The 112,669-nt window shown below is 67.5% G+C and carries 108 protein-coding genes, 2 pseudogenes and 1 riboswitch (2 of these 111 only partly in view); of the genes and pseudogenes, 43 read left to right on the plus strand and 67 right to left on the minus strand.

All coding sequences use genetic code 11. The features are described 5' to 3' along the window. The 7 genes from lysA to hslU form a co-directional block, all read left to right on the plus strand. On the plus strand, positions 1-63 hold the end of the coding sequence (gene lysA / locus F817_RS0105255; RefSeq protein ID WP_024326661.1) for a diaminopimelate decarboxylase. 1,227 nt of this gene lie to the left of the window's left edge; only the last 63 of its 1,290 coding nucleotides appear in the window; the start codon falls outside the window, past its left edge; its stop codon occupies positions 61-63. After that, a complete protein-coding gene (locus tag F817_RS0105260; RefSeq protein ID WP_024326662.1) occupies positions 60-734 on the plus strand; it encodes a trans-aconitate 2-methyltransferase in 675 nt (224 codons plus the stop codon). The genes lysA and F817_RS0105260 overlap by 4 nt, the downstream gene beginning before the upstream one ends. Continuing rightward, on the plus strand, positions 734-1,570 hold the full coding sequence (gene dapF / locus F817_RS0105265; protein WP_024326663.1) for a diaminopimelate epimerase: 837 nt from the start codon (positions 734-736) through the stop codon (positions 1,568-1,570). The genes F817_RS0105260 and dapF overlap by 1 nt, the downstream gene beginning before the upstream one ends. Continuing rightward, positions 1,567-2,304 (plus strand): DUF484 family protein, encoded by a 738-nt coding sequence (locus F817_RS0105270; protein WP_024326664.1) that lies wholly within the window; start codon positions 1,567-1,569, stop codon positions 2,302-2,304. The genes dapF and F817_RS0105270 overlap by 4 nt, the downstream gene beginning before the upstream one ends. Beyond that, a complete protein-coding gene (gene xerC / locus F817_RS0105275) occupies positions 2,276-3,214 on the plus strand; it encodes a tyrosine recombinase XerC (RefSeq protein ID WP_024326665.1) in 939 nt (312 codons plus the stop codon). The genes F817_RS0105270 and xerC overlap by 29 nt, the downstream gene beginning before the upstream one ends. 118 nt (positions 3,215-3,332) lie before the next feature. Beyond that, complete coding sequence (hslV, locus tag F817_RS0105280; RefSeq protein ID WP_024326666.1) at positions 3,333-3,875, plus strand: ATP-dependent protease subunit HslV; 543 nt, start codon at positions 3,333-3,335, stop codon at positions 3,873-3,875. A 41-nt stretch (positions 3,876-3,916) separates the two neighbouring features. Beyond that, positions 3,917-5,251 carry an ATP-dependent protease ATPase subunit HslU gene (hslU, locus tag F817_RS0105285; RefSeq protein ID WP_024326667.1) on the plus strand — a complete coding sequence of 445 codons (1,335 nt, stop codon included), beginning with the start codon at positions 3,917-3,919 and terminating at the stop codon, positions 5,249-5,251. Positions 5,252-5,297: 46 nt separating this feature from the next. Here the strand turns inward: hslU and F817_RS0105290 are convergent, their stop codons facing one another. Beyond that, on the minus strand, positions 5,298-6,209 hold the full coding sequence (locus F817_RS0105290) for a lysophospholipid acyltransferase family protein (protein WP_024326668.1): 912 nt from the start codon (positions 6,207-6,209) through the stop codon (positions 5,298-5,300). Further along, on the minus strand, positions 6,184-6,990 hold the full coding sequence (locus tag F817_RS0105295) for an ATP-binding protein (RefSeq protein ID WP_024326669.1): 807 nt from the start codon (positions 6,988-6,990) through the stop codon (positions 6,184-6,186). Before F817_RS0105295 ends, F817_RS0105290 begins: the two co-directional genes overlap by 26 nt. Before the next feature lie 236 nt (positions 6,991-7,226). Between F817_RS0105295 and F817_RS0105300 the strand changes: the two genes are divergently transcribed. The 3 genes from F817_RS0105300 to dtd all read left to right on the plus strand — a co-directional run bounded on the left by F817_RS0105300 (position 7,227) and on the right by dtd (position 9,041). Then, on the plus strand, positions 7,227-7,538 hold the full coding sequence (locus F817_RS0105300; RefSeq protein ID WP_024326670.1) for a hypothetical protein: 312 nt from the start codon (positions 7,227-7,229) through the stop codon (positions 7,536-7,538). A 73-nt stretch (positions 7,539-7,611) separates the two neighbouring features. Beyond that, positions 7,612-8,598 carry a prolyl aminopeptidase gene (gene pip, locus F817_RS0105305; RefSeq protein ID WP_024326671.1) on the plus strand — a complete coding sequence of 329 codons (987 nt, stop codon included), beginning with the start codon at positions 7,612-7,614 and terminating at the stop codon, positions 8,596-8,598. Further along, positions 8,595-9,041 (plus strand): D-aminoacyl-tRNA deacylase, encoded by a 447-nt coding sequence (dtd, locus tag F817_RS0105310; RefSeq protein ID WP_024326672.1) that lies wholly within the window; start codon positions 8,595-8,597, stop codon positions 9,039-9,041. Before pip ends, dtd begins: the two co-directional genes overlap by 4 nt. Positions 9,042-9,217: 176 nt before the next feature. Here dtd and F817_RS0105315 read toward each other — a convergent pair whose 3' ends face one another. From F817_RS0105315 to rpmH, 21 genes are all read right to left on the minus strand, one after another. Further along, the gene (locus F817_RS0105315; protein ID WP_024326673.1) at positions 9,218-9,514 is read right to left on the minus strand and encodes a hypothetical protein; all 297 of its coding nucleotides are present in this window, start codon (positions 9,512-9,514) and stop codon (positions 9,218-9,220) included. A gap of 105 nt (positions 9,515-9,619) precedes the next feature. Then, positions 9,620-11,470 (minus strand): glutamine--fructose-6-phosphate transaminase (isomerizing), encoded by a 1,851-nt coding sequence (gene glmS / locus F817_RS0105320; RefSeq protein WP_024326674.1) that lies wholly within the window; start codon positions 11,468-11,470, stop codon positions 9,620-9,622. A gap of 3 nt (positions 11,471-11,473) precedes the next feature. Further along, positions 11,474-12,805, minus strand: a complete 1,332-nt coding sequence (glmU, locus tag F817_RS0105325; protein WP_042799096.1) for a bifunctional UDP-N-acetylglucosamine diphosphorylase/glucosamine-1-phosphate N-acetyltransferase GlmU — start codon at positions 12,803-12,805, stop codon at positions 11,474-11,476. Between the two features lie 127 nt (positions 12,806-12,932). Beyond that, the gene (locus tag F817_RS0105330; protein WP_017943074.1) at positions 12,933-13,352 is read right to left on the minus strand and encodes a F0F1 ATP synthase subunit epsilon; all 420 of its coding nucleotides are present in this window, start codon (positions 13,350-13,352) and stop codon (positions 12,933-12,935) included. Between the two features lie 13 nt (positions 13,353-13,365). Next, entirely contained in the window at positions 13,366-14,742 is a 1,377-nt protein-coding gene (gene atpD / locus F817_RS0105335; protein ID WP_024326676.1) for a F0F1 ATP synthase subunit beta, read from the minus strand. Between the two features lie 57 nt (positions 14,743-14,799). Then, positions 14,800-15,660: a F0F1 ATP synthase subunit gamma gene (gene atpG / locus F817_RS0105340; protein WP_024326677.1), complete on the minus strand. Its 861-nt coding sequence runs from the start codon at positions 15,658-15,660 to the stop codon at positions 14,800-14,802. Positions 15,661-15,672: 12 nt separating this feature from the next. Beyond that, entirely contained in the window at positions 15,673-17,214 is a 1,542-nt protein-coding gene (atpA, locus tag F817_RS0105345; protein WP_024326678.1) for a F0F1 ATP synthase subunit alpha, read from the minus strand. Positions 17,215-17,227: 13 nt separating this feature from the next. Next, on the minus strand, positions 17,228-17,764 hold the full coding sequence (locus tag F817_RS0105350; protein ID WP_024326679.1) for a F0F1 ATP synthase subunit delta: 537 nt from the start codon (positions 17,762-17,764) through the stop codon (positions 17,228-17,230). A 9-nt stretch (positions 17,765-17,773) separates the two neighbouring features. Then, entirely contained in the window at positions 17,774-18,244 is a 471-nt protein-coding gene (locus F817_RS0105355) for a F0F1 ATP synthase subunit B (RefSeq protein ID WP_024326680.1), read from the minus strand. Between the two features lie 55 nt (positions 18,245-18,299). After that, positions 18,300-18,536 (minus strand): F0F1 ATP synthase subunit C, encoded by a 237-nt coding sequence (gene atpE / locus F817_RS0105360; RefSeq protein ID WP_012983953.1) that lies wholly within the window; start codon positions 18,534-18,536, stop codon positions 18,300-18,302. 53 nt (positions 18,537-18,589) lie between these two features. Beyond that, entirely contained in the window at positions 18,590-19,432 is an 843-nt protein-coding gene (atpB, locus tag F817_RS0105365; RefSeq protein WP_024326681.1) for a F0F1 ATP synthase subunit A, read from the minus strand. Between the two features lie 31 nt (positions 19,433-19,463). After that, positions 19,464-19,850 carry an ATP synthase subunit I gene (locus F817_RS0105370; protein ID WP_024326682.1) on the minus strand — a complete coding sequence of 129 codons (387 nt, stop codon included), beginning with the start codon at positions 19,848-19,850 and terminating at the stop codon, positions 19,464-19,466. A 164-nt stretch (positions 19,851-20,014) separates the two neighbouring features. After that, positions 20,015-20,857: a ParB/RepB/Spo0J family partition protein gene (locus F817_RS0105375; protein WP_024326683.1), complete on the minus strand. Its 843-nt coding sequence runs from the start codon at positions 20,855-20,857 to the stop codon at positions 20,015-20,017. 44 nt (positions 20,858-20,901) lie between these two features. Then, positions 20,902-21,657: a ParA family protein gene (locus F817_RS0105380; RefSeq protein WP_024326684.1), complete on the minus strand. Its 756-nt coding sequence runs from the start codon at positions 21,655-21,657 to the stop codon at positions 20,902-20,904. Positions 21,658-21,660: 3 nt separating this feature from the next. Further along, complete coding sequence (gene rsmG / locus F817_RS0105385) at positions 21,661-22,284, minus strand: 16S rRNA (guanine(527)-N(7))-methyltransferase RsmG (RefSeq protein WP_024326685.1); 624 nt, start codon at positions 22,282-22,284, stop codon at positions 21,661-21,663. Continuing rightward, positions 22,274-24,148 carry a tRNA uridine-5-carboxymethylaminomethyl(34) synthesis enzyme MnmG gene (gene mnmG / locus F817_RS0105390; RefSeq protein WP_024326686.1) on the minus strand — a complete coding sequence of 625 codons (1,875 nt, stop codon included), beginning with the start codon at positions 24,146-24,148 and terminating at the stop codon, positions 22,274-22,276. The genes rsmG and mnmG overlap by 11 nt, the downstream gene beginning before the upstream one ends. A gap of 367 nt (positions 24,149-24,515) precedes the next feature. Then, entirely contained in the window at positions 24,516-25,832 is a 1,317-nt protein-coding gene (gene mnmE / locus F817_RS0105395) for a tRNA uridine-5-carboxymethylaminomethyl(34) synthesis GTPase MnmE (RefSeq protein WP_024326687.1), read from the minus strand. Positions 25,833-25,839: 7 nt separating this feature from the next. Then, complete coding sequence (gene yidC, locus F817_RS0105400) at positions 25,840-27,540, minus strand: membrane protein insertase YidC (protein WP_024326688.1); 1,701 nt, start codon at positions 27,538-27,540, stop codon at positions 25,840-25,842. An 8-nt stretch (positions 27,541-27,548) separates the two neighbouring features. Next, positions 27,549-27,806 (minus strand): membrane protein insertion efficiency factor YidD, encoded by a 258-nt coding sequence (gene yidD, locus F817_RS0105405; protein WP_024326689.1) that lies wholly within the window; start codon positions 27,804-27,806, stop codon positions 27,549-27,551. Then, entirely contained in the window at positions 27,803-28,156 is a 354-nt protein-coding gene (gene rnpA / locus F817_RS0105410) for a ribonuclease P protein component (RefSeq protein ID WP_024326690.1), read from the minus strand. Before rnpA ends, yidD begins: the two co-directional genes overlap by 4 nt. 22 nt (positions 28,157-28,178) lie before the next feature. Beyond that, the gene (gene rpmH / locus F817_RS0105415) at positions 28,179-28,313 is read right to left on the minus strand and encodes a 50S ribosomal protein L34 (protein ID WP_018141118.1); all 135 of its coding nucleotides are present in this window, start codon (positions 28,311-28,313) and stop codon (positions 28,179-28,181) included. A 152-nt stretch (positions 28,314-28,465) separates the two neighbouring features. Here rpmH and dnaA point away from each other — a divergent pair, with 152 nt between their 5' ends. From dnaA to F817_RS0105460, 9 genes are all read left to right on the plus strand, one after another. Then, a complete protein-coding gene (gene dnaA, locus F817_RS0105420) occupies positions 28,466-29,830 on the plus strand; it encodes a chromosomal replication initiator protein DnaA (protein ID WP_024326691.1) in 1,365 nt (454 codons plus the stop codon). Positions 29,831-30,076: 246 nt separating this feature from the next. After that, positions 30,077-31,180 (plus strand): DNA polymerase III subunit beta, encoded by a 1,104-nt coding sequence (gene dnaN, locus F817_RS0105425; RefSeq protein ID WP_024326692.1) that lies wholly within the window; start codon positions 30,077-30,079, stop codon positions 31,178-31,180. Positions 31,181-31,353: 173 nt separating this feature from the next. Beyond that, a complete protein-coding gene (locus tag F817_RS0105430; RefSeq protein ID WP_024326693.1) occupies positions 31,354-32,436 on the plus strand; it encodes a DNA replication/repair protein RecF in 1,083 nt (360 codons plus the stop codon). 125 nt (positions 32,437-32,561) lie between these two features. Then, on the plus strand, positions 32,562-34,991 hold the full coding sequence (gyrB, locus tag F817_RS0105435) for a DNA topoisomerase (ATP-hydrolyzing) subunit B (protein WP_024326694.1): 2,430 nt from the start codon (positions 32,562-32,564) through the stop codon (positions 34,989-34,991). A gap of 36 nt (positions 34,992-35,027) precedes the next feature. Further along, complete coding sequence (locus F817_RS0105440; RefSeq protein ID WP_024326695.1) at positions 35,028-35,552, plus strand: hypothetical protein; 525 nt, start codon at positions 35,028-35,030, stop codon at positions 35,550-35,552. A gap of 130 nt (positions 35,553-35,682) precedes the next feature. Further along, the gene (locus tag F817_RS0105445) at positions 35,683-37,734 is read left to right on the plus strand and encodes a M3 family metallopeptidase (RefSeq protein WP_024326696.1); all 2,052 of its coding nucleotides are present in this window, start codon (positions 35,683-35,685) and stop codon (positions 37,732-37,734) included. Next, the gene (xth, locus tag F817_RS0105450) at positions 37,731-38,498 is read left to right on the plus strand and encodes an exodeoxyribonuclease III (RefSeq protein WP_024326697.1); all 768 of its coding nucleotides are present in this window, start codon (positions 37,731-37,733) and stop codon (positions 38,496-38,498) included. The genes F817_RS0105445 and xth overlap by 4 nt, the downstream gene beginning before the upstream one ends. A 28-nt stretch (positions 38,499-38,526) precedes the next feature. After that, complete coding sequence (ubiD, locus tag F817_RS0105455) at positions 38,527-39,990, plus strand: 4-hydroxy-3-polyprenylbenzoate decarboxylase (RefSeq protein WP_024326698.1); 1,464 nt, start codon at positions 38,527-38,529, stop codon at positions 39,988-39,990. 3 nt (positions 39,991-39,993) lie between these two features. Further along, positions 39,994-40,974: an alpha/beta fold hydrolase gene (locus tag F817_RS0105460; protein ID WP_024326699.1), complete on the plus strand. Its 981-nt coding sequence runs from the start codon at positions 39,994-39,996 to the stop codon at positions 40,972-40,974. On the opposite strand, the gene F817_RS0105465 is transcribed toward F817_RS0105460, so the two are convergent. Beyond that, entirely contained in the window at positions 40,971-41,552 is a 582-nt protein-coding gene (locus F817_RS0105465) for a hypothetical protein (protein ID WP_024326700.1), read from the minus strand. The genes F817_RS0105460 and F817_RS0105465 overlap by 4 nt on opposite strands. Positions 41,553-41,727: 175 nt before the next feature. Here F817_RS0105465 and F817_RS0105470 point away from each other — a divergent pair, with 175 nt between their 5' ends. Continuing rightward, on the plus strand, positions 41,728-42,756 hold the full coding sequence (locus F817_RS0105470; protein WP_024326701.1) for a CDP-6-deoxy-delta-3,4-glucoseen reductase: 1,029 nt from the start codon (positions 41,728-41,730) through the stop codon (positions 42,754-42,756). Between the two features lie 246 nt (positions 42,757-43,002). Here F817_RS0105470 and F817_RS0105475 read toward each other — a convergent pair whose 3' ends face one another. The 4 genes from F817_RS0105475 to F817_RS0105490 all read right to left on the minus strand — a co-directional run bounded on the left by F817_RS0105475 (position 43,003) and on the right by F817_RS0105490 (position 46,622). Next, positions 43,003-43,830 carry a uroporphyrinogen-III synthase gene (locus tag F817_RS0105475; RefSeq protein ID WP_024326702.1) on the minus strand — a complete coding sequence of 276 codons (828 nt, stop codon included), beginning with the start codon at positions 43,828-43,830 and terminating at the stop codon, positions 43,003-43,005. Positions 43,831-43,834: 4 nt separating this feature from the next. Continuing rightward, positions 43,835-44,779 (minus strand): hydroxymethylbilane synthase, encoded by a 945-nt coding sequence (hemC, locus tag F817_RS0105480; protein WP_081644462.1) that lies wholly within the window; start codon positions 44,777-44,779, stop codon positions 43,835-43,837. Between the two features lie 92 nt (positions 44,780-44,871). Then, the gene (locus F817_RS0105485; protein WP_024326704.1) at positions 44,872-45,594 is read right to left on the minus strand and encodes a LytTR family DNA-binding domain-containing protein; all 723 of its coding nucleotides are present in this window, start codon (positions 45,592-45,594) and stop codon (positions 44,872-44,874) included. Further along, positions 45,591-46,622, minus strand: a complete 1,032-nt coding sequence (locus tag F817_RS0105490; protein ID WP_024326705.1) for a sensor histidine kinase — start codon at positions 46,620-46,622, stop codon at positions 45,591-45,593. Before F817_RS0105490 ends, F817_RS0105485 begins: the two co-directional genes overlap by 4 nt. A 115-nt stretch (positions 46,623-46,737) precedes the next feature. Between F817_RS0105490 and argH the strand changes: the two genes are divergently transcribed. After that, positions 46,738-48,186 (plus strand): argininosuccinate lyase, encoded by a 1,449-nt coding sequence (gene argH / locus F817_RS0105495; RefSeq protein WP_024326706.1) that lies wholly within the window; start codon positions 46,738-46,740, stop codon positions 48,184-48,186. A gap of 37 nt (positions 48,187-48,223) precedes the next feature. Here the strand turns inward: argH and F817_RS0105500 are convergent, their stop codons facing one another. Further along, positions 48,224-48,727, minus strand: coding sequence for a hypothetical protein (locus F817_RS0105500; protein ID WP_024326707.1), 504 nt, complete (start codon positions 48,725-48,727; stop codon positions 48,224-48,226). 144 nt (positions 48,728-48,871) lie between these two features. Between F817_RS0105500 and F817_RS0105505 the strand changes: the two genes are divergently transcribed. Then, the gene (locus F817_RS0105505; protein ID WP_024326708.1) at positions 48,872-50,380 is read left to right on the plus strand and encodes a YdiU family protein; all 1,509 of its coding nucleotides are present in this window, start codon (positions 48,872-48,874) and stop codon (positions 50,378-50,380) included. A gap of 91 nt (positions 50,381-50,471) precedes the next feature. Here F817_RS0105505 and F817_RS0105510 read toward each other — a convergent pair whose 3' ends face one another. Continuing rightward, positions 50,472-51,731 (minus strand): inorganic phosphate transporter, encoded by a 1,260-nt coding sequence (locus F817_RS0105510; RefSeq protein WP_024326709.1) that lies wholly within the window; start codon positions 51,729-51,731, stop codon positions 50,472-50,474. A 34-nt stretch (positions 51,732-51,765) separates the two neighbouring features. Next, complete coding sequence (locus F817_RS0105515; RefSeq protein ID WP_024326710.1) at positions 51,766-52,446, minus strand: TIGR00153 family protein; 681 nt, start codon at positions 52,444-52,446, stop codon at positions 51,766-51,768. A gap of 100 nt (positions 52,447-52,546) precedes the next feature. Next, a riboswitch (TPP riboswitch) is annotated at positions 52,547-52,644 on the plus strand. Between the two features lie 81 nt (positions 52,645-52,725). Here F817_RS0105515 and thiC point away from each other — a divergent pair. Beyond that, complete coding sequence (thiC, locus tag F817_RS0105520) at positions 52,726-54,615, plus strand: phosphomethylpyrimidine synthase ThiC (protein ID WP_024326711.1); 1,890 nt, start codon at positions 52,726-52,728, stop codon at positions 54,613-54,615. 17 nt (positions 54,616-54,632) lie between these two features. Here thiC and F817_RS13730 read toward each other — a convergent pair. Then, positions 54,633-55,730 (minus strand): annotated as a pseudogene (locus tag F817_RS13730) (diguanylate cyclase). Between the two features lie 111 nt (positions 55,731-55,841). Then, the gene (locus F817_RS0105530) at positions 55,842-56,213 is read right to left on the minus strand and encodes a DUF5362 family protein (RefSeq protein ID WP_024326712.1); all 372 of its coding nucleotides are present in this window, start codon (positions 56,211-56,213) and stop codon (positions 55,842-55,844) included. A 212-nt stretch (positions 56,214-56,425) separates the two neighbouring features. On the opposite strand from F817_RS0105530, the gene F817_RS0105535 reads away from it, so the two are divergent. Both F817_RS0105535 and F817_RS0105540 read left to right on the plus strand, forming a co-directional pair. Then, positions 56,426-56,908: an FHA domain-containing protein gene (locus F817_RS0105535; protein ID WP_024326713.1), complete on the plus strand. Its 483-nt coding sequence runs from the start codon at positions 56,426-56,428 to the stop codon at positions 56,906-56,908. A 19-nt stretch (positions 56,909-56,927) separates the two neighbouring features. After that, a complete protein-coding gene (locus F817_RS0105540; RefSeq protein WP_024326714.1) occupies positions 56,928-58,649 on the plus strand; it encodes a serine/threonine-protein kinase in 1,722 nt (573 codons plus the stop codon). 231 nt (positions 58,650-58,880) lie between these two features. Here the strand turns inward: F817_RS0105540 and F817_RS0105545 are convergent, their stop codons facing one another. The 3 genes from F817_RS0105545 to F817_RS0105555 form a co-directional block, all read right to left on the minus strand. Beyond that, positions 58,881-59,921: a tetratricopeptide repeat protein gene (locus F817_RS0105545; RefSeq protein ID WP_024326715.1), complete on the minus strand. Its 1,041-nt coding sequence runs from the start codon at positions 59,919-59,921 to the stop codon at positions 58,881-58,883. Between the two features lie 50 nt (positions 59,922-59,971). Next, positions 59,972-60,808, minus strand: a complete 837-nt coding sequence (locus F817_RS0105550; RefSeq protein ID WP_024326716.1) for a PP2C family serine/threonine-protein phosphatase — start codon at positions 60,806-60,808, stop codon at positions 59,972-59,974. Between the two features lie 75 nt (positions 60,809-60,883). Next, positions 60,884-61,834 carry a PDC sensor domain-containing protein gene (locus F817_RS0105555; RefSeq protein ID WP_024326717.1) on the minus strand — a complete coding sequence of 317 codons (951 nt, stop codon included), beginning with the start codon at positions 61,832-61,834 and terminating at the stop codon, positions 60,884-60,886. 147 nt (positions 61,835-61,981) lie between these two features. Between F817_RS0105555 and F817_RS0105560 the strand changes: the two genes are divergently transcribed. Then, positions 61,982-62,500, plus strand: coding sequence for a GNAT family N-acetyltransferase (locus tag F817_RS0105560; RefSeq protein ID WP_024326718.1), 519 nt, complete (start codon positions 61,982-61,984; stop codon positions 62,498-62,500). 2 nt (positions 62,501-62,502) lie between these two features. Here F817_RS0105560 and F817_RS0105565 read toward each other — a convergent pair whose 3' ends face one another. From F817_RS0105565 to F817_RS0105595, 7 genes are all read right to left on the minus strand, one after another. Continuing rightward, positions 62,503-62,751: a hypothetical protein gene (locus tag F817_RS0105565; RefSeq protein WP_231369393.1), complete on the minus strand. Its 249-nt coding sequence runs from the start codon at positions 62,749-62,751 to the stop codon at positions 62,503-62,505. Positions 62,752-62,885: 134 nt separating this feature from the next. Beyond that, complete coding sequence (hypE, locus tag F817_RS0105570) at positions 62,886-63,890, minus strand: hydrogenase expression/formation protein HypE (RefSeq protein ID WP_024326720.1); 1,005 nt, start codon at positions 63,888-63,890, stop codon at positions 62,886-62,888. Beyond that, positions 63,887-64,975 carry a hydrogenase formation protein HypD gene (hypD, locus tag F817_RS0105575; protein ID WP_024326721.1) on the minus strand — a complete coding sequence of 363 codons (1,089 nt, stop codon included), beginning with the start codon at positions 64,973-64,975 and terminating at the stop codon, positions 63,887-63,889. The genes hypE and hypD overlap by 4 nt, the downstream gene beginning before the upstream one ends. After that, a complete protein-coding gene (locus tag F817_RS0105580) occupies positions 64,972-65,226 on the minus strand; it encodes a HypC/HybG/HupF family hydrogenase formation chaperone (protein ID WP_018168829.1) in 255 nt (84 codons plus the stop codon). Before F817_RS0105580 ends, hypD begins: the two co-directional genes overlap by 4 nt. Before the next feature lie 4 nt (positions 65,227-65,230). Further along, entirely contained in the window at positions 65,231-67,540 is a 2,310-nt protein-coding gene (gene hypF, locus F817_RS0105585; RefSeq protein ID WP_024326722.1) for a carbamoyltransferase HypF, read from the minus strand. Next, positions 67,537-67,797: a hydrogenase maturation nickel metallochaperone HypA gene (locus F817_RS0105590; RefSeq protein ID WP_024326723.1), complete on the minus strand. Its 261-nt coding sequence runs from the start codon at positions 67,795-67,797 to the stop codon at positions 67,537-67,539. Before F817_RS0105590 ends, hypF begins: the two co-directional genes overlap by 4 nt. Before the next feature lie 9 nt (positions 67,798-67,806). Continuing rightward, positions 67,807-68,154, minus strand: coding sequence for a DUF3024 domain-containing protein (locus tag F817_RS0105595; RefSeq protein ID WP_018649599.1), 348 nt, complete (start codon positions 68,152-68,154; stop codon positions 67,807-67,809). Between the two features lie 210 nt (positions 68,155-68,364). Between F817_RS0105595 and F817_RS0105600 the strand changes: the two genes are divergently transcribed. After that, entirely contained in the window at positions 68,365-68,682 is a 318-nt protein-coding gene (locus tag F817_RS0105600; RefSeq protein WP_018144999.1) for a response regulator transcription factor, read from the plus strand. A 33-nt stretch (positions 68,683-68,715) separates the two neighbouring features. Here the strand turns inward: F817_RS0105600 and F817_RS0105605 are convergent, their stop codons facing one another. Then, a complete protein-coding gene (locus tag F817_RS0105605; protein ID WP_024326724.1) occupies positions 68,716-69,849 on the minus strand; it encodes an acyl-CoA desaturase in 1,134 nt (377 codons plus the stop codon). Positions 69,850-70,319: 470 nt separating this feature from the next. On the opposite strand from F817_RS0105605, the gene F817_RS0105610 reads away from it, so the two are divergent. Both F817_RS0105610 and gdhA read left to right on the plus strand, forming a co-directional pair. Continuing rightward, entirely contained in the window at positions 70,320-71,222 is a 903-nt protein-coding gene (locus tag F817_RS0105610; RefSeq protein ID WP_024326725.1) for a DMT family transporter, read from the plus strand. A gap of 292 nt (positions 71,223-71,514) precedes the next feature. After that, on the plus strand, positions 71,515-72,864 hold the full coding sequence (gene gdhA / locus F817_RS0105615; protein ID WP_024326726.1) for an NADP-specific glutamate dehydrogenase: 1,350 nt from the start codon (positions 71,515-71,517) through the stop codon (positions 72,862-72,864). Between the two features lie 119 nt (positions 72,865-72,983). Here the strand turns inward: gdhA and F817_RS0105620 are convergent, their stop codons facing one another. Beyond that, positions 72,984-74,003 carry a chemotaxis protein CheB gene (locus tag F817_RS0105620; RefSeq protein WP_024326727.1) on the minus strand — a complete coding sequence of 340 codons (1,020 nt, stop codon included), beginning with the start codon at positions 74,001-74,003 and terminating at the stop codon, positions 72,984-72,986. Between the two features lie 378 nt (positions 74,004-74,381). Here F817_RS0105620 and F817_RS14525 point away from each other — a divergent pair. Further along, a pseudogene (locus F817_RS14525) lies at positions 74,382-74,540 on the plus strand (glutamate dehydrogenase); the annotation flags it as partial. A gap of 163 nt (positions 74,541-74,703) precedes the next feature. On the opposite strand, the gene F817_RS0105630 reads toward F817_RS14525, so the two are convergent. Both F817_RS0105630 and F817_RS0105635 read right to left on the minus strand, forming a co-directional pair. Next, positions 74,704-76,458, minus strand: a complete 1,755-nt coding sequence (locus tag F817_RS0105630; RefSeq protein WP_024326729.1) for a bifunctional diguanylate cyclase/phosphodiesterase — start codon at positions 76,456-76,458, stop codon at positions 74,704-74,706. 481 nt (positions 76,459-76,939) lie between these two features. Beyond that, the gene (locus tag F817_RS0105635; RefSeq protein WP_024326730.1) at positions 76,940-77,416 is read right to left on the minus strand and encodes a hydrogenase maturation protease; all 477 of its coding nucleotides are present in this window, start codon (positions 77,414-77,416) and stop codon (positions 76,940-76,942) included. 42 nt (positions 77,417-77,458) lie between these two features. Between F817_RS0105635 and F817_RS0105640 the strand changes: the two genes are divergently transcribed. Beyond that, complete coding sequence (locus tag F817_RS0105640; protein ID WP_231369394.1) at positions 77,459-77,803, plus strand: addiction module protein; 345 nt, start codon at positions 77,459-77,461, stop codon at positions 77,801-77,803. Positions 77,804-77,809: 6 nt separating this feature from the next. After that, positions 77,810-77,941 (plus strand): hypothetical protein, encoded by a 132-nt coding sequence (locus tag F817_RS14745; RefSeq protein ID WP_255346993.1) that lies wholly within the window; start codon positions 77,810-77,812, stop codon positions 77,939-77,941. A gap of 219 nt (positions 77,942-78,160) precedes the next feature. Here F817_RS14745 and F817_RS0105650 read toward each other — a convergent pair whose 3' ends face one another. The 5 genes from F817_RS0105650 to F817_RS0105670 are packed head-to-tail and all read right to left on the minus strand — an operon-like array spanning position 78,161 to position 82,697. Further along, positions 78,161-79,459 (minus strand): Ni/Fe hydrogenase subunit alpha, encoded by a 1,299-nt coding sequence (locus tag F817_RS0105650; RefSeq protein WP_024326732.1) that lies wholly within the window; start codon positions 79,457-79,459, stop codon positions 78,161-78,163. Next, complete coding sequence (locus F817_RS0105655; protein WP_024326733.1) at positions 79,456-80,268, minus strand: oxidoreductase; 813 nt, start codon at positions 80,266-80,268, stop codon at positions 79,456-79,458. Before F817_RS0105655 ends, F817_RS0105650 begins: the two co-directional genes overlap by 4 nt. Further along, positions 80,265-81,125, minus strand: a complete 861-nt coding sequence (locus F817_RS0105660) for an FAD/NAD(P)-binding protein (RefSeq protein WP_024326734.1) — start codon at positions 81,123-81,125, stop codon at positions 80,265-80,267. The genes F817_RS0105655 and F817_RS0105660 overlap by 4 nt, the downstream gene beginning before the upstream one ends. Continuing rightward, the gene (locus F817_RS0105665) at positions 81,115-81,588 is read right to left on the minus strand and encodes a cyclic nucleotide-binding domain-containing protein (protein WP_024326735.1); all 474 of its coding nucleotides are present in this window, start codon (positions 81,586-81,588) and stop codon (positions 81,115-81,117) included. Before F817_RS0105665 ends, F817_RS0105660 begins: the two co-directional genes overlap by 11 nt. Continuing rightward, a complete protein-coding gene (locus F817_RS0105670) occupies positions 81,585-82,697 on the minus strand; it encodes a 4Fe-4S dicluster domain-containing protein (RefSeq protein ID WP_024326736.1) in 1,113 nt (370 codons plus the stop codon). The genes F817_RS0105665 and F817_RS0105670 overlap by 4 nt, the downstream gene beginning before the upstream one ends. 149 nt (positions 82,698-82,846) lie before the next feature. On the opposite strand from F817_RS0105670, the gene F817_RS0105675 reads away from it, so the two are divergent. Beyond that, positions 82,847-83,842: a 2-hydroxyacid dehydrogenase gene (locus tag F817_RS0105675; RefSeq protein WP_024326737.1), complete on the plus strand. Its 996-nt coding sequence runs from the start codon at positions 82,847-82,849 to the stop codon at positions 83,840-83,842. A gap of 2 nt (positions 83,843-83,844) precedes the next feature. Here the strand turns inward: F817_RS0105675 and F817_RS0105680 are convergent, their stop codons facing one another. The 4 genes from F817_RS0105680 to F817_RS0105695 form a co-directional block, all read right to left on the minus strand. Then, complete coding sequence (locus F817_RS0105680) at positions 83,845-84,804, minus strand: MBL fold metallo-hydrolase (protein ID WP_024326738.1); 960 nt, start codon at positions 84,802-84,804, stop codon at positions 83,845-83,847. Between the two features lie 11 nt (positions 84,805-84,815). Next, positions 84,816-86,168 (minus strand): chromate efflux transporter, encoded by a 1,353-nt coding sequence (chrA, locus tag F817_RS0105685; RefSeq protein ID WP_024326739.1) that lies wholly within the window; start codon positions 86,166-86,168, stop codon positions 84,816-84,818. Beyond that, positions 86,165-87,136, minus strand: coding sequence for a chromate resistance protein ChrB domain-containing protein (locus F817_RS0105690; RefSeq protein WP_024326740.1), 972 nt, complete (start codon positions 87,134-87,136; stop codon positions 86,165-86,167). Before F817_RS0105690 ends, chrA begins: the two co-directional genes overlap by 4 nt. A 126-nt stretch (positions 87,137-87,262) precedes the next feature. Beyond that, positions 87,263-88,276 (minus strand): class 1 fructose-bisphosphatase, encoded by a 1,014-nt coding sequence (locus F817_RS0105695; RefSeq protein ID WP_024326741.1) that lies wholly within the window; start codon positions 88,274-88,276, stop codon positions 87,263-87,265. Between the two features lie 140 nt (positions 88,277-88,416). On the opposite strand from F817_RS0105695, the gene F817_RS0105700 reads away from it, so the two are divergent. Then, positions 88,417-89,685, plus strand: a complete 1,269-nt coding sequence (locus F817_RS0105700) for a 6-phosphofructokinase (protein ID WP_024326742.1) — start codon at positions 88,417-88,419, stop codon at positions 89,683-89,685. 273 nt (positions 89,686-89,958) lie between these two features. Here F817_RS0105700 and F817_RS14115 read toward each other — a convergent pair whose 3' ends face one another. Further along, positions 89,959-90,198, minus strand: a complete 240-nt coding sequence (locus F817_RS14115) for a GDCCVxC domain-containing (seleno)protein (RefSeq protein ID WP_024326743.1) — start codon at positions 90,196-90,198, stop codon at positions 89,959-89,961. A 156-nt stretch (positions 90,199-90,354) separates the two neighbouring features. Here F817_RS14115 and F817_RS0105710 point away from each other — a divergent pair, with 156 nt between their 5' ends. The 3 genes from F817_RS0105710 to F817_RS0105720 all read left to right on the plus strand — a co-directional run bounded on the left by F817_RS0105710 (position 90,355) and on the right by F817_RS0105720 (position 92,634). Next, a complete protein-coding gene (locus tag F817_RS0105710; RefSeq protein WP_024326744.1) occupies positions 90,355-90,792 on the plus strand; it encodes a hypothetical protein in 438 nt (145 codons plus the stop codon). Between the two features lie 101 nt (positions 90,793-90,893). After that, the gene (locus tag F817_RS0105715) at positions 90,894-91,316 is read left to right on the plus strand and encodes a PA2779 family protein (RefSeq protein ID WP_024326745.1); all 423 of its coding nucleotides are present in this window, start codon (positions 90,894-90,896) and stop codon (positions 91,314-91,316) included. A gap of 292 nt (positions 91,317-91,608) precedes the next feature. Beyond that, on the plus strand, positions 91,609-92,634 hold the full coding sequence (locus F817_RS0105720; protein ID WP_024326746.1) for a PA2778 family cysteine peptidase: 1,026 nt from the start codon (positions 91,609-91,611) through the stop codon (positions 92,632-92,634). Between the two features lie 107 nt (positions 92,635-92,741). Here the strand turns inward: F817_RS0105720 and F817_RS0105725 are convergent, their stop codons facing one another. After that, a complete protein-coding gene (locus tag F817_RS0105725; RefSeq protein WP_024326747.1) occupies positions 92,742-92,966 on the minus strand; it encodes a hypothetical protein in 225 nt (74 codons plus the stop codon). Positions 92,967-93,070: 104 nt separating this feature from the next. Here F817_RS0105725 and coaD point away from each other — a divergent pair, with 104 nt between their 5' ends. Genes coaD through ggt form a run of 3 tightly spaced genes read left to right on the plus strand, consistent with a single transcriptional unit; the run spans position 93,071 to position 95,563 of the window. Then, positions 93,071-93,559: a pantetheine-phosphate adenylyltransferase gene (gene coaD, locus F817_RS0105730; RefSeq protein ID WP_024326748.1), complete on the plus strand. Its 489-nt coding sequence runs from the start codon at positions 93,071-93,073 to the stop codon at positions 93,557-93,559. 34 nt (positions 93,560-93,593) lie between these two features. Then, positions 93,594-93,845, plus strand: coding sequence for a YfhL family 4Fe-4S dicluster ferredoxin (locus tag F817_RS0105735; protein ID WP_024326749.1), 252 nt, complete (start codon positions 93,594-93,596; stop codon positions 93,843-93,845). A gap of 8 nt (positions 93,846-93,853) precedes the next feature. Beyond that, positions 93,854-95,563, plus strand: a complete 1,710-nt coding sequence (gene ggt, locus F817_RS0105740; RefSeq protein WP_024326750.1) for a gamma-glutamyltransferase — start codon at positions 93,854-93,856, stop codon at positions 95,561-95,563. Between the two features lie 153 nt (positions 95,564-95,716). Here ggt and rpsT read toward each other — a convergent pair whose 3' ends face one another. Then, the gene (gene rpsT, locus F817_RS0105745; protein ID WP_024326751.1) at positions 95,717-95,986 is read right to left on the minus strand and encodes a 30S ribosomal protein S20; all 270 of its coding nucleotides are present in this window, start codon (positions 95,984-95,986) and stop codon (positions 95,717-95,719) included. Positions 95,987-96,154: 168 nt separating this feature from the next. On the opposite strand from rpsT, the gene F817_RS0105750 reads away from it, so the two are divergent. Next, positions 96,155-96,685, plus strand: coding sequence for a DsrE family protein (locus tag F817_RS0105750; protein ID WP_024326752.1), 531 nt, complete (start codon positions 96,155-96,157; stop codon positions 96,683-96,685). A 330-nt stretch (positions 96,686-97,015) separates the two neighbouring features. On the opposite strand, the gene uvrD is transcribed toward F817_RS0105750, so the two are convergent. Continuing rightward, on the minus strand, positions 97,016-99,223 hold the full coding sequence (gene uvrD, locus F817_RS0105755) for a DNA helicase II (RefSeq protein WP_024326753.1): 2,208 nt from the start codon (positions 99,221-99,223) through the stop codon (positions 97,016-97,018). A gap of 206 nt (positions 99,224-99,429) precedes the next feature. On the opposite strand from uvrD, the gene F817_RS0105760 reads away from it, so the two are divergent. Together F817_RS0105760 and odhB are read left to right on the plus strand one after the other, a co-directional pair. Then, positions 99,430-102,240, plus strand: coding sequence for a 2-oxoglutarate dehydrogenase E1 component (locus F817_RS0105760; protein WP_024326754.1), 2,811 nt, complete (start codon positions 99,430-99,432; stop codon positions 102,238-102,240). A gap of 35 nt (positions 102,241-102,275) precedes the next feature. Then, positions 102,276-103,601: a 2-oxoglutarate dehydrogenase complex dihydrolipoyllysine-residue succinyltransferase gene (odhB, locus tag F817_RS0105765; RefSeq protein WP_024326755.1), complete on the plus strand. Its 1,326-nt coding sequence runs from the start codon at positions 102,276-102,278 to the stop codon at positions 103,599-103,601. A 64-nt stretch (positions 103,602-103,665) separates the two neighbouring features. Here the strand turns inward: odhB and ubiB are convergent, their stop codons facing one another. The 7 genes from ubiB to F817_RS0105800 form a co-directional block, all read right to left on the minus strand. Further along, positions 103,666-105,354, minus strand: coding sequence for a ubiquinone biosynthesis regulatory protein kinase UbiB (gene ubiB / locus F817_RS0105770; protein ID WP_024326756.1), 1,689 nt, complete (start codon positions 105,352-105,354; stop codon positions 103,666-103,668). Next, a complete protein-coding gene (locus F817_RS0105775; RefSeq protein WP_024326757.1) occupies positions 105,354-105,974 on the minus strand; it encodes an SCP2 domain-containing protein in 621 nt (206 codons plus the stop codon). Before F817_RS0105775 ends, ubiB begins: the two co-directional genes overlap by 1 nt. Positions 105,975-105,978: 4 nt before the next feature. After that, positions 105,979-106,731 (minus strand): bifunctional demethylmenaquinone methyltransferase/2-methoxy-6-polyprenyl-1,4-benzoquinol methylase UbiE, encoded by a 753-nt coding sequence (gene ubiE / locus F817_RS0105780; protein WP_024326758.1) that lies wholly within the window; start codon positions 106,729-106,731, stop codon positions 105,979-105,981. A gap of 13 nt (positions 106,732-106,744) precedes the next feature. Next, positions 106,745-107,110, minus strand: coding sequence for a gamma-butyrobetaine hydroxylase-like domain-containing protein (locus tag F817_RS0105785; RefSeq protein WP_024326759.1), 366 nt, complete (start codon positions 107,108-107,110; stop codon positions 106,745-106,747). Between the two features lie 497 nt (positions 107,111-107,607). Next, entirely contained in the window at positions 107,608-108,582 is a 975-nt protein-coding gene (locus F817_RS0105790; RefSeq protein WP_024326760.1) for a PEP-CTERM sorting domain-containing protein, read from the minus strand. A 479-nt stretch (positions 108,583-109,061) separates the two neighbouring features. Further along, complete coding sequence (locus tag F817_RS0105795; protein ID WP_024326761.1) at positions 109,062-111,320, minus strand: RND family transporter; 2,259 nt, start codon at positions 111,318-111,320, stop codon at positions 109,062-109,064. Further along, positions 111,320-112,669, minus strand: partial view of a LysM peptidoglycan-binding domain-containing protein gene (locus tag F817_RS0105800; RefSeq protein ID WP_024326762.1) — the 3' portion only. It continues 471 nt past the right edge of the window; the window shows 1,350 of its 1,821 coding nt (coding positions 472-1,821); its start codon lies beyond the right edge, outside the window — the gene reads right to left on this strand; its stop codon occupies positions 111,320-111,322. Before F817_RS0105800 ends, F817_RS0105795 begins: the two co-directional genes overlap by 1 nt.

A 112,669-nucleotide genomic window follows, 5' to 3' on the forward strand; every position in this document is an offset into this window, starting at 1 on the left:
CGCGAGAGCATGCTGCCGCAGGATGCCGACGACGAGAACCCGCCCGGGAGCGTGGAACCATGATCCCGCGCCAGCCCGAACCGGAGCTGATGCTGGAGCCGGAGCAGGCCCGCGCCTACGCCGAGGCCGACTTCGCCGCCCCGCACGAGGGCTTCGTGGATGCCTACACCGAGACGTTCCCGGGCCCGGTCAGCGGACCGGTGCTGGATCTCGGATGTGGCCCCGGCGATGTCTCGCTGCGCTTCGCCGCACGCTACCCCGACTGCGAGGTCGACGGCCTCGACGGTGCCCCCGCAATGCTGGCCGCGGGTGACGCGCTGATGGCGGGCCACCCGGCGGCCGGCCGCGTACATCTGTCCGCGGGCTGCCTGCCCGACGCGCGGGGCCCGCGGGCCCCGTACGCCACGATTATCAGCAACTCCCTGCTGCATCACCTGCACGACCCGGCGGTGCTGTGGCAGGCAATCCGTCGCGACGGCGCACCGGGCGCGGCAGTGTTCATCATGGACCTGCGGCGCCCGGACTCGACGGAGGCGGTCCAGGCCCTGGTGGCACAGTACGCGGCCGACGACCCGCCGGTTCTGCGCCGCGACTTCGAGCACTCCCTGCACGCCGCCTTCACTCCCGACGAGGTCCGCGACCAGCTGGCCGCCGCCGGGCTCCACGGTTTCACGGTCCGCGCCACCTCGGACCGGCACATGATCATCTTCGGGCACTTGCCGGAGGCCGTCTGATGCGCCTGGAATTCACCAAGATGCACGGGCTGGGCAACGACTTCGTCGTAATCGACGGCATCCGCCAGTCGGTGCGGCTGGACGAGCCGGCGCTGCGCCATCTTGCGGATCGCCACTTCGGGGTCGGCTGCGACCAGATCCTGCTGGTGGAAAACCCCGGCGATCCGGCACAGGCTCTGTTCCGCTACCGCATCTTCAATGCCGATGGCTCCGAGGTCGAGCAGTGCGGCAACGGCGCGCGCTGCTTCGCCCGCTTCGTGCGCGAACAGGGCCTGACCGAGGCGCGCGAGATCCCGGTCGAGACCCTGGGCGGGCGCATCGTGCTGCATGTCGAGGACGACGAACGCGTGCGCGTCGACATGGGACGCCCCGAGTTCGCGCCGGCGCGCATCCCGCTGGTCGCCGAGGGCGAGGCCGACGCCTACACCCTGGACGTGCAGGGCCACTCGATCACCCTCGGGGCGGTCTCCATGGGCAACCCGCATGCGGTGATCCTGGTCGACGACGTTGCCCGCGCGCCGGTGGCCGAGATCGGCCCGGTCATCGAGCGCCACGAAAGCTTCCCCCGGCGGGTGAACGTCGGCTTTGCCGCGCTGCGCGACCGCGGGCATGTCGACCTGCGGGTGTTCGAACGCGGGGTCGGGGAGACCCTGGCCTGCGGCAGCGGCGCCGCCGCCGCGATGGCCGTCCTGCGCCGCCGCGGCCTGGTCGACGACGACGTCGAGGTGGCCCTGCCGGGCGGGACCCTTGTGCTAAGCTGGAACGGACAGGCCGAGGCACCGGTTTGGCTGACCGGGCCGGCCACCACGGTATTCAACGGCTGGATCGATCTATGACTGGGCAATCCTCCAACGCCTCTGCTGCAGAGACCGCGAAGACCCGCACAACAAAGAACCACCCCAAAGACGCGATCAGCGCGGCCGATGTCGAGGCCTATCTGCGCGAACACCCCGACTTCTTCCAGGACCACCTGCCGCTGCTGGACATCCTGCGCCTGCCGCACCCGACCGGCGGCGCGGTATCGCTGCTGGAGCGCCAGGTCGCCCTGCTGCGCGAGAAGCACCGGGCAATGGAACAGCACATGGGCGAGCTGGTCGAGCGCGCCCGCGACAACGAGCGCATGGGCCAGCACCTGCACGAACTGGCCAAGACCCTGATGCGCGCCGAGAACCTGGACGCCGTGCTGGCACTGACCCAGGACGCCCTGCGCAACGAACTGGGCGCGGAGCGCGTCAGTATCCGCCTGGCGCACCGCGAGGTCGACGACCTGCATGCCCTGGACACCGCCGAACTGGGCACCTTCGACCCGCTGTTCAGTCGCGGCAAGGCACAGTGCGGCCGGGTGCCGGCCGAGATGCTGGACGTGCTGTTCGACGACGCCGAAGAGATCGGCTCGGCCATCCTGATGCCGCTGGGCGACGAATCCGACCGCATCGGCGTGCTCGGCCTGGCCAGCGAGTCCGCGGACCGCTTCCAGCCCGACATGGGCACCTATTTCGTCACCCATATCGGCGACCTGCTGGCCGAATCGATCCGCTGCCATGTCGAGCGGACCCACGCCGCGGCCTGACGCGGCGCGCACCGACGCCCCCGTACAGGATCCGGACATCGCGGCCTTCCTGGCCCACTTGCGCGATGTTCGCGGTCATTCGCCGCATACCGTCCAGGCCTACCGGCGCGACCTGACGCGTCTTCGCGGGCTGCACGAAGGCCCCTGGGAGACGCTGAAGGCCGCGGACATGCGCCGCATCGCCGGGCAGCTGGCCCGCCAGGGACGCCACCCACGCTCCATCCAGCGCTTCCTGTCGGCCGTGCGGGGCTTCTTCGCCTACCAGGTGGAACAGCGGCGCATGCCAGCCAATCCGGCCGCCGGCATGCGCGGGCCGCGCGCCGGGCGCCCGCTGCCACGCGACCTCGATGTCGACCAGACCCAGCAGGCGCTGGCCCCGGCCGAGGGCCTGGACCCGACGCTGGCGGCCCGCGACCAGGCGATGCTCGAGCTGCTGTATTCGTCCGGGCTGCGCCTGTCGGAGCTCACCGGGCTGGACCTGGTCGATCTCGACCTCGAGGCCGGGCTGGTCCGCGTGCTCGGCAAGGGCCGGCGCGAGCGCAGTGTCCCGGTAGGCCGGGTGGCCCGCGAGGCCCTGCGCACCTGGCTGGCACGCCGCGGCGACTGGGCCACGGCGGACGAGCGCGCCGTGTTCGTCAGCCGTCGCGGCCAGCGCCTGGGCAACCGCGCGGTGCAGCGCCGGGTCGCCGAGGCCGGTCGCCGTGCCGGCCTGGACGTGCGCCTGCACCCCCACCGCCTGCGCCATGCCTTCGCCAGCCACCTGCTGGAGTCGAGTGGCGATTTGCGGGCCATCCAGGAACTTCTCGGCCACGCAAACCTTGAAACCACCCAGATCTATACCCATCTCGACTATCAGCACCTGGCACAGGTGTATGATGCCGCCCATCCGCGGGCCCGCCGGAGGGACTGATCCGGCCGCGATCCACCCGCCGGGTGAACGATCCCGGGTAGCCGCGACCCAACACCGTGCCCCGAGGGAAACCTTGATCCGGGTTTCCCCCAGATACACAGCCGGACAGGAGAGATCCGTGGAACAGTTTCGCGGCACCACCATCGTTTGCGTCCGCAAGGACGGCGCCGTCACCCTCGGGGGCGACGGCCAGGTATCCCTTGGCAACACCGTGATGAAGGGCAACGCGCGCAAGGTGCGCCGCGTCTATCACGACCGTATCCTCGCCGGCTTTGCCGGCGGCACCGCCGATGCCTTCACCCTGTTCGAGCGCTTCGAGGGCATGCTGGAGAAACACTCCGGCAACATCACCCGCGCCGCCGTCGAGCTGGCCAAGGACTGGCGCACCGACCGCGCCCTGCGCAAGCTGGAGGCGCTGCTGGCCGTATCCGACCGCGAGAACTCCTTCGTGATCTCCGGCAACGGTGACGTGATCGAACCGGAGAACGCCCTGATCGCGATCGGCTCCGGCGGCCCCTACGCGCAGGCCTCCGCCCAGGCCCTGCTGCAGAACACCGACCTGTCGGCCCGCGAAGTCGTGGAGAAATCCCTGAACATCGCCGCCGACATCTGCGTGTACACCAATCACAACATCACCCTGGAGAGCCTGGACGCGGAGTAACGCGACCCGGCGCCAAGCGATTCGACCAAGGCCCATTTGCCATGACCGACATGACCCCTCGCGAGATCGTCCAGGAACTGGACCGCTACATCATCGGCCAGGACGAGGCCAAGCGCTCCGTTGCTGTCGCCCTGCGCAACCGCTGGCGCCGCCGCCAGCTACCGCCGGAGTTGCAGCCGGAGGTCACGCCCAAGAACATCCTGATGATCGGCCCGACCGGTGTGGGCAAGACCGAGATCGCCCGGCGCCTGGCCAAGCTGGCGCATGCACCGTTTATCAAGATCGAGGCGACCAAGTTCACCGAGGTCGGCTACGTCGGGCGCGATGTCGAGTCGATCATCCGCGATCTGGCCGAGGCAGCCGTCAAGCAGCTGCGCGACGAGGCCCTTCGTGAAAACCGCGTGAAGGCCGAGGATGCCGCCGAGGAGCGCATCCTGGATGCCCTGCTGCCACGCCCGCGCAACGCCGGGTTCACCGAATCCGAGCCGGACGACTCCAACAGCGAGACTCGCCAGAAGCTGCGCAAGCGCCTGCGCGAAGGCGACATGGACGAGCGCGAGATCGACATCGAGGTCTCGCAGAACCCCCAGGGCGTGGAGATCATGACGCCACCGGGCATGGAGGAGATGGCCAGCCAGCTGCAGTCGATGTTCCAGAACCTGGGCGGGCAGAAGACGCGTTCGCGGCGGCTGAAGATCGCCGAGGCACGCAAGCTGCTGATCGAGGAAGAGGCCGCGCGCCTGATCAACGAGGAAGAGTTGAAAGAGCGCGCCATCGAGCGCGTCGAGCAAAGCGGCATCGTGTTCCTCGACGAGATCGACAAGGTCGCCAGGGGCAGCGAGAAGGGCAGCGGCGGCGAGGTCTCCCGCGAGGGCGTGCAGCGCGACCTGCTGCCGCTGATCGAGGGCACGACCGTGTCCACCAAGCTGGGCATGGTGCGCACGGACCACATCCTGTTCATCGCCTCCGGTGCCTTCCACCTGTCCAAGCCCTCGGACCTGGTCCCGGAGCTGCAGGGGCGCCTCCCCATCCGCGTGGAGCTGGACGCCCTGTCGGCCGATGCCTTCGTGCGCATCCTGACCGAGCCCACCGCCTCGCTGACCGAGCAGTACACCGAGCTGATGAAGACCGAGGACGTGGAGCTGCGTTTCGAGGAGGACGGCGTGCGCCGCCTGGCGGAGATCGCCTTTGACGTGAACGCCCGGACCGAGAACATCGGGGCCCGCCGCCTGCACACCGTGCTGGAGCGCCTGCTGCAGGATGTGGCCTACCGCGCCCCGGACGTCGATGGTGCCGTAATCGTGGACCGTGCCTTTGTCGACGAACGCCTGGGCGACCTGGTCGAGGACGAGGACCTGTCCCGCTACATCCTCTGACGCAGCCACGCCGGGTACGACGTCCCGTGATCTGCGCCAGGGGGCGCTACTCGGGGGCCCCCTGGCGATAGGGGTCGAGCCAGCCCTCGGGCGGCGGGTGGAAGCGCTTGTAGGCCCAGTTGTACTGCTCGGGGCAGCGCCGCACCAGGGTCTCCACATGGGCGTTGATCGCCGTGGCCGCGCGCGCGAAATCGCGGTCGGCCACCTCCGGCCCGGCCTCGACCTCGTGATAGCGAAAGCCCCGACCCCCGGGCAGGCGCTCGGCAAACAGGAATACCACGTGATCGGCGCGCCCGCGCAGCAGGCGCGGGAGCAGGGTCATGGTCAGGGCCGGGCGCCCGAAAAACGAGGCGTGCTGTCCCGAGGCGCCCTTGGGGCTCTGGTCCGGCAGGATTCCGATGATCTCGCCGCGGTCGCGGGCCTGCTGCAGGATGCGCAGGCCGCTGCGATCGGCCGGGGCCAGCTCCGCCCCGGTGGAGGCCCGGGCCGCGCGAACCCAGCGATCAATCTCCGGGGTCTTGAACGGGCTGTACAACGTGGCCATCGGACCGTGGCGGGCGGCATCCAGGCCGGCGAACTCCCAGGAACCCAGATGCGGGGCGCACAGGAACAGCGCCCGGCCGACAGGGCGCTGGCGCAGGCGCGCGTACTGCGGCGGCTGGACGGCCAGCGTCTCCAGGCGTTCCGGGGGCGACTGCCACAGCCAGGGCGATTCGGTCAGGGCCCGGCCCATGGCCATCAACGAGCGGCGTCCCACCCGCCGCCGCCAGGCCGGGTCCTTTTCGGGGAAGCACAGCGCCAGGTTGATGCGGGTGATACGGGCCGCCCGCGTGGGGAGATACCAGGCAAGCGCCCCCACCCCGCCGCCAAGGGCGTGGTTTACCCGCAGCGGAAGTCGCGCGAGCAGGCGCAGGCCGCCCCCGATCAGGCGGTCACGCAGATGCCGACGTGGGGCCATGTTCGGATACTTCGGGTTCGACGGCCCTGTCCGGCGGTGGCTCGCGCGGGGGAATGCCGCCCTCGGTCATCAGGGGTTTGAGGGTGGTGCGCAGGTTGCGGAACAGCCGGGGGTGCTGCGCCTCCTCCTGCGCCAGCAGCTGTTTCATGTGCTCGCGCTGGGTGGGCATGGCGAAGCAGGCCGGGCAGTTGTCGAGGATGACCGGCAGCCCCGCGGCCGCGGCGAAGTCGCGGGTCTGGCGCTCGCGCACGTAGACCAGCGGGCGGATGACCCGCAGGTCCCCGGCGTCGATCGCGTAGTGAGCCTTCATGGTGCGCAGCTGGCCGCCGTGAAAGGCGCTCATCATGAAGCTTTCCGCGAGATCATCGAGGTGCTGGCCCAGCGCCAGTACGTTGTAGCCGTGTTCGCGCGCGGTGCGATACATCAGGCCGCGCTTCATGCGCGAGCAGAAGGAACAGAACGAGTCGTTGTCCATGTGCTCGCCCGCAAGCTCGGCGATGGGCTCGGACACGAAGTGATAGGGGATGCCGTAGGCACCGAGGTAATCCATCAGCCGCTGCGGCTCGAAGCCCTCGATCTCGGGGTTGATAGTGACCGCCCCGACCTCGAAACGGACCGGGGCCCGCCGAGCGAGGTTGTGCAGCAGCCACAGCAGGGTGAGCGAGTCCTTGCCACCGGACAGGCCGACCAGGATGCGGTCGCCCTCGCGGACCATGTCGAAGTCGGCGATGGCGCGCCCGGCGAGGCGGCGGATCGAGGCAGGAACGGCGGGTGTCTTCATGGGGCCGCAACATAGGCCGGGCGCCGGCTGCACGCAAGCACCAGCATGGCGGTGCGGGGAGGGGCACGCAAAGGCCTGGTGCGCAGCGCGCCGTCCTGCACCGGGGATGGGCAATGCATGCGCCGGGAGGGTGCGCAGCCTGCGGGAACGCCGCGCGCGCACAGCCTGTGGCGCGGCTTCGGGCATGGCACCCCGTTTGCATAAGCACGGGAAAGCGATGTCCACCGGGAGACCCCATGCACGACCGCAAGAGCCTCAGCCTGGCTGCCGAGCTGCGACGGAACCTGCGGGCCGAATTTCCCTCGGTGGCACGGCTGTCGGTGAGCGAGCCGGATTTCATGGAGGCGATCCTGGACTATGCCGGGCGCTCGCAGTCGAGCCTGGTACAGGCCGCGGCCCTGACCCTGCGCAGCCAGCTGGAAGGATCGGGGTATCTGCGGCCGCCGTCACCGGCGAAGACCGCAGAGGCGCCGGACCCGGATGGCGGGCAGGGCCCTGCGCACAACCGGCGCGTCTATCGGGGACGGGTGATCGAGGACCCGGAGTAGCGGCGACGGGCCGCGGGAGGGTTTCGCAGGCGGGGCGTTTTGGCGACACTCGGTGTTTTTCCGGAGAGCCGCCATGGATGCACTGTACCCCGAGATCGAACCCCACGGGATGGGCCGCCTGAAGGTCGGCGACGGCCACGAACTCTACTTCGAGGAATGCGGCAATCCGGAAGGGATTCCGCTCGTGTTCCTGCACGGCGGGCCGGGCTCGGGTTGCGAGAGTTGGCATCGCCGGTTCTACGACCCCGAGCATTACCGCATCGTGCTGTTCGACCAGCGCGGATGCGGACGCTCGACCCCGCACGCCAGCCTCGAGGCGAACACGACCTGGCACGGGGTGGCGGACATCGAACGGCTGCGCGAGCACCTGGGGATCGAGCGGTGGGCGGTATTCGGCGGGTCATGGGGCTCCACCCTGGGGCTGGCGTATGCCCAGAGGCACCCGGAGCGGGTGCTCGGCCTGGTGCTGCGGGGGATCTTCCTGTGCCGCCCGCAGGATATCCAGTGGTTCTACCAATCCGGCGCCGACCGCCTGTTCCCCGAGGCCTGGACCGAATACCAGTCCGTGATCCCCGAGGCGGAGCGCGACGACATGGTGGCTGCCTATTACCGGCGGCTGACCAGTGACGATCGCACGGTGCGCGAGGCGGCGGCGCGGGCCTGGTCCGGCTGGGAGGGGCGCACCTCCTGCCTGGTGCCGAACGACCACGTGATCGCCCATTTCGAGGATCCGGACGTCGCGGTGAGCCTGGCCCGGCTGGAATGTCACTATTTCCTGCACGATACCTTTCTCGAGCCGGACCAGCTGCTGCGCGACGCCGGACGGCTGAGCGGGATTCCCGGCACGCTGGTGCACGGACGCTATGACGTGGTCTGCCCGGTCAACCAGGCGGTCGCCCTGCACCATGCCTGGCCCGAGGCACAACTGGAAATCGTACCGGATGCCGGCCACTCCGCCGCGGAGCCGGGGATCGTGCGCCGGCTCGTCGCCGCCACCGACCGGCTGGCCGCGGCACTCGCCGGGCAGGTCGAGCCCGGTACCGGCAGGGGCCAGGCGTGATCGCATTGATCCAGCGCGTGAGCGAGGGCCAGGTAACGATCGACGGGGAGGTCGTCGGCGCGATCGGGCCCGGGCTGGTGGCCCTGGTGGCGGTGGAGCCGAACGACACCGAGGCGAGCGCCGAGCGCATGCTGGACCGGCTGCTGGGCTACCGGGTGTTCGCGGATGCGGAGGGCCGGATGAACCGCAGCCTGGGGGAGACCGGCGGCGGGCTGCTGCTGGTGCCGCAGTTCACGCTCGCGGCCGACACGCGCAAGGGGATGCGTCCGAGCTTCTCCGGGTCCGCCAGTCCGGAACACGGCGCCACGCTATTCGACGTTTTGGTCCGTCGCGCATCCGAACGCCACGCACCGGTCGCCAGCGGGCGCTTTGGCGCGGACATGCAGGTGAGCCTGACCAACGACGGGCCGGTGACCTTCTGGCTGGAGGCCCGTGGCCAGTGAGCCGCGACGGGCGACCGAACCCAAAACCAGGTCAAGGGCGAATTAACCACAAAGACCTTCTCTGTGTCCTTCGTGTTCTCTGTGGTGACAAATACGGCGTTCGTGGGCCGCAAACGAAGAGACCCGGCACGAGGCCGGGTCCCTGAGAGCAACGCTGGGTTCGCTGTGCGCGCGGATCAGGCCGCGCGGCGCAGGAACGGGCGCTGGCCGGACTGGACCGCGCGACGGATGAAGTCGGCACGGCCGGCCTCGCGCTGGTTCAGGTTGTCGGCGCACTGCGACGGCTCGTAGGCGGCAGCGGAGAGCATCACTTCCAGCTCGCACAGGTCGACCTTCGGCTCGGTCAGTTCGTCCGGGGTGGTGTTCAGCTTGCGGCCCACCTCCCAGAACATGCGCGGGTTCCAGAGCTTGGTCTGGATGCGCGGGGACTGGAACAGGGTGACGCAGCGGTTGTTGAGCTCTTGCTGATCCATGAGGGTCTCCTGTGACAGGTTATTCAAGCGCGCCCGAATTTATCCGACCCGGGGCGCGAATACAAGCGTTTCCTGATGGAGCGGCCGGTTGGAACGCGCGGCTCGCTATTCGACGGTCACCGATTTCGCCAGGTTGCGCGGCTGGTCCACGTCCGTGCCCTTCAGAACGGCCGTGTGGTAGGCCAGCAGCTGCAGGGGGATGGTGAACAGGACCGGCGCCAGCCACGGGCTGAGGGCTTCGTTCTGCGGGAGGCCGATCCAGGTGTCTTCCGGCGCCAGCGCGCGGGCGGCGTTGGATTCGCCGATCACGATCAACTGGCCGCCGCGGGCGCGGACCTCCTGGAGATTGCTGGAGAGTTTCTCCAGCTGGGCATCATCCGGCGCGACGGCGACCACCGGCATCTCGGTATCCACCAGGGCAAGCGGCCCATGCTTCAGCTCGCCGGACGGATAGGCCTCGGCGTGGATGTAGGAGATCTCCTTGAGTTTGAGTGCGCCCTCGAGGGCAATCGGGAAGTAGGCACCACGCCCCAGGAACAGCGCGTGCTGGCGTTCCAGGAGATCCTCGGCGATGCGTGCGATGGGCGTGTCGAGGGCAAGGATGCGCGCAACCTGCTCGGGCAGGCTGCGCAGGGCGGCAACCGCGCCGGCCCGTTCGGCGGCGGGCATGCGGGCGGCAGTGGCCACCTGGCCCAGCAGGAGGACCAGGATCGCGAGTGCCGCCAGCTGGGTCGTGAATGCCTTGGTGGAGGCCACGCCGATCTCGGGACCGGCATGCGTCATCATCACCAGGTCGGCCGCACGCGCCATGGTGCTCTCGGGTACATTGCAGATCGCCAGGCGGGCGAGGAATGGCTCCTCCTGGGACTGGCGCAGGACCGCGAGGGTGTCGGCGGTCTCGCCGGACTGGGAGATCACGACCAGCAGGGTGCCCGGCGCGAGGACGTGGCGCCGGTAGCGATACTCGCTGGCCACCTCCACCCGGGCGGGAAGACCGAGATGTTCCTCGATCCAGTGGGCGGCGACCAGGCCGGCGTGATAACTCGTGCCACAGGCGACGATCTGGACCGCGGCCACGTCGGCAAGGCGCTCGTCACTTCCGGGTCCGAGGATATTCTCGAGGATCGCGGATTCGCCCAGGCGGCCCGACAGCGTCTGCTCCAGGGCGTGAGGCTGCTCGTAGATCTCCTTGAGCATGAAGTGCCGGTACTCGCCGCGATCCGCGATGCTCACCTGGCAGCGGCTCTCGCGGATGCCGCGGTCGACCGGCGCGCCGCGGGCATCCTCGATCTCCACGCCATCGCGCGTGAGCCGCGCGATGTCGCCGTCTTCAAGGTCGACGAAACGCTGGGTCACCGGTAGCAGCGCCTGGACATCGGAGGCCGCGAAGGTCTCGCCGATACCCAGGCCCAGGAGCACCGGGCTTCCGGAGCGGGCCACGACGAGCTCGTCGGGGAAGTCGGCAAAGACCGCCGCGATCGCGTAGGCACCGTGGAGCTCGGCACAGGTGCTACGCATTGCTTCGCGCGGCGAGGAGCCCGCCTCCAGTGCCTGTTCCAGGCGATGCGCGATGACCTCGCTGTCGGTCGCGGAGATGCATGGCCAGCCCGCGGCGTCCAGCCGGGATCGCAGGTCCGCGTGGTTCTCGATGATCCCGTTGTGCACGATCGCGACGCGGCCGTCGCGCGAACGGTGCGGGTGGGCATTGTCTTCGGTCGGGGCGCCGTGGGTGGCCCAGCGGGTGTGGGCTATCCCGACCCGGCCTTGCAGCGCTGCATCCTCGATACGCTGTTCCAGTGCCGCGACCTTGCCAATCGCCCGGATACCGTCAATGACGCGGTCGTTGACCACCGCCACCCCGGCCGAGTCGTAGCCGCGGTATTCGAGGCGGTGCAACCCCTCCACCAGGACGGGGACCAGATTCCGTTCGCCTACGCCTGCCACCAGACCGCACATGGGTTACGTCTCCTTGTTGCCGCTCTTCGTCGGGCGTGGCCAGTCGCGGATGGTGCGTGGCCGGGCACGCGTCAGCGCCAACGCCCCGGGCTCGACGTCGTCGGACAGAGTCGACCCCGCGCCCACGGTGGCGTCGTCCCCGATCCGGATGGGCGCGACAAGCGCCGTATTCGACCCGATGAACGCGCGTTCGCCAATCTCGGTGCGATGCTTGTTGGCCCCGTCATAGTTGCACGTAATGGTACCGGCGCCGAGATTGGCGCCCGCGCCCACGTGGGCATCGCCCACGTAGGTCAGATGGTTGGCCTTGGCGCCGGGCCCGAGGGTGGCATTCTTGATCTCCACGAAATTGCCAACACGCGCACCAGAGCCGACCTCGGTGCCGGGGCGCAGGCGGGCGAACGGCCCGATCCTGGCGTCCGCGTCGACCCGCACCCCCTCGAGGATGCTGTGGGCCGCGATCTGCGTGCCGGACCCGATCTCGCAGTCCCGCAGCACGCAGCCGGGCCCAATATAGACATCGTCGGCGAGCGTGACCGTGCCTTCGATCACGACGTTCACGTCGAGCTCGCAGTCCTGTCCGAACTCGAGAACACCCCGCACATCGACCCGGGCGGGATCCGCCAGGGCCAGGCCCCCCCGCATCATCTCGGTCGCCAGCGCCACCTGGTACAGGCGCTCCTGCACCGCGAGCTGTTGCCGGTCATTGACGCCCAGTACCGCGGCCGCGTCCTCGCTTTCGACCACGGCAACCTCGTGACCGTCCGCGCGGGCCGCCGCCACGATGTCCGTCAGGTACCATTCGCGGCCGCTGCCGGATGGTGGCTCGCAGGACGCCAGCCACCCGCGCAGGGCCCCGGCCGGAGCCGCGAGTACGCCCGTGTTGATCAGGTCCACGGTGCGTTCTTCGGCAGTCGCCTCCTTGTCCTCCACGATCCGCTCGAGGCGCCCTGACGGGTCCAGGATCAGGCGACCATAGCCGCCCGGGTCGGCGACCCGCGCCGCCAGGACGGTCACGCCATCGCCACCCGCACAGGCCTCGAGGTCGGCCACGGGAATGCGGGGCACATCACCATAGGTGACCAGGACGCGGGCACCGTCCGGAATGCCCTCGAGGGCGCGGTACACGGCGTGGCCCGTCCCGCGGGGCTCGCCCTGAGTGACCCAGTCGATTGCCAGGGGGGAATCCGCGAAGGCGGCCCGGATGCGCTCCTGCTCGTGGCTCACCACTACGTGACAGGCGTCCGCCTTCAGGGTGGCGACGCGATCCAGTACATGCGCGAGGAGAGGGCGCCCGGCAAGGGGTTGCAGGACCTTCGGCCTGCGCGAACGCATGCGCGTCCCCTTGCCGGCTGCCAGGACCGCGAGATGGAGGGGTGTGATTTCAGCCATGGCCACAATGATAAAGGGCCAACCGAGATGGTTGGCCCTTGGCGTAAGTCATCCGTTGCATTTTGCCGGATTATTTCCGGCGCAGCTTCTGGATCATCTGGAGGCGAGCGGCGGCCTCGGCCAGTTCGGCCTGGGCCTTGGCGTAGTCGAAGTCGGCCTGGGAATTCTCGAGGGCCTCCTCCGCACGCTTCTTCGCCTCGAGCGCCTCGGCCTCGTCAAGATCCTTGGCCCGCACCGCGGTGTCCGCCAGGACGGTCACGTGGTAGGGCTGGACCTCGAGGATACCACCGGAGACGAACACCGGCTGCGGCTCCGCGCCTTCCTTTTCCTGGATGCGCAGTTCACCCGGATTCAGCCGGGCGAGCATCTGCGTATGCCCGGCATACACGCCGACCTCGCCACCTTCGGCGGGCGCCGCGATCATCAGGGCCGTACCGGAGTAAATGGACTCCTCCGCACTGACCACATCCACATGCATATTCATGGGCATAACGCCTTGCTCCTTAGCCGAGCTTCTCGGCCTTCTCGACGGCTTCCTCGATGGTGCCAACCATGTAGAAGGCCTGCTCCGGCAGGTGATCGTATTCACCAGCAACAATCGCCTTGAACGCCCGGATCGTGTCCTTCAGGGACACATACTTGCCGGGAGCGCCGGTGAACACTTCGGCCACGAAGAACGGCTGCGACAGGTAGCGCTGGATCTTTCGCGCACGGGCCACGACCAGCTTGTCGTCTTCCGACAGCTCGTCCATGCCGAGGATCGCGATGATGTCCTTCAGCTCCTTGTAACGCTGCAGGGTACCCTGCACGGCACGCGCCGTGTCGTAGTGCTCCTGGCCGATAATCTGCGGGTCCAGCTGGCGCGAGGTGGAGTCCAGCGGGTCCACCGCCGGGTAGATACCGAGCTCGGCGATCTGGCGCGACAGCACGACAGTGGCGTCCAGGTGCGCGAAGGTGGTGGCGGGGGACGGGTCGGTCAAGTCATCCGCCGGCACGTAGACCGCCTGGATCGAGGTGATCGAGCCCTTCTTGGTCGAGGTAATGCGTTCCTGCAGCACACCCATTTCTTCCGCCAGGGTCGGCTGATAACCCACCGCGGAGGGCATGCGGCCCAGCAGCGCGGAGACCTCGGTCCCGGCCAGGGTGTAACGGTAGATGTTATCGATGAACATCAGCACGTCGCGGCCTTCGTCGCGGAAGAACTCGGCCATGGTCAGGCCGGTCAGGGCGACACGCAGGCGGTTGCCCGGCGGCTCGTTCATCTGGCCATAGACCAGCGCCACCTTGTCGAGGACGTTGGAGTCCTTCATCTCGTGGTAGAAGTCGTTGCCCTCGCGGGTACGCTCGCCAACACCGGCGAACACCGAGTAGCCGGAGTGTTCGATCGCGATGTTACGGATCAGCTCCATCATGTTCACGGTCTTGCCCACGCCGGCACCGCCGAACAGGCCAACCTTCCCGCCCTTCGCGAAGGGGCACAGCAGATCGATGACCTTGATGCCGGTTTCCAGCAGCTCGGTGGAACCGGCCTGCTCGTCGAAGGTCGGCGCGGCACGGTGGATCGACCAGGTCTCCTGGGCCTCCACGTCACCGGCGTTGTCCACCGGGCGACCGAGGACGTCCATCACCCGGCCCAGGGTCCCCTTGCCGACCGGCACGGAGATCGGCTTGCCGGTCGCGGTGACCGGGGTCTGACGCTTCACGCCTTCGGTGGTACCCATGGCGATGGTACGCACGATGCCGTCGCCCAGCTGCTGCTGGACTTCCAGGGTCAGCCCGTTTTCCAGGGTCAGGGCGTCGTAGATCTTGGGCACTTCGCCGTGGGGGAATTCCACGTCCACGACGGCGCCGATGATTTCGACAATCTTTCCAGAACTCATTTGTTCATCCTCGTAAGTCGTAATTCGTGCCGAGTCGACCGATTCGTGCGGCGGCCGCTAGACCGCGGCCGCGCCGCTGACGATCTCGGAGATCTCCTGGGTGATCGAGGCCTGGCGCGCCTTGTTATAGACGAGCTGCAGGTCCTTGATCATCGTGCCGGCGTTGTCGGAGGCGGACTTCATGGCCACCATGCGCGCGGCCATTTCGCAGGCCACGTTCTCGACCACCGCCTGGTAGATCAGGGACTCGACATAGCGCTCGAGCAGCGTATCCATCACCGGATGCGTGTCGGGCTCGTAGATGTAATCCCAGTGGTGCTTGAGCGATTCGTCCCGGCTCGGCGCCGTCGGCAGCAGCTGGGTGGCTTCCGGCTGCTGGGTCATGGTGTTGACGAACTTGTTCTCGAGCAGGACAACGCGATCGATCTTGCCGTCGCGGAAGTTGTCCAGCACCACCTTGACCGATCCGATCAGGTCGTTGATGTGCGGACGATCCCCGAGATCCTTGGCTTCGGCCACGATGTTTCCGCCCAGACGCTTGAAGAACTGCAGCGCCTTGTTGCCGATCACGCACAGATCGACCTCGACGCCCTCTTCGCGATAGCGACGCATCTCGCCCACGGCCTTCTTGAACAGGTTGGTGTTCAACCCGCCGCAGAGGCCGCGGTCGGTCGACACGATGATCAGCGCCACGCGCTTGACCTCGCGTTCCACCATGAACGGATGCCGGTACTCGGCATTCGCCATGGCGACGTGACCGATGACGTCGTGGATCTTCTGTGCGTAGGGCCGGGACTCTTCCATGCGGTCCTGGGCCTTGCGCATCTTGGACGCGGCGACCATTTCCATCGCCTTGGTGATCTTCTGAGTATTCTGGATACTCTTGATCTGCGTCCGGATCTCCTTAGTGCCCGCCATTGCGTGCTCCCGTTACCAGCTGTGCTTGGCCTTGAACTCTTCCAGGGCCTTTTTCAGCTTGTCCTGGATGGAGTCGTTGTAGTCGCCAGTGCTGTTGATTTCGTCCAGGAGCTCCTTCTGCGAGGAACGCGCGTAGGCGATCAGTTCCTTCTCGAAGCTCACGACCTTTTCCGCTTCGACGTCATCGAGGTAACCCTCGTTGGCGGCGTAGAGGGAGAACGCCATCTCGCCGATCGACATCGGCTGATACTGGCCCTGCTTCATCAGCTCGGTCACGCGCTTGCCGCGATCCAGCTGCTTGCGGGTCAGCTCGTCGAGATCCGAGGCGAACTGAGAGAACGCCGCCAGTTCGCGATACTGCGCGAGCGCCAGACGCACGCCGCCACCCAGCTTCTTGATGATCTTGGTCTGCGCGGAGCCACCGACTCGCGAGACCGACAGACCGGCGTTGATTGCCGGGCGGATACCCGAGTTGAACAGATCCGTCTCGAGGAAGATCTGACCGTCGGTGATCGAGATCACGTTGGTCGGAACGAACGCGGAAACGTCACCCGCCTGGGTTTCGATGATCGGCAGCGCCGTCAGGGAGCCGGTCTGGCCCTTCACCTCGCCGTTGGTCTTCTCTTCCACGTACTCGGCGTTCACGCGCGAGGCGCGTTCCAGCAGACGCGAATGCAGGTAGAACACGTCACCCGGGTAGGCTTCGCGGCCCGGCGGACGACGCAGCAGCAAGGACACCTGACGGTAGGCCCAGGCCTGCTTGGTAAGGTCATCGTAGACGATCAGGGCATCTTCGCCGCGGTCGCGGAAGTATTCGCCCATGGCGCAGCCGGCATACGGGGCGATGAACTGCATCGCCGCCGACTCGGAGGCGTTGGCGGCCACGATGATGGTGTTGTCCATCGCGCCGGCCTCTTCCAGCTTGGCCACCACGGAGGCAACCGACGAGGCCTTCTGGCCCACGGCGACGTACACGCACTTAACGCCGGAGTCCTTCTGGTTGATGATCGCGTCGATCGCCACCGCGGTCTTGCCGGTCTGGCGATCGCCGATGATGAGCTCGCGCTGGCCGCGGCCCACCGGGACCATGGCGTCGATCGCCTTGATGCCGGACTGTAGCGGCTGGTCGACGGACTGGCGCTCGATGACGCCCGGGGCGATCTTCTCGATCGGGCTGGTGACGTCGGTGTTCACCGGGCCCTTGCCGTCGATGGGCCGGCCCAGGGAATCGACCACGCGACCGAGCAGTTCCTCGCCCACCGGCACCTCGAGGATGCGACCGGTGCACTTGACGGTCTGGCCTTCGGTGATGTGCTTGTAGTCACCCAGAATGACGACGCCGACCGAGTCACGCTCGAGGTTGAGCGCCATGCCGAAGGTGTCGCCCGGGAACTCGAGCATCTCGCCCTGCATGACGTCACCCAGGCCGTGCACGCGAGCGATACCATCGGTCACGCTGACCACGGTGCCCTCGTTGGAGGCCTCGGAGGAGGCATCGAATTTCTCGATGCGCTGTTTGATCAGATCACTGATCTCGGAGGGATTCAGTTGCATGTTAAATATCCTCTTAGCGACTCAAATTGGCAGCCAGGCGGTTCAGCTGGCCTCGCACGGAGCCGTCGATTACCAGGTCGCCGGCGCGGATGATGGCGCCCCCCAGCAGGGAGCTGTCGACTGAGCATTCGAGATCGACTTCGCAGCCGAGGCCCTTGGCCAGGCCGTCGTGGATCTCTTTCTCCTGCGCCTGCGTGAGCTTGCGATAGGCGGTGACATCGGCGTGCACGCGCTGTTCCGCAGCGGCCTTCATTTCCTCGAAGGCGGCGCGAACGGCCGGGAGGGCAGGCAGCCGGCCATTCTCGGCCAGCAGGCGAACCAGGTTCCCCGCCTCGGCGCCGACCTTGTCACCGGCCACATCCAGGACGAGCTGGGCGCGATCGGGACGCGGGAGCCGCGGATTGGAGAGGAGACTGTGCATCTGCGAATCGCTGGCAATGGCCGCCAGCAACTCGAGCTGCTCGGCCCAGCCGGCGAGATCGTTGGCCTCGCGGGCCCGCTCGAATGCCGCGCGGGCGTAGGGTCGGGCGACCGAAATCAGGTCTGACATAACGTCTCCTTAGAGCTTGGCCGCGAGCTTCTTCAACAGATCGCCGTGCGCCTTGGCGTCAATCTCCTTGGCGAGGATCTGCTCGGCACCGGCAACCGCGAGGTCGGAGACCTGCTTGCGCAGTTCTTCCTTGGCGCGGTTGATCTCCTGCTCGATTTCGGACTGCGCCGCTTCCTTGATGCGCTCGCCTTCCTCGCGAGCCGTGGTCTTGCTTTCCTCGACCAGCTCGTTGGCTCGCTTCTGCGCGGAGGCCACAATCTCGTTGGCCTGCTGCTTGGCGTCCTTGAGGACCTCGGTCGCACGCTCCTGGGCGAGCTCCTGCTCTTTCTCGCCTCGCTCCGCGGCGGCGAGACCGTCGGCAATCTTCTTGCGACGCTCTTCCAGTGCGGCGGACATAGGCGGCCAGACGTAGCGCATCGTGAACCACACGAAGACGCTGAACGCGAGCAGCTGGCCAATGATGGTCAGATTGATATTCATCCTGCTACCTCAGGTTGGACGAGTGTGAGGGGACCTCGGGACTCGCTCAGCCTTCTTAGCCCAGGGCGAACAGGACGTACAGGCCGATACCCACGCCGATCATCGGGACCGCGTCGGTCAGACCCATCACGATGAAGAACTGGGTACGCAGCATCGGGATCAGTTCCGGCTGACGCGCGGCGCCTTCCAGGAAGCGACCACCCAGGGTGCCCACGCCGATCGCGGCGCCGACAGCGGCCAGACCCAGGAGCAGAGAGCCAGCCAGAACGATCAGAGCGTTTGCCATTTCCATTTTTGTATCTCCAGTCGAGTGTTGAAAAAGTCAGTTGAGTAGGGAAAGCGGTATCAGTGGTCTTCGCTGTACGCCATGTCGAGATAGACGACGGTGAGCACCATGAAGATGAAGGCCTGCAGCGGCACCACGAGGATGTGGAAGATCGCCCAGCCCACGTGCAGTACGCCGCCGGCCAGACCCATGATCAGGCCCGCGGAGTACATCACGCCGATCAGGATGAAGATCATCTCCGCAGCGTAGAGGTTGCCGAACAGTCGCAGGGCGAGCGACGCCGGCTTGGCCAGCAGGTTGATGAACTCCAACACGAAGTTGATCGCCCAGAAGATCGGCTTGAGGAACACGATGTTGGTCTGGAACGGGATACCCGTCAGCTCCTTGATGAAGCCCACCGGACCCTTGATCTTCAACGAGTAATAGATGATCAGGACGAACACGCCCAGGGCAAGACCAGCCGTGACGTTGATGTCGGTCGTCGGCACGATCTTGAAGTAGGGGATACCCAGCAGATAGGCGATATGCGGCAGGAGATCCACCGGCACCAGGTCCATCAGGTTAAGCAGGAAGATCCACACGAATATGGTCAGCGCAAGGGGCGCGACCATGTCGTTCTTGTGCTTGAAGGAACCACGGACGTTGTCGTTGACGAAGTCCATGATCATTTCGACAAAATTCTGCCAGCCACCCGGTACGCCGGCGGTGACCTTCTTGGCCGCGGCGCGGAAGGTCAGGATAAACAGCAGACCGAGGCCGATCGACCACAACATGGAATCGACGTGAATCGCCCAAAAACCCATCTCGGCGGCCTGGGTGCTGGTCGTGGCAAAGCTCAAACCGTTTTCCGGGTGGAGCCCGAAGGTGAGGTTCGTGAGATGGTGAGCGATGTGCTCTTCCATCGTGGGCAGTTCGCTTTCTGAAGCCATGCAGTTATCTCGTCATTGCTTGATCAGAAACCCGGTGCAGCCACCACAGCGGGGCCAGGTGCACCAGGAGGAAGATGCCGAACAGGGCCAGCAGATCCGGCTCGTCCAGGTAAGCGAACGCCACCCCGAATACCACCGCGATGATCACCAGTCGTCCCAGCTGGGCGCCCATCATGCGAGCGGTCAGCGAGCCCACCTGATCGGAACGGTAGGGCCGAAACACGACAACCGCGGCCACGGCGTTGCCGAGGGTCGCGGTGATGCCGCCGATCGCAGCCGAGATCGCCACGATCGGGGGGAACAGGGCCAGAAGCAGGCCCGACAGTATCAGCGTTAAGGCGAGCTGCAGACCCAGCGATTGTAAGGCGTGTCTGAAGCGTCGCGGTGTCATTCAGCGGATGGGCACACCCACCCCTCTCCCAAAAAGTGCGCGTAGTATAAGAGCGCCCTTCTATTAGGTCAAACCGTTATGGGCTCCGAGCGGGGCTGCGGCGAGGGTTGCAGGGGGGCCAGGGAAGCGATTCCGGGCGCGGCGGAACGGGCCCCTCGCCCATGCTACTGGATGTGGGCGAGGATGCCGTCGAGCTCGTCGAGGCTGTTGTATTCGATGACCAGGCGGCCCTTGCCCTGGCGGTTGTAGCGGACCTGCACCGGGGCGCCGAGCTGATCGGACAGACGGCTCTCCAGCTGGCGTACCTCGGGCGAGGGCGCGGCGTCCTTTTTCGGCTCCGGGGTCGCGGCCAGGACCTTCTTCACCAGCTGTTCGGTGGCGCGCACGGACAGGCCCCGCTTGACGACGGTCGCAGCCACGCCGGGCTGATCGTCCAGTGGCACCGCCAGCAGGCAGCGTGCATGGCCCATCTCCAGGCGCCCTTCGTTGACGTGTTCCTTAACCGTGTCGTGGAGCTCCAGCAGTCGCAGCAGGTTGGTCACCGCGGTGCGCGAGCGGCCGACGGCGTCGGCCGCGGCCTGGTGAGTCATCTCGAATTCGCCGATCAGGCGGCGGATGGCCTGCGCCTCTTCCAGGGGGTTCAGGTCTTCGCGCTGGATGTTCTCGATCAGGGCCATCGCGGCGGCGGCCTGATCGGGGATGTCGCGGACCACCGCCGGCACGGTCTCCAGGCCCGCGATCTGCGCGGCACGCCAGCGGCGCTCGCCGGCGATCAGCTCGTAGCCGTCGTCCAGGCGCCGCACGACCACCGGCTGCACGATGCCCTGGGCACGGATCGAGTCCGCCAGTTCCGCCAGGGCGGCCTCGGCCATGTGCACGCGGGGCTGATACTTGCCCCGCCGGATCTGCTCGATCGGGAGCTGGTCGAGGGTGTCGGCTTCGTCGCCTCCGGCCTGGGCCCCGGAAAGGAGGGCATCCAGGCCGCGGCCCAATCCACGTTTCGCCATGGTCGATCGTTCCTGCAGGCAGTCGGTAAGGGGGCCGTCGGCGATCAGCGCCGCAGCATCTCGCCGGCCAGGGCCAGGTAGGCCACCGCGCCGCGCGAGGAGGCATCATACAACAAGGCGGGCTGGCCAAAACTGGGGGCCTCGGCCAGGCGGATGTTGCGCGGGATCACGGTACGGAACACACGGTCGCCGAAGTGGCCGGTGAGCTGCTCGGAGACATCCCCGGACAGGCGGTTGCGCGGATCGAACATGGTGCGCAGCAGGCCCGAGATACGCAGCTTGGGGTTGGGCCCGCGCTGGATGCTCTCGATGGTACGCATCAGGGCGGTCAGCCCCTCCAGGGCGTAGTACTCGCACTGCATCGGGATCACGACACCGTCGGCGGCCACCAGGCCGTTGACCGTCAGGAGGTTCAGCGACGGCGGGCAGTCGACGAGGATGTGATCGTAGTTCTCGGCGGCCGCGGCCAGGGCATCCTGCAGCCGGTACTCGCGGCGCGCCGCGTCCATCAGGCGGACCTCGGCGACGGTCAGATCGCCATTGGCCGGCACCAGGTCGTAGCCGGCCTCCACCCGATGGGCGGCCTCGGCGACGGTGGCCTGGCCGAGCAGGACCTCGCAGGAGGTCGGATCGTCGGCATGCTTGTCCACGCCGGAGCCGGTGGTGGCATTGCCCTGGGGGTCCAGGTCCACCACCAGCACGCGCTTGCCCAGGCGGGTCAGGGACGCGGCCAGATTGACGCAGGTGGTGGTCTTGCCGACCCCGCCTTTCTGATTGGTGATGGCCAGTGTATCGGTCACGACTCAGGCTCTCTCGATGATGGCGACGTGGCGCGCGGCCACCTCGCCGGGAATGGTAACCGGGTCCACCCGGCGGTACGACCAGGGTGCCGGCAAGGGATCGTCCACGACCTGGCGCTGCCCCAGCATGGCCAATACCCGCCCTTCCGGGGCGACCGTGTGGGCCACGCGCGCGAGCATCTCGGCCGGGGCCTTGAAGGCGCGCGACAGCACCGTGGTGTACAGCGCGTCGGGCTGGAAATCCTCGATCCGCGCATGCACGGCCTCGACATTCGCAAGCCCCTTCAGGCCGATTACGTTGCGCAGGAAGCGGATGCGCTTGGCCGCACTATCCAGCAGGCAGAAGGTACGCTCGCGCTCCGTGGCGGCCAGGATGAACCCGGGCAGTCCGGCCCCCGTGCCGACGTCGAGCACGCGCTCGCCATGAAGATACGGCCGCAGGGTCAGGCTGTCGAGTACGTGGCGCGGAATCAACTGCGCCGGATCACGCACCGCGGTGAGATTATGGACCCGGTTCCAGCGCACGAGCTCCGCCAGGTAGGTGGCCAGCACCTCCCGGGCGCGGGCATCGAGGTGCCAGGCTTCGGCCAGGGGCTCCAGCCGTGCCGCCCAGTCCTCACTCGCCACTGGCGCGCTGCTTCAGGTGCACGGCGAGGGCCGACAGCGCGGCCGGGGTCACGCCGGGAATGCGCTGGGCCTGGGCCAGGGTGTGCGGGCGGAACTCGGCCAGCTTCTGGCGGATTTCGCTGGAAAGGCCGTGGACCCGGTCGTAGTCGAGGCCATCCGGAAGCGCGGTCTGTTCGGCCTTCGCCTGGCGCTCGATCTCGGCCTGCTGACGATCGATGTAGCCGGCGTACTTGGCCTGGATCTCCACCTGTTCGCGCACGTCGGGCGCGCAGTCGCTCGCCAGTTCCGGCAATGCGGCCATCAGGCCCGCATAGTCGGCCTGCGGGCGGCGCAGCAGGTCGAGCAGCGTGGCCTCGGGATCGGGCGTCCCGCCCAGGAGCTCGGTCAGGGCCGGGCGGCGGCGTTGGTCGCGGTCGGGGCGCAGCCCGGCCAGGCGCTCGCGTTCGGTGTCGATGGCGGCGGCGCGGCGCTCGAAGCGCGCCCACCGGGTCTCGTCGACCAGACCGAACTCGCGACCCACCGGGGTCAGGCGCAGATCGGCGTTGTCCTCGCGCAGCAGCAGGCGGTACTCGGCGCGCGAGGTGAACATGCGGTAGGGCTCCTGGGTGCCGCGGGTCACCAGGTCGTCGATCAGCACCCCGATATAGGCCTCGGAGCGTTGCGGAATCCACGGCGCGGCGTCCTGCACCAGCCGTGCGGCGTTGAGCCCGGCGACCAGGCCCTGGGCGGCAGCCTCCTCGTAGCCGGTGGTACCGTTGATCTGGCCGGCGAAAAACAGGTTGCCGACCTCGCGCGTGGCCAGGCTCGGGCGCAGCCCGCGCGGGTCGAAGTAGTCGTATTCGATCGCGTAGCCGGGGCGCGTGATCCGCGCGTGCTCGAAGCCGGCGATGCTCTGCACCAGCGGGACCTGGATCGCATACGGCAGGGAGGTGGAGATGCCGTTGGGGTACAGCTCGTGGGTCGTGAGGCCTTCCGGCTCGACAAAGACCTGGTGGCTTGTCTTGTCGGCAAAACGCACCACCTTGTCCTCGATCGACGGGCAGTAGCGCGGGCCGGTGCTGTCGATCTGGCCGCTGTACATCGGCGCCTGGTCCAGGTTCGCCCGGATCAGGTCATGGGTCTTCTCGCTGGTGCGCGCGATATGGCAGGGGCGCTGCGCCGGGTGGTCGTCGGTCGAGCCGATGAAGGAAAAGACCGGGCGCGGGTCATCTCCCGGCTGCGGCTCGAGCCGCGAGAAATCCACGCTGCGCCCGTCGATGCGTGGCGGTGTGCCGGTCTTGAGCCGCCCGACGGCAAAGGCCATCTCGCGCAGGCGCGCCGCCAGGCGGGTGCTCGGCGGATCGCCCGCGCGCCCGCCGGGCTGCTGGGTGAGCCCGGTGTGCATCTGGCCATTGAGAAAGGTCCCCACGGTCAGCACCACGGCGCGGGCGTTGAACGCGATCCCGGCCTCGGTGACCACGCCGGTGACGCGCTCGCCGTCCTGGGTGATGTCGGCCACCGGTTGCTGGAAGACCTCCAGGTTGGGCTCGGCCTCGACGAACTGGCGGATGGCCTGGCGGTAAAGCTGCCGGTCGGACTGGGCGCGGGTCGCGCGAACCGCCGGGCCCTTGCGCCGGTTGAGGATGCGGAAATGGATGCCGGCGGCATCGGCAGCGCGGCCCATGACGCCCCCCAGGGCATCGATCTCCTTGACCAGGTGACCCTTGCCGATCCCGCCGATGGCGGGGTTGCAGCTCATCTGGCCGATGGTCTCGATGTTGTGGGTGAGCAGCAGCGTGCGCGCACCCGCGCGCGCCGCGGCCAGCGCGGCCTCGGTGCCGGCGTGCCCGCCGCCAATCACGATGACATCAAAGGAGTTCGCCATGGTCCTGCTGTCCCGACCGTTGCACCGGCCTGTGGTGATGTCGCGTTCCCCTGACAACCGGGGCACGAAAAGCGGAATTCTAGCAGGGAGTTACGCGAGCGCGAAGCGGCCCCCGGCCGAAATGGTTTTCCGGGTGCGCAGGACCGGCCGGGTCGCCTGGTTCGCTCCGCGGGGGTGCGTCGGCAATGATGGGAAGGAGAGGCCGCATCCAGCGCCCCCGTCATTGCGAGGGCCCGAAGGGGCCGCGTCAATCGCCCGCCGCGATCACCGGATTTCGCGGCATGACGTTATGCCAGCTTCCGGAGATTGCTTCGCTTCGCTCGCAATCACGGCGAGTGGAGCCGCACAGAGGGCTGCGGCTGCGCCCCTACTTGCCGATGCAGAAGCCGGCGAAGATCTCGCCGAGCAACGCCTCGTGATCCTGGCGGCCGAGGAGTTCGTCCAGGGCATGCTCGGCCAGGCGCAGCTCTTCGGCGATCAGGTCCGGGGGCGCAGCCGCGTCGATCGCGGCAAGATGGCTGGCCGCCGAGCGGAGCCCGTCGAGGTGACGGGCGCGCACGCTGAAGCGCTGCTGGCCGCCGTCGCTTGCGCCCAGACGTTCCACAATCGCCTGCTTGAGGGTGGCAAGCCCCGAGCCGGTCCGTGCGGAGACCGCGATTTGGTCCTCTGCACCGGCTTCGTCGGCAAGGCAGTCGACCTTGTTCCATACGGTCAGACGCGGGATGTCGTCCGCGGCCTCGAGGTCCGGAACCGCCTCGGGACGGGTCAGGTCGCGCAGCTCGAGGATCAGGTCGGCCCCGGTGGCCGCCTCGCGCGCGCGCTGCATGCCGATTTTCTCCACCGGATCATCGCTGGCGTGAAGGCCGGCGGTGTCGATCAGCTCCACCGGAATGCCGTGGATTGCGATCGGCGAGCGCAACACGTCGCGGGTGGTCCCGGGGCGGTCGGTCACGATCGCAACCTCGCTCTCGGCGAGACGGTTCATCAGGCTCGACTTGCCAACATTCGGGGCACCGACCAGGGCCAGGCGCAACCCCTGGGCAAAGTAGCGCGCCGGGCGCAGACGATCGAGGAGTTCGCGGATGGTCGTGCGAAGGGCGTCGGCACGGCGTGCGATATCCGCTGCGGCCTCCGACTCGAGGTCGGTCTCGCCGAAGTCGATCTCCGCCTCGATGATCACGCGCATGTCGCGTATGGCGCGGGAGACGGGTTCCAGCTCGATTGCCAGCGCCCCGTCGAGACTGGAGCGGGCAAGCCGGGCGGCCTGGGCGGTCTGGGCGTGGATCAGGTCGGCGACGGCCTCGGCTTGCGCCAGGTCGAGGCGGCCGTTGAGGAACGCCTGTTCGGTGAACTCCCCGGGTCGTGCACGACGCGCGCCGAGGTCCACCGCGGCGGCGACGAGCGCCTCCAGCAGGACCGGGCTGCCGTGGCCCTGCAGTTCGACCACGTCCTCGCCGGTGTAGGAATGCGGACCGGGGAAGAAGAGGATCAGGCCATCGTCGAGCGCCTCGCCTCGGGCGGGATCGACGAAGCGGCCGTAGTGGGCGTGGCGCGGACGCAGGACCGTGCGGCCGGTCAGGTGCTGGGCGATAGCCCGGGCCTCGGGGCCCGACAGGCGGACCACACCGATACCACCGACCCCCGGCGGGGTGGCAACCGCGACGATGGTGTCCGCCCCGGTCACGGCGCGGTCAGCTCTTCTGCTTGTCCGGGTCCTCGCCGCTCTCGATCTTGCGCGTGATGTACCACTGCTGGGCGATGGAGAACAGGTTGTTGGTGAACCAGTACAGCACCAGACCCGCCGGGAAGAAGGCGAAGAACACGGTAAACACGAACGGCAGCGCCATGAAGATCTTCTGCTGCACCGGGTCCATCGGCGGCGGATTCAGCTTGTATTGCACGAACATCGACACGCCCATCAGGATCGGCAGGATGAAGAACGGGTCACGCGAGGACAGGTCCTGGATCCACAGCCACCAGGGCGCCTGGCGCAATTCCACACTCTCGAGCAGTACCCAATACAGGGCGATGAACACGGGGATCTGTACCAGGATCGGGAGACAGCCACCCAGCGGGTTGATCTTCTCCTTCTTGTACAGGTCCATCAGCGCCTGGTTCATGCGCTGCTTGTCGTCCTTGTAGCGCTCCTTCAGCGCTTGCAGCTTGGGCGCGACCTTGCGCATGCGCGCCATCGAGCGGTAGCTGGTCGCGGACAGCTTGAAGAACGCGATCTTGATGAAGATGGTCAGAATAACGATCGACCAGCCCCAGTTGCCGACCACCATGTGGATCTTGTCCAGCAGCCAGAACAACGGCTTGGACAGGAACGTGAAAATGCCATAGTCGACGGTCAGTTCCAGCCCCTGGGCGATCTGGGACAGCTCGTCCTGCAGCTTCGGTCCCACCCACAGTCGCGTGGAGAACTGACCGCTGGAACCCGCCGGGATCTGGATCGACTCGGAGTGCAGACCGATCAGGTACTCGTCACCCACCTCGCCCGGGACGGCGCGGGCGTACAGGGCATTCACCTCGTCCTCGCCCGGGACCCAGGCCGAGACGAAGTAGTGCTGGATCATCGCGACCCAGCCCCCCTGGATGCGCGCCTGGATGGGGTCGTCCCGCAACGACTCGAAGCGTTCCCGCTCGTAGCTGCCATCGAAATAGGCCGCGCCGGTAAAGGTGTACAGCCACCACGACTCGCGGTCCGGAGTCGGCCCGTGACGCAGCTGCCGGTACTGACGGCCGCTCCAGGTGGAATCGGAGCGGTTGTGGACCTCGTAGTCCACTTCGATCAGATGCGACCCGCGCGTGAAGGTGTAGGTCTTGGTGACCTCGATCTCGCCATCTTCGGACGTCCAGCGCAGCGGGACCTCGACGGTTTCCTGCCCCTCGGCGAGCTCGAAGCGGTCCTGGTCGACCTGGAAGTTGGCATGATGGGAGGGCGCGCGGGCCTCCATCGACTGGTCGTTCACCCGGTCATGGGTCAGACCGCTCTGCGCGACATAGCCGCGCACGCGATGGTCGAACAGTCGAACCGGCACCAGCGGATCGTCCTGCAGGTCCTGCGGGTACTGCAGCAGGTCCGCCCGCAGCAGGGTCCCGCCACGGGTATCGATCAGGATCTCGTGGGTATCGGTGCGCACGGTGATCTGCCGGCGGTCCGGCTCCTGCAGGGTGCTGACCTGCGGCGCGTCATCGGCCCGCGGATCCGTCTCCGACTCGAACTGCGGGGCGTCCGGCACATCTTCAGGCCGGGCATCCGGGTCCTCGGCCGCCTGCTCGGCGCTGCGGTCCGGCTGGCTCGGGGTGCCGTAATCCTGGTTCCAGGCCTGCCACATCAGGAACAGGACAAAGGCCAGAGTGAGCCACAGAAGGGGGCGAAGGTTATCCATGAGCGCGACTACTTTGAGGGTCGGGTGCTGGGAGAAGCGGAACGCGGAGCCGGGACGGGATCATAACCACCCGGCGACCAGGGGTGGCAGCGCAGGATGCGCCGCAGGCCCAGCCAGAAGCCGCGCAGAACCCCGTGGGTCTCAACCGCCTCGACGGTATACGCCGAACAGGTCGGGTAGTGCCGGCAGTGCGGGGCCATGAACGGCGAGAGGCCGTACTGGTAGGCCCGGACGGGCAACAGGGCGATCTTGCGTGGCAGGCTCATTGCAGGCGTTCCAGCAGGCTGTCGATCTCGGCACGCAGGGCGCGGCGATCGGTGGTCGCCGCCCCGCCCCGCGCGAGCACGATCATGTCGAGCGGCGGCAAGTCGGTACGGCGCAGGCGAAAGGCCTCGCGCACGATCCGCTTGATCCGGTTGCGAGCACTGGCGTGGCGGACGTGGCGCTTGCCGATGGCCAGGCCGAGGCGCGCCTCGCCGGAATCCGATCGCCGGTAGAGCAGCGTCAGGTCGCGACCGCGCTGGCGTCGGGCATCCTCGAAGACACGCCGGTAGTCCGCCCCCGTCAGCAGGCGGACGCGGCGCGGAAAGGTCTGGATGGCTGGCGCCGCGGTCACGGGTGCCGGCGCGCCGCCCGGATTACGGGCAGAGGCGCTTGCGGCCCTTGGCGCGGCGAGCGTTCAGGACCTTGCGACCACCGCGGGTGGCCATGCGGGCCCGGAAGCCGTGCGTGCGGGCGCGAACGAGCCGGCTGGGTTGAAAAGTGCGCTTCATGACAGTTCCCGTGACGCTTGGTTAAAGGGCGGTGAAAACTAGCGCCATCCGGACGCAAAGTCAATCACGGGGCTCGGGACATCGCTGGCACCCGATGCCCCCATCGGCGTAGACTCGGTGGCTTCCAATGCCCCCGCTCCGGAGACGAACGCGTGTCAGCGAATGCCCTGTGGACAGCCTGTCTGGATCGCCTGCAGGGGAAGGTCAGCGAGCAGCAACTGAATACCTGGCTGCGGCCATTGCATGCCGAGGACTCGGATGGTGCGCTGCGCCTTCTGGCGCCGAACCAGTTCGTGTTCGAGCACGTGCGCGATCATCTGCTCGATTCTATCGAGGAGGCGGTCAGCGAGGTACAGCCGACGGACGGTCCCGACGGCCGGCGCGTGCGACTCGGAATCGGCGGGGCGGAGATTGCGGCGGCGCCCGCCGCCCGCGAGGGGGCCGGCGAGCGCAAACCGGCGGACAGCGCCAGTCCCCCGCCACGGCCCCAGGGTCCGGTCAGCAACCTGAATCCGGCGTTCACCTTCGACACCTTCGTCGAAGGCAAGTCGAACCAGCTCGCACGGGCCGCCAGCCTGCAGGTGGCGGAGAACCCCGGGGTGGCCTACAACCCGCTGTTCATCTACGGGGGAGTGGGCCTGGGCAAGACCCACCTGATGCACGCCATCGGGCACAGCATCCTGGCGCGGCATCCGGAGGGGCGGATTATCTATCTGCATTCCGAGCGCTTCGTGGCCGACATGATCAAGGCCCTGCAACACAACGCGATTGACGAATTCAAGCAACACTATCGCTCCGCCGACGCCCTGTTGATCGACGACATCCAATTCTTTGCCGGCAAGGAACGCTCGCAGGAGGAGTTCTTTCATACCTTCAATGCCCTGCTTGAGGGTCAGCAGCAGATCATCCTGACCTCGGATCGCTACCCGAAGGAGGTGGAGGGGCTGGAGGAACGGCTGAAGTCGCGCTTCGGCTGGGGGCTGACCATCGCCATCGAGCCACCGGAACTGGAGACGCGGGTCGCGATCCTGCAGCGCAAGGCCGAACAGGCGGGAATCGAACTGCCCACCGAGGTCGCGTTCTTCATGGGCAAGCGGATCCGGTCGAATATCCGCGAGCTGGAGGGATCGCTGCGGCGGGTGATTGCCAACGCCCATTTCACTGGAAAGCCGATTACCCTGGACTTTGCCAAGGACGCGCTGCGCGACCTGCTCGCTGTCCAGAACAAACTGATTACCCTGGAGAATATCCAGAAGACCGTCGCGGATTACTATCGTGTGAAGGTCACGGACCTGCTGTCGACCCGGCGCAGCCGCTCGATTGCCCGACCACGGCAGATCGCCATGGCGCTGGCAAAGGAGTTGACCCAGCACAGCCTGCCGGAGATCGGCCAAGCCTTCGGGGGGCGCGATCACACCACGGTGATCCATGCCTGCCGCAAGGTCGCCGAGCTGCGCGAAGCGGATGCCAGCCTGGACGAGGACTACTCGAACCTGTTGCGAACGCTGAGCAGTTGAATGGCACCGATCCGCAGCCGTGGAAACCTGTGGATAAGCTGGGTGCAACAACGGTATGGAAGCGTGGAAAAAGCCGGCGCCAAAACTGTCCACAGGTTGGCAACAGGGTTCACAGAGGTTGGGGAAGACGATTATAAGGGTGCAAGATACTGAAAAAAAAGGATTTTCAGGATCCCCTGCACAGGCGGGGCCGCCCCTTATTATTACTAGATAAATATCTAAACAGACTAGATACAGGACATCGCCATGGAACTGTCTTTCAATCGCGAGACGATGACCGAAGCGCTGCAACGGATTGTGGGCGCGGCCGAGAAACGGCTGACGATGCCCATCCTGGGAAACGTCCGTCTGCGCCCGGACGACAATGGATCCATCCGGATGGATACCACCGATCTGGAGCTCGCCTGGCAGGCCGGTGCCGAAGGGACGATCCCCGGGGAATGCGATGTCACCGTGTCGGTCCGCAAGCTGCTGGATGTCGTGAAGGCGGCGCCCGCGGACAGCGACATCCGGGCTCGGGTAGAAGGAGAACGCATGACGGTCGGCTTCGGCGGATCGCGGTTCAGCCTGGCGACTCTGCCGGGGGCGGACTTCCCGGACTGGGAAGCACGCGGGTCGGAGATGGTGCTCGACGTGCCGCAGAACCGCCTGCGTCGTTTGCTGGAGGCCACCATGTTCTCGATGGCGCAACAGGACGTGCGCTACTACCTCCAGGGATTGCTCCTCGTCGCGAGCGGCACCAGTCTGCGGGCGGTCGCCACGGACGGGCACCGGCTGGCACTGGCCGAGGTGGACCTGGAACAGCCGGTCGAGGGCCGGGTCGAGCGCATCGTGCCGCGCAAGGCGGTGGCGGAGCTGCGACGGAATCTCGCGGATGACGACGCGCCGGTGCGCATCGGATTCGGGGAAGACCAGGTCGTGTTCGAACTCGGCAGTGCGGTCCTGCGCAGCAAGGTAATCGAGGGACGTTTCCCCGATTACGAGCGCGTGATCCCGTCCGATCTGCCGGCGACGCTGAAGGTGGACCGGGAGACGCTGAAGCAGGCGCTGGGGCGAGTGGCGATCGTGGCGAGTGACAAGTATCGCGGGGTGCGGATGGTGCTGGGCGAGAATGGGTGCCAGGTGATGACACACAACGCGGATCGCGAAGAGGCACAGGAGTCGGTAGAGGCGGAGTACGACGGGGGACCGATGGAGATCGGGTTCAACCTGGGCTATCTGGCCGATGTGCTGAATGTGCTCGAGACGGAACAGGTGCGCATCGGCCTGCGTGACGGCAATTCCTCGATACTGATACAGGCGGAGCCTCCGGGCGGGGCGCGCTACGTCGTCATGCCCATGCGCCTGTAGGGATAGACCTTTCCATGTGCACGTTCGCGTTGGTACCCCAGGGTTCCGCACCATCTGTGGCGGCCCTGTCTTGAGCATGGATAGTGGCTGGGCAGCGTCCGGCGTTCGCGCGCCCAAGCGATTCGAGCGCGAGGGTGTACGTGGATCGGTGTCTCCCTAGGTCCGGGGGCGGGGTGCTGGAGTCGCTTTGGTGGCAGGGAGTGCGCAACCTCGGGGAACAGACCCTGGCGCTGGGGCCCGGGATCAATCGGCTGATCGGGCCCAACGGGGCGGGTAAGACCTCGGTCCTGGAAGCCGTGCACATCCTGGCCGCGGGCCGGTCTTTTCGTACCCAGCACCTGCGGCGGGCCCTGCAAAGCGGAGCCGAGCAGCTGTGGGTCGGGGGTGTGGTGAACAGTCCGGCCGGCGGGCTTCATCGGTTGGGACTTGCCTGGGACGGGACGCGACGATCCCGGCTGGATGGGCGCTGGATGCAGGGTCATGCCGCGGTGGCGGAGTGGTTGCCGGTTCGGACACTGCACGCGGGGTCGTTTGAGTTGTTGACGGGCGGACCGGAGGAGCGCAGGCGGCTCCTGGACTGGGGGTGTTTCCACGCCATTCCGGGGTACCGGTTGAACTGGCAACGCTGGAAACGGGCGCATGATCAGCGCAATGCGGCGCTGAGGGTCGGCGACCGGGCCGGGGCGAGGGAGTTCGAACGACCGTGGGTGGCGTTTGGCGCGGAGATCAGCGAGGCTCGGGCACGATACGTAGAGGCGTGGGCGAGTGCGACGACGGCGGCTGCCGCTCAGTTCGGGTTCGGTGAACGGCTGGAAGGCCTTGGGCTGAAGGTCCGGATGGGCTGGGATCGCGAACGGCAGCTAGAGGAGGCTCTGGATCGGAGTCGAGAGAGCGATGAGGAACGGGGGTTTTCCCAGGTGGGCCCGCAACGGGCGGACCTCGATTTGAGGCTGGGTGGGCGCGCGGCGGCCGAGGCGTCGAGGGGAGAACAGAAGCGCCTGGTCACCGCCCTGGTGGGGGGGCAGGCGCGGATGCTGGAAGCAGAGACCGGACGGTCGCCGGTCCTTCTTCTGGATGACGTGGTTTCGGAGCTGGATCGCGAGGCTGTAGAGGGATTGATGGCGGGGTTGCGCGGATCCCACTGGCAAATACTCGTCACGGCCGTGGAAGACGGGATTCCGGGGCTTCGGGGCGAGGATTCGGGACAATTGTTCCACGTGAAACATGGCCACGTAAAACCGGCGCCTGCCGCCTGACACCTCTTTGCCGTGACGTTTCGGCGATGGCCAGGACGGACCTCTCGCCTCGCCACCGCTCCACCGGTCGCCCCCGGCTTTGCGGTATACTGGTGTGTCTGCAACTGGCCGGATGACTCACCCGCATGTCCGATATCGAAGCCCAAGATCCCTCCGTCTACGATTCCACCCAGATCCGTGTCCTCAAGGGACTCGATGCCGTCCGCAAGCGACCCGGCATGTATATCGGCGACACCGATGACGGCACGGGACTGCACCACATGGTCTTCGAGGTCGTCGACAACTCGATCGACGAGGCGCTGGCCGGGCACTGCGACAATATCGAGGTCACCATCCACGAGGACAACGCGGTATCCGTCAGCGACAACGGTCGCGGGATCCCGGTGGATATCCACGAGGAAGAGGGCACGTCGGCCGCCGAAGTTATCCTCACCGTGCTGCATGCGGGCGGGAAGTTCGACAACAACTCGTACAAGGTCTCCGGGGGTCTTCACGGGGTTGGTGTCTCGGTCGTGAACGCCCTTTCCGAGGAATTGCGACTCGAGATCCACCGCGACGGCAAGCGTCATGACCAGACCTACCACCTTGGTGTCCCCGATGCCCCGCTCGCCGAGACCGGCCCCACCGACCGTCACGGCACGCGCGTCTGGTTCCGCCCCAGCCCCCAGATCTTTACCGACATCAACTTCCATTACGAGATCCTCGCCAAGCGCCTGCGCGAGCTCTCCTTCCTCAACTCGGGGGTGCGCATCACCCTGCGGGACCATCGGGACAACCGCGAGGAAACGTTCCTCTTCGAGGGCGGCATCCGCGCCTTCGTCGAGCACCTCAACCAGAAAAAGACCGCGCTGCATCCGACCGTCGTCTATGCCGACCAGATGCGCGAGGACTACGCCGTCGAGATCGCGCTGCAGTGGAATGATTCCTACCAGGAGAACATCTTCTGCTACACCAACAATATTCCCCAGCGCGACGGTGGCTCGCACATGGCGGGCTTCCGTGCCGCCCTGACGCGGACGATCAACCAGTACCTGGAGAACGAAGGCCTGATCAAGAAGGCCAAGGTCGCCACTGCCGGTGATGACATGCGCGAAGGTCTGACCGCCGTGCTGTCGGTGAAAGTGCCGGATCCGAAGTTCTCGTCGCAGACTAAGGACAAGCTGGTCTCCTCCGAGGTGAAACCGATCGTCGAGAGCGTGCTCTCCGATGCACTGAACAACTTCCTCCTGGAGAATCCGCAGGAGGCCAAGGCCATCACCGAAAAGGTGCTGGATGCCGCACGGGCCCGCGAGGCCGCGCGGAAGGCCCGCGAAGTCACCCGTCGCAAGGGTGCGCTGGACATTGCCGGCCTGCCGGGCAAGTTGGCCGACTGCCAGGAGAAGGATCCGGCCCAGTCCGAGCTCTATCTGGTGGAGGGCGACTCCGCGGGCGGGTCGGCCAAACAGGGCCGCGATCGCCATTTTCAGGCCATCCTGCCACTGAAGGGCAAGATCCTGAACGTTGAACGTGCGCGCTTCGACCGCATGCTCGGTTCGGCCGAGGTCGGTACGCTGATCACCGCCCTCGGCTGCGGGATCGGCAAGGAAGAATACGATCCGGACAAGCTGCGGTATCACCGCATTATCATCATGACCGATGCCGACGTGGATGGCTCCCACATCCGAACCCTCCTGCTGACGTTTTTCTTCCGCCAGATGCCGGAGCTGATCGAACGCGGCCACGTCTATATCGCGCAGCCGCCGCTGTACAAGATCAAGCGCGGCAAGCGTGAGCAGTACGTCCGCGACGAAGCCGAGATGGCCGAAATCGTGATCTCGCTCGCCCTCGACGGGGCCGCGCTCTACCCGAGTCCCGATGCACCCCCGATTACCGGCGAGGCGTTCGAGGACCTGGTCAAGGGCTACCAGAAGGCCGCCCGGGCCGTGGAGCGCCTTGGGCGCTTGTACGACCCGCGCATCCTGTGGGCCATGCTCGAGGCGGACGCAATCCCCGAGCCGCGCAGCGTGACCAACCCGAACGTGCAGGCATGGTTCGGCCGGATCCTCGAGGGCCTTTCCAGCGACAAGGCTGGGGCCACGCGCTACAGCCTGGGCCCGGTCACCGATCTGGACGGCCACGCCCAGCTGAGCCTCGACCGGATCGAGCACGGCGCGGCCCTGTCGCAGTTCATCACGGACGACACCCTTGCCTCGCGCGATTTCCAGGCCGTACTGGACCTTTCCGCCCGCCTCAACGCGCTGCTCGACCAGGGTGCATACATGAAGCGTGGCGAACGCATCCATGTGATCGAGGGCTTTTCGGAGGCCATGGAATGGCTACTGCACGAGGGCCGTCGTGGCCTCGCGACCCAGCGCTACAAGGGCCTTGGCGAGATGAACCCCGATCAGTTGTGGGACACCACCATGAACCCGGAAACCCGCCGACTGCTTCAGGTTCGCGTCGAGGATGCGATCCGTGCCGACGAGATCTTCACGACGCTGATGGGCGATCAGGTTGAGCCTCGCCGGGATTTCATCGAATCCCGGGCGTTGAGCGCGGAGAACGTCGACATCTGACGTCCACCGACGACTCTCCGGAACTGACCCGCTTCCATGCAGGTCCTGTCCCTGATCGTCATGCTGGTGGTCCTGACCCTACTCGGGTTTCGTCTGCATACCCACCTTGCGGTCCACGAACGCCGGGTGGTCGCAGCCTGGGACCGCCTGGATACGCTGCTCACGCAGCGTAACGGGCTGCTCCAGCAGGCCTATGCAACGGCCGCCCACCCCCACGCGTCACTGTGCACCGTACACACGAAGGTCCAGGACCAGGAGCGTTCCCGACGCCGCGGCGATCTCCCCGAACTCGCGGACGGCGAGCGCGCTATACGGTCCGCGTGGGATCGCTATATCAATGAAATCATTGAAGAATCCGACTCCTGTCAGGAGAGCCTCGAGCTCACCCGGCGGCGCGTCGCGGCCCTGGACCAGGCCATCAGCGAGGCCCTTTCGCGCTACAACGCGGCGGTTTCGGCCTTTACCGCTTTGCGCCGGCACTGGGTCTTTGGACCGCTTGCGCGCCTGACCGGTTACACCGCCTTCGAACCCGTGGGACCGCCACCCCCTCCCGAGCCCTGACGAGCGCTTCCCGACCCCGGGGGAACGCCCTCCCGGCGATCCGGTCCGAATGGCATAATCTGCAGGGCAACACGACCCCGTGCCTCCACGGCTCCGTGTTGCCCTGGCTGACCCGACACCTGGAGAGACCGTGTCCAATCCCTTGCTGCAGACCGACCGCCTGCCCGCTTTCCGGTCCATCGAACCGGAGCACGTATTGCCGGCGGTCGAGACCGTCCTGGTCGAGAACCGGAACGAGATCGACCGTCTGGTCGACGCGGTGGGCGAAACCCCTACCTGGGACTCCCTTGTTCACCCGTTGCAGCGGCTCGACACCCGCCTGGATGCGGTCTGGTCTCCGGTCGGCCACCTGAACGCCGTCATGAACGGCCCGGCAATCCGCGAGGCCTACAACGCCAGTCTCCCGTTGCTGTCGGACTACGGCAGCTGGGTATCCCAGCATCAGGGCCTCTACCGGGCCGTCAAGCGCCTTGCGGAAAGCGCTGAGTACGCCCGGCTCTCGCCGCAGCGGCGCAAGGTCCTGGACGACATGTTGCGCGACTTCCACCTCAGCGGCGTGGACCTTCCCGAGGCTGAGCGCGAGCGCCTCCGCGCCATCAACGCCCGGCTGTCCGAGCTGACCGCCCGATTCGAGGAGAATCTCCTGGATGCCACCCAGGCCTGGACGTGGCAGACCGACGATTCCAAGGCACTCGCCGGTATCCCCGAATCGGATCGGGCCATGCTCGCGCAGAATGCCCGCGACCACGACCAGACTGGCTACGTGGTGACACTGGACATCCCGAGCTACCTGGCCGTGATGACCCACGCCACGGACCGAGACCTGCGTTACCGTGTCTACGAGGCCTTCACCACTCGCGCCTCCGACCGTGGCCCCGGGGCCGGTAACCACGACAACAGCGAGATCATGGTCGAGATCCTGCAACTGCGCGAGGAAAAGGCGCACCTGACAGGTTTTGCGCATTATGCCGACCGCTCCCTGGCGACCAAGATGGCCGCGAGCGCCGAACAGGTCGAGGGATTCCTGCAGGACCTTGCTCAACGGGCGCGGCCCCGCGCGGAGCGCGACCTCGAGGAGCTGCGTACCTTCGCCCGCGAGGAACTGGGCCTGGACTGCCTCGAGGCCTGGGATATGGCGTTTGCGGCGGAGAAAATGCGGGAGCGCCGCCTCGGCCTCAGCCAGGAGATGCTGAAGCCCTACTTCCCCGCCGACCAGGCCGTCAACGGTCTCTTCGGGCTCGTCCAGCGCCTGTTCCAGGTGCGCTTCGAGCCCGACGACAACGTCGAGACCTGGCACGATGACGTCCGCTTCTATCGCATATATGATGCGAACGGAATCGAACGCGCTGGCTTCTACTTCGATCTGTACGCCCGCAAGAACAAGCGTGGCGGGGCCTGGATGGATGTCTGCCGCAATCGCTTCGTTTCCGGCGAAGACGCCCAGCTGCCGGTCGCCTACATGACTTGCAATTCCACCCCGCCGGTGGACGGCAAGGCCGCGCTCTTTACGCATGATGAGGTCATTACCCTGTTCCACGAGTTCGGCCATGGCCTTCACCACATGCTGACCCGCGTGGACGAGCCCGACATCGCCGGCATCAACGGCGTCGAATGGGATGCCGTCGAACTCCCCAGCCAGTTCATGGAGAACTGGTGCTGGGAGCGCGAGGCCCTGGACCTCTTTGCCCGGCACCACGAGACCGGGGAGCCGATGCCGGAGGATCTTTACCAACGCCTGCTCGGAACCCGCCACTTCCACGCCGCTTTGCAGCTGCTGCGCCAGGTCGAGTTCTCCCTGTTCGACATGCGCCTCCATGCCCGCGCAGCCCCCACGGACGTCGGGGAAGTCCAGCAGCTCCTGGAGTCCGTCCGCGAGGAGGTCGCGGTAGTCCGACCGCCAGCTTTCAATCGTTTCGCTCATGGCTTTGGCCACATCTTCGCCGGCGGCTATGCGGCGGGCTACTACAGTTACAAGTGGGCCGAGGTCCTCTCCGCCGACGCCTTTGGACGCTTCGAGGAGGAGGGCCTGTTTTCGCCCGAGGTTGGCGCCGACTACCTGCACGAGATTCTCGAGGCGGGCGCATCGCGTCCGGCCGCCGAGTCCTTTCGCGCCTTCCGCGGTCGGGACCCGCAGATCGACGCCCTGCTGCGTCACAGCGGCCTCGAGGAGGATGCGGCGTGAAGATCGCCAGCTGGAACGTCAACTCCCTGAAGGTGCGCCTGCCGCAGGTCCTCGACTGGCTGGGACGCTCGCGCACCGACATCCTCGCCCTGCAGGAAACCAAGCTGACCGACGAGAACTTCCCGGCAACCGCGATCCGCGACGCGGGCTACGAGGTCGTGTATTCCGGCCAGAAGACCTACAACGGTGTCGCGATCCTGTCGCGTACCCAGGCAACCGATATCGTCACCGATCCCCCTGGTCTCGAGGATGCCCAGCGACGAATTCTGGCCGCCACGATCGGCGATATCCGCGTGGTAAACCTGTACGTGGTGAATGGCGAGAACGTGGGGACCGAGAAATACGCCTACAAGCTTGACTGGCTGGCGCGCCTGCGCCACTGGCTGGCGGACGAGATCGCCCGCCACCCCAATACGGTGGTCCTCGGCGATTTCAACATCGCACCGGACGACCGCGACGTGCACGACCCCGAGGCCTGGCACGAGCGCATCCTGTGTTCCACGCCCGAACGCGAGGCCCTGATGGCTCTTGCCGACCTGGGGCTTGCGGACACCTTCCGGGCCTTCGACCAGCCCGAGGCCGAGTTTTCCTGGTTCGACTACCGAGCCGCTTCCTTCCGCCGAAACCGCGGTCTCCGGATCGACCTCATCCTGGCCAGCGACCCGCTGCAGGCCCGGCTCCAGGCCGCCGGCATCGATCGTGAACCCCGCGGCTGGGAGCGCCCCTCCGACCACGCCCCCGTCTGGGCCGAGTTCGCCGACTAGCCCAGCCGGCCTATCACCGGGAGCGCCCGTGAAGTACAAGGATCTGCGCGATTTCATTGATGGCCTCGAACAGCGCGGGGAACTGCGCCGTATCGCCCGCGAAGTCGACCCGAATCTCGAGATGACCGAGATCGCCGATCGCGTCCTGCGCGCCGGCGGCCCCGCCCTGCTGTTCGAGAATCCTACCGGCTCGGATATCCCGGTCCTCGCCAACCTGTTCGGCACCCCCGAGCGGGTGGCCATGGGGATGGGCGAGGATTCGGTGGAGGCCCTGCGCGAGGTGGGCCGGCTGCTGGCGTTTCTCAAGCAGCCCGATCCGCCCAAGGGGCTGAAGGCGGCCTGGGAGCAGTTGCCGGTCTTTCGCAAGGTCCTGGACATGGCCCCGAAGAAGACCCGGGGCGCCGCCTGCCAGCGCCACGTGATCGAGGGGCAGGATGTCGATTTGTCCCGCCTCCCGGTCCAGACCTGCTGGCCCGGGGACGCCGGGCCGCTGATCACCTGGGGGCTGGTGGTCACCCGCGGACCGGAAAAGTCGCGCCAGAACCTCGGCATCTATCGCCAGCAGGTGATCGGCCGCAACCGCGTGATCATGCGCTGGCTGTCGCACCGGGGTGGGGCACTCGACTTCCAGGAGTGGACCCGCGCCCATCCCGGCGAGCCGTTTCCCATCGCCGTGGCCCTGGGCGCCGATCCGGCCACCATCCTCGGGGCGGTCACCCCGGTACCGGATACCCTGTCGGAATACGCCTTCGCCGGGTTGCTGCGGGGCAGCCGTACCGAGGTCACCCGTTGCATCGGTTCGGATCTCGAGGTCCCGGCTTCCGCCGAATTCGTGCTCGAGGGACACATCCACCCGGGCGACACCGCGCCGGAAGGTCCGTTCGGAGACCACACGGGCTATTACAACGAGGTGGACGAGTTCCCGGTCTTCACCATCGACCGCATCACCCATCGTGACGAGCCGATCTATCACTCCACCTATACCGGCCGTCCGCCTGATGAGCCGGCTGTCCTCGGCGTTGCCCTGAACGAGGTCTTCATCCCGATCCTGCAGAAGCAGTTTCCGGAGATCGTGGACTTCTACCTGCCGCCCGAGGGCTGTTCCTACCGCCTCGCCGTCGTCTCCATGCGCAAGCAGTACCCCGGCCACGCCAAGCGCGTGATGATGGGTGTGTGGTCCTTCCTGCGCCAGTTCATGTACACCAAGTTCGTGATCGTGGTCGACGACGACGTGAACACCCGGGAATGGAACGACGTCATCTGGGCGATCACCACCCGCATGGACCCGGCCCGCGACACCACCCTGGTCGAGAATACCCCGATCGACTATCTCGACTTCGCCTCGCCGGTCTCGGGCCTGGGTTCCAAGATGGGGATGGACGCGACATCCAAGTGGCCGGGCGAGACCGACCGCGAATGGGGCCGCCCGATCGCCATGGACGAGGCGGTCAAGCGCCGTGTGGACGAGATCTGGGATGAACTGGGGCTATGACGGGTGACTCACCCGCGAAGCGCGGCCGCCCGCACGGCGTTCCTGCTCGTCCTGGTGCTTGCCCTGGCCGCCTGTGCCGCGACCCCCGGGCGTGACACCGTGCGCGCAGCACAGGTCCCGATGACGGACGCCGCTGCCACTACCATCGCCCCCGAGCGCATCCGCCGCTGGCCGGCGGAAAACCCGGCCGCCGTGGTCATTGCCCTGCACAGCTTTCGCGATCATGCCGGTGCCTACCAGGACCTGGGCCCGTGGCTGGCGGAACGCGGCTATGCGGTGCACGCCCTGGACCAGCACGGTCACGGTGCCAGCGAACCGCATGGCCGCTGGCCGGGCGCCGCGGCCCTGATCGAGGACGTGGCCGTCATGGTGCGCGAGGCACGCGCCGTATATCCGGACCGGCCGGTGTTCCTGCTCGGCGAGAGTATGGGCGGATCCGCGGCCCTGGCCGCCCTTGCGACGCACCCCGAACTGCCGGTGACCGGGGTCATCGCGGTGGCCCCGGGCCTGCGCGGCGGCATCCCCGTCCGGGGCCTGTGGGACGCCGCCGTGCGCGCCGGCGAGACCTTCGCCGGCGGCCTCACCGTCACCATCGACCCGGACTATGCCGGCAGCCTCGCGCCGCCGGCGGTGACGCGTTTCGGCCAGGATGCCCGCATCATCCGCCGGGTGCGCATGGATACCTACGCCGGGGTGGTCTGGCTGGCCCAGTATGCTACCGACCACATCGAGCACGTCGACGCGCCGGTGGTCTACCTGTGGGGCGAACAGGACGGGACCATTCTGAAGGCCTCGGTCTGCGCCGCGGCGGCGGCCCATCCGCGGGGCGAGGCCGAGGTCTGGACCGACCCGCACTGGCCGCATCTGATCCTGCACGCCCCCGACTGGCGCGATACCGCCACCCGTCTGGTTGACTGGATGCGGCGGGTGGCGCCGCATGACCCGGGCGCGCACCCCGTGCGCAATCCCGACCCCTGCGACTAGTCGCCCAGGTGGGCGCCGTCCTGCGGCGTGGCCGACCAGGTTGCAATGTCGCGGCCCATGGCCTGTACCGTGCGCCCCAGCACCGAGCAGGAGCCCTTGAAGCCGCCAAAGGCGCCGCCACCGGAGAAGCGGCGCGCGGTGAAGCTGGCCTGCTCCCTGCCGTCGGCGTACAGCGTGCCCGCGGCCTCGGTGACCTTGCGGTGGCCAATCCACGCATTGCCACCACTGACCGCATCGGTCAGTTCCACCTTCAGCACCTGTCCCCCGTCGGCCGGATCCACGTCCTCGCTGCGCTCGAAGCGGATCCCCTGGGCGGCGCCATAGTGCGCGATGAACTCCGAGAACTGTTCCTCCAGGTTGCACTCCTGGCGGATGTTGCTGGCGATCGTGGCATCGTCGCTGTAGGGGACCGAATGGGCCACCCGCACTACCGGGGCATCCGCCGGCACATCGGCGCTGGCGGCGGGGGTGTCCTCCTGGGCGGCGGCTTCGCCGGAATCGGTGGAGCGGGTCTCGTTGGAGGCGCAGCCGCTCGCGAGCAGCAGCCCGGCCCCGGCGGCGATCAGCAGATGACGCATGGCATTCCCTTGTCTATTGTGTGGATCGACTACGATTTTGCCGAAGCCGCCTGACCAGGGGAACCCCCAATGGCGTTCGCGGGGTTTCACACCCTACCACCCGGCCGTATTGCGGTTGCTTGCGTTCGGGGTGGCGCTGGCGAGAATGACGGCCTTTCCGCGACAGGGGATCCCGATGGCGTTCGATGTCACCATTCAGCCCAGTGGCCATGTGCTCGAGGTGGAGGACGACGAGACCGTGCTCGAGGCGGCCCTGCGCCAGGGCTTCGCCTTTCCCTATGGCTGCCGCAACGGTGCCTGCGGCTCCTGCAAGGGGCGAGTGCTGCAGGGCGAGGTCGACCATGGGCCAAGCAAGCCGCCGGGCATTACCGAGGCCGAACTGGCCGACGGACTCGCCCTGTTCTGCCAGGCGGTCCCGGTGGATGATCTGGAGATCGAGGTGCGCGAGATCGGCGCCGCCCGGGACATCGTGGTCAAGACCCTGCCCTGCCGGGTGGCGGCGTTGAACGGCCTCGCCGACGACGTGATGGAGCTGCGCCTGCAGCTCCCGGCGACCGAACGGCTCCAGTTCCTTGCCGGGCAGTACCTGGACATCCTGCTCAAGGGAGGCGAGCGCCGCAGCTATTCGCTCGCCAACGCCCCGCACGACGATGCCCAGCTGGTCCTGCACGTGCGGCACATGCCGGGAGGGCGCTTCTCCACCATGGCGTTCGAGGAGCTCAAGCCCAAGGCGCTCCTGCGCATCGAGGGACCGCTCGGCAGCTTTTTCGTCGACGAGGACTCGCCGCGACCGCGCCTGTTCGTCGGCGGCGGGACCGGGTTCGGCCCGCTGAAGGGGATGCTGGATCACCTCGCCGCCGAGGGGCTGGACCGTCCGCATCATTTGTTCTGGGGCGCGCGGGGCGCGGACGGCATCTATGCTCCGGACTGGCTGCAGCACATGACCGCCGAGCATGGCGGGCATTTCCGTTTCACGCCGGTCCTGTCCGAAACACCGGCCGACACCGCCGCCGGCTTTGCCGCGGTCAGCGGATGGCCGCACGACGCGGTACTGGCGCAGTACCCGGACCTGTCCGGCTTTGATGTCTACATGGCCGGGCCACCGGCAATGATCCATGCCGCGCGCGAGGCCTTCCGCGCCGCGGGCCTGCCACCCGAGCAGCTTTACTACGACAGCTTCGAACCCGCCGCTCCGGCCGAGTAATCCCCTCGGCACCCGCAGGGCCCGTTCACCACGAAGCGCACGAAGACACGAAGAAATTCAAGGACCCTTAACAGGAAGACGGGAAGGCAGGAAGGTTTTGGGGGTGATCAGGGAGTCCCCCGACGGCGGTGCTCGAAAGGCGTTGATCTTTTGGTCAGCGGCCAAGCACTAGAACCTTCCGATCTTCCCGTCTTCCTGTTCAGGCTTTTCGCCCTTGAATTGGTTCGTGCGCTTCGTGGTGGCTGATCAGGCGCGGTCCGCGCGCAGTTGCTCTGCCAGGCGGTGGACGGCGGTCAGCATGGCGGCGTCGGTGGGGTCCTCTGCGGTCTCGACGGCGGCTTTGAAGCCCAGTTCCTGCGCGATCTCCGCGATGCGCTCGCTGCCGACGACCAGCGGGGTCTTGCGCAGCCACATGCGCCCCAGCTTGCCGACCATCTCGTACAGGTTGCGCAGGCCCTCGCCACTGGTGATGGTGATGATGTCGATCTGCCCGCGCGAGAACGAATACATCAGCTCGCCGGTATCGCCCTCGGGGCGCCCGCGACGGTAGGCCTCGGCAAAGGTCACCTCGGCGCCGCGTTCCTTCAGGGTGTCGCCCAGCAATTCGCGGCCGCCGTCGCCGCGAAAGATCACCACCCGCTTGCCGGCCACGTCCTGCATCGCCTCCTGCGCCAGCAGCGCCTCGCTGTCGAAGCGCCGTGGCGGAAGGATGTCCGCCGGCCGGCCGAAACCCTTCAGCTCCTGTGCGGTGCGGTTGCCGATGGCGGCGATCCGGGTGGTCGCCGGCCAGTCGCGTTCCGCGAGGGCCAGGTTGAGCACGCGTTGCACCGCGTTCGGGCTGATGAACACCGCGATGTCGAAGTCCTCCAGGCGGTCCAGGACCTCGCGCAGGTTGGTGGGGTCACTGGGGGCCAGGATCTCCAGCACCGGAAAACGGATCACGGTCGCGGCCGCGGCTTCCAGGGCGTTGCAGAACGGCTCCGCCTGGGCGGCCGGGCGAGTGACCAGGATGCCCAGGCCGGCCAGGGGCCCCTCGGCCTCGGCAGTGGCGTTTTCGTCGGCGTTTGCGGTCATGCGTCTACCCCTTCGTGTCCTGGCCGTGTTCGCGATGGGCGGCGGCGAGCAGCTCGCCCGCGCCGAGCTCCAGCAGCATGTCTGCCAGCCGGATACCCAGGGCCTCGGCTTCGCCGCGCGGGCCCTTGACCTGACGGCGGAGTAGTTGGCTGCCGTCCACCGCGCCGACCAGCCCGTCCAGTTGCAGGCGGTCGCCGTCCAGGGTCGCGTGGGCGGCCAGCGGCACCTGGCAGCCGCCTTCCAGGCGCCGGTTGAAGGCTCGTTCGGCGCGGACACGGTCGGCGGTATCCGCATCATTGAGCGGTGCGATCAGGTCCCCGATCGCGCGGTCGCCGGCGCGGCATTCGATCGCGATGGCACCCTGGCCGACCGCCGGCAGGCTGACGTCCGGTTCCAGGCAGGTGCGGATGCGATCGTGAAACCCGAGGCGCTTGAGTCCGGCCGCGGCCAGCAGGATGGCGTCGTATTCGCCGGCGTCCAGCTTGCCGAGCCGGGTGTTCACGTTGCCGCGCAGGTCGCGGACCTCGAGATCCGGTCGCCGCGCGCGCAGCTGGCACTGCCGGCGCAGGCTGGAGGACCCGACCCGGGCGCCTTGCGGAAGCTCGTCGACATGGGCATAGCGGTTGGACACGAACGCATCCAGGGGATCCTCGCGATCCAGGATCACCGGCAGCTCCAGCTGCTCGGGAAGCTCCATCGGTACGTCCTTCACCGAGTGCACCGCGATGTCGGCGCGATCCTCGAGCAGGGCGATCTCCAGCTCCTTCACGAACAGCCCCTTGCCGCCGATGCGTGCCAGCGGGGAGTCCAGCACGCGGTCGCCCTGGGTGGTCATGCCGACCAGTTCGACCGGGCGCTCCGGTTCGCGGGCGCGCAGGCGCGCGGCGACATGTTCCGCCTGCCACATGGCAAGCGGGCTCTTTCGGGTAGCAATGCGTACAGGCTTCATGCGTCGTCCGGGCGAGCCTCGGCGCGAGCGGCCGGGCGTTCAAAACCGTCTAGTATAACGGCGATCGCCCCAGGCCCCGAATCCCGCGCGTTTCAGGTGCCGTTGCGCAGGTACTCGCGCACCCGCGGGAGCTGGCGGCGGCTGATCGGCATGGGGTCCAGATCGTCGTGGAACAGCAGGCGGTTGTCGGTGGGGCCAAGGTTTTCGATGCCCTTGATCGAGGCCTTCACCGCCAGGCAGCCGCGGTGCACCCGCAACAGGGCCGGACCGTAGAGGTCTTCGAGGTCGCGCAGCCGGGCGTCCACGAAACCGGCCAGGCGCGCCGAGCGCGCCATCACGTAGCCACCCTCGGCAATGAAGATGTCCACCCGCTCCAGGGGGACGCGCTCCTCGCGCCGGCCCACCGTGATGTGCACCTCGCGGGGGAAGGGGTCGCCCGCGCCCTGCTTCTGCTGCACGGCGCGCTGCAACGCCTGTTCCAGGCGCTCGCGCCGGACCGGCTTCAGCACATAGTCACGCACGCCGGCCTCGAACGCCTCCAGGGGAAAGCGGTCGTGGGCGGTCACCAGGATTACGGTCAGGGCGGGCTTCTCCGCGTGCAGGCGCCGCGCGAGCTCCAGCCCGCTCTCTCCGGGCATGTCGATGTCCAGCAGCAGGGCATCGGGCGAATGGTCCTGCAGGCGGGTCTCGACATCGCCGGCGTGGGCCGCCTCGGCCACGACCCGATGGCCCAGTTCGCGTGCCAGTGCCGACAGGCGCTGGCGGGCCACAGGTTCGTCATCGGCAATCAGCAGTTCCAGTTGGCCGGATTTCATGGGGCTCCCTCCCGGATCGCAAGCGGCAGCCGGATGCGCACCTCGTACTGTGCCTGGCGCTCTTCGGTCTCGAAGTGTACCTGCCCGCCGAAGGCATGCTGCAACCGCAGGCGGACGGCCTCGGTCGCGGTGCCGGTCCCCTCGCCGCGCGCCTCCGGATCCACGGTATTGCCGATGGTCACCGTGACGCGCCCCGAATCCATGCGGCAGCGCACCCACACGCGCCCGGCACCGCGAGCGGGTGCAATCCCGTGCTGGATCGCGTTCTCGGCGAGAGGCTGCAGGATCAGTGTCGGCACCCGGAGATCGAGGCCCGGGTGGTCCGGGCAGTCCCAGTCCAGCGCCAGACGCTCGCCGAACCGGGTCTGTTCGATCCCGAGAAAGGCCCGGACCAGGTCCAGTTCCTCGCGCAGCGTGTGGCGGTCTCCGGTGGCGAATGTGGCGCGGAACAGGTCCGCCAGATCCAGGGTGATCTGTTCCGCGCGCACCGGGTCGCTGCGGCAAAGCCCGGCGATGGTGTTCATGCTGTTGTAGAGGAAATGTGGCCGCAGGCGGGCGCGCATGGCCTGCTCCCGGGCCGCCGCCACGGCCCGGGTTTCGCGTTGCCAGGCCGCCTGCAGGTAGAGGTAGTGCATCGCCACCAGGCTGAGAATGATGGCCACCCCGATTACCGGCCAGCGCAGCGCCGGGTCGGCCAGGACCAGTTCCTCCGCCAGGCGATAGACGATGGCCGTGTTGGCAATGGGTACCAGGGGCGGCAGCACGATCTGTGCGATCAGTGGCAACCGATGCAGCGGCCGTTTCAGGGCGCAGAGGATCAGGAGGCTGGTCAGGGCCACCCAGAAGATGAACAGCGCGTGCAGTGCCAGCGCCGACAGCCAGTCCTGGCCACCGCCGCGCAGCAGGGCAATCGCCAGCGCCAGCAGCACGGCCACCATCAGCACGCGCAGCAGTGTCTCGGCGCTGCAGAAGTCCGGCAGCGGCGAGAGTTCCCCGTTGGTGTCCCTGGCGGTTCCCCCCTGGGCCATGCGTCACTTGCTCCCCGGTTCCCGGGCGTCATCGCGGGCGCGTGGCCGCACCATGTTCACCCCCCTTTTGTGCCCGTATACTTCCGTGTCTTTCCAAGCCGCTCCAGGATGCACCATGACGCAGGATTCCCCGCACGACAAGCCAGCCGCCACGCCCGCCGCCCCTGGCGAGGCCAAGCTGTGGGGCGGACGCTTTTCCGAGCCGACCGATGCCTTCGTCGAGCGCTTCACCGCGTCGGTGGATTTCGACCGCCGCCTGTACCGCGAGGACATCCAGGGCTCGCAGGCGCATGCGCGCATGCTGGCAAAGGTCGAGGTACTGACGCAGGCCGAGGCCGGGGAGATCCTCGCAGGGCTGGATGCGATTCGCGAGGAGATCGCCGCCGGCGAGTTCGACTGGCAGGTCGGGCGCGAAGACGTGCACATGAACATCGAGGCGCGCCTGATCGAGCGCATAGGCGACGTCGGCAAGAAACTGCATACCGGGCGTTCGCGCAACGACCAGATCGCGACCGACATCCGTCTTTGGCTGCGCGCCAGCATCGACGACATCCTGCGTCTGATCCGGGGGTACCAGGATGGCCTGGTGACCCTGGCCGAGCGCGAGGCGGAGACCGTGATGCCCGGCTTTACCCACCTGCAGACCGCGCAGCCGGTCACCTTTGGCCACCACATGCTGGCCTGGTACGAGATGCTGGAGCGCGATGCCGAGCGCCTGCGCGATGCGCGGCGCCGGGTGAATATCCTGCCACTGGGTTCGGCCGCCCTGGCGGGAACACCGTATCCGCTGGACCGCGAATACACCGCCGAACTGCTCGGATTCGACGGCGTTACCCGCAATTCCCTGGACGCGGTCTCCGATCGCGACTTCGCCATCGAATTCACCGCGGCCGCCGCGACCCTGATGATGCACCTGTCGCGCCAGGCCGAGGAGCTGGTGCTATGGACCAGCGCCCAGTTCGCCTTCATCGAGCTGCCGGATCGCTATTGCACCGGTTCCTCGATCATGCCGCAGAAGAAGAACCCGGACGTGCCCGAGCTGGTGCGGGGCAAGACCGGCCGGGTCTATGGCCACCTGATGTCGCTGCTGACCCTGATGAAGAGCCAGCCGCTCGCCTACAACAAGGACAATCAGGAAGACAAGGAACCGCTGTTCGACACCGTCGACACCCTGCTGGGCTCGCTGCGCGCCTTCGGTGACATGGTGCCGAACCTGGAGGTCCGCCGGGAGAACACCCTGGCGGCAACCCGCAAGGGCTTCGCCACCGCCACGGATCTGGCGGACTACCTGGTCGGGCGGGGCGTGGCCTTCCGCGATGCCCACGAGGTCGTCGGCCGTGCGGTGCGCATTGCGCAGGAACGTGGCGTGGATCTGGCGGATCTGCCGCTGGCGGACCTGCAGGCGATCAGCCCGGCGGTGGGCGAGGACGTCTTCGCGGTGCTGACGCCCGAGGGCTCGACCGCCGCGCGCAACCTCACCGGGGGCACCGCCCCGCAGCAGGTGCGCCGTCAGGCAGCGGCTGCGCGCGAACATCTGGCCGCACTCGCCCGCGCCGACCGCTGAGTGCCGGCCGTGCGGCGTTTGCCGCACGGGCCCTGCCTCAGATCCGGTCCAGCGTGGACTCCAGCACTTCCCAGTGCACGTTGCCGTGCACGACCTCGTAGGCCAGCAGCAGCTGGCCGTGGGCGGAGTCACCCTCGAAGTTCGCCAGCACCCACTGGTGGTTCAGCACGTGGATGCCGTCGCGGCGGAATTCGAAGCGTTCGCCCTCCGGTGCCTGGTGGGGGATCAGCCCGGTCTGCTGCATCAGGTCATCGGCCAGGCGCTCGTTGGGGCGCACCATGCCGCGGCGCTGCAGGTCCTGGATGTGGGCGTTGGTCAGGCCCAGGTCCACCGGGCGCGGCACCTCGTGCCGGGTGTACTGCTGCAACTGCATCTGCGCCTGCAGCAGGTCGCGGTTGGCCTCCGAAAGATCCTGTTCGAGACCATTGCCGCGGGCGATGTAGATCGCCAGCACGACCACGAAAAACAGCATGAAGCCGAGCCAGACCAGGCGTTCGCTGGTCTTCAGGTTCTGCGGCTTGGGGTTGTCTTGTTCGGACACGGGGCTTGCCTCCGGAATGCAGGGTGCCGTTTGCCGTGGGGCATCCGGCCGGAAAATGAACGCGCGACCGCCGTGGGTTCCTGAACCCGGGTCGATGCGACGCGCATGATAACCGCTGACACCGCAACCTGCCGAGAATGCCCCATGTCGGTCCCCGACCCCGTCAACGCCGCCGCATCCGAGAGCCAACTGGAGTGGATTAACCACTTTGCCGGGCTGCCGGAGGCCTTTCACGAAACCCCGGCGCCGGCCCCGTTTCCGGATGCGACCTGCCTGGCGAGCAGCCCGGCCATGTGCGAGCGTCTGGGCCTGGAGGCCGCGGCCCTTGGCCGCGACCCGTGGCTCGGGGCCTGCACTCACGGTAGCGAGCTGGCGGGCGCCGAGCCTCGGGCCTCGGTGTACGCGGGGCATCAGTTCGGTGTCTTCGTCCCGCAGTTGGGTGATGGTCGTGCGAAGCTCCTGGGCGAGGTGCGCACGCCAACGGGCGAGACCTGGGAGTTGCAGGTCAAGGGCGCCGGTCCGACGCGCTTCTCGCGCGGTGCGGACGGTCGTGCGGTCATGCGTTCCTCGGTGCGCGAGTACCTGGTCTCGGAGGCGATGGCCGCGTTGGGCGTGCCGACTACCCGCGCGGTGGCGCTGTTCGGGTCCAGCCTGCCGGTGTACCGCGAGCGCGTCGAGCCGGCGGCCATCGTGCTGCGTGCCGCGCCCAGCTTCCTGCGCTTCGGCCATTTCGAATACTTCCACTACAACGGCTACAGCGCCCGCCTGCAGGAACTGATCGACTACGCCCTGGCGCATGACTACCCGGAACTCCAGGAGGCCGATGATCCCGTCGCCGCGATGCTGGAGGCGGTGATCGCCCGCACCGCGGAGATGGTCGCCGACTGGCAGGCCATCGGGTTCTGTCACGGCGTAATGAACACCGACAACATGAGCCTGGCCGGGCTGACCATCGACTACGGTCCGTTCGCGTTCATGGATGCCTTCGACCCCGGCTACATCTGCAACCACACCGACCAGGGCGGGCGCTATGCCTTCGACCAGCAGCCGCAGATCGCGCAGTGGAACCTGATCCGCCTGGCCGAGACCCTGGTGATCCATTTCGCCGACGCCACCCGCGAGGCGGCGATCGAGCGCGCCAAGGCGCTGCTTCAGGGGTTCCAGCCGCAGTACCGGCAGGCCTGGCTGGCGCGTATGCGCGCGAAGCTCGGGCTGCAGGTGGAGCAGGAGGACGACGAGGCGTTGATCCAGGATCTGCTCGCGCGCATGGCGGCCGAGGGCGTGGATTACACCCGATTCTTCCGCCAGCTGCCGGATCTGGAGCAGGCGGAGATCCGGGCGCAACTGGAATCGGAACTGGAGGATGGGGCCGCATGGCAGGCCTGGTGGTCGCGCTATCAGGCGCGGCTGGCGGAGGAGGGGCTGCCCCCTGAAGAGCGGCGCGCGGCGATGAATGCCGTCAATCCCAAGTACATCCTGCGCAACCACCTGGCTCAGGCCGCCATCGAGCAGGCCGAGGCGGGGGACCCGTCCGAGGTGCTGCGCCTGCAGCAGATCCTGGCGCGTCCGTTCGATGAACAGCCGGAATACGAGGCCTATGCGAACCTGCCGCCGGCGTGGGCGAGCGGGATCCAGCTGAGCTGCTCGTCCTGAGGAGCGGTATCAACTAGCGGCTCCCCGAGGAAGCCGGCTGCGCGGTGGCAGGCGGAGTTCCGGGCTGGAAGGCCCGGATACCGGGATTGGCTTACCCGAGGATGCTGCGCAGGATATAGAAGTAGACCACCGCGAGGATCGCCCCGGCCGGCAGGGTCACGATCCAGGACAGGAAGATCATCCGCACCAGGCCCAGATTGATCGCGGCAATCCCGCGCGCCAGGCCCACGCCGAGGATGGCGCCGACCAGGGTGTGCGTGGTGGAGATCGGCAGCCCGGTGCCGGAGGCCAGGACCACGGTGGCCGCCGCCGCGGCGGTGGCGGCATAGCCACGGCTGGGGGTGAGCTGGGTGATGCCGGTGCCCACGGTCGCGATCACCTTGTGGCCGTAGGTGAACAGGCCGAACACGATCCCGAAACCACCCAGCAGCAGCACCCACATGGGCACGACGGTCTCGGTGCTCACGTCGCCGGTCTGGATCACGTCCACGACCGCGGCCAGCGGGCCGACAGCATTGGCGACGTCGTTGGAGCCCAGGGCAAAGGCCATCGCGCACCCGGTGACCACCATCTGGACGCCGAACACCTTCTCGACGTTGGCGAAATGGGAGCCTTCCTCGCCCACGCCCGTGGGGTCGTCAAAGCGCAGGCGCCGGATCGCCATCATGCCGAACACGACCACGATGGCGCTGATCAGGATCGCGAAGCCATAGGCCTGCACGGGCGTCAGGTCCAGGCCAACGTGGGTCAGACCCTTGAACATCGTCACCAGCGCCGTGACGAAGGCCGTGAGGAAGATATAGAGCGGGGCCCAGCGCTTGGCGTTCTTCAGGGGATCGACGGTGTCCAGGATCAGCAACTGAACCGAACGGAACAATGCGAACGCGATCATCCCGCCGACCATCGGCGACACCACCCAGGACATCGCGATGGTGCCGACTCGTTCCCAGCGAACTACCTCGAAGCCGAGGCCGACCACGGCAAAGCCGATGATGGCGCCAATGATGGAGTGCGTGGTGGATACCGGCCAGCCGAAATAGGAGGCGAGCATCAGCCATGTCCCGGCGGCCGCCAGGGCCGCCAGCATCCCGTAGACCAGTAACTCGGGATTGTCGGCCATCAGACTGGAGTCGACCATCCCGCTGCGGATGGTCTGGGTGACTTCGCCCCCCGCCAGCCAGGCCCCGGAGAACACGAAGATCGCGGCCACGAACACCGCCTGCCGAATGGTCAGCGCGCGCGAACCCACCGAGGTGCCCATGGCGTTGGCGACATCGTTGGCGCCGATGCCCCAGGCCATGAACAGGCCGAAGATCACTGCAAGGCCGAGCAACAGGGTGCTGTATTCCATGCGGTCCTCGGTGCCTGTGCCTGGGTGCCGGTGGTTACTTGGCGAGCATCAGTTGCAGGCGGCTGCCCACACGCTGGGCCAGGTCCGCCAGCTCGCCGATCGAGTCGATCACGCGGTACATGAAGATCACGTTCACCGGCGGCAGCTCGGCCTCCTGGGCGAACAGAATCTCGCGGACCTCCCGCTGCGCCTCGTCGGACTCGTGCTCGATCTGGTCCAGTTCGGTAAGGATGCCGTTGACGACCTCGACCTCGTGGCCGCGGAAGCCCGCTTCCACCAGTTCGTCGAGTTCGTTGATCGCGCGGCCGGCCTGGTCGACTGCATCCACGCTACGGTCGAGGAAGCGTTTCAGCGGTTCACCCATGTTGTCGGGGAACTGCATCTGGCGGCCCAGCATCAGCCCGGCGATGTCTTTCGCCATGTTGGCGATGCGGTCCTGGATCAGCAGGGTGTCGAGCACGTCGCGACGCGACATCGCCAGCATCATGCCCTTGGGCAGGTGCAGGCGCAGGTCCTTCTTCAGGCGGTCGGCCTCGCGCTCCAGCTTCGAGATCTTGCGTTGCTGCTCGCGCGCGGTCTCCCAGTCGTCGCGGGCCATGGCCTCCATAAACGGGGGGAGCTCGGCGATGCAGGCACGCACCTTCTCCATGTGCGCCTGAAGGGGGCGCACCGGGGAACGGCCGAACAGCTCGAAGACGAAGTTCTTGGGGGACATGGCGGCGCGAAGGTTGTCACAAAGCGATAATCTAACGCAAAACACCGCCCTCCGCGCGGACTTGTTCGTGTCGGGACGTACGGTCTGCGCTACACTCCCGGATCAGAGCTGGGGGTGCCCGCCATGGATGCGGGCTGAGAGAGTCCCCTTGAACCTGAACCAGTTCACACTGGCGGAGGGAAGCTCGGTGCTCGTTCCAGTCCGCGCGCGCTCCGTTCGCAGTCTGTCCGGCCCGTTCCGCTCCCTCTGCCACCACGCCCGAGTTGCAGAGGTCATCGTATGAGCGCCATCCCCGAGTCCTTCGCCCGCAAGACCGCCCAGGTCTCCGCCGACGTCACGCGCCCGTTCCCCAGTTCCGAGAAGGTCTTCGTCCAGGGTTCGCGCCCGGACATCCGGGTGCCGTTTCGCCAGGTGGCGCAAAGCCCCACGCTGACCTCCGGCACCCCGGAGGAGAACCCGCCGATCCCGGTCTACGACACCTCCGGTCCGTACACCGACCCCGATGCGACCATCGACCTGCACCGGGGCCTGGCGGATCTGCGCGGCCCTTGGATCGACGAGCGCGCGGATACCGAATGGCTGGACGGCCCGAGCTCGGAATACGGCCGCGTCCGCGCCGCCGACCCGGAACTGGCCAGCCTGCGCTTCGAGCACATCCGCCTGCCGCGCCGGGCGAAGTCCGGCGCGAACGTCTCGCAGATGCACTACGCCCGCCAGGGGGTCATTACCCCGGAGATGGAGTTCGTCGCCATCCGCGAGAACAACCGCCTGCAGGAACTGCGCGCGGATCCGCGCTACAAGAAGCTGCTGCGCCAGCACGCCGGCGAGTCCTTCGGCGCGTCGATCCCCGAGGCGATCACACCCGAGTTCGTACGTGACGAGATCGCCCGCGGCCGCGCGATCATCCCGGCCAACATCAACCACCCGGAGCTGGAGCCGATGATCATCGGCCGCAACTTCCGCGTGAAGGTCAACACCAACATCGGCAACTCGGCGGTCTCCTCCTCGATCGAGGAGGAGGTCGAGAAGCTCGTATGGTCCGCGCGCTGGGGTGGCGACACCCTGATGGACCTGTCCACCGGCAAGAACATCCACGAGACCCGCGAGTGGATCCTGCGCAACTCGCCGGTGCCGATCGGCACCGTGCCGATCTACCAGGCGCTGGAAAAGGTCGACGGCAAGCCCGAGGACCTGACCTGGGAGCTGTTCCGCGACACCCTGATCGAGCAGGCCGAACAGGGCGTGGACTACTTCACCATCCATGCCGGTGTACGCCTGCAGTACGTGCCGCTGACCGCCGACCGGGTGACCGGCATCGTCTCGCGCGGTGGATCGATCATGGCCAAGTGGTGCCTGGCGCATCACGAGGAGAACTTCCTCTACACCCGCTTCGACGAGATCTGCGAGATCATGAAGGCGTTCGACGTCTCGTTCTCCCTCGGTGACGGGCTGCGCCCCGGCTGCCTGGCCGACGCCAACGACGCCGCGCAGTTCGGCGAGCTGGAGACCCTGGGCGAGCTGACGCAGAAGGCCTGGGCGCACGACGTCCAGGTGATGATCGAGGGCCCCGGCCACGTCCCGCTGCAGAAGGTGAAGGAGAACGTCGACAAGGAGCTGGAAGACTGCTTCGAGGCGCCGTTTTACACCCTTGGCCCGCTGGTGACCGATATCGCCCCGGCCTACGACCACATCACCTCCGGCATCGGTGCGGCCAACATCGGCTGGTACGGCACCGCGATGCTCTGCTACGTGACGCCCAAGGAGCATCTGGGCCTGCCCAACAAGCAGGACGTGCGCGACGGCATCATCACCTACAAGATCGCCGCCCACGCGGCCGATCTCGCCAAGGGCTTTCCCGGCGTGCAGCTGCAGGACAACGCGCTGTCCAAGGCGCGCTTCGAGTTCCGCTGGGAGGACCAGTTCAACCTGGCGCTGGACCCGGAACGCGCGCGCGAATTCCACGACGAGACCCTGCCCAAGGACGCGCACAAGGTCGCCCACTTCTGCTCCATGTGCGGCCCCAACTTCTGCTCCATGAAGATTACCCAGGACGTGCGCGACTACGCCGCGGCCCAGGGCGTCTCCGAAGACGAGGCCCTGAAGAAGGGGATGCAGGAGAAGGCGGTCGAGTTCGTCGAGAAGGGTGCGCGCCTCTACCGCGAGGTGTAGATCGACTGCGAGAGGCGCTAGCGCACCTCGATCCGGCTACGGCCGTTCTTCCTGGCGGCGTACAGGGCCTGGTCGGCGCGATTGAAGGTGTCGACCCGGTCCTCTCCGGGGTGGTATTCGGTGACACCGAAGCTGGCGGTCAGCCGCCCCACCGTCTCGAAGTCGAAGGCGGTGATTCGCGCCTGCAGCTCACGGGAGGCGACGAGCGCCTGTTCGCCGCGCGTCTGCGGTAGCAGCACGAAGAACTCCTCGCCCCCGATCCGACCGATGGCATCCACCTTGCGCAGGTTCTGGCGCAGCAGGCCGGCGAACTGGCGAAGCACCCCATCGCCGGTGCTGTGTCCCCAGGTGTCATTCACGGACTTGAAGTGATCGATGTCGATCAGGATGACAGTGAACGGTTCACCGTAGCGCTCGGCCCGTGCGCGTTCATCGTCGAACAGGCGCTCGATATGCGCACGGTTCCACAATGAGGTCAGTTCGTCGATCCGGGCGGCACGGGCCAGCTGCTGTTGTTGCAGGAAGGTGTGCTTGTGGGCCTTCTCGAGGATGAAGGCGCTCAAGCAGCCGAAGGAGAACGCGGCCAGGACCCACATCAGGTGCAGCTGCAGCAGACCCGCCTCCAGTGGCTGGCGGAAGGTGGCGGCGATTACCAGCGCGATGATGGCGGTTGCGGCAATCACGGCCTAGCGCAGGGCCAGTCCGGAGATCGCAAACGTCCACATGATGCTGAGATAGATCTCGGGGGCGAATATCAGAAACTGCGCCGAACCAACGTTCAGATGCAGGTTGGCGGCGTTCGCTACCACTGGGGCCAGGGTCAGCAGCACCCACATCATCGGCTGCAGGCGCCGATCGAAACTCATCAGCCCGACCGCCAGCAGCAACCCCGGCACCAGCAGGGCATGGGCCACAAGCCTCGAGGTGTGCAGGTCGGTGGCCACCGATTGCTCGAGGACGGCGTACAGAAAATACAGCAGGGCCGTCAGGAACGCGACGTAGCGGGCCTGCGGGATCCGCACCTGGCGATGCCAGGCCGCGAAGGCCCGTCGAACGTCTGCGTCTTCCTGGTGCAACGGGTTTCCCAGGACCCGCAGGCGCCTGATGATATCCAAACCCTGACTCCTATAACCGTTCAGGCCGCAGTGTGCGGATCCGGAGTGTCGCCGCCGCGGCCCCGCGAACGGGCCATGCGAAACGCTAATCGAAAGTGGCGCCCGCCGGGACTACTGCATGTGGCCGAAGCCGCCCATCAGGCCGGCGCCGATGCCGAAGAGCATGCCCAGCACCATCAGGATCAGGTAGATCAGCAACAGCACACCAAAGATGGTGAAGTAGATGCGCAGGCGGCCCAGCGCGTACTTGATCGCTTCCGGATCGCCGCTTTCGAAGGCACGCTGCGAGGCCCCGGCGGCCTGCATCAGCACCACGCCGGCCCAGATCGGAATCCAGGCAATGATGATCCCGATGATCGACAGCGCGGTCAGCACGCCGGAGATGATCATCATCACCCCGATCAACTGCATCCAGAATTTGCCGCGAATGAGTGGTTCGATCAGTCCGCGGAGGTCGGTCCCGCTGGTTGCATCCTGTTCCATGTTCAGACTCCTTGTCGTGATGGGGGGATGGTCGGAGCATAGCAGGCCCATTCATGCTGTGACGCATTCGTTGTTTTGGCGCGCACCGCCCGTGCATACTCGAACGGGTGCCAACCCGAAGAACAGGGCCACGCAAGGCTCGTGAAGCAGGGGGATGTATGAGCGATCAGGGACGACGCAGGGATGCCGGCCGCAGCGGGCCGCAGGGGACGATGCTGTTTCAGGGGCCCGCCGTGCCCGACGGAGAAGCGACCCAGGACACCGCGGGCGAGGAGACACCGCCCGGCGGCCACCCGGTGCTGGTGGGACTCTCCGAGCCCTTCGGCCAGCAGCGCCTGACGCTGAAGCCGGGCAAGCGCTCGGTGGGGCGCCAGGCCGACAACGACATCGTCCTGCAGGAAGGCAGCGTCTCCTCGCAGCACGCCTGGCTGGTCAACGACGGAGGCGAGTGCCGGGTCGTCAACCTGCTCTCCACCAACGGGACCTGGGTGAACGACGAGAAAGTCCACGAAGCGGTGCTGAAGGACGGCGACCATGTCCGGTTCGGGCGCGCCGAGTTCATCTTCCGCCGCCGCGATGACGGCTCCGAAGCCCGGTCCGGTGGCGGCCGGCGATCGCGGTGGCGCTGGCTGGGCATCGCGGTTGCGGTCCTGGTGCTGGCGGCCGTCGCGCGCATCCTGCTCGAGATGGCTTGAGGCTCAGGGTCGCCGGCGCATGCAGCGGATCGGTCGCTACGGGGTCGGCGAGGAGATCGGGCGCGGTGCGATGGCCGTCATCCATCGCGGCTACGACCCGGATATCCGGCGTCCGCTGGCGATCAAGTGCCTGCAGCCGGACTATGCCCGACGGCCCGAGTACCGCCGGCGCTTCCTGGCCGAAGCGCGCGCCGCCGGCACCCTGACCCACCCGGGCATCGTCACCATCTTCGATGTCGGCGAGTCGGATCAGCAGCCGTTCATCGCGATGGAGCTGCTGGATGGCATCACCCTTGCGGAGTTCGCGGAACAGTTCCGCCCGCTGCTGCTGCGCAATGTCCTGAAGGTGGCCATCCAGCTGGTGGAGGCCCTGGACTATGCCCACCGGCATGGTGTCGTGCACCGCGACATCAAGCCCGAGAACATCATCGTCACCAGCGCCACGGCGAATATCAAGGTGATGGACTTCGGCATCGCCCGCACCCTCAGCGACCCCGACTGGCGCACCGACGACGACTGGCTTGCCGAGGACGACGACGGCTATATCGCAGGATCGCCGCACTATATGGCGCCGGAGCAGATTCGTGGCCGCGATACCGACGCTCGTGCCGACCTCTATTCCGTGGGCGTGGTGCTGTACGAGCTCCTGACGGGGGGAACCCCGTTTCGCGGTCACGATGTCGAGACCCTGCTGACCCGGGTGGTCAAGGATCCGGTCCCCGCACCGCGGGTCATCGTGCGCGATTGTCCGCAGGAACTGATCGAGTTGGTGCTGCGCCTGTTGGCGAAGGAACCGGACGAGCGCTACCAGTCGGCCGGCGAGCTACTGGTGGACCTCGAGCGGATCGACGAGCAACGCGCCGAGCGCGAAAGGGCAGGTGCCGGGCGTCGGATTATCCCGCTGCGTCTGCGCTGGGCCGCGGTCATGGGGGCGCTGGTGGCGGTCACCCTGGTGGTCGGTGGCACGCTGGTACACCAGAAGCAGAATGCGGTGATGACCGATCTGGCGTTCGACTACGGGGCCACGCTGGCGCAGATCGTCTCGGTGGAGAGTGCCGAGGACTTGTTGCTGGAGGACACCATCGCGGTCCAGGGACGCCTGCGCGACATGCAGGCGAACCGGGAGATTGCCCTGCTGAGCGTCGTGGACCACCGCGGCGAGGTGGTGGCCAGCAGCGACCCGGAGGCCCTGGGCCAGCCCTACGAGCCGCCTTCCGAGGATCGCCTGCTTCAGCGTCGCGACGGCCAGGCCGTGTGGTCCATCACCGGGCGCGATGGCGCAGAGCTGTTCATGTTCGAGGCCCCGGTTCACTACCAGGATCATCATCTTGGGCAACTCCAGGTCGGGCTGTCCACGGGGTCCCTGCGCGCGGCGAACGAGGCCACCTTCATGGCCTTGCTGATGCTCACGCTGGTCACCCTCCTCGCGGTGCTCCTGGGGGCCTACGTGCTTGCCCGGCGTCTTCAGGCGCCGCTGGACCGCCTGCGCGGGGCGCTGGACCAGATCGGTCAGGGGCGGCTCGATACCCGGATCCGTGCCCGTCGGCACGACGACTTCGAGCGGCTCTTCAGTGCCTACAACGCGATGGCCGACTCGCTGGAGGCGCGCATGAAGCGCCGGGTCGCCGGGACGCCCGAGGGCGGTGCAGCCGGGCCGGTCGCTGACGGCGACCGCACCCAGGAGCTCGCATCCGACGAGTTGCCGACTGAAGACGTTTCAAGACGTAACGCTACGGACTAATGCCGGCCGTTCTCGCGGTCTGGGGAAACACCGATTCATGTACACGTTCGCGTTGGCATCCCGGGTTCCCCGAGACCAGGCGCGTCGTGCAGTGGGTAGTGGTTCCACCCGCACGTCGTGATCCGAACCGGGCGCGCGCGGCGTTGCGGCTCCCCTGTGCAGAATGCAGCATGGCGGTCACCGCGCCTTGTTCGCACGCAAGAGCGACTCGAGCGCGAACGTGTACATGAATCAGTCTTTCCCCAGGGCATCCAGGCGACGCTGCAGTTCCAGGGCTCGCAGGCGATAGCCGCGCGCCGCCTCGAACCCGGGGTCGATCGCCAGGGCCTCGTCCCACAGCGCGATGGCCGTATCCAGGTCCTGATTGCGGTAATGGACGATGGCCTCGGCGTGCAGCGCCTCCTTGCGTTGCTGTTCCAGCTCGCCGTGGTGCTGGCGCGCCGGGGCATGTTGCGGATCGCGTGCGAGTACCTCGCCAAAGGCCTCCAGCGCGTCTTCGGGTTCCCCGGCTGAACGGGCCTCCTGGCCGCGCTGATACCAGTAGCCGATCTCCGCGTCGCGGGCCAGAGGCTCCAGCCAGCCGGTCCATTCGTCGCGTGCCTCGGGGTGCCGGCGGGCCCGTTCCACCACTTCCCGGGCCGACGCGTAGCGCTCCGCGGCCAGATCGGCCTCGAGCGCGCGCCGCAGGCCGTCCTCGCCATCCCCGGGAGCGGCATCCGGATCCAGCGCCATCAATTGATCATCCAGGTCGCTCTCGCCGTGTTGCAGCCCTGATGGATCCCGCGGGATGCGCAGTTGTTGTCCGGCAAGCAGCCGGTCCGGTCGCTCGATGTCGTTGTAGCGCGCGAGGATCACGAAGCGATTGGCGTCGCCCAGGTGTTCGCGCGCCAGCCGGGCCAGGGTCTCGCCCGGTTCTACCGTGTGCTGAAAGTAGTCGTCGCCGAGGCTGGCCCGCGGATCGTCGGAGAGCTGTTCGCGCAGGTTGCGGGCCGTGCGATGGTCCGGCTCGGCTGCGAGCAGCCGGTCCAGTTCCCGCCCTGCCCGGTCCATCTCGCCACGCTGCAATAGCTGCACGATCTCGGCAATCGCGAGGCGTTTCACCTTCGTTTCTCCCGCCGCCGGTTCGGGCGGGGTCTCTTCGGCCGGCACCGCTTCTTCATCGACCTCGGCCTCGGGGTCGAACAGGCCCTGCAGCTGCGCACAGCCGGACAGCGAAACGGCCAGTACGGCGAGCAGCACGAGGCGCGTAAGCGGGGTTTCGGATGGTTTCATGGCGAGGAGTTGGGGCAAGGCTCGGCGAGTTCCGGAGTATACGGTGGGGATCAATCCAGCGGCCACAGCAGGATCGCCAGGGCGGCAGCGAGCAGGAGCAGCAGCGCCAGGGTTGGCTGGATCCAAGCCGTCAGGTGCCGGCGCCACAGACTGCTGCGTGGCCGCGCCGCGCGCCAGGCCGCCACGGCCACGTTGTCGCCTTTGGGCCCCCCGCGCCGCGCCGCCTCGCGGGCCGCCTCGACGGCCGCGCTCTCCAGGTCCGGACGCTCCAGCAGGTCGGCGATCGCGCCCGGCCCGAACTGCTCCCAGAAACCATCCGAGCACAGCAGGAAGCGGGTGTGCCGGGTGACAGGCGCCGCATCGTATTCGACCCGGACCGGATCGACCACGCCCAGACCCTGCAGCAGCCGGTTCTGTTCCGGGTGCGTCGCCATCTGCGCCTCGCTGATCACCCCCTGGTCCACCAGTTGCTGCACCCGCGTGTGATCGCGCGTGCGGCCCTGAAGGGCGTCGCCCTCGAAGTGATACAGGCGGCTGTCGCCGCAGTGGGCCCAGACAGCGGCGTGCGGGGTGACGTACAGGGCCACGAGGGTGGTGCCGGGACGCCGCGCCGGATCCGCGCCGGCGTTCTCCAGCAAGGCCGCATGGGTCTCGTGGAACAGCGTCTCGAGCAGGGCGCGGGGATCCGCGGCCCGCCCCGCATGGCGATGCCACAGGCGCTCGGCGGTTGCCACGGCGGTTTGCGAGGCCAGCGCGCCACCCTCGTGACCGCCCATGCCATCGGCCACCAGCAGCAGGGTGCTTTGCCCGTCCGGTCCGTGCAGCACGGTCACCGCATCCTGTTGCTCGGCGCGGCCACCGACCTCCCTGGCGTATCCGGTTTCCATGTGCGTGCGGCCCCGGTGATCCCGCGACCATGATGACCGAGTTGACCGGTGGGTGACAGTCCCGGGGCCGGACCCTTACCCCGTCGCCCCGATCCAGAACTCGATGGAACGGCCGAGGAATTCGTCCCAGGTCATGTAATGCGAGCCGTCGCAGGAGAAGGTCAGGCTGACCATGCCGTTGAACAGGTTGATCGAGGCGGAGCGCAGGTACACGGTTTCGTCCGCGTAGCGCAGGGCGCGCAGGCCTTCCAGCACGCGGCCGATCTCCTCCTTCGGGATCAGTGCCTCCTCGGGGTACGGCTCGTGAGGGAAGGCCAGGCACACGTCGGGGTCGCCCAGGGATTCATGCGTCAGGATGCGGTAGCGGTAGGGGTCCTCGGTGGTCCACAGCGTGGCGCGCGAGCTGGAGAAGTGGAACACCCCCTGGAACACGCCGCGCTCGGTAAACAGCTCCTCGAGGATGGCCAGGGCGGTGTCCATGTTCTGGTCCATCAGGCTTTCGGTGCGGCTTTGCAGGAACAGCGTCCCGCGAATCGACGGGTCACCCTTGATCTGGCGCCATTCGCTCGGCTCCTCGTACAGGTCCTCGGAGAAGTCGGGCAGGTTGCGCAGGTCGAAATCCGCACCGAGAAAGCCCAGCGCGTTCCCTGCGTCGTCGCGCACCAGTTGCAGCGCGGTCAGCGAGGGCCGGCGCCCGAGCAGGCTGATGTAGGCATCCGAAAGCAGGAATCCGTTGGCGGGGACGACCTCCTTCATGTAGGGGCGCTGCGAACGGTCGCGCCCGAAGTGCTCCGGCAGCACCCCGCTGCGCGAGATGTTGTCCGAGAGCTGAATCCCCCGGGTGTTCAGGGCATACACGAAGGTTGCCTCGGGGATCTGGCGGATTGCCTCTTCCAGGATCGAGTCCAGGGCCTCGCGGTTCGGCCAGGCCGCGGAGAGACGGCTGGCAATCGCCGTCAGGGGCTCGTGCAGCTTGTCCTCGAGGTAGTCGCGCTGGTGCTCGATCGCCTTTTTCAGTTCCGTCATGGTGCGGTGTCGTCTCCTTTCGGTGCGGCGCGGATTATCCCCGATCAGGGGTTTGGTTGTCGTGAAGCCCCACGCGCGGCCTCCCGCCTGGCACTTTGGCCGGTCGACAAGGTCCGAGCAGGAACCATGCCGACGACCCGCAGACCGATGCCCGAATCCCCAGGCCCCGAGCGCACGGGCACGCTCCGTCCGGCCCGTGGCGGTGATCTCGATGCCATCAACCGTCTCGTGGCCGAGGCCATTGAGGACTGGCCGTTACCCGAGCGCGTGCGCCGGCTGGCCCTGCCGGCCTATCGCTATACCGAGGCCGACCGGATGTTCCTCGACGTGACCGTGCTGGAGCGCGAGGGCCACGTGGTGGGCGTTGCGGCCTGGGAGGCGGCCGGACCCGGGGAGCTGCCCGAGGGCGCCGCCGACGGGCTCCTGCTGCACGGCCTCTACGTCGGGCGCTCCGCCCGCGGACAGGGGGTGGGCCGGCAACTGGTCGCGGCCTGCCGCCAAGCCGCGCATGAGGCCGGCGTGGCCGGGGTGCTGGTCAAGGCCCAGGCCTCGGCCGCCGGCTTCTTCGAGGCCATGGGGTTCGTGCCGGTCCCGGTCCGGGATCGTGACCGCGACTACGAGCAGCGCTACTGGTGGCCGGGGGAGGGTGCGCCCCCGGCCGCCTGAGGTCAGCGCCGTGGACGCTGGCGCCGCCGCCGTCTGGCAAACAGGCCCGCGACGATGGCAACAGCCAGCAGCCCCAGGGGCCAGGCGTGTCCCGGGGCGCTCAGAAAGTGCGGCAGCGAGAACCCTTCGCCATGGCCGTGCCCGGGATGGGCCACAGCCGGACCGCTGGCCAGGGCAAGGAGCGTCGGGATCAGCTGGCGCATGGCAGACTCCTTCAGTCCAGTCGAGGACTCCACCTTAACGCCGGGCATGCCCGGCGTCATGCCCGGCACCGCCCCGCCTCGATGGACGCGTGAACGCTGTCATCGCGAGTCGCGAAGCGACGTGGCGATCTCCAGGACCACCGTTGCGTCGGTTTCTGCTTCCGCAGCCCCTTGCGCAGCACTCAGCAGATCCGCGGCAGCTGCTCCCCGGCCGGCAGGATCACGCGGCGTTCCACGCCGGTCGCGAGACGCCGAATCACGACCGCTTCGCCCGGTTCGGCCCGGCCGATCGCGACCGCCCCGGCGGCCACCGGAACGGACCGGAGGACCGACAGCGCCCGGTCGGCGTAATCTGCCGGGACGGCCGCCAGGAAGCGCCCCTCGCAGGCCGAATGCAGCGGGTCCAGCCCGAGGATCTCGCAGGCCCCGTGCACGTCCTCGCGTACCGGGATCGCCGCGTCGTCCAGCACCAGGCGGCAGCCGGAGGCGTCGGACAGCTCCTGCAGGGCGGCGACCGCGCCACCGCGGGTGGGGTCGCGCAGCGCATGCACGGGCACGCCGGCCTCCAGCAGTGCGGCCACGGCCTCGGCGACCGACGCGCTGTCGCTGGGGATTGCCGGCTCCAGCCCCAAGTGCTCGCGGGCGGCGAGGATGGCGACGCCGTGGCGCCCGAGGTCGCCGCTGGCCAGCAGCACGTCGCCGGGTCGGATCGCCGCCGGGTCGATTCGCGTCCCCTCGCGCACCGCCCCCACCCCGCTGGTGTTGATGTAGACGCCATCGCCATGCCCGGTCTCCACCACCTTGGTGTCGCCGGCGACCACCCGCACGCCGCATTCCTCTGCGGCCGCCTGCACCGAGGCGAGGACGCGCCGCAGGTCGTCCAGCGGCAGCCCCTCCTCCAGGATCAGGCCGAGGGTCAGCCACAGGGGGCGCGCCCCGGCCATCGCCAAGTCGTTGATCGTACCGTGCACCGCGAGCCGGCCGATGTCGCCACCGGGGAAGAACAGCGGGCGCACCACGAAGCTGTCGGTGGTCATCGCCAGACGTCCGCCCGGCGCGTCAAGTACGGCGGCATCCGCGGCGCCAAGGGCCCGGGCGCCCAGTGCTGGCAGGATCACCTCGTCCAGCAGCTTCGCCTGCATCCGCCCCCCGCCGCCATGCGTGAGGCGTACGACGTCGGTGGTCATGCCTCGCCCCGATAGTGCAGGTAGGCCGCGCAGGCCCCCTCGGAGGAGACCATGGGCGCGCCCAGCGGGGTATCCGGCGTGCAATCGCGGCCGAAGGCCGGGCAGTCGGTGGGGCGGCCCAGCCCGCGCAGCACCTGGCCGGCGATGCAGGGGCCATCCCCGATCGCCTCGGGTGGGACGAGCCCGAAACGGGCCACGGCGTCGAACCGGGCGTATTCCGGGCGCAGCCCGAGGCCGCTGGCGGGCAGGCGTCCCATGCCACGCCATTCGCGCTCGACCGGCTCGAAGACGCGAGAGACCGCAGCGCGCGCGGCTGCGTTGCCGTCGTCCGGCGCGGCCCGGTCGTAGCGGTTCTCCACCCGGGCCGCGCCGCGTTCCAGTTGCTCCACGCAGGCGTGGATCCCGGCCAGCAGGTCCACCGGCTCGAAGCCGGTCACCACGATCGGGACCCGGAAGCGTTCGGCGATCGCGTGATAGGCGGCCGCCCCCTCCACCGTGCAGACATGGCCGGCGGCCAGGAAGCCCTGGATGCGGTTGTCCGGGTCGGCCAGCAACGCCTCCATCGCCGGCGGTACCAGCGAGTGCGAGACCAGCAGCAACAGGTTGGCCAGGCCCAGGGCCTCGGCCTGCAGCACGGCGATTGCGGCGGCCGGGGCGGTGGTCTCGAAGCCCACCGCCAGCAGCACGACCTCGCGCTCCGGGTGTTCGCGCGCCAGCGCCACCGCATCCAGCGGCGAGTACATCACGCGCACCTCGCCCCCGGCCGCGCGCGCCGCGTTCAGGTCGCCCAGCGCCCCGGGCACGCGCAGCATGTCGCCGAAGGTGCAAAGCATTACCTCCGGGCGTCGGGTCAGCAGTACCGCCTGGTCCAGGGTCTCGGCCGGGGTCACGCAGACCGGGCAGCCGGGCCCGTGGATCAGCTCGACGGCGTCCGCCAGCAGTTCATCCAGGCCATGGCGCAGGATCGCGTGGGTCTGGCCGCCGCAGACCTCCATCAGCGTCCAGCGCCGGGTGCAGGTGGCGCGGATCGCTTCCACCTGGCGCAGGATCAGCGCCGGGTCGCGGTATTCGTCCAGGTGCTTCACGGGCCCTCCGGGGCGGGCGGGTCGTGCGCGGGGATTTCGCGCAGGGCCGCCAGGGTGCGTTCGGCAGCGGCCTCGTCGAGGGTGGCGATCGCGATGCCGGCGTGGACCAGCACGTAGTCGCCGGGCCCGGCCTCCGGGGTGCAGGCCAGCGAGACCACGCGCGTGACGCCACCGAAGGCTACGCGCGCCTGGCGGAACAGCGGGTCGACACCGTCCACGCTGTCGATACGACCGGGGATGGCAAGGCACATGGGCTCAGTCTCCGTTCGGGGGCACCGCGGCCCGGCGCCCGATCAGCGCCTGGCCCAGCGCCAGCCCGCCGTCATTGGGCGGGATGCGTTGCGGCCACAGCGGACGGAAGCCGGCGGCCTGCAGCGCGTCCACGCATTGTTGCAGCAACCACCGATTCTGGAAGCATCCGCCGGTCAGCGCCACGGTTGCATGCCCCCCGGCCCGGGCGGCGTCGACCGCGAATCCGGCCAGCGCCCCGTGCAGGCGGGCCGCCATGCGTCCGGGTGTCGCCGCGCCGGCATGATCGGCCAGCAGCGCGGCGACCAGCGGGTCCCAGTCGGCCCGCCACGGCGTTGTGCCCGTGCTCAGCGAAATGCCGGAGGCGTCGACCCCGCCCCCTGCGGCCTCCGCCGCCTGCTGCACGAGCATGGCCGCCTGCCCCTCGAAGCCGGCACCGGTGCGCAGCCCGTCCAGCGCCGCGACCGCGTCGAACAGCCGCCCGACGCTGGTCGTCCAGGGGGCGTGGATCCCTCGCTCCAGTGCTGCGAGCAGCGGGTGCCATTCCGCAGCGGTAAACAAGGCCCGTGCGGGGCTCGCCTCCAGCGCGGCCGGATCGCCGTCGAAGTGGGCATGCAGCAGGCCCAGCAGGGCGCGCCGGGGTTCGCGGATCGCGGCCTCGGCCCCGGGCAGGCGGAAGGGCCGCAGATGACCGCGCCGTTGAAAGCCCCCGTCGGCGTCCACTGCCAGGCATTCGCCGCCCCACAGCATGCCGTCCTCGCCGAGTCCCATGCCGTCCCAGACCAGCGCCACGGCCGGTTCGCGTACCCCGTGCTCCGCCAGGCAGGCAGCCGCGTGGGCGTGATGGTGCTGTACGGCGACGACCGGAGGCCCCCAGCCCCCGGCCAGCGACGTGGAGGCGTAGTCGGGATGCCGGTCGCAGGCGACGCGCGCGATGTCCACGCCACAGAGCTCGCCCAGTGCGCGGGCCTCGCCAGCCAGCCGGTGCAGGGCCGCATCGCTGTCCAGGTCGCCGACGTGGGCGCCGACGACCACCTCGTCCTCCAGGGCCAGGGCCGCGGCGGCCTTCAGGTGGCCCCCCAGCGCAAGGGTGACGGGCCCGGCGTCTGGCAGGGGCACTCGCAGCGGCGCATACCCGCGGCCGAGGCGCAGGCATTGAGGCCGGCCCGCGGCGATCTGGACCACCGAATCGTCCAGTGCCCGCGCGATCGGCCGGTCGTGGTCCAGGATCCCGTCCGCGATCATGCCCAGTCGGGTCACCGCCTCCGCGGTGTCGATACAAAGGGGCTCGCCGCCGCGGTTGCCCGAGGTGCAGACCAGCGGGCCGGCGAAGGCCTCCAGCAGCAGGTGATGCAGCGGCGTCGCCGGCCGCATCAGCCCCAGACGGTTGAACCCCGGCGCCACGCCGTCTGCCAGCGGGGCGCCGGGCCGGCGGTCCACCAGCACGATCGGGGCCTCCGGCGCATCCAGCAGCGTACGTTCGGCGCCGGTGGCACGTGCCACTTGGTCCAGCCAGTCGCCATCCGGCAGCATGACCGCCAGCGGCTTCTCCGGGCGCTGCTTGCGCGCGCGCAGGCGGGCCACCGCATCCTGGCGGGTCGCGTCCACCAGGAGCTGGAACCCGCCCAGACCCTTCAGCGCCAGGATCTGCCCCTCGCGCAGGGCGTTGACTGCCGCGTGCAGGGCCGCATCGCCGGTGGCGTGTTCGCTTCCGTCCGGGCCGCGCAGCGTTACCTGCGGCCCGCAGTCCGGGCAGGCCATGGCCTCCGCGTGAAAGCGCCGGTCCCCCGGGGCCTCGAACTCCGCCCGGCAGGCCGCGCACAGCGGGAACCCGTCCAGGGTGGTATGCGAGCGGTCCCAGGGCAGGGCCGTCGCTATACTCCAGCGCGGTCCGCAGGCCGTACAGGCGGTAAACGGGTAGCGGTAGCGCCTTGCCTCGGGGTCACGGATCTCGGCGCGGCAGTCGGGGCAGGGTGCACGGTCCGGTGCCAGGGCCGGCGCGCCGCCCTGCCCGGGGCCCTGAACCACGCGGAAGGTGGTATCGCCGACGGGGCGAGATGCCGTCACGGTGATCGCATCGACCCGCGCGGCCGGCGGGGCCTCCTGCTCCAGGGCAGTCCGCAGCGCGACCAGCGCGGTCTCTCGCCCCTCGGCCTCGATCACCACGCCGGACGGCGTGTTGCCCACCGAGCCGGTGATGCCGAGCCGCCGGGCCCGCTCCGCGACAAACGGCCGGAAGCCAACGCCCTGAACCCGGCCGGTGACCACCAGGTGCCAGCGCGCAGGCGACGGGGCGCGTGTCGCGGCGGCGCTCACGCCACGTCCAGGCTCCGCAGCAGGATCTGCTGGGCCTCGGGGTGGGTCTCGTCGTCCGAGGTCTCCACGTTCAGCTCGGCCCCCTCGGCGACGGTGCCGCGGGTGCCGTCCTCGAAGTGCTCGCGGAAATGCTCCGGCGTGATATGCGACAACGCGCCCAGCCATACCCGCACGCGGGTCACGCGCCGGGCGTTGTTGTCGGCCGCCACCTGCTCGATCTTGCGCATCAGATCGGCCATCAGCGAAAACTCGTGCATCCGTGTTCCCTATCCGAAAAAACAGGCGTATTCGTCTTTCTCCACCACCTGTAGCACGTCCTCCAGCGAGGCGAGTTCCGGGTGTGGGTCGTAGCCATGCCACTTCAGGTCTGCCCGTTGCCAGTAGAGTTTCCATCGGCCCGACTTGCGCACGAACGTGGCCTTGAATACCGGGTTTTCCACGATCCTCGAAGCGTCATCCATCAGCGGGCGCACCTCGTACAGCGACACGCTCTGACCTTCCAGGCGCCAGACAAAGTCCAGACGGTCTCGAACATGGGCGGGCGGTCGGCGCCTTTCCATGAACGCCTCCATCAGCTTTTCGATCCGTTTGCGCTCGAGTTCGCTCAGGGCCATTGTTATCCGTTCTCTGGTTGTAGCCGGGCCAAGGAGGGGCTTTCCAGCCGGCCTTCGCGAACGCGATGATGCCGGCGGTACCCGATAGTCTAGAGTTTGTACCACGTGCAGGCGCGGAATCGACCCGCCCGGGCACGGTTGCCCACGATCCGGTCAGGTCGCCGCGGCGCGCGACACCCCTTCAATCGCCCGGCCCAATCAGGAGCGCTCATGCAGATCCACCTGGACACCCCGGACCTGATGACCCGCGTGCGGCTGGAGTCGCGTTGGCGTTCGGCCGGCGCATCGGTTACCAGCAGTCAGGCGCCGGAGCAGCCCGACCTGGTGGTAGTCGACCTCGGCAGCCGTGGTGTGGAAGCGGTGTCGACCTGGCGCGAGCGCTACCCGGACGCAAAGATTCTCGCCTTTGGCCCGCACGTGGAAGGGGCGATGCTCAAGGCGGCGCGCCAGGCGGGCGCCGACGAGGTTGTGGTCCGTGGCAAGGTGGCCGACCGGGTCGCAGCCAAGCTGGGGGGTGATCGCGCCTGAAGGCGCTCCGGCCCCGCAATCCGGGGCCCGCGTTCACGCTGTGGTCGCGCGACGAGAGGCCGACAGGGCGCGCAGGCGGCGGCGCTGCATCTTGAGGCGATACTCCAGTTCCTTGAACTGGGTGCGCAGTTCCGTGCGCACCCAGCGATCGTTCATGGCCTCGCGCCCGGCCCGCATCTTGCGCGCCTGCACCTCCTGCCACTGGTTCACGGTATCGCGGAAACGCTGATACTCCCGCTCCACGGTTGCGCGCCAGGAGTCGTGCGCCGGCCCGGCCTGGTCGGCATTGAGCAGCCGGCGGAACTCGGTGTGCAGCCGTGCGCGCATGATCTTGAAGCGCGGTGTCCAGCGGCGGTCATACACCAGTCCCGTCCAGGCAAAAAGGTTGATCAGCCACTTCGAGGGGTCGTACTGCCACCAGCGCACCCCGTTGCGGTAGTCCGCCTGAAAGGCGTGGTGGAAGTTGTGGTACCCCTCGCCCCAGGTGAGCAGGGCGACCAGTCCGTTGTCCACGGCGGTGCTGTCGTCACTGTAGGGACGACGGCCCCACCAATGCGCCAGGGAGTTGATGAAGAACGTGAAGTGGTGGCTGAGCACCATGCGCAGAATGCCGGCCAGCAGCAGCATGCCGATCACATCCCCGAACGCCAGTCCCAGCAGCAGAGGCAGGCCCAGGTTCAGTCCCCATGCCAGGGTCCAGTAATGCCGGTGCTGCCACATCACCACCGGATCCTTCGCCAGGTCCTTCACCCGCGAATAGTCGGGCTCGCTGGTGGGCCAGTTGCGCAGCATCCAGCCCATGTGGGCGTGCCAGAAACCGCGTTTGATGGAGTGTGGATCACGCGCCACGTCATCCACGTAGCGATGATGAACACGATGCCGCGCGCCCCAGTTGTAGATGCTGTTCTGCAATGCCAGGGCACCGCTCAGCGCCAGCAGAACGCGAAAGGGCCCCCGCGCCTTGAAGGTGCGGTGCGCCCAGAGCCGGTGATAACCCACCGTGATGCCCAGCCCGCTCAGCACCAGGAGCAGGCCAAAAAACAGCCAGGCCGCGCCGCTGAAACCCTGGGTGAGCCACCACCACGGCACCAGCGTGACCGCGGCCAGGTTGGTCAGTACAAAGAAAACTGCCGGGGTCCAGGCAATCGGAGGGGAACGTTCGGACATGGTGGAGACCTGCAGGCGACCGGGGCGAGCGAAGATGCTCACCTATTCATAGTAGATGAGACCGCGACCGGCGAGTAAAAGTGCCCTCGTTCCGGACGGGCGGGCCCGGAGCGTTGCCGATGACAGTGCTTCCCCCGGAGGCGCCGCTCCGCGTCGGGCCTTTCCTGGCACGCCGGGCCCCAATGTATGATGCGGTTCCAGGGAAACACTGATGCATGCCCAAACTCGCGTTTGCGCCCCAGGTTCCCCGGTCCTGCGTTGCGGCTCCCTTGTGCAGCGTGCTGCAGGGCGGTCGCCGCGCCTTGTTCGCATGCAAGAGCGCCTCGAGCGCGAGCGTGGACATGCATCAGGGTTTCCCGAGTCTGAACGGGTGTGCCGGGCTGTCCCGCTACGGCCCCCTCGGGACTCTTCACGACGTTCCGTCACCGACGACGGCCCGTTTTCCGTACAACGATCAAAGGGAGTGATTGATGGGCCTGGGTGTGGGACTCGTGGTGCTGGCGGCCTTCTTCTGGGGGCTGTCCGGCGGGATCGGCGGCATCCTGATGGCCGAGGGCTGGGATGCCTTCGTCGTCTCCTTCTACCGTGGCGCCATCGGCCTGGTGTTCGTGCTCGCGTGGCTGGCCTGGCGGCCGGGCGGCAGCGGGCTCGGCAGTCCCAAGCTCTGGTTCTGGTCCGCGGTGGCCGGCCTGGGCGTGGCGGGCAACTTCGCGTTCTACTTCGTGAGTATCGCGAACGGCAGCGTCGCCGTCGCCGCCACGCTGATGTACACCGCCCCAGTGTTTGTCTACCTCGTGTCCTTCGCCCTGAAGCTGGAAAGCCCCACCACGCTCAAGCTGGTGGCGATCGCGCTGGTGATGGTCGGTATCGTGATGCTCACCCAGATCTACGACACCGGCGCGGGCGGCGTGACCCTCATTGGCGCTGGTGCGGGCCTGCTGGCAGGACTGTCCTACGCCATCTTCATCTTCGGCTTCAAGTACGCCGGTTCGCACGGCAGCCCGCAGGCGGTGCTTTCGATCGCCTTCGGCGTGCTCGTTTTGCTCCTGATGCTGCCGGGGGACAACACCCAGATGGTGTCCGTACTGACGACCACGGACTGGCCGCTGTTCCTGGCCCTGGGCGTATTCGGGGCCGGCCTGTCGTTCGCCTTCTACATCAACGGGCTCCGGACCACGGCACCGGCCGTCGCCTCCATCGTCGCGATGATCGAACCGGTTACCGCCACGCTGTTCGGTGTTGCGATCCTGCACGAAAGCCTGGCGCTCGTGCAGATCATCGGCATGGCCCTGATCCTGGTCACCGTCACCGCGCTGAGCGTCAAGTCCCGCGCCACCCCGCCCATTCCCGAGCGGGAGCGAGATGCCGAGTGAGCCCATTACAAGGCTCGAAATGGGCTTCCGGGGTTCCCGCAGGCGGCGCATCACCCCCCCAAGCCCTGACCGATGGACCGGCCGGCCGCGCAGGTTCTCGGCGTCAGGCTCGGTCTTCGTCGCCTTCGATCGACCGCGGCCAATAGCTCGGTTTGATGCCGAGAACCTGCCCCCCTTCCTGCGCTGGGTTGCGAAGTCGGTGATGCAATGCACCATCATGGGGCGGTCGGCATTGTCTTCTCGGCACCCGCATGCCTAAATGCATCTGAATCAGACCATCAGGGTGCGATCCATGAACGGAAGCCTCGACGAGAAGCTCGAGCCCATTTACCAGGAAGTCCTGCACCGCAACGCCGGGGAGACGGAATTCCATCAGTCTGTCCATGGCGTGCTGGAGACGCTGGGGCCGGTGCTGGTGAAGTACCCGGAGTTCGCCGAGCTCAAGATCATCCAGCGCATCTGCGAGCCCGAGCGTCAGATCATCTTTCGCGTCCCCTGGCAGGACGACAAGGGCGAGCTGCAGATCAACCGGGCCTTCCGCGTCCAGTTCAACAGTGCCCTGGGCCCCTACAAGGGGGGCATGCGTTTCCACCCCTCGGTGTACCTGGGCATCATCAAGTTCCTCGGCTTCTCGCAGGTGTTCAAGAATGCCCTCACCGGTCTGCCGATTGGCGGCGGCAAGGGCGGGAGCGACTTTGACCCGAAGGGCCGCTCCGATGCCGAAATCATGCGCTTCTGCCAGAGCCTGATGACCGAGATGTACCGCCACATCGGCGAGTACACCGACGTTCCTGCGGGTGACATCGGCGTGGGCCAGCGCGAGGTCGGCTACCTGTTCGGCCAGTACAAGCGCCTGACCAACCGCTTCGAGGCCGGCGTGTTCACCGGCAAGGGGCTCGACTGGGGTGGCAGCCGTGCACGCACCGAGGCTACCGGCTACGGCGCGGTCTTCTTCACCCACGAGATGCTCAAGGCGCGCAACGATTCGCTGGAGGGCAAGCGCGTAGTGGTCTCCGGGGCTGGCAACGTGGCGATCCATGCCACCGAGAAGGCCCAGCAGCTGGGCGCCCGGGTGATCGCCTGTTCCGACTCCCGCGGGGTCATCCTCGACGAGGCCGGTCTCGATCTGGACCTGGTGCGCCAGATCAAGGAACGCGAGCGCGGCCCGATCAGTGCCTACGCGGAGCGCAAGAAGGGCGCGAAGTACAGCGAGAACGGCAGTATCTGGGAGATCCCCTGCGATGTGGCCCTGCCGTGTGCCACCCAGAACGAGCTGACCGGCAAGGACGCCAGGGCCCTGGTCGAAAACGGCTGCATCGCGGTCGCCGAGGGCGCCAACATGCCCGTCACCCCGGAGGGTATCCAGACCTTCCGCGAGGCCGGGATCGCCTTTGGCCCCGGGAAGGCCGCGAATGCCGGCGGTGTGGCAACCAGTGCGCTGGAGATGCAGCAGAATGCGAGCCGGGACTCCTGGACCTTCGAATACACCGAGGCGCGCCTGCAGGAGATCATGGCCAACATCCACTGCACCTGCCACGAAACGGCCGAGGAATACGGCTCGCCCGGCAACTACACGGTCGGCGCCAACATCGCCGGCTTCGTGAAGGTCGCCCGCGCCATGGAGGCGATGGGCCATATCTGAGCCTATCCCCCGGGGTCCCAACGCAAATGTTCGAGTTGCGTTTCCTTAAGCCTCTTGACCGTTAGGATGACGGCAGAGGTACAGGGTACGGCCTGAACCTCAATTCGCGTGGGGGGCGATTACCGAAACGTTCCGCTCGCGCCTTCGCCGTCAGAATCCTTGTCGGTGGCCTTCAGCATGGCGCGAATGCGGTCGATGTGGACTTGAGAATCCCGAGCCCGCTGGGAGACCGACGAGACGCCTGTTTTACTTTCATTCTTGCTCATGGTGACCAGCAGATTCTGGCGCTCTTCGAACATTCTCAGCGCTACCCAGAGCGTTTCCTCAATCTTTGCATTCTGTTGTGTTAGAAGCACCGAGGAGGTAAACGCGTGGCCCGTATGACAGCGATACCGTAGAATGCTCCCTTCCTCAATTTGCCATAACACCCCACCACAGTCCGGGCAGTTGTACGGCACCTGATCGCCGAGCGCCTCGACCGAAGGCAAATCGCTCAGCACCCGCTCCGCGATCTTGGCCTCGATCATGATGTCTTCCGGAACCGGCCCGCTCTCCGGTAGCTGTCTCCGCAAAAGGTCGGATAGCAGCGCCCCCATGCCGGCGATCGGCACGCAATGATCGGCCCCAACATTCGCGATGACCGATTGTGGCATGTCCGGATAAGCCGCATCCGCGGGGTCTTGTGCAATGCAGACGCCGCCGCATTTCTTGATGGCCATCATGCCGCTGGTGCCGTCATCCAGGTATCCCGTCAGGATGACGCCTATGACTCGGTTGCCATAGGCCACGGCCGCGGAACGAAACAGTGGATCAATAGCGGGCCGGGAACGGTTCTCCCTGGCACCTTTGGTAATGAGGATCTTTCCCTTCGCGATCAGCATGTGCTGATCGGATGGCGCCAGATAAATAGAGCCGTTCTCGAACGTCTGCTGATGGCGCGCCTGTACGCAGGTCAGAACGCCGCTCTCGTTCAAGGCCTTGACCAGCGCCTGACCGGTATTGTCCGCGCTCATGTGATTGACGATAAAAACGGGCGCTGGAAGATCCTTCGGGAACTGTGCGACGAGCTTCGTCAATGCGTCCATGCCCCCGGCGGAGGCGCCAATAACAATGACCATCGAACGGCTGTTTTCCGTCATCGCTATTCCCGTCAATGGACCAGGTTCGGGAAGCTTGGCGTCGCGCGACCTAATCTAAGACGTTGGATCAATATATCGACCGTCCTCAATATAGTCCTGAGAGATCTGCAAACGCAAAAGGGACCGCGCGAAGCGCGAAGGGGGTCCGATTCCGGCTTTTCGACAATCGCTCATGCACCCGCTCCTCCACGATCAATGCCAAAGGCATCGCGGCGCGCACCAAGATCGACACTCCGAACGGCCTGCGGATAGACCCGGAGCGGGTAGACCCGGGATTCCGCGTGAATCCATCGGCCCCGTGCGGAATGGGCCTGGCCATCACCGTGTTCCGGCAAACACTCGCATCTACCGTGGGCAGCGCCTCATCGGCCTTCGTCCGAATACACCGAGGCGCGCCTGCAGGAGGTCATGGCCAATATCCACCGGACCTGCCACGAAACGGTCGAGGACTACGGCTCGCCCGGCAACTACACGGTCGGCGCCAACATCGCCGGCTTCGTGAAGGTCGCGCGCGCCATGGAGGCGATGGGCCATATCGGAGCTCGCCCGCGCTGGGTGCGCCGAGGCTCCACGCCGGGTCCCGGGCGTATACCGCGTGCCGGATTCCACCCGCACATTCGACACGCCGGCTGGCCCTGGCCCCTGCTTTCGTTTACGCGGGACAGCCTGGGGTACGCGCCCGCTTGACGCCGACGGTGGGTCAGTCAGGCGGCCACCCCGACCAGGTCGTGAAGTCGGCCGCCGCCATGGGCTTCGCGTAGTAATAGCCCTGGGCGAAGCGGTAGTTGTGTGAGCGCAGGAAGGCCACGTGCACCGCGTTCTCCACGCCCTCGCCGAGGGCGTGGATGTGAAGGTGGCTGCTCAATTGCGACAGGCTTGCCACGACACCCGCCCCGCGCCCATCCGGTGTCTGCGAGACAAAACTCCGGTCGACCTTGATGATGCTGAACGGCATGTCGATCAGCCGCCTCAGCGACGAATAACCCGTGCCGAAGTCGTCCAGGGCGAGGGGAAAGCCCGCGGCCGCGAGCGCGTCGATGGCGTGGATCACTTCGTCCAGGCCGTGTTCCAGCGCACTCTCGGTAATTTCCAGTTTCACGTGCGCTGGCAAGACGCCCACTTCCCGCGCGATGGCGCTGAAGTGGGCGGCGATGTCCGGATCCCGCAGCTGGGCCGGGGCGACGTTAACGGACACCCAGAATGCCGTGTTGCCCGGGTGCGCCTGCCAGCGATGCAGCTGGCGGCAGGCCTCCTCGAAGACCTGGGTACCGAGACGACCCATCAGCCCCAGCTCTTCGGCAAGGGGGATGAAGTGATCCGGCCCGATGGGGGCCTGGCCGTCCGGCTGGGGCCAGCGTGCCAGGGCCTCGGCCCCCACCACCTCGCCGCTGGCCAAATCCACAATCGGTTGGTAGTGCAGCACCAGTTCCCGCTCGGTGACGGCACGCTGCAGCTTGCTCTCGAACTTGATCTGCTGGCGTTGTGCCGGCTTGATCGTGTGATCCGCCCAGCGCACGAGCTCCGTGTCGCTGTTGGCCCCGCGTTGCGTGACCTCCTCCGCGCGGAGCACGAGTTCCTGTGCGTCGCGGCTGTCGGGCGGCGCGCGGGCGACCCCCGCGTAAACCTGGACCTGGAGCGTGTCACCGGCGACCTCGAAGCCCGCTTCCGTCACGGCGGCGACCAGCGCATGGGCCCGTGCCATCAGGTGACGATCCGCGTCGTCGGCCACATCGGTAGCCGCCGAGATGAGGATCGCGAAGGTGTGCTCGTGGGAGCGCGCAAGGGATTCGTTGGCCTCGAGCCGGCTACCGAGGCGCTCGCCGATATCGCTCAAGAGCTGATCGATGGCCTCGATGCCGTAGGCCTGGTCGACGCGGCTCAGGCGTCTGAAGCGCAATGACACGATCCCCGTCACCGAATGCGCGGCTTCCGCCTCGTCAATGAGGCGCTGGAGCCGCAACAACATGCCCCGGTGGTTCAGGGCGCCGGTGATCGGGTCGTGGTTGGTTCCGGCCGCGTGCAGGAAGGCGCTCAATCGCCGGGTCTGGATGGTCAGGCTATCCTGAGGCGGGCGCCGTTCCGAGACCTCTCGCTGCACGGAAAAGAAATACTCGATCCCTTCGCCTTCCGGGCGCAAGGGCGTGATGGTCCACTCGACCTGGTATGGCGTGCCGTCCTTGCGGTAATGCCAGGTGCACCCCTCGAAGGAATCGCCAGCGCGCAAGTTTGCCTTGAGCCGCTCCAGGACCGAACGTTCGGTCGCCTCCCCCTGCAGGATGCGGGGAGAGGCGCCGAGGACCTCTTCGCGCGTATAGCCCGTCATGCGCTCGAAGGCATCATTGACGTAAACGAATGTCGGCCCGGGCGGGTCCAGCTCGGCGGTGGTGATGACCACCGCGTAATCGGTCTGCCCAATGATCGCTTCCAGGATGCTGGGTTTGTCACCCGATTCCATTCGTTCCCCCCTCAAGGTAACGGTGGTCGTACAAGGGGGCCGATGCACCCGCACACAAAAAAGCACATCAACTCATTCTCCTTATAGCAGAGTGGGTACAACGGCGACCCTTGTCCAATATTCGCTACAGGTGACCCGCGGGCCGGACCCGTGGGAGCCGTACCCGGGTCCGAATACCTCCGCCCATGGGGCCTGCCTTCCGCTTGCCAGACCTCGGCAGTGGCAAAAAGGCAAGGTATGACCCCGGGACCTTTCCGGGACCTTTCGGCTGGAGGTTTCGGGGTCACCCAGTCGTCCGATCCCGCTTGTGTTCAAGAAAGGTCCGAAAATCAACGCCAACGGGTGTTGTCGGTATCGCGTTAACATTAAATCCGCTTGTTGCTCACCGATCCGGATGGGTGAACAACAAGTGTGCGCCCTTTCCCGTAACACCTGCGGGGCCGCGGAAGGGGGCGGCAATCTGGCGTTGGGCTGAGCCGATTCAGCGAGCCGGGCGGGATCGGGGCACAGCCTCGGCGAGGTTGTCCGTGATTCGTGTGATGACCCGGGCCAGGGTATCGCGGACCTCTGGCGAGAGGCCGACGCCGTCTTCGAGGCGGGCGGGTTCGATGCCGTGGACGATGAGGGTGTCCGGGAGTTCGCCGAGGGAACGGGCGAGTTCGACGGCCTCGGCGAGGCCGATGCCGTGGGAGGAGTAGCGGGCGCCGCGCGGCAGCGGCTCGCGGGCGTCCAGGCGGTGGAGGGTGCCGGGGGCGGCGCCGGTGACGATGGCGTCGACCAGGATGACGGGGTCGTGGCCCTGCCACAGCTCCATGAGCTCGGCGGGCTCGCCGCTGCAGGCGGCGGTTGTGAGGCCCGGGGTACCGGCGAGCGCGGCGACGACGGCGTGGCCGACGCCGTCGTCGCCGCGCCAGGGGTTACCGATGCCGATGACGAGAGGGCCCTTGGTGGCAGTCACTGGGAATGCCTCCGTGGGATCGTCCACTGGCGTGAATGGTCGATGACCGTGGCGATTCTCATCGGCCGTCTACCCGGGCATGGGGCTGGCTGGAACAGCAACAGGTACAGGCGTAATCTGAAGGGCCACCGTGCCAAGTGGTTAGTGATGGATATGGCGGCCGTCGACTTTGAAAAAATATTGGACCAGGCTCGTGCGCTCCCGGAATCGGAGCGTGCGCGCTTGGTGCATGACCTGGTGGAAACCCTGGATGGTTCACCGGACAAGGAGGCCGCCTCGGCATGGGAGCAGGAGATTTCCCGCCGCCTTGCAGAGGTCGAGAGCGGGGATGAGAGGACCCTCTCGCGTGAGGAATTGAATCGGCGTTTGCGGGACCGCACTGGATGAGCATGGATGCCCACACTGGAGATCGTCTCCGCCGCGGCAGATGAAGCGGAAGCGGCGACGGACTGGTACGAACATGAACTGCCCGGGCTCGGGTGGCAGTTTCGCGAGGCGCTGAACGCGGGCCTGGAGCTGCTGTAAGAAGGTTGGGTCTCCGGCAGTCCCATGCCGGGCCGCCTGGGCCGGAAAGGCGTGCGCCGGCTGGTGTTGCGCCGCTTTCCGTTCGACATCGTCTTCCTTCGCACTTCCCGTCGCATCATCGTTCTGGCATTTGCACATCATGCGCGCCGCCCCGGCTACTGGCGCACTCGACTGCAACGATAGCCATCGTGCTGCTCCTTCGGTTCTCGCAAGCGGGGTTCACTTTCGGTCGACGGTGAGGTCGAGGAAGTGGGTGGCGCAGGAGATGCAGGGGTCGTAGTTGCGGATGGCGACTTCGCAGTGGTGGCGTAGTTCGTCGTCTGGCAGGTCTAGGTGGGTCTGGACCAGTTCGCGCAGGTCGGCCTCGATGGTGGGCTGGTTGACCGAGGTGGGCGGGACGATCTTGGCGTCGGTGATCAGGCCCGCGTCGTCGATGCTGTAGCGGTGGTAGCAGATGCCGCGCGGGGCCTCGGTGGCGCCGAAGCCGGTGCCGGCGCGCGGGGTGACCGGCAGCGCGGGTTCGGCCGGTGCGGCGCGGTAGCCGTCGACCAGGCGCAGGGCCTCCTCGAAGGCGAGTACGATCTCGATCATGCGAACCTGGATACTGCGAAACGGGTTGCGGCAGGCGATGCCCAGGCCGGCGCGCTCGGCCAGCTCGGCGGCGCGCGGGGTGAGGTGTTCGCGGTTCAGGGCGAAGCGCGCCAGCGGGCCCATGAACACCGGTTCGCCGGAGTCCGAGCGGTGGCTGTGCAGGGCGTTGGAGTGGGCGACGTGTTCCTCGGTGAAGATGTCGTCGTAGTCGCGGATGGCCGCGTCCAGGCCGCTGCTGGAGCCGAGGCGCCCGTGGGTGATCGGGTATTCGTCCGGGTGGACGAGCGACACGAACTCGTAGTCGCGTTCGAGGTTCGGGTAGTCGAGGGTGGCGAGGAATTCGGCGACCTCGCAGGAGGCCTCCAGGCCCCAGGACAGGTCCTCGCCCAGCCCCGCGACCTCGGCCGGCGACGGCGCGCGGTAGAAGCCGCCGACGCGCAGGTTCACCGGGTGGATCTCGCGCCCGCCCAGCAGGCGCAGGATGGCGTTGCCGATCTTCTTGATGCGCAGGCCGTTGCGCACCATATCCGGGTGGTCCTTCGCGGCGGTGACCGCATCCGGATAGCCGAGGAAGTCCGGCAGGTGGAGCATGAATACATGCAGGGCGTGGCTCTCGATCCACTCGCCGCAGTAGGCCAGCCGCCGCAGGTCCTGCAGCACGCCGTCCACGGTGATGCCACAGATGTCCTCCATCGCCAGCGAGGCCCCCATCTGGTAGGCGATCGGGCAGATGCCGCAGATGCGCGCGGTGATGTCCGGGGCCTCGCGGAAGTCGCGCCCGCGCAGGAAGCCCTCGAAGAAGCGCGGCGCCTCGAAGATCGACAGCTTCACCTCCTCCACGCGGTCGCCCTCAGTGCGCACGTACATCGCGCCCTCGCCCTCCACGCGGGCGAGGTAGTCGACTTCGATGGTGCGGGTCTCGCTCATGGCCGGTTTCCTGATTCTTCGGGCGGTGCCGCGCCGCTCTCCTGACGTTCGCTCTCCTCGCGGAAGGCGTCGGCGCCGGCGTTGAAGGTGCGGTAGAAGCGCACGCGCGTGGCGCGATCCATCCCCAGGGTCTCCAGCGGGCCGGACAGGCCCGGCGCGTTGGGCGTCTCCTTGGGCCCGAAGCAGCCATAGCAGCCGCGGTTGCAACCAGGGCACAACGCGCCGCAGCCGGCGTGGGTGACCGGGCCGAGACAGGGCGTGCCGTGGGCGACCATCACGCAGACCTGTCCCGCCCGCTTGCACTCCTCGCAGACGCTGGCGCTGGAGACCTGCGGGCGCCGACCGTAGAGGAAGGCGCTGATGACCTCCAGCAACTGGTACTTGTCGATCGGGCAGCCGCGCAGCTCGAAGTCCACCGGCACGTGCTGGCTGATGGCATCCGAGGTGGCCAGGGTCTCGATGTATTCCGGGTGGGCGTAGACCTGGCGGGTGAATGCCTCGACATCCGCGAAGTTGCGCAGGGCCTGGATGCCGCCGGTGGTCGCGCAGGCGCCGATGGTCACGAGGAACTTCGATGCGCGGCGGATCTCGCGGATCTCCTCCGCCGCCTGTGGCGTGGTGATCGAGCCCTCCACCAGTGTCAGGTCCCACGGCCCGTCGATGCGGGTGCGCGTGGCCTCGGGGAAGTGCGCGATCCGGATGCGGTCGGTGACCGCCAGGAGCTCGTCCTCGCAGTCCAGCAGGCTGAGCTGGCAGCCGTCGCAGGAGGCGAACTTGAACACCGCGAGGGTAGGCTTTTCCCGACTCATAGCTCGCGTACCCGGAAGGCCGGTTCCATCACCGGGTAGGGGAACACGGGGCCGTCGCGGCAGACGAAATGCGCCCCGATCTGGCAGTGGCCGCAAAAGCCCACCGCGCAGCGCATGTTGCGCTCCATGGAGACATAGATGTCCTCCGGCTTCAGGCCGCGGCGCTCCAGCGCGGACGCGGTGAAGCGCATCATCACCTCCGGGCCGCAGGTCAGCGCCAGGGTGTTGCGCCGGTCGAAGCCGCCACGATCGACCAGCTGGGTGACCACGCCGACATCGCCGCGCCAGGCGGCGGTGCCGCGGTCCACGGTGATGCGCAGATCCACATCATCCCGCTCGGCCCAGGCGTCCAGCTCGTCGCGAAAGATCATGTCGCCGGGCGAGCGCGCGCCGTAACAGACCACCACGCGCCCGAACTCCGAACGCCTCTGGAGCGCCGCGTGGATCACCGGCCGTAGCGGCGCCAGGCCGATGCCGCCGGCCACCAGCACCAGGTCGCGCCCGCGCGGCTGCTCCAGCGGCCAGGCCGTGCCGAACGGGCCGCGCAGGCCGACCACCGTGCCGGCCTCCAGATCCTGCATCGCGCGGGTCACGCTGCCCACCGCGCGGATGGTGTGCACGATACCGCCGTCGTCGGTGATCGCGGAGACCGAGATCGGCACCTCGCCCACGCCGAACAGGTAAAGCATGTTGAACTGCCCGGGTGCAGGCGCGGCGCCGGGCTCCACCCCCGGCTCGGGGTACAGCGTCCAGCTGAAGACCTCGTTGCTGGCCACGTCGCGGCGCACCGAGTGGATGCGCCAGGGCTCTGGCGCCATCGCCTGATCCGGCAGGGTTGCAACCGCGTCAGGCGCCATGGCCGGGCCCTCCGTGGCTGTAGATATCCAGCGCCTGCAACCGCGCCGCCTGCAGGCGCTGGACGATCAGCGCGGCGAAGTGCTTCATCAGTACGTAGCCGAACGCCGGGTCGGCCTCCATACGTTCGCGCAGCACGCCGGCATCGAAGCGCAGGGTATGGATGTCCGTCACCGCCCGCGCATCGTAGCTGGCGCGGTACGGCGGCAGCAGCCAGGACCAGCCGAGGATGTCTCCCGTCCCGAGGGTCTGGAACGCCACGCTGCCTTCCCGCAGCGGGCTCTCCAGCGCGACCTGGCCCTCGCGGATCAGCCAGAAGGTCTCGGTCGGCTCGTGGTCGCGCATCAGCCGGGTGCCGGCCGTATAGCTGCACTTCGCCGCGCAGGCCGCCAGCAGGCGCCGGTGCTCCGGCTCCATGTCCTCGAAGAACGGCTGCTCCTCGATGATCGCCAGCAGCTCGTTCATCCCCGGCCCTCCGGATCGCGGCGCACCGCGGTGACTTCCTCGGTGATGTCGATCCCCACCGGGCACCAGGTGATGCAGCGCCCGCAGCCGACACAGCCGGAGGTGCCGAACTGGTCATGCCAGGTGGCCAGCTTGTGGGTGATCCATTGGCGATAGCGCGCGGCCACGGACTCGCGGTGTGGGCCGCCGACCAGGTGCGAGTGTTCCTGGTTGAAGCAGGAATCCCAGCGCCGCACGCGCTCGGTGCGTTGGCCTTCCAGATCCGGGACCTCCTCGACCTGCGAGCAGAAGCAGGTAGGGCAGACCAGGGTGCAGTTGGAGCAGGACAGGCAGCGCTCGGCGGTTTCCTCCCAGCGCGGGTGCTCGAAGGCCCGGTTGAGCACCTCGCGGGCATCCGCCGGCATCTGCCGGCCCATCTTTCCCGGTGCCTCGGCCCACACCCGCTCGGCGGCGGCCTGCTCGGCATCGCTGGCCGGGCGCGGATCGAGCCGGTCGAGCATCGCGCGCCCGGCCTCGGACCCGGCCTCGGCGACCAGAAAGTGCTGCGTGGCGTCGATCACCTCGGTCAGCGCCAGGTCGAAGCCCTCGCGGGCGCGCGGGCCGGTATCCATGGAAGCGCAGAAGCAGGTGCCGCCCGGCTCGGCGCAGCTGACCGCGACCATGAACAGGTCCCGCCGGCGCGCGGCATAGCCGCGGTCCTGCACCGCCTGGCCGAGGAATACCCGGTCCTGCACGTCGATCGCCGCCAGCTCGCAGGCGCGCATGCCGATGAAAGCACGGCGCGGCGCGTCGGAGGTGCCGGGCTCGGTCACGAAGCTGCCGTCCGGCTGGCGGGTCAGCCGGAACAGGGTCTCCTCGGGCGGGAACAGGTACTTCTTCCAGGAATGCGGCCCGACCACGTAGCCGAACAGCGCGTCGTCGTCGCGTTCGCGCAGGCGGTAGTGCCCGGGCGCCTGCTCGTCGGTCCAGCCCACCGGCAGGTCCTCGAGGCCGCCCACCCGGTCGTAGACGATCGCGCCATCGCGCCGTGTCGGCCCCACCACCTCGTAGCCGTCGCCGCTCAGCAGGCGGATCAGCGTATCCACGGCTTGTGGTGCGATCACGTGCATGGGTCATCCTCGAACGCTTGCCACGGCCTGCACCGAACGCGCTGGACGCAGCTCCGGCCATAGTGCGCCAACCGCAGGTCGCGTTCCAGCCCGTACGCTGCCAGTCCCGGGTATGCTGGGGCGGAGTCCAGAGATTGTGCGAGGGTCCGATGAAGGTCGCCGTATTCAGTACCCAGCAGCATGACCGCGAGCACCTGATGCCGGCGCTGGTGGCGGCCGGCATGGTACCGGTGGTGTACGCCGAGCGCCTGACCGCGGAGACGGTGCACCTGGCGAGGGGCGCGGATGCGGTCTGTGTCTTCACCAACGACGACCTGCACCGGCGCGTGATCGACGGGCTGGCGGATCAGGGGATCCACGTGATCGCGCTGCGCTGTTCCGGGTACGACAACCTGGATGTCGCGCGCGCGCGCGAGCGCGGCATGCGCGTGGGCCGGGTCCCGGCGTATTCGCCGAACGCGATCGCGGAGCATGCCGTCGCCCTGCTGATGACCCTGAACCGCCGGGTACACCGGGCCTGGGAGCGGACCCGGCGTGGCGATTTTCGCCTGGACCATCTGACGGGCTTCGACCTCGCCGGGCGCACCGTGGGGGTCGTCGGTACCGGGCGCATCGGACAGGCCTTTGCCCGGATCATGCTCGGCTTTGGCTGCCACGTGCTCGCGCACGATCCGTACCCGAACGCGGAGCTGCAGGCCGGGGGCGTGATGTACCAGGACCTGGATACCCTGCTGGCCGAGTCCTCGGTGGTGAGCCTTAGCTGCCCGATGACACCCGAGAACCGGCACATGATCAACGCCGATACCCTGGCCCGGATGCTGCGCGGGGCCTTTCTGATCAACACGGCCCGCGGCGCGCTGGTGGATACCGATGCCGCCGAGGTGGCCCTGGAATCCGGCCAGCTGGGCGGCTTTGCGCTGGATGTCTACGAGGGCGAGGCGGGGCTGTTCTTTCAGGACTGGTCACTGTCCGGTCTGCCGGATCGGCGCCTGGCACGGCTGATGCAGCGCGACGACGTGCTGGTCACGGGCCACCAGGCCTTCCTGACCCGCGAGGCCCTGACCAACATCGCCGACACCACCGTCGCCAACCTGACCGCGTTGCACCAGGACCCGGACGCCCAGCCCGAAGGCCGGGTCGTCTAGTCCTAGAACAGGGCCATCTCGGCCTCCTGATAGGCGATGTTCGTGTTGCGCGGTGCCAGGTCGTCGAAGTCGGCCAGGTCCTGCCAGGGCGAGTCGTCAAAGGCGCGGATCGCGGACTGCATGTCGGTGCCCATGTCCGCCGCTTCGAACATGTGGGCCCACAGCGCGCGCAGATAGTCATGGGTCGGGTGGTCGAAGGTCGACAAGGGACCCGGTTCACCGTGGCCCGGGATGAACTTCGCATCCGCGTATTCATCCTGCAGGAGTTCGTAGGCCTGGAGCCAGCCCTCCATGCTGCCGTCGGGCAGGATGGCCAGGAGGCGCCCGCCATAGAGCACGTCGCCGGCAAACACGACGTTGTCGGGCTCGACCACCGCGATCAGGCTGCCGTGCGTGTGGGCGCTGCCCACATGGCGAACAGCCAGGGTGACGCCGCCCAGGTCCAGTTCCTCGCGAGCCTCGACCAGCATATTGGGTGGTGCGGGGTGCTCGGTGGACCTTTCCGGCCGATCCAGGGCGTTCTCCAGTTGCATGGCGAACATCGAGGCGCTGCCCTGCATGCGCTCGACGGCCTCGGGCGCGGCCAGGATGTCGGCACCGGCTTCGCGGAACACGTCGTTGCCCATGAAGCGATGCGGTTGCGAATTGGTGTTGATCACGTAGCGCACCGGCTTGTCGGTGGTCGTGCGGATATGCTCCAGCATCACGTTCGCCATCTCCGGCGTGTAGCCGGAATCGATGACGGCCACGGCATCGTCGCCGACTACGTAGCCCAGATTCATGCGAAAGCCCTGGTTGTCCGCATCGGGTCCGCCGTAGGGGCCGATCCAGGCATGGGCGTGATCGGAGATCGCCTGCGGTTCGGGCAGGATCGGGGCGTCGTCGGCACTCAGGCTGATGCCGGGCGCCAGGGTCAGCAGGGCCATTCCGGCCAGGACCCAGGGTCGGGTGGGGTTCAACATAGTGCGGACTCCTACAACAGAAGCTGATACCCCGCGCCGAGCACGGCGCAGACGAAGATCAGCGGGATGATGCCCACCCGGAAACGGGCCAGGGCAATAAAGGCGGCGACGCCCAGCAGGGCCGAGAACCACTCGAAGCTGCCCTCGAAGCCGGCGGGCCACAGGACGTGCCAGGTAAAGAACACGGCCAGGTTCACGATCACCCCGACCACGGCCGCGGTAATGCCGGTCAGCGGTCCGGTGAAATGCAGGTCGCCCCGGGTGCGCTCGACCAGGGGCGCGCCCACCAGGATGAACAGGAACGACGGCAGGAAGGTGAAGAAGGTCGCGACCAGCGCGCCGAGCAAGGCAGCGAGCAACACCTGATCGGGGCCGAGGAAGGCCTGGGTCCAGCCGCCGATGAAGCCGACGAAGGTGACCACCATGATCAGCGGCCCCGGCGTGGCCTCGCCCAGTGCGAGCCCGTCGATCATCTGGGTCGGGCTCAGCCAGCCGTAGGTCTCTACCCCGCCCTGATATACATACGGCAGCACCGCGTAGGCGCCGCCGAAGGTCACCAGGGCGGTCTGGGTGAAGAACTGGCCCATGCGGGTCAGCGTGGCGTCCCAGCCAAATACCGTGAGCAGCAGACCGAACACCGCGGCCCACAGGCCCAGGCCGACCAAGAGGAAGCGGATCACCCGCGACCAGCGAAACTGCATCCAGGGCGCGGGTGGGGTGTCGTCATCCACCACGGCCGGCCCCGTCGCCTTGTGGCTGCCGGCGCTGTGCGATTCGCCGCTGCGGAAGCGCTCCGGCCAGACCCGGCTGCCCAGCCAGCCGAGCACGCCCGCGGCGATGATGATGTACGGGAACGGGATGTTGAGCGCGAAGATCGCCAGGAACGCCGCCACGGCCATCAGCCATAGCAGGCCGTTGTTCAGGACACGTCCGCCGATGCGCCAGCCGGCATAGACGATGATCGCGACCACGGCCGGCTTGATGCCGTAGAACACAGCCTCCACCGCCGGCACGTCGCCGAAGGCCAGGTACACCCAGGACAGCCCGGTGATCAGGAACAGTGAAGGCAGGATGAACAGCAGCCCGGCCATCAGGCCGCCGAAGGTGCCGTGCAGCAGCCAGCCGAGATAGGTCGCCAGCTGCTGCGCCTCCGGGCCGGGCAGGACCATCGCATAGTTCAGCGCGTGCAGGAAGCGGTTCTCGGAGACCCAGCGCCGCCGTTCCACCAGCTCCTCGTGCATCATCCCGATCTGCCCGGCGGCCCCACCGAACGAGACAAATCCGAGCTTGAGCCAGTAGCGAAAGGCCTCGGCCCGAGTGGGCGGGCTGGGTCGTTGCGGGGTCGAGGTATCGGGGCCGGTCATGCGGGGTCGCGTCCGGATTGTTGTTCAAAGGCCTGGCGCAGGTCGTGCAGTACCGGCGTGACGCGGGCCAGCAGGGCATCGTCATCTGCGCACTGCTGCTTCGCCCCGGTCAGGATGCTCTCGAAGCCCGCGGCCTCGGCGACGGGGCGTCCGCCCACGTCCAGGAAGTGCACCATCTCGGCCAGCCCGGCGAGGCCGCTGTCGCATTCCAGGCCGAACGCCGCCAGCAGGACCTCGAAGGTGACTCGATCGCCGACGTGGGTGAACGCGGCGCCGTCGAAATCGAAGCCCAGCGCCTCGTCCGGGCAATCGGCCGGGGCCGCCAGCCAGACAAAACGCGCCTCGGGGTCGATGAATTCGCGGATCAGCCAGGCACTGGCGACCCGGTCGACCCACATCGCCGCGCGCGTCGCCCACAGTCGGCCCCGGTAGTCCGCCGGCTCCAGCCTGGGGATGCCCGCGTCGGGTTCGGGCGAGGGCTCGTCTGGCGACAGGACTGCCTGGGCGGCGGTCTCCAGGCGGGCCAGCTGCGCCTCCAGTGGCGCGCGCCCGGGGCCCGGGAAGTAGTCGGTACGGCGCAACTGGTCGGCCTCGCGATGGATCTGGCGCAGGCGTTTGAGCAGCTCGGACTCGCCCAGCCCGGGCAGCTGCCCCAGCAGGGTTTCGGCGTTTTTTTGCAACGCCCGGTAGTCCGTGTCCCGGTCGAACAGGCTGTGGTAATGCGCTTGCTCCTCGGGATTCGCGGCGACCGGCAGGTGGTAGGCCTGGTTGCCCGCCACGCGTGCCGACTCGGCCAGTTCCAGCAGGGCGTCGCGCAGGTCCGAGCGGTTGGGCAGCAGGTAGACCCCATCGCGCAGCGTGGCGGCGCCCAGCGCCTTGAGCGCCCGCCACAGCCGGACCCGGGTCGAGTCCTGCCCGGCCTGAAAGGCGAGGATGAGTACCTGCCATTCGGTATCTTGCATATGCATGTTATTTATGTATCATCGATGTAACGTACATTACAAATACGTGGAACATGCGCACAAAAAGGCCCGGCGCCTTGCGGGGCCGGGCCTTTCGGGTGCGCCGGGTGACCGGCGCGGAAGGGGGGGTGTTCAGCCCTCGTTGTGGTAGCGGGTGATCCGCTCCACCTCGTTCTTCGCGCCCAGGACCACCGGCACGCGCTGGTGGATGCCCTCGGGGCTGATGTCCATGATGCGCTCGCGCCCGGTGGTGGAGGCACCGCCGGCCTGCTCGACGATGAAGCTCATCGGGTTGGCCTCGTACATCAGGCGCAGCTTGCCGGCCGTGCCCTTGGCCTGCATCTTGGTGTCCATCGGATACAGGAACACGCCACCCCGCGACAGGATGCGGTGCACCTCGGCCACCATGGAGGCCACCCAGCGCATGTTGAAGTCCTTGCCGCGCTCGCCTTCCTTGCCCGCCAGGCATTCGTCGATGTAGCGCTTGACCGGGGCCTCCCAGAAGCGGCTGTTGGACATGTTGATCGCGAACTCCTGGGTGTCCTCCGGGATCTGGACGCTGTCCTTGGTCAGCAGGAACTCGCCGAAGTCCTTGTCCAGGGTGAACATCTTCACGCCCTGGCCGGTGGTCATCACCATCATGGTGGACGGGCCGTACAGGCAGTAGCCGGCGGCGACCTGCTTGGTGCCCGGCTGCAGGAAGTCCTCGGTCTTCGGGTCGGTGACCCCTTCCGGTGCCTTCAGGATGGAGAAGATGGTGCCGACGGACACGTTCACGTCGATGTTGGAGGAGCCATCCAGCGGATCGAACAGGACCAGGTAGTGCCCGCGCGGCTCGTTGGCCGGCATCTCGCAGATCTCGTCCATCTCCTCGGAGGCGAGGCCGGCGGCGTGGCCGTTATGGCTCAGGCTCTCGATGAACACCTCGTTGGTGATGATGTCGAGCTTCTTCTGGGTCTCGCCCTGCACGTTCTCGGAGCCGGCGGAGCCGAGAACGCCGACCAGGTCGCCCTTGTCGACGAGGTTGGAGATCTTCTTGCAGGCCACGGAGATATCGTTCAGCAGACCGGTGAATTCGCCGGTCGCGCCCTGGATCCCGCGCTGGGTTTCGATGATGCAGTTGGTCAGAGTGGTTCCGATATGCATGATGCTAGTAGCCTTGATAGTGGATGAATTCCGCGCGATCGAGAGGTCTGGGCTGCCGCCGCGCCGGGTAAAAGACGGCGTAGTGTAGCAAAAGCGCCAAACCGCCTTGGCGCGTCCATACACAAAAGGAGAGGTTTTCCATGCCGCAGAACGCGCTGTATGCCCAGTCGGGTGGGGTGACCGCCGTCATCAACGCCAGCGCCTGGGGGGTGATCGAGGCCGTGCGCGCCCACCCGGCGCATTTCGGCAAGGTCTACGCGGCGCGCGATGGCATCCTCGGCGTGCTGCGCGAGGAGATCATCGACCTGGACCAGGAGGATCCGCTGACCTTGGCCGCGCTGCGGCATACGCCGGGCGGGGCGTTCGGCTCCTGCCGTTTCGATCTGGGCGACCCCGACAAGGATTCGGAACAGTACGAGCGCCTGGTCGAGGTCTTCCGCGCCCATGACATCGGCACCTTCTTCTACAACGGCGGTGGGGGCTCGATGGATACCGCGCTGAAGATCGCGAAGATGGGGGACCGCATGGGCTTTCCGATCAAGGCGATCGGCGTGCCCAAGACCATCGACAACGACCTTGCCGTGACCGATTCCAGCCCCGGTTTTGGCTCGGCCGCCAAGTTCATCGCCACGGCCGTGCGCGAGGCCAGCCTGGATGTCGAGTCCATGCACACCAGTTCCACCAAGGTGTTCGTGATGGAGGTGATGGGTCGCCATGCCGGCTGGCTTGCGGCCGCCGCCGCACTGGCGCAGGAGTTCGACGGCCAGCCACCGATGCTGATCCTGTTCGCCGAGACCCCGTTCGACCGGGACGATTTTATCGACCACCTCAACCGGACAATCGAGCGACACGGGTACTGCGTGGTCGTCGTGTCCGAGGGCCTGAAGAACCCGGACGGCACGCTGTTCTCGGTGGCGCAGAGCCATGATGTGTATGCCTACACCCAGCTCGGTGGCGCCGCCCCGCGCCTGGCCGAGCTGATCCGCGAACAGACCGGACACAAACTGCACTGGGCGGTGGTGGACTATATCCAGCGCGCCTCGCGGCATATCGCGTCGAAGGTGGACGTGGAGCAGGCCTATGGCTGTGGCCGGGCGGCGGTGGAGGGTGTCGTGGCCGGAGAGGATGCCTTCATGCCGATCATCCGGCGCGACTCCAATGATCCCTACCGCTGGAGCATCGCCTTTACTCCGCTGGAAACGGTGGCCGACATCGAGCAGGGCATGCCGCGCGAGTACATCACCCCGGATGGCTACGGGATTACCCAGGCCGCGCGCGACTACCTGCGCCCGCTGATCCAGGGCGAGGACACCCCCCCGTTCGAGCGGGGCCTGCCCTGCTACCCGCGCATTCGCGGCGAGCTGTTGCCGAAGCGCTGCCCGCCGTTCGAGGTCAAGGCCGACTCGTGATTCCTGCTTGAGCCGGACCCGGCGTCCAGCCAGGTCCGTTGAAACGCGAAAAACGGGCGCGCGACGGTATCCGACTCGACCAGCCTCAGGTCGTCCGGATGCCCGGCAGGCGCGCACTCCCCCCAGACGAAGGTAATGCCGTCACACAGGCTCGTGCGGCGCGGCGCGGCGCGGCGGGCCGGTCATGCACGGCGATGGCGTTGCTCCCAGCCACCCCGCCGGGCGCGGACCTCGGTGCCAGGGCCTCCCGCAGGCCCTGTACGAGCGCAGCGGTTACGCCGGTCCGGCTTCTGAGGACGCGCAGCAGCCCCCTGGTCCTTCCCGCTGAATGGGCGGACAGGGGACGCTGCCGTAGGAGCAGAACACGCAGCAGTCCCCGGGCAGCGGTTTCAGCAGGGCGCCACATCCGGCGCACTCGTAGAACCACTGGCAGGCGTCGACGGGCATGGTCTCGGACTTTTGATGTCCGCATTCCGGACAGGTCAGGGTGGATTCCGGCACGATCTCGTTCATGTGCGTTTCAGCTCCCTTTGCGAAGATGAATGACATCACTCCGGTCGGGGCAACGAAAGACCCCACCGGGCAACCGGGATCGGCACAAAATCGACCGTTCCGGAGTCTATGACAATGCAAAGCCCGCGCAAGACGGGTGCAAACACCGGATACCGGATGGAGGAAACGATGTACACGCGAATCCTGAACCGCACGCTTGCATTCTCGGCCGCCAGCGTCCTTGCGGCGGCATTCCTGGCCCCCGGCCAGGTGGCCGCGCAGGGGGCCTATTTCGCCCCGGCGGACGGCTCCCCGGACGAGGTCACCTTCGAATACCGCATGCGCGAATACGGCTGTGCCAACGTTCGTGGCCAGTGGCGTGCCACCAACAATACCGACGACTGGCTGGAGGTGCGCGTTACCAAGACCGCCTACAACTGCCCGGGCGAGCTGGAAGACGACGTGCGGACCACCACTCGCGTGTGGCGCACCCTTGGGCCGGGCGAGACCCAGGAACGCACGCGTGACAACTCCGTGTGCGGGGGCGCCTGGGCGCGTGGTGTCGAGGTGCTGGAGTACGAGGTCAACGTGATCGACGCCCCGGACGAAGGCTGAGGGCTGTGATTCCGGCCGCGATTTTGCGTCGCGGCCGGTCGCTTTGCGGCGCGGGCGCGCTACACTTGAAGGAGTCACCTACCCGGTTCAAGGAGTTGCCCATGCGCGTACATTCGTTCCGTCTAGCCCTGTCCGCTCCCGCGGCTTTTCTGGTCGCGCTGGCCCTGACCCTGCTACCCGCCACCCCGGCATTCGCCGGCGTGGGCATGCTGGATACCGGCAGCATGATCCAGCAGGCCAGCGCGGACGACACCCGCGCCCAGCTGCTGGAACAGCTGAATGATGCCGAGGTTCGCGCTCAGCTGGTCGAAATGGGCGTCGACCCCGAGCGCGCCGAGCAGCGCGTGGCCCGCCTGACCGACGAGGAACTGGCCCGGCTGGAGGCACACATGGAGACCGATCCGGCCGGTGCCGCCAGCGCCCTCGGCGTGGTCGCCATCGTGTTCGTGGTGTTCGTGATCCTCGATGCGGTGGGCGTGACCGACGTCTTCTCGTTCGTGGGTCCGGCGCGCGGCAGCCGCTAGGGAAACACTGGTCAATGTACCCGCTCGCGCTCGAGTCGCTTTTGCGTGCGAACAAGGCGCGGTGACTGCCGTGCAGTCATTCTGCACAAAGGAGCCGCAACGCCGTTCCCACGTAAAAGCGGCCGAGCCCCTGCTTTTCAATGGATTGTGGGGTTGGCACCCCGGGTTCCCCGATCCTGCGTTGCGCCGCTTGCGGGTAGAACCACTACCCGCTGCACGACGCGTCTTGTCTCGGAAAACCAGGGGTGCCAACGCGAGCGTGTACATTGATCAGTGGTTCCCTGGCCCGGCCATGAAATCGATGAGTCGACGGCGAGCCCTCGGGCTCGCCGTTCTTGTTTGCGGTCTGGGGCTCGCCGCACTCGGCCTGGGTGGTTGCGCGACCGCGCCGCAGAGCGCGGGCCTGGCCAGCGAGCGTCCGGCGGACCTGCCGGCGCGCGTGGAGCTGACCGACACCCCCTTCTTTCCCCAGGAGCAGTACCAGTGCGGCCCCGCCGCGCTGGCCACCGCCCTGAATGCCCGGGGCATCGACGCCGCGCTGGATGACCTCATCGACGAGGTCTACATCCCCGCCCGCGAGGGCAGCCTGCAGGCCGAGATGCGGGCGGCGGTGCGCGCGCGCGACCAGGTCGCCTACCGCATCGAGCCGCAGCTCGAGTCGATCCTGCGCGAGGTGGCCGCGGGCAACCCGGTCGTGGTGTTCCAGAACCTCGGAGTCGCCCTGATTCCCGAATGGCACTTTGCGGTCGTCATCGGCTATGACCTGGACGATCGGGAGATCTTCCTGCGCAGCGGCCCCATCCAGCGTCACGTGAACGCCTTCGCGCGCTTCGAGCGGACCTGGGCACGCGGGGAGCGCTGGGCCTTCCTGGTGATGGCGCCGGACACCCTGCCGGCAACGGCCACTCCGCTGCGCTGGTTGCGGGCGGTCAACGAGCTGGAACAGACCGGGCGGTTCGCGGCGGCGGCCACCGGTTACGAGACGGCGATGGAGCGTTGGCCGGACGAGCCGATCCCCTATGTCGGCCGGGCCAATGTAGCGTTTGCCCAGGGCGACCTGTCCACGGCCGAGGACGCCCTGCGGACGCTCGTTGAGCGCGATCCGGCGCGCCACGAGGGCTGGAACAACCTGGCGCATGTGCTGATCGCCCGGGAATGCGGTGAACAGGCGCGCGAGGCGGCGAGTTGCGCGGCCGGTCTCGCGGGACCGGGTGCCTATGCCCGCACCCTCGGTGCCGCGGCGGAAGCGGCGGACGGCGGCGCCGAGTGTCGCGCGTTGCCGCCCTGCGCCACCGTACTCGAGGCGGGTGTCCGCTGAGCCGTCATGGCGTGTCGCGATGCGATGCGCCGAGCGGTCAGGGGCTGGGACTTGTTGTTGCACCGCGCGGCTTCGTCTCGCCGCGCCCGGGATTGCAGTGACGAACCCTATTTGCGTTTTTCGAGCGTCTGTTCGGCGTGCTTGAGCACCAGACCCAGGTTCTGCTTTTCCACATCCGTGACCTGCGGGTCGTCCTTCACCGCGTGGCGCAGGTGCTCCACCAGCTGCGCCAGTTCGTCGCGCGAGATCTGGTGAAAGTTGAAGCCGCCACCGTAGCGGGACTCGAGCTGGTCCCAGTAGTCGGCGAGCGGGGGGCGGTAGTCGTCACTCATCGGGCAGTCCTTGATTGGAGCGGGTCGCGGCATGCGTGGGCCGTATTTTGTCTGGTCGCGGTGCTTGCGGTCTAATGGGGCCTTTCCCGGCCGGCCTTTCGCCCATGTCCGTTACCGCCATCTACCCTGGCACCTTCGACCCGATTACCCACGGGCACACCGACATCGTGCGCCGTGCCGCCCGGTTGTTCGATCGGGTGGTGATCGCGGTGGCCGCGAACCCGAACAAGGGGCCCGCGTTTCCGCTGGAGACCCGCGTGGCCCTGGCCCGCGAGGCCGTGGGGGAGATTCCGGGTGTGGAGGTGCAGGGGTTCGATGTCCTGCTGGCGCATTTTGTCCACGCACAGCGGGCCAACGTGATCCTCCGCGGCCTGCGCGCCGTGTCCGACTTCGAACATGAATTCCAGCTCGCGGCGATGAACCGTCAGCTTGCGCCGGAGGTCGAAACGTTGTTCCTGACGCCGGCCGAGGAATACAGCTTCGTCTCCTCGAGTCTGGTACGGGAAATCGCCCGACTGGGCGGAGACGTCTCAAAATTCGTGAGCCCCGGCGTGGCACGCATGCTGGCCGAACAAAACGGCGTCGCTCGCTAGCCGGGCCCCGCGACTGGATACGAGGAACCCCCCCATGGCCCTGATGATCACCGACGAATGCATCAACTGCGATGTGTGCGAACCCGAGTGCCCGAACGAGGCCATCTATCCGGGGGACGAGATCTACGAGATCGACCCCAACCTGTGTACCGAGTGCGTCGGTCATTTTGACGAGCCGCAGTGCCAGGATGTCTGCCCGGTGGACTGCATCCCGATGGACCCGGATCACAAGGAGACGCGCGAGCAGCTGATGGCCAAGTACGAAGCCCTGATGGCCGCGAAGTAGGGCTCCGCATGGACTGGCATCGCCCCCTGCTGCACGGCGCGGTCCTTGTCACCCTGACGCTGGCGGCGCCGCTGGCCTTTGCCGGGCCCGGCCAGCACGCGGTGGCAACCGCCCACCCGGCCGCTACCGAGGCGGGCGAGGTCGTGTTGCGCAACGGTGGCAATGCCTTCGATGCAGCGGTCGCCATCACCGCCGCGCTGGGCGTGGCCGAGCCCTATGGCTCCGGTCTCGGCGGCGGCGGGTTCTTCCTGCTGCACGAGGCCGGAACCGGGCGCAGCGTGATGGTCGATGCCCGCGAGACCGCCCCCGCGGCGGCCGACCGCGACATGTATCTGGATGCGGACGGCGAAGTGATCGACGGCCTGTCGCTGGATGGCGTGCTCGCGGCCGGAATCCCCGGCATGCCAGCGGGAATCGATCACATTGCCGGCACTTACGGGCGACTGTCCCTGGCGGACAGCCTGGCCCCGGCGATCCGCCTGGCCGAGGACGGCGTTCCGGTCAGCGGGCGCTACCTGCAGATGGCGGGTTTTCGTCATCAGGCCCTGCGCGATGGCGCCGGCGCGCGCGACATCTACCTGGACAATGGTCGTCTGCCGGACGAGGGCGCGTCCCTGCGCCAGCCGGATCTCGCCGCGACCCTGCGGCGACTGGCGGATGCCGGCCGCGACGGCTTCTACACCGGCGAACTGGCGGAACGCCTGGTGGAAGGGGTGCGCGAGGCCGGCGGAATATGGACGCTCGAGGACCTGGCCGGCTACGCGGTGGTCGAGCGCGATCCCGTCCGCCTCGACTATCGCGGCGCCGAGATCACCACGGCATCGCCACCGTCCTCCGGAGGCGTCGCCCTCGGCCAGATCCTGAACATCCTGTCGTTCTACGACCTCGAGGCGCTGGCGCCGGACATGCGCGCCCATCTGACCATCGAGGCCATGCGCCGCGCCTACCGTGACCGCGCCGAATACCTGGGCGACCCGGATCATGTCGACATGCCGCTGGAGCGGTTGCTGTCGCGTGATTACGCGGCCGGGTTGCGGACCACGATCCACCCGGATACGGCCACCCCCAGCCGCTACCTGCCATTGTCGGTGGAGCCGCAGGCGGAACGCCCCGATGTCGCGCCGGCCGAGAGCCGGGAGACCACGCACTTTTCGGTGATCGACGCCGACGGCAATCGGGTCGCGGCGACCCTCACACTCAACTACCCGTTCGGCTCCGGCTATGTGGTGCCGGGCACGGGCGTGCTGCTGAATAACGAGATGGATGACTTCTCGGCCAAGCCGGGCGAGCCGAACGCCTACGGACTGGTGGGCTTCGAGGCCAACGCCATCGCCCCGCAGCGAAGGCCGCTGTCGAGCATGAGCCCGACCTTTGTCGAGACCGGCGGGCGTGTGGCGATCCTGGGCACCCCGGGGGGCAGCCGCATCATTACCATGGTGCTGCACGGCATTTTCGGGGTGCTCGAGGGCCAGACCATCGAGGACGTGGTCGCGGCGCCACGCTATCACCACCAGTACCTGCCCGACCGGGTGGAACACGAGACCGGGGCGTTCGATGCCGAACTGCGCGGCCAGCTGGTCTCCCGCGGGCATCAGCTGGTCCCGCAGGTGCGCCCGTTCGGCGACATGCACGCGATCCTGTGGGAACGCGATGCCGACCGCCTGGAGGCGGCGTCCGATCCACGTGGCGAGGGCGAGGCCCGGGTTATCGAGCCCTGAGAGGGCGCCGGCACCAGGGTGGCGCGGCCCCGGCGCCGAAATGCCAGTCGGCATGAATAGCGCCCACACAAAAGGCCGCGCCCCATAACCGGGGCGCGGCCTTGCGACTCACCTTGACCGCGGCCGGCGCGAGGCCGGCCCGGGGCCCGGGGCTTAGCCCTGGGCCGCGGCGCGGATGCGGGCGTTCAGGCGGCTCTTGTGGCGGGCCGCCTTGTTCTTGTGGACCAGGCCCTTGCTCACGGTCTTGTCGATCACCGGCACGGCCGCCTTGTAGGCCTCGGCAGCCGCCTGGGCGTCGCCCTTGTGCAGCGGCTTCAGCACGGCCTTCAGGGCCGAGCGGAATCGGGAGCGCAACGCCATGTTGTGAGCGCGGTTCTTGACCGCCTGACGGGCCCGCTTACGGGCAGAAGCAATATTCGCCAAAGTACTTCCCTCGCGTTGAATCGCTAGGTTCCGGAAAAGGCGGCGAGCATACCGAAATAGCAGTCCCCGGGTCAACCGGAAGGATGATGCCGTTACGGATGGTCCCGGCCGGCCAATCCGTCTAGTGTGTAAGAGAAAGACCCACGAAAAAGGCCAAAGGAGGCTCCCATGTTCCCCGTATCCCCCGAAAACACCCGCCGCCACGTCACCGGCGCCGGTATCGGCCTGTTACTGACCGCGTTGCTGCTGGCCAGTCTGGCCTTCATGCCGCAGGCCAAGGCCTTCGAGCCGGAGGCCAAGGTGGTCTATCACGCCGACTTTGCCGATCCGCGCCGCTTCTCCGCGATGCTGACCAGCATCAACAACATGATGACGCACTACCAGAACGAGTTTATCGATGCCGATGTGCGCATCGTGTTCGTGGCGCACGGCATCCGCTTCCTGACCGATGACGACCTCGCCGACACCCCGTTCGAGGCCGACGAGGAACTCAAGGAAGAGCGCGAGACACTGCGCGGTCGCCTGATGAGCCTCGCCAGCACCCACGGCGTGAAGCTCGAGCTGTGCGAGATCACCCGCTCGCAGATCGGTCTGGACGAGGACCTGATCTATGACCACGTCAACTTCGTGCCCTCGGGTGTGGTGCGCGTGGCCGAGCTGCAGAACGAGGAAGGCTTCGCCTACATCAAGATCGAGTGATCGCCGTTCGGCTTGATGGTCACAAGCCCCGCCTCGGCGGGGCTTTTTGTGGCAACACGAAGCGTTCGAAGATACGAAGGCGGTCAAGGGCGTTTGCACCACAGAGGGCACAGAGAAAACGGTAATAAAGTAGGATGCGGTTGAGCGCAGCGAAACGCATCCATCCGGAACCGGGAGGCCCCGGGCCGCGACACGATGCGATTCGCAGTGCTCATCACATCCTACTCGCTCACAATGCCAGCCCCATTAATCCAGCCCTTCTCTTCCTGTCTCCCCACCTTCCTGTAAATCGCCCTGGCCCTTCTCCGTGCCCTCTGTGGTGAAAAAAGCCTAACCCAGGACCTCCAGCTTGGCGAAGCTCAGCACCAGCCATTTGGAGCCGGCGTGGGCGAAGTTCACCTGGACCCGGGCCGAGTTGCCGGAACCCTCGAACTGGGTGATCAGGCCCTCGCCGAACTTCGCGTGGTGCACCCGTGCGCCGATCGCCAGGCCCGCCGCAGAGGCCTCGGCGGCCTGTGCATCCATGGCCCCGAAGCCCGCCGTCTTGTTCCGGGCCGCGGCAAAGCGGCCCGCGCCATACGGCGAGGCCTGCGGGCGCAGCACTTCCAGCGCGCCCTCGGGGATCTCGTTGATGAAGCGCGAGGCGACATTGTAGGACTCGCGTCCATACAGCCGCCGCGTTTCGGCATGGATCAGGTACAGCTCCTGTTCGGCGCGGGTCATGCCGACATAGGCCAGGCGGCGCTCCTCCTCCAGTCGCCCCGGCTCTTCCAGCGAGCGGGCGTTGGGGAACAGGCCCTCCTCCATGCCGGTCAGGAACACCAGCGGAAACTCCAGGCCCTTGGCCGAGTGCAGGGTCATCATCTGCACCGCGTCCTCGTGCGGGTCGGCCGCACCCTCGCCGGCCTCCAGCGCGGCGTGGGCGAGGAATTCGGTCAGGCGATTGCCCTCGCCTTCCTCGCTCTCGGCGGTGCTGCTCATGTCGAAGGCGCGCGCGGCCCCTACCAGCTCGTCCAGGTTTTCCAGCCGTGCCTCGCCACGCTCGCCCTTTTCCTTTTTGTAGTGCTCGCGCAACTGCGCGCGCTCGATCGCCTGTTCCACCTGATCGGCCAGCGGCTGGCGCGGGAGCTCCTGCTGCAGGGTGCGGACCAGCTGCACGAACCCGGCGACCGCGGTGCGCGCGCGCCCGGGCAGGGCGTCGGCGTCCACCGCGTGGGCGGCGGCCTGCAGCAGGCTGGTGTCGGCTGCCTGGGCGGCCTGGCGCAGGCCCTCCAGGGTCTTCTCGCCGATCCCGCGCGGGGGCTGGTTGACCACGCGCAGGAAGGCGGCATCGTCATCGCCGTTGCCGGCCAGGCGCAGGTAGGCCAGGGCATCGCGGATCTCCTGGCGCTCGAAGAAGCGCAGGCCGCCGTAGACCCGGTAGGGCATGCGCCGGCCGATGAAGGTCTCTTCCAGCACGCGTGACTGGGCATTGGAGCGATACAGCACCGCGCATTCGCGGTACAGCCCGCCCTGGTCCACGTGGCGGGCGATGGTCTCGGCGATGAAGCGCGCCTCTTCCTGCTCGTTCAGCGCGGTGTACAGGCGGACCGGTGCGCCTTCGTGGCCCTCGGTCCACAGCTCCTTGCCCAGGCGGCCGGAGTTGTGCCGGATCAGGGCGTTGGCGGCGTTCAGGATGTTGGCGCTGGAGCGGTAGTTCTGCTCCAGGCGCACGACCTGGGTGCCCGGGTAGTCCTTCTGGAAGTGCTGGATGTTCTCGATCTTCGCGCCGCGCCAGCCGTAGATCGACTGGTCGTCGTCGCCCACGGCGAACACCGGACTGTCCCCGGCGAGCAGGCGCAGCCAGCCGTACTGGATGTCGTTGGTGTCCTGGAATTCGTCGACCAGCACGTGGCGAAAGCGCGTGCGGTAGTGCTCTAGCAGGGCCTTGTTGTCGCGCAGCAGTTCCAGTGAGCGCAGCATCAGCTCGGCGAAGTCCACCACACCGGCGCGCTCGCAGGCCTGCTGGTAGGTGGTGTAGACGCGTACCCACTGGCGGGCGACCGGGTCGCCGGTATCCGGCAGGTGTTCCGGGCGCGAGCCCTCGTCCTTGCGCGCGTTGATGTACCACTGCGCCTGCTTGGGCGGCCAGCGCGACTCGTCCAGCTCCAGGGCTCGCAGCACGCGCTTGACCATGCGCAGCTGGTCATCGGAGTCGAGGATCTGGAAGGCCTGCGGCAGCTTCGCCTCCTGCCAGTGCTGGCGCAGCAGGCGGTGGGCGAGGCCATGGAAGGTCCCGACCCACAGCCCGGTGGCCGGGTGCCCCAGCAACGACTCGATGCGCCCGCGCATCTCGGCCGCCGCCTTGTTGGTAAAAGTGACCGCCAGCAGGCTGTGCGGCGCCACGCCCTCGACGCCAATCAGCCAGGCGATGCGGTGCACCAGCACGCGGGTCTTGCCGGAGCCGGCGCCGGCCAGGACCAGCACCGGATGCGGCGGGGCGGCCACGGCCTCGCGCTGGGCCGGGTTGAGGGAATCGAGCAGGGGGGAGACATCCATGCGCGAATGGTAGGGAAACCCGGCCGGAATCGCACGTTCCGCACCCGGTCCGTGTGCCTTCGGCCCTGCAAACGCGCTACTCTCGAAGCCAGCTCGTGTCGACGCGAGTGTGTACATTGATCAGTGTTTCCCCGGGGAAATCCCGAGGAACCTCGCGCGTCGACGGAGTCACAAGGGTAGGCGCATCAGGAATGGGAAGACCGCGAATGAACGAGATGCCATCCCGGCACCGGCTGGACAGCCCCGTATCCGGGCAGGAACTGCACCCGGACAACCTCGCCTTCGCCGAGGGTCTGCTGGAGCACTATCGCGAGGACCCCGATTCGGTCCCGCCGGCCTGGGCCGACTACTTTCGCTCGCTGGAGAGCGTCGCGCGCCCGGAACGTCGTCGGCGTTCGACCGATCGTCCGGATCTCGAGCACGAGCAGCTGCAGATCCGCGTGTTGCAGTTCATCAATGCCTACCGCTATCTCGGCCACTTCGGCGCCCGCCTCGATCCACTGGAGCGGGAATCGCCGGACCCCCCGCGCGAGCTGAGCCGGGAACACCATGGTCTGGACGGGGTCGGCCCGGATGTCACCTTTGACCCGGGATCGCTGTTCATCGACGGGCGGGTCTCGCTGGACACCATCGAGCGGGTCCTGAAGGAGACCTACTGCGCCAGCATTGGCGCGGAATACATGCACCTGATGGCGACGGACGAAAAGCGCTGGCTGCAGGAACGCCTGGAGTCGGCACATGGCCGCTTCGGTTTCGATGACGACACCCGCCTGGCGATCCTCGAGCGTCTGACCGCCGCGGAGGGTCTGGAGCGCTACCTGCACCGGCGCTACGTCGGTCAGAAGCGCTTTTCCCTGGAAGGTGCGGAGAGCTTGATTCCGCTTCTGAACGCCCTGGTCCAGCGCGGTGGCGCGCGCGGGTTGCAGGAGCTCGTGGTGGGCATGGCCCATCGCGGGCGCCTGAACGTGCTGGTCAACCTGTTCGGCAAATCGCCCGAGGAACTGGCGAACGAGTTCGAGGGGCGACCGCGCGACGACCGCGGGACCGGGGACGTGAAGTACCACCTGGGTTTTTCCTCGGATCTTGAAACACCGGGCGGTCGGGTGCATCTGGCCCTGGCCTTCAATCCCTCGCACCTGGAGATCGTGACCCCGGTGGTGGAGGGCTCGGTGCGCGCGCGCCAGGTGCGCATCGGGGATCGCAAGGGCAACCGCGTGATGCCAGTGGTGATCCATGGCGATGCCGCCTTCGCCGGGCAGGGCGTGGTCATGGAGACCCTGAACATGTCCCAGACCCGGGGGTTCTCCACCAAGGGGACCGTGCACGTGGTGGTGAACAACCAGATCGGGTTTACGACTTCGACCCTGAAGGATTCCCGATCGACGCATTACGCGACCGATGTCGCCAAAATGGTGAATGCACCCATCCTGCACGTGAACGGCGACGACCCCGAGGCCGTGGTGTTCGTCACCCAGATCGCGCTGGACTACCGCATGCGCTTCGGCAAGGACGTCGTCATCGACCTCGTTTGTTACCGCCGCCAGGGCCACAACGAGGCGGACGAGCCGGCCGCCACCCAGCCGCGGATGTACCACCGTATCCGCGAATTGCCGACCACTCGCGAACGCTACGCCACGCGCCTGATCCGGGATGGTCTGACCACCGAGGATGCCCAGGAGCAGGCGCTGGAGGACTATCGCGGCCGGCTGGATGCCGGTCAGCCGGTGGCGCTGTCGCTGCTGCGCGAGCGCAACGGGCACGCCGGGTCCTCCACCAACTGGGGCCCCTACGTGAACCAGACCTGGGATCAGGACGTGGAGACCGGGGCCCCCGTCGATCGCCTGGCGCGCACCCTCGAGCAGCTCTCCACGCCGCCCGAGGACTTTCGCCCCAACGACCGCGTGCAGAAGATTCTCGATGCCCGTGTGGCGATGGCGCGTGGCGAGCAACCGCTGGATTGGGGCGCGGCCGAGACCCTGGCCTATGGCGCGCTGATCCAGGATGGCTACCGCATCCGTCTGTCCGGGCAGGATTCCAGCCGCGGGACCTTTTTCCATCGCCATGCCGTGCTGCACGACCAGGAGACCGGCAACGCCATCGTGCCGCTGCGGCGCCTGGACCCGGACCATCCGCGCTTTCTGGTGATCGATTCGCTGCTGTCCGAGGAGGGCGTGCTGGCGTTCGAGTATGGCTATGCCACTGCCGCGCCCGAGGCCCTGGTGATTTGGGAGGCGCAGTTCGGCGACTTCGTCAACGGCGCCCAGGTAGTGATCGACCAGTTCATCTCCTCCGGCGAGCAGAAGTGGGGGCGCCTGTCCGGCCTGACCCTGTTGCTGCCCCACGGCTACGAGGGGCAGGGGCCGGAGCACTCCTCGGCCCGTCCGGAGCGCTTCCTGCAACTGGCGGCGCAGGAGAACATGCAGGTCTGCGTGCCGACCACGCCGGCGCAGATGTTTCACCTGCTGCGCCGGCAGATGCTGCGGCCCTATCGCAAGCCACTGATCGTGATGACGCCGAAGAGCCTTTTGCGGCACAAGGACGCGGTCTCCGACCTCGATGCGCTGGCAACGGGGCAGTATCAGACGGTGATCGACGATGACCGCATCAAGGACCCGGGCAAGGTGCAGCGTGTGCTGATGACCAGCGGGCGCATCTTCTACGACCTGGCCGCGCGCCAGGCCGAGGGCGAGCACACGGATACGGCGATCCTGCGCCTGGAGCAGTGCTATCCCTTCCCCGAGGAACGCCTGACCGAATTGCTGGGCCGTTACCCGGAGGCACACGAATTCGTCTGGGTGCAGGACGAGCCGGAGAACCAGGGCTACCTGGAGTTCGTCGCCCCCCGCATCAACCCGCTGCTGGCGGTGCGCGGGCAGACCCTGCACGCGGTCGCGCGGCCCCCGGCCGCCGCGCCCGCCGTGGGCTACCCCGAGGTGCACAAGGCGCAGCTGAAGGACTTGCTCGAGCGCGCGTTCGGGCCGATCAGCTCGCGCGACACCCCGCATCCGACCCCCTGAACATTCCACACTGACGCACAGCACAAGGAAGCGAGATGGCATCCGATCGCACCCCGATCCAGGTCCCGGAACTCCCCGAGTCGGTCGCCGACGCGACCGTGATCGCCCTGCACAAGAAGGCCGGCGACACCGTCAAGCGTGACGAACTGATCGCAGAGCTGGAGACCGACAAGGTGGTCCTCGAGGTCTCCGCACCCAGCGCGGGCACCCTGGTGGAGCTGTCCGCCAGCGAGGGCGACGTGGTCAAGGCCGACGCCGTGCTGGGCTATCTGGGGCCGGCCGAGGCCGCGTCGGAGGATGCGGAAGACGAGGCCGGTGACGAACCGGCGCGGGCGAAGTCCGCGGATCAGGCGTCGCCAGCCGAGTCCACCCCGGCCGCTCACGACCAGGAGGAAGGCGCGGCAGCGCAACCCGCCGAGTCCGAAGCGGCGAGTGACGCCACCAGTGCGCCACCACCGTCGCCATCCGTGCGGCGCCTGTTGCAGGAGGCGGGACTCAGTCCCGGGGATGTCGAGGGGACCGGCGAGGATGGACGTATCCAGCGCGAGGACGTGGAGCGCGTTCGGGGCCAGCGAGCAGACGCCGGCACAACCCCGAAGGTGGAGGATTCCGGCGCGGCCGCCCGGTCTGCGGCGGTCCCGGCCGAGCCGCACGACCGTGCCGAGCGCATCGAGCGCGTCCCGATGACGCGGTTGCGCGCGCGCATCGCGGAGCGCCTGCTGGAGGCCAAGCAGTCCACCGCGATGCTGACCACCTTCAACGAGATCGACATGTCCGCGGCCATGGCGCTGCGCAGCCGCTACAAGGAAACCTTCGAGAAACGCCATTCCATCAAGCTCGGCTTCATGGGCCTGTTCGTGGCCGCGGCCAGCCGCGCGCTCGAGCGCTTCCCGGTCGTCAATGCCGCACTGGATGGCGAAGAGATCGTCTATCACCACTACAGCGACATCGGCATCGCGGTGTCCTCCTCGCGCGGGCTGGTGGTGCCGGTCCTCCGCGATACCGGAAAGGCCTCCATTGCCGAGATCGAGCGGCGCATCCGCGACTACGCCGAACGCGCACGTGACGGCAAGCTGGACATCGACGAGCTGCGCGGCGGCACGTTCACCATTACCAACGGGGGCGTGTTCGGTTCGTTATTCTCCACGCCGATCCTGAATCCGCCGCAGAGCGCGATCCTCGGCATGCACGCGATCAAGGAACGCCCGGTCGCGGTGGACGGCGAGGTCGTCGTCCGGCCGATGATGTACGTCGCCCTGTCCTACGACCACCGCCTGGTTGACGGCGCCGAGGCGGTGCAGTTCCTGGTCGCCATCAAGGAAGCAATCGAGGACCCGGCGCGGTTGCTGCTCGACGTCTGACCCTGTGGGGTGAAGTGGTGGCGTCGGGCGACGATCCGAAGCCGTATCCCACGTGACCGCTGGCTCAGGCCTCTCCGTCGCTGGCCCGGCGCCGGGGGCCGGGGCGCAGGCTGAACAGCAGCACGCCGGCGCCGATCAGGGCCAGCGGCCAGACCGGCCAGGCGAGCCCCTGCCAGGCGGTGACCTCCAGCTGGGTGGCCAGGCCGGCCAGGGCCAGCAGGGCCACGCCTGCCCACCCCTCGTTGCGGCGGCGGGACTGGCGCCTCAGCCCGTTCTCCAGCTCGAGGATCTGGCGGCGTAGCGCGGCGTCGCGCTCGGCGCGCTGCTCTTCCACGGTCAGGGCCTTCTCCAGGTGCATCGGCAGTTCCGGCAGGTGCGCCAGCAGGCGCGGCAAGTGTTGTTGTGCGTTGCGGATGAACGCGCGCACACCCATGCGTTCGTGCATCCATTTTTCGATGAACGGCTTGGCGGTGGTCCACAGGTCCAGCTGCGGGTAGAGCTGGCGGCCCAGGCCCTCGATGTTCAGCAGGGTCTTCTGCAGCAGCACCAGCTGCGGCTGGACCTCCATGTTGAATCGCCGCGCGGTCTGGAACAGGCGCAGCAGGACCTGGCCGAAGGAGATCTCGTCCAGCGGACGCTGGAAGATCGGCTCGCATACAGTGCGGATCGCCGCCTCGAACTCGTCGACGCGGGTGTCCTTCGGGACCCAGCCGGATTCCACGTGCAGCTCCGCCACGCGCCGGTAGTCGCGATTGAAGAAGGCGTGGAAGTTCTCGGCCAGATAGCGCTGGTCGGAGTCCAGCAGCGAGCCGACGATGCCGAAGTCCACCGCCAGGTAGGTCGGGTCGTCCGGGTGGGTGGCATCGACGAAGATGTTGCCCGGGTGCATGTCGGCGTGGAAGAAGTTGTGCTGGAACACCTGGGTGAAGAAGATCTCCACGCCGCGTTCGGCCAGCAGCTTGAGGTCCACGTTGCGTTCGCGCAGGGCGGCCACATCGGCCACCGGGAGGCCGCCGATGCGCTCCATCACCAGTACGCTGCGGCGGGTGTAATCCCAGATGATCTCCGGGATGTAGAGGAGGTGGCTGTCCTCGAAGTTGCGGTGGATCGCGGCGGCGTTCGCGCCCTCGCGGATCAGGTCCAGTTCGTCGGTGATGGTCTTTTCGTATTCGTCCACCACCTCGCGCGGGCGCAGGCGCTTGGCCTCGGACCAGTAGCGGTCCGCCAGGTCCGCGATCAGGTGCATGACCTCGAGGTCCGCGCGGATGGTCTTGAGGATGCCGGGGCGCACCACCTTCACGACCACCTCGCGCCCGTCCTGCAGCGTGGCCGCGTGCACCTGGGCGATGGAGGCCGAGGCGATTGGCGTGTCCTCGAAGGCGGCGAAGGCGATCTCGATCGGGCGTTCCAGCTCGGCCTCGATCACGGCGCGCGCCTGGTCACTGGGGAACGGCGGCACCCGGTCCTGCAGGCGCGCAAGCTCGATCGCGATGTCGTCCGGCAGCAGGTCGCGCCGGGTGGAGAGCATCTGTCCGAACTTGATGAAGATCGGGCCCAGATCCTCCAGCGCGCGGCGGATGCGCTCGCCGCGCGTGCCTTCAGTGCGGCGGAACCAGTTCCAGGGCGCGAGATAGAGCAGGAAGCTGAGCGGGCGCAGCGGCTTCAGCGTGAACAGGATGACGTCCAGGCGATAGCGCACCAGGACCCGCGCAATGGTCCACAGCCGCAGGCCCCGGTACAGCGCGCGGCGCATCAGGCCTGCCGGTCGTCAGGTGCGGAGGCCGGTGCCTCCAGACGACGCAGCCGCGCATCCAGCCGGGCGACGTCGTCGCGCAGCGTGGCGACGTCTTCGGCGAAGGCCTCGAACGCACCGCCGGCCGGTAGCCATTCGAGCTCGTCGCGCAGGTAGTCGGCCGTGTCCTCGGCGGAGCGCCGGCCCAGGTGCCGCAGGCTGTCGCGCGCCTGGTCCAGCAGGTGGCGCAGCGGTCCGGCCGCTCCGGCGCCGGCAAAGCGCTCGAACAGGCCCTCCCAGTCGATACCGGCGTCGCGCAGCGCATGCTGCAGGTCGGAGAGCACGGTCGCATCGCCTTTGATGGTCAGCCCGGAGCGGTCATCGCGTGCCATGGCTGCGGCCAGCGACAGCGGCGAGCCCGCCAGCTGCACGTCTACCGGCTCCTCCTCGCCGCCCACGACCTGCAGCCGGTCGGCGGCACCGATCAACGAGAAGGCCAGCCCCGGCGGCTCGACCACGATGGCGATCGCGCGCCCGGCCAGCCGCGCCCGGTCCTCCTTCGGGGCGCTCGCCAGATGCTCGTTCAGCGTGGCCTCGATCAGGGCCGCGAACGGGCTGGGCAGGGCGAAGGGTTCGGCCATGGGGTTACTGGAGTTTGGTGCCGCGGTGCAGGGCGACGATGCCGCCGGTCAGGTTGTCGTACTCGACCCGTTCCAGTCCGGCGTCGCGCATCATGCCGGCCAGGGTTTCCTGATCCGGGTGCATGCGGATGGATTCGGCCAGATAGCGGTAGCTGTCCGCGTCATTCGCGACCAGCTTGCCCATCAGCGGCAGCATCTTGAACGAATAGACATCGTAGATCGGGCGCAGCGGCGCGACCGGCTGCGAGAACTCCAGCACCAGCACGCGCCCGCCCGGCTTGATCACCCGGCGCATCTCGGCCAGCGCGCGTTCCTTGCGGGTCACGTTGCGCAGGCCGAAGGCGATGGTCACGCGGTCGAAGTAGTCGTCCGGGTACGGGAGCTGCTCGGCGTCCGCCTGCACGAAGTCGAGGTTGCCGACATGGCCCTCGTCCAGCATGCGGTCGCGTCCGGCCTCCAGCATCGAGGCATTGATGTCGCAGACCACGATCTGCCCCTTCTGCCCGACGCGCGGGGCAAAGGCGCCGGCCAGGTCGCCAGTGCCGCCGGCAAGGTCCAGGATCTTCATACCCGGGCGCACGCCGGTGCGCTCCAGCGTGTAGCGCTTCCAGATGCGATGGACGCCCATCGACATCAGGTCGTTCATCACGTCGTAGCGCGAAGCGACCGAGTGGAATACCTCGCCGACGCGCGAGGCCTTTTCGGACTCGGGGACGGTCTGGTAGCCGAAGTGGGTCTTGCCGGATTCGTCTTTCATCAAGCTGCCGTTGTCAGTGCGTCTTGCGCTCGTGCCCGGCCTCTTTCAGCCGATCCAGGTAATCCTGCCACAGTCGCTCCTGGTCTGTGCCGAGCTCGTGCAGGTAGTCCCAGTCATAGATGCCGGTATCGTGGCCGTCGGAGAACACGAGTTTCACCGCATAGTTGCCGACCGGCTCGATCCCGGTGATGTTCACGTCTTCCTTGCCGACCTGCAGCACCTCCTGGCCCTTGCCGTGCCCGCGCACCTCGGCCGAGGGCGAATACACGCGCAAGAACTCGCAGGGCAACTCGAAATGCGAGCCATCGGAGTAGGTCAGCTCCAGGATGCGTGACTTCTGATGCAACTGAATATCGGTGGGTCGGTGCGTACTGCTCATGCGGCCTCCAGAATCCACAGTCCGGGCGCCGCCCGAACCGAATCAGCGGACCGCCAAACGGCGGCCATCAATGGACTGCGAGGATACCAGCCCTGCCTGCCCGCGTGGCATCTCCCCTCGCGCCGAAGGCCTGCCGGCTCGCTAAAGTTTGTCGCGCAAGTCTTCCTGAGATATGTGCCTGCACGTCGCTTGGAGCGTGCTGCCGCCCCCTTCGTTGTGGCCGTTACCAAATTGCGCCGACACCGAGTTATTCCAGTTTTATTGAATGCTGCCTTTCATACGAGGGCCGTATGCACCCATATTAAAGGCAGTGGACTTCTAGATCGGGTGCCCAGAGATCAAGCCCATCTGGCCCCGCCGCGCGAGATTACGATGCCCTTCAGCGGCCGAACACCTCCCCGGTACCTTTCGATGAACCAAAAAAAAGGGCTCCAGGGGGAGCCCTTAACTCGATGGCCCAGGGGGGATGGGCCAACAAGGCGGTGCCTTGGTTGTCGTTATGCCGCCTGGCGGAAGGCGTTGGCGGAGCGGCGGCGGATGCCACCGACCCCGATGAAGCCGGCCAGGATCAGCAGGGACAGCCCCATCAGCGCCAGGGTGCCCGGTTCCGGTACTGCGAAGCGCAGGCTGCCATCGTGGGTGGACTGGGTTTCGCTGAACAGGGTCTGACCTTCCTGGGTGTCGCCGTACACGTTGTTGGCATCGTCACCGAAGAAGGTTTGCGGAGCTGGGTTCTGGACGGTGCCGGCGCTGGCAAAGGCCGTGACCTGGAAGGTCGGGGCGCCGTCCTCGTCTTCGATCAGGTCCGCGAAGTCGATGCCGTCGCGGGTGAACCAGAAGCCGGGCAGTACGTCGACCACCTGGAACTCGAATGTGAACGCCCCTTCAACAAAGTCCCCGTCGGGGCCGCCGGCGAACTCCAGGATGCTGTCGCCGCTTTTCAGGGCCATCTCCATGACTTGCTCGCCGGCGGTGTAATGCGCCGCCGCCGCTTCATAGTCCTGGCCGAAGCCAGTATTCGGAGCGGACATGAACAGCTGGAAGTTGTCGGTACCGACCGAGGTGTAGTCAGCGTTGACAATCCAATCTCCAGCATCGTTGTAATTCGCCGACGTAATTACACCGCGGAGTTCGTCCCAGAGCATTCCCATGGAGTAGTCGCGTCCAAGGAAGTCGGGCCCGGTCTCGGTCGCAGAGCCGCCGAGCGAGGTCCGGTAGGACGATGCATCGCCGTACCCGCGGTCATAGAACACATCACCGACCTGGACCGGGTTGTTCGGGTCCTGAACGTACTGGAAGGTCTGGGTGTTCAGGTCGAACTGGATCCGGCGGACGTTTTCGACCGAGCCGCTGTAGTCCGCGGTGGCGTCGAGATTCATGTCGAAGTCGATCGTCTCCGCTGTCGCGGTACTCGCACCTGCGGCGAAAATGCCGACGCAGAGCGAAGCGAGAAGTACTTTTTTCGCGTTCATGGGGTTCTCCTGATGCTCAATATAAGAGCGATTCAACCATCGCCGGGGCTTGGCCTGGTGGCCTTGTCTGTTGCTCTCGGTTGAATACAAAGCAGGTGGCGTGCCAATTTTCGGGGCGATCCGGAGAATTCCGTAACTACATGAATATGAATTAAAAAAAAGGGGCTCGCGGCGGGGCGGTTCGGAAGGTCCGTTGCAGTCGGGCGTTTTGCCTGGGTTTTGCGGGCCGAACTGTAAAGGTGATCGACGGGGGTCGCGGCGGCTTGTGGCCTTAAGGGCGTCCGAAATCGACGAGATGATTCGAATCCTTTGCTAAACAGTTTGTTGTGCGGGTTTTTCTCCTTGTAAAGCATCTCGACAGACCGCCTGCAAGGCCCCGGAGATGTCCGCCACCCGGGTGCTGGTTTGCTTCGCGAGGGGTTGCCAGCGGTCGCTCGTCGCCCGCCCTGGCGACGAGCGACCGGGAGGCGTGATCCGGGTCAAGCCGGGCGCGACCGCGTGAGCCGGTGGCCGGCGACCAGCAGGGCCGGGAGGACCAGCAGGTCGAACAGCAGGGCCGCGATCAGCCCGAAGGCGGTCAGCCAGCCAAAGGCGGCCGTGGGCTGGAAGTCGGACAGGGCCAGCAGCAGGAACTGAGCCACCAGCACGATGGTGGTGGCGGTAATCGCGCGACCGCTGCGGCGGAAGCTCCGGGCGAGGGCCCAGGCAACCGGGCTGCCACGCCCGCGGCGCTGGCGATAGTTGTGCAGGATGTGGATGGTGTCGTCCACGGCGATGCCGATGGCGACACTGGCAATCATGGCCGTGGCCATGTCCAGCCAGATGCCCAGCAGGCCCATCAGGGCAAAGATCATCGCCACCGGTGCCAGGTTGGGGATCATGCTGAGGATGGTCAGGGGAACGGAGCGCCACATCAGCAGCATCAGCAGCGTGATCATCGCGGCCACGGCATACAGGCTGTGGAGCTGGCCCTGAATCAGCAGGCGCTCCTGGTCCGCAAACAGCCGTGCCATTCCGGCCATGTCCCATTTGAGGTCGGCCGGCGGGTTGGCCTCCAGATACACCCGCAGGTCGTCCATCAGTTCGTTGATGGCGCGGGCTCCGTGCGCGTTCAGGTTGAGCAGGATGCGGCTGCGTTCGAAGTCGCGGTCTACGGCATCGAACAGGTCGCGCCCGTCGTAGATGAACAGGTACTGGGCGACCAGGTTCGGGTCGTCGGGGATCCGGCGGTAGTCCGGGTCTTCCTCGTTGAAGGCCCAGTGCATTTCCGCGACCAGATCCGGCAGGGACAGGCTGTAGTCGACCTCCGGTCGCTGGTCCAGCCAGTGCTGTACGCGCTGGATCGCCTGCAGCCGCGCCGGGTCCTGGAGGCTGTCCCAGTCCGGGCCGTCGAACACCACCTCCAGTGCCATCACCCCGGAGAGTTCGCTCTCCACCGCGCGGGTGGCCTGGGTAATCGAGTGGTTGTCGTCAAAGAAGGCGTAGAGATCGGTCTCGACCTCGACATGCCGGATCTGCGGGATCGCCAGGGCCAGCAGGATGGCCGTGGCCAGCAGCACCCAGCCGGCCCGGCGGATCGCCAGGTGTGCCGCCAGCGCGGTCACGCGGTCGAGCAGGCGCAGCCCGCGCCGGGGCGCAAGCCAGTCTCCGCGGTCCCAGCGCAGCATGATCGCCGGCAGGAGCAGCAGCACGACCGCCGCGGCAACGAGGACGCCAAAGGCCCCGATCAGGCCAAAGGTCTCGATCGGCCGGATGCTGCTGACTTGCAGCGAGGCAAGCCCCGCCGCGGTGGTCAACGCCATGAACCACGTGGGCCGGGCCACGGCGGCAAGCGCCGCTTCCACGCGCGCGCGCCCCTGGTGGCCGCGTTGCGCGGCGTGCAGCATGGCGTTGAAGAAGTGCATCAGCATTGCCACCGTGAGCGCCGTCAGCAACGGCGGCAGGATGGCGGAGATCAGCGTGAACGGGCGGTCCAGCAGGATCAGCAGGGCGATCGCGGGGCCGGTGACCGCACTGATGGTGGCGGCGGACAGCACGACCACCAGCGGGCGCCGGAACAGCCACCACAGGAGCAGGAGGCTCACGGTCATGGTGCCCGGAACCAGGAAGGCGAGGTCCTTGATCATCGCCCGGAGCTGGGCGACATCCAGGGCAATGTGTCCGGCGATGGCCGCCAGCTCGTCTTCCAGTTCGTTTTCGCGGATTCGGTCGCGCAGCAGGCGTTCCAGCTGCAGGCGTTGCAGGCTGTTGTCGAGGGCGTGCGGTCGCACGACCACGGCCAGCGCCTCGCCTCCGGTGCCGGCCACCAGGCCGGGGGCGAAGCGATCGCGCAGCACCCGCTCGCGCCATTGTTCCGGGGTGCGTTCGTCCAGTGCCCGGCCGTCGACCAGACGATCCACCGTGAAGCCGTCCGCCGTTGCGCGAATGTGGTCCAAAGTAGTGATCGCCAGCACCCGTTCGACGGCGGGGTCGGCCTCCATGTCCCGTGCCAGCATATCGATGCGTTCCAGGAAGTCCGCTTCGAACAGATCGCTTCCGGTGAACAGGCCGACCAGCACCTGATCCTGGGGGAAGCGTTCGCGCAGTTCGCGATCGAAGGTGACGGCCGGGGCGTCCTCGGGGAAATAGGATTCTGGGGCGTTGTCCAGATTGACCTGCAGCAGGACGGGGCCGGGCAGGAGGATCAGCAGGGCCAGGATCCCCAGCGCGAGCAGGGGATGCCCCCGGAGCCAGCGCATCAGAACTGACCCCGCCAGCCCGTCACCAGCATGCGGTTATCGCGATAGAAGCCCCCGGCGGTACCCTCGGCACCGTCCAGCCAGTGCAGGCCGATATAAAATTCCATGGGCTCGCGGGCAATCCACGCGAGTTCCGGGTTCAGGTAGATGTCGCGCCGGTTCAGGCCAACCGAGTACCGCATGCGGGCGCGCCAGTTGTGGCCGGCAAACGGGCTTTCCAGTTCCCCGGTCAGGAAGTAGCTCTCCTGGGCATCCAGCATGTCCCCGGCATTCAGGAGGTGCTGGCCGGCCAGTTGCGTGGTCATGCGGAAATCTCCGTCACCGGGGAAGCCCTCGGCACCGATCACCCAGTCGACGCCTTCCACCGTGGTCTGGCGCAGATCGTCCGCGCGGGTGACCGGTACATCGCTGAGCCAGGCGGCCTCGGCCCGCCAGGTCCAGGCGCCGGTGGCAAAGGCGGTGTCACCGCCGACCACCCAGGTGCGCGGGTGCACGGCCTCCAGCGTCGGGTCGCCGGCGGGCTGGCCGGTCAGGATGGCCTGGCGGGTATCGGCATCGAAGCGGTAGTAGGGCTGCGAGTGCCGGGCGCGCTGGATGGTCACGGCAAAGTCGGCGCCCCGCCCGGAGCGCCCCAGCCGCACCCCGGCGCCGCCGTTGCCGGAGACATCGTCGTCGAGCGTGGCCTGTTCGATCAGGGGCGCGAGTGCCGGGTCCTGCGGCAGCCCCAGCAGGCGGCCGCGGTTGCGGTCCACCGGGTGCCAGAGGCTGTCGCGATCGGGCAGCTCCGCCGGCCGGAAGATGGGCAGGAACACCAGGTCGGCGTGCCAGGGCCCCTCGAAGAATTCCGCGCGGATGGCGGGATTCGCGCGGCGGCGTTCGCCGTAGGGGTCCAGCCCGAAGCGGGTCAGATCCTTGGTGCTGAGCCGGTCGGTGGGTGGAATCTCGTCCACCCGTCCCCACAGGATGCGCTGGGTGCCGACCGTGATGCGCGTGCGGTCGCCGCGGTAACGCAGGAAGTTCTCGTCGTAGTCGGCGCGGGCCCGCGTCGTGCGCGGATAGTCGCCACCCTGTTGCGCCTGGACGTCCAGGCGGGCGCCCAGGCGCAGGTCCCAGTCCTCGTTCAGGCTGTGCCGGGCGCTGACCACAGCGCGCCCGTGCTGCACGTAATCCACGGGGCGCCCGGACGTGCCCAGACCCCCGAGTTCGACCATCGCCTCGTCGACGCGCAGGTCCCAGGCGGAGGTGCCGGTTTCGGTTTCCGCCTCTGTGTCCTCGTCCGGCCGTTCACCAAATACAAATTCGCGCCGTGTTTCGCCGTCGTCCTGGGCCCCCACGCGGGCCCCCGAACC

This window comes from Thioalkalivibrio sp. AKL19, from assembly GCF_000420165.1.
In the GTDB taxonomy this organism is placed as follows: domain Bacteria; phylum Pseudomonadota; class Gammaproteobacteria; order Ectothiorhodospirales; family Ectothiorhodospiraceae; genus Thioalkalivibrio.

Coding starts and splice junctions, on each gene's coding strand:
- glmU (WP_042799096.1), bottom strand. CDS start 12,805: ATGCGTTCGCGCAGGCCGAAGGTCCTGCAACCCCTTGCCGGGCGCCCT.
- F817_RS14115 (WP_024326743.1), bottom strand. CDS start 90,198: ATGAACGAGATCGTGCCGGAATCCACCCTGACCTGTCCGGAATGCGGA.
- F817_RS0105680 (WP_024326738.1), bottom strand. CDS start 84,804: ATGTTGAACCCCACCCGACCCTGGGTCCTGGCCGGAATGGCCCTGCTG.
- hemC (WP_081644462.1), bottom strand. CDS start 44,779: ATGAAGCCTGTACGCATTGCTACCCGAAAGAGCCCGCTTGCCATGTGG.
- F817_RS0105540 (WP_024326714.1), top strand. CDS start 56,928: ATGCAGCGGATCGGTCGCTACGGGGTCGGCGAGGAGATCGGGCGCGGT.
- F817_RS0105535 (WP_024326713.1), top strand. CDS start 56,426: ATGCTGTTTCAGGGGCCCGCCGTGCCCGACGGAGAAGCGACCCAGGAC.
- F817_RS0105485 (WP_024326704.1), bottom strand. CDS start 45,594: ATGAAATCCGGCCAACTGGAACTGCTGATTGCCGATGACGAACCTGTG.
- F817_RS0105530 (WP_024326712.1), bottom strand. CDS start 56,213: ATGGAACAGGATGCAACCAGCGGGACCGACCTCCGCGGACTGATCGAA.
- F817_RS0105710 (WP_024326744.1), top strand. CDS start 90,355: ATGGAGGAAACGATGTACACGCGAATCCTGAACCGCACGCTTGCATTC.
- F817_RS0105545 (WP_024326715.1), bottom strand. CDS start 59,921: ATGAAACCATCCGAAACCCCGCTTACGCGCCTCGTGCTGCTCGCCGTA.
- F817_RS0105290 (WP_024326668.1), bottom strand. CDS start 6,209: ATGGCCCCACGTCGGCATCTGCGTGACCGCCTGATCGGGGGCGGCCTG.
- F817_RS0105440 (WP_024326695.1), top strand. CDS start 35,028: ATGCAGGTCCTGTCCCTGATCGTCATGCTGGTGGTCCTGACCCTACTC.
- F817_RS0105270 (WP_024326664.1), top strand. CDS start 1,567: ATGACTGGGCAATCCTCCAACGCCTCTGCTGCAGAGACCGCGAAGACC.
- atpA (WP_024326678.1), bottom strand. CDS start 17,214: ATGCAACTGAATCCCTCCGAGATCAGTGATCTGATCAAACAGCGCATC.
- atpE (WP_012983953.1), bottom strand. CDS start 18,536: ATGGAAATGGCAAACGCTCTGATCGTTCTGGCTGGCTCTCTGCTCCTG.
- F817_RS0105790 (WP_024326760.1), bottom strand. CDS start 108,582: ATGAACGCGAAAAAAGTACTTCTCGCTTCGCTCTGCGTCGGCATTTTC.
- argH (WP_024326706.1), top strand. CDS start 46,738: ATGACGCAGGATTCCCCGCACGACAAGCCAGCCGCCACGCCCGCCGCC.
- dapF (WP_024326663.1), top strand. CDS start 734: ATGCGCCTGGAATTCACCAAGATGCACGGGCTGGGCAACGACTTCGTC.
- F817_RS0105355 (WP_024326680.1), bottom strand. CDS start 18,244: ATGAATATCAATCTGACCATCATTGGCCAGCTGCTCGCGTTCAGCGTC.
- F817_RS0105695 (WP_024326741.1), bottom strand. CDS start 88,276: ATGCATATCGGAACCACTCTGACCAACTGCATCATCGAAACCCAGCGC.
- yidD (WP_024326689.1), bottom strand. CDS start 27,806: ATGAGCCTGCCACGCAAGATCGCCCTGTTGCCCGTCCGGGCCTACCAG.
- F817_RS0105375 (WP_024326683.1), bottom strand. CDS start 20,857: ATGGCGAAACGTGGATTGGGCCGCGGCCTGGATGCCCTCCTTTCCGGG.
- F817_RS0105295 (WP_024326669.1), bottom strand. CDS start 6,990: ATGAAGACACCCGCCGTTCCTGCCTCGATCCGCCGCCTCGCCGGGCGC.
- F817_RS0105590 (WP_024326723.1), bottom strand. CDS start 67,797: ATGCACGAGTTTTCGCTGATGGCCGATCTGATGCGCAAGATCGAGCAG.
- gyrB (WP_024326694.1), top strand. CDS start 32,562: ATGTCCGATATCGAAGCCCAAGATCCCTCCGTCTACGATTCCACCCAG.
- atpD (WP_024326676.1), bottom strand. CDS start 14,742: ATGAGTTCTGGAAAGATTGTCGAAATCATCGGCGCCGTCGTGGACGTG.
- gdhA (WP_024326726.1), top strand. CDS start 71,515: ATGAACGGAAGCCTCGACGAGAAGCTCGAGCCCATTTACCAGGAAGTC.
- F817_RS0105315 (WP_024326673.1), bottom strand. CDS start 9,514: ATGGATCAGCAAGAGCTCAACAACCGCTGCGTCACCCTGTTCCAGTCC.
- F817_RS0105330 (WP_017943074.1), bottom strand. CDS start 13,352: ATGCCCATGAATATGCATGTGGATGTGGTCAGTGCGGAGGAGTCCATT.
- F817_RS0105550 (WP_024326716.1), bottom strand. CDS start 60,808: ATGGAAACCGGATACGCCAGGGAGGTCGGTGGCCGCGCCGAGCAACAG.
- F817_RS0105725 (WP_024326747.1), bottom strand. CDS start 92,966: ATGAGTGACGACTACCGCCCCCCGCTCGCCGACTACTGGGACCAGCTC.
- chrA (WP_024326739.1), bottom strand. CDS start 86,168: ATGACCGGCCCCGATACCTCGACCCCGCAACGACCCAGCCCGCCCACT.
- F817_RS0105700 (WP_024326742.1), top strand. CDS start 88,417: ATGCCGCAGAACGCGCTGTATGCCCAGTCGGGTGGGGTGACCGCCGTC.
- glmS (WP_024326674.1), bottom strand. CDS start 11,470: ATGTGCGGTCTGGTGGCAGGCGTAGGCGAACGGAATCTGGTCCCCGTC.
- F817_RS0105715 (WP_024326745.1), top strand. CDS start 90,894: ATGCGCGTACATTCGTTCCGTCTAGCCCTGTCCGCTCCCGCGGCTTTT.
- F817_RS0105580 (WP_018168829.1), bottom strand. CDS start 65,226: ATGTGCCTTGCCATCCCCGGTCGTATCGACAGCGTGGACGGTGTCGAC.
- F817_RS0105670 (WP_024326736.1), bottom strand. CDS start 82,697: ATGCACGTGATCGCACCACAAGCCGTGGATACGCTGATCCGCCTGCTG.
- F817_RS0105515 (WP_024326710.1), bottom strand. CDS start 52,446: ATGTCCCCCAAGAACTTCGTCTTCGAGCTGTTCGGCCGTTCCCCGGTG.
- pip (WP_024326671.1), top strand. CDS start 7,612: ATGGATGCACTGTACCCCGAGATCGAACCCCACGGGATGGGCCGCCTG.
- F817_RS0105465 (WP_024326700.1), bottom strand. CDS start 41,552: ATGCGTCATCTGCTGATCGCCGCCGGGGCCGGGCTGCTGCTCGCGAGC.
- F817_RS0105620 (WP_024326727.1), bottom strand. CDS start 74,003: ATGACGGAAAACAGCCGTTCGATGGTCATTGTTATTGGCGCCTCCGCC.
- F817_RS0105750 (WP_024326752.1), top strand. CDS start 96,155: ATGTTCCCCGTATCCCCCGAAAACACCCGCCGCCACGTCACCGGCGCC.
- F817_RS0105650 (WP_024326732.1), bottom strand. CDS start 79,459: ATGAGCGAGACCCGCACCATCGAAGTCGACTACCTCGCCCGCGTGGAG.
- F817_RS0105660 (WP_024326734.1), bottom strand. CDS start 81,125: ATGGCGCCTGACGCGGTTGCAACCCTGCCGGATCAGGCGATGGCGCCA.
- F817_RS0105735 (WP_024326749.1), top strand. CDS start 93,594: ATGGCCCTGATGATCACCGACGAATGCATCAACTGCGATGTGTGCGAA.
- F817_RS0105605 (WP_024326724.1), bottom strand. CDS start 69,849: ATGTCCGAACGTTCCCCTCCGATTGCCTGGACCCCGGCAGTTTTCTTT.
- F817_RS0105630 (WP_024326729.1), bottom strand. CDS start 76,458: ATGGAATCGGGTGACAAACCCAGCATCCTGGAAGCGATCATTGGGCAG.
- F817_RS0105675 (WP_024326737.1), top strand. CDS start 82,847: ATGAAGGTCGCCGTATTCAGTACCCAGCAGCATGACCGCGAGCACCTG.
- F817_RS0105565 (WP_231369393.1), bottom strand. CDS start 62,751: ATGCCCGGCGTTAAGGTGGAGTCCTCGACTGGACTGAAGGAGTCTGCC.
- xerC (WP_024326665.1), top strand. CDS start 2,276: ATGTCGAGCGGACCCACGCCGCGGCCTGACGCGGCGCGCACCGACGCC.
- F817_RS0105260 (WP_024326662.1), top strand. CDS start 60: ATGATCCCGCGCCAGCCCGAACCGGAGCTGATGCTGGAGCCGGAGCAG.
- F817_RS0105555 (WP_024326717.1), bottom strand. CDS start 61,834: ATGACGGAACTGAAAAAGGCGATCGAGCACCAGCGCGACTACCTCGAG.
- F817_RS0105370 (WP_024326682.1), bottom strand. CDS start 19,850: ATGACACCGCGACGCTTCAGACACGCCTTACAATCGCTGGGTCTGCAG.
- odhB (WP_024326755.1), top strand. CDS start 102,276: ATGGCATCCGATCGCACCCCGATCCAGGTCCCGGAACTCCCCGAGTCG.
- thiC (WP_024326711.1), top strand. CDS start 52,726: ATGAGCGCCATCCCCGAGTCCTTCGCCCGCAAGACCGCCCAGGTCTCC.
- F817_RS0105350 (WP_024326679.1), bottom strand. CDS start 17,764: ATGTCAGACCTGATTTCGGTCGCCCGACCCTACGCCCGCGCGGCATTC.
- ggt (WP_024326750.1), top strand. CDS start 93,854: ATGGACTGGCATCGCCCCCTGCTGCACGGCGCGGTCCTTGTCACCCTG.
- mnmG (WP_024326686.1), bottom strand. CDS start 24,148: ATGGCGAACTCCTTTGATGTCATCGTGATTGGCGGCGGGCACGCCGGC.
- coaD (WP_024326748.1), top strand. CDS start 93,071: ATGTCCGTTACCGCCATCTACCCTGGCACCTTCGACCCGATTACCCAC.
- uvrD (WP_024326753.1), bottom strand. CDS start 99,223: ATGGATGTCTCCCCCCTGCTCGATTCCCTCAACCCGGCCCAGCGCGAG.
- atpG (WP_024326677.1), bottom strand. CDS start 15,660: ATGGCGGGCACTAAGGAGATCCGGACGCAGATCAAGAGTATCCAGAAT.
- F817_RS0105640 (WP_231369394.1), top strand. CDS start 77,459: ATGACCGTGGCGATTCTCATCGGCCGTCTACCCGGGCATGGGGCTGGC.
- F817_RS14745 (WP_255346993.1), top strand. CDS start 77,810: ATGCCCACACTGGAGATCGTCTCCGCCGCGGCAGATGAAGCGGAAGCG.
- dnaN (WP_024326692.1), top strand. CDS start 30,077: ATGGAACTGTCTTTCAATCGCGAGACGATGACCGAAGCGCTGCAACGG.
- F817_RS0105560 (WP_024326718.1), top strand. CDS start 61,982: ATGCCCGAATCCCCAGGCCCCGAGCGCACGGGCACGCTCCGTCCGGCC.
- hypE (WP_024326720.1), bottom strand. CDS start 63,890: ATGACCACCGACGTCGTACGCCTCACGCATGGCGGCGGGGGGCGGATG.
- F817_RS0105655 (WP_024326733.1), bottom strand. CDS start 80,268: ATGAGTCGGGAAAAGCCTACCCTCGCGGTGTTCAAGTTCGCCTCCTGC.
- F817_RS0105505 (WP_024326708.1), top strand. CDS start 48,872: ATGTCGGTCCCCGACCCCGTCAACGCCGCCGCATCCGAGAGCCAACTG.
- F817_RS0105595 (WP_018649599.1), bottom strand. CDS start 68,154: ATGGCCCTGAGCGAACTCGAGCGCAAACGGATCGAAAAGCTGATGGAG.
- hslU (WP_024326667.1), top strand. CDS start 3,917: ATGACCGACATGACCCCTCGCGAGATCGTCCAGGAACTGGACCGCTAC.
- F817_RS0105760 (WP_024326754.1), top strand. CDS start 99,430: ATGAACGAGATGCCATCCCGGCACCGGCTGGACAGCCCCGTATCCGGG.
- F817_RS0105510 (WP_024326709.1), bottom strand. CDS start 51,731: ATGGAATACAGCACCCTGTTGCTCGGCCTTGCAGTGATCTTCGGCCTG.
- F817_RS0105300 (WP_024326670.1), top strand. CDS start 7,227: ATGCACGACCGCAAGAGCCTCAGCCTGGCTGCCGAGCTGCGACGGAAC.
- ubiB (WP_024326756.1), bottom strand. CDS start 105,354: ATGCGCCGCGCGCTGTACCGGGGCCTGCGGCTGTGGACCATTGCGCGG.
- F817_RS0105775 (WP_024326757.1), bottom strand. CDS start 105,974: ATGGCCGAACCCTTCGCCCTGCCCAGCCCGTTCGCGGCCCTGATCGAG.
- F817_RS0105785 (WP_024326759.1), bottom strand. CDS start 107,110: ATGAGCAGTACGCACCGACCCACCGATATTCAGTTGCATCAGAAGTCA.
- F817_RS0105490 (WP_024326705.1), bottom strand. CDS start 46,622: ATGGCCCAGGGGGGAACCGCCAGGGACACCAACGGGGAACTCTCGCCG.
- F817_RS0105665 (WP_024326735.1), bottom strand. CDS start 81,588: ATGAACGAGCTGCTGGCGATCATCGAGGAGCAGCCGTTCTTCGAGGAC.
- F817_RS0105690 (WP_024326740.1), bottom strand. CDS start 87,136: ATGCATATGCAAGATACCGAATGGCAGGTACTCATCCTCGCCTTTCAG.
- F817_RS0105470 (WP_024326701.1), top strand. CDS start 41,728: ATGGCGTTCGATGTCACCATTCAGCCCAGTGGCCATGTGCTCGAGGTG.
- ubiE (WP_024326758.1), bottom strand. CDS start 106,731: ATGAAAGACGAATCCGGCAAGACCCACTTCGGCTACCAGACCGTCCCC.
- rpmH (WP_018141118.1), bottom strand. CDS start 28,313: ATGAAGCGCACTTTTCAACCCAGCCGGCTCGTTCGCGCCCGCACGCAC.
- F817_RS0105475 (WP_024326702.1), bottom strand. CDS start 43,830: ATGACCGCAAACGCCGACGAAAACGCCACTGCCGAGGCCGAGGGGCCC.
- F817_RS0105600 (WP_018144999.1), top strand. CDS start 68,365: ATGCAGATCCACCTGGACACCCCGGACCTGATGACCCGCGTGCGGCTG.
- F817_RS0105795 (WP_024326761.1), bottom strand. CDS start 111,320: ATGCGCTGGCTCCGGGGGCATCCCCTGCTCGCGCTGGGGATCCTGGCC.
- F817_RS0105720 (WP_024326746.1), top strand. CDS start 91,609: ATGAAATCGATGAGTCGACGGCGAGCCCTCGGGCTCGCCGTTCTTGTT.
- yidC (WP_024326688.1), bottom strand. CDS start 27,540: ATGGATAACCTTCGCCCCCTTCTGTGGCTCACTCTGGCCTTTGTCCTG.
- atpB (WP_024326681.1), bottom strand. CDS start 19,432: ATGGAAGAGCACATCGCTCACCATCTCACGAACCTCACCTTCGGGCTC.
- F817_RS0105610 (WP_024326725.1), top strand. CDS start 70,320: ATGGGCCTGGGTGTGGGACTCGTGGTGCTGGCGGCCTTCTTCTGGGGG.